General features: G+C 70.3%; 102 protein-coding genes. 74 read left to right on the forward strand and 28 right to left on the reverse strand.

Annotated features, from left to right (window positions below; all coding sequences use genetic code 11):
• The first annotated feature begins 166 nt into the window (after window positions 1-166).
• A complete protein-coding gene (locus ACLQ2T_RS15535; protein WP_425766835.1) occupies window positions 167-559 on the forward strand; it encodes a nuclear transport factor 2 family protein in 393 nt (130 codons plus the stop codon).
• Window positions 560-729: 170 nt separating this feature from the next.
• Here ACLQ2T_RS15535 and ACLQ2T_RS15540 read toward each other — a convergent pair whose 3' ends face one another.
• On the reverse strand, window positions 730-2,283 hold the full coding sequence (locus tag ACLQ2T_RS15540; protein WP_425766836.1) for a glycoside hydrolase family 43 protein: 1,554 nt from the start codon (window positions 2,281-2,283) through the stop codon (window positions 730-732).
• Between the two features lie 47 nt (window positions 2,284-2,330).
• Window positions 2,331-2,867, reverse strand: coding sequence for a cupin domain-containing protein (locus ACLQ2T_RS15545; RefSeq protein ID WP_425766837.1), 537 nt, complete (start codon window positions 2,865-2,867; stop codon window positions 2,331-2,333).
• A 279-nt stretch (window positions 2,868-3,146) separates the two neighbouring features.
• On the opposite strand from ACLQ2T_RS15545, the gene ACLQ2T_RS15550 reads away from it, so the two are divergent.
• From ACLQ2T_RS15550 to ACLQ2T_RS15600, 11 genes are all read left to right on the forward strand, one after another.
• Window positions 3,147-4,751: an ABC transporter substrate-binding protein gene (locus ACLQ2T_RS15550; protein ID WP_425766838.1), complete on the forward strand. Its 1,605-nt coding sequence runs from the start codon at window positions 3,147-3,149 to the stop codon at window positions 4,749-4,751.
• 12 nt (window positions 4,752-4,763) lie between these two features.
• Window positions 4,764-5,855, forward strand: a complete 1,092-nt coding sequence (locus ACLQ2T_RS15555) for an ABC transporter permease (protein ID WP_425766839.1) — start codon at window positions 4,764-4,766, stop codon at window positions 5,853-5,855.
• A complete protein-coding gene (locus tag ACLQ2T_RS15560) occupies window positions 5,852-6,769 on the forward strand; it encodes an ABC transporter permease (RefSeq protein WP_425766840.1) in 918 nt (305 codons plus the stop codon). The genes ACLQ2T_RS15555 and ACLQ2T_RS15560 overlap by 4 nt, the downstream gene beginning before the upstream one ends.
• Before the next feature lies 1 nt (window position 6,770).
• Entirely contained in the window at window positions 6,771-7,751 is a 981-nt protein-coding gene (locus ACLQ2T_RS15565) for an ABC transporter ATP-binding protein (RefSeq protein WP_425766842.1), read from the forward strand.
• Window positions 7,748-8,710 (forward strand): ABC transporter ATP-binding protein, encoded by a 963-nt coding sequence (locus ACLQ2T_RS15570; protein WP_425766844.1) that lies wholly within the window; start codon window positions 7,748-7,750, stop codon window positions 8,708-8,710. The genes ACLQ2T_RS15565 and ACLQ2T_RS15570 overlap by 4 nt, the downstream gene beginning before the upstream one ends.
• A gap of 10 nt (window positions 8,711-8,720) precedes the next feature.
• Window positions 8,721-9,959: an amidohydrolase family protein gene (locus ACLQ2T_RS15575; RefSeq protein WP_425766845.1), complete on the forward strand. Its 1,239-nt coding sequence runs from the start codon at window positions 8,721-8,723 to the stop codon at window positions 9,957-9,959.
• Window positions 9,956-11,611, forward strand: coding sequence for a DUF885 domain-containing protein (locus ACLQ2T_RS15580; protein ID WP_425766846.1), 1,656 nt, complete (start codon window positions 9,956-9,958; stop codon window positions 11,609-11,611). The genes ACLQ2T_RS15575 and ACLQ2T_RS15580 overlap by 4 nt, the downstream gene beginning before the upstream one ends.
• 15 nt (window positions 11,612-11,626) lie before the next feature.
• On the forward strand, window positions 11,627-12,001 hold the full coding sequence (locus ACLQ2T_RS15585; RefSeq protein ID WP_425766848.1) for a nuclear transport factor 2 family protein: 375 nt from the start codon (window positions 11,627-11,629) through the stop codon (window positions 11,999-12,001).
• Window positions 11,998-12,327: a TIGR04076 family protein gene (locus ACLQ2T_RS15590; protein ID WP_425766850.1), complete on the forward strand. Its 330-nt coding sequence runs from the start codon at window positions 11,998-12,000 to the stop codon at window positions 12,325-12,327. The genes ACLQ2T_RS15585 and ACLQ2T_RS15590 overlap by 4 nt, the downstream gene beginning before the upstream one ends.
• Window positions 12,324-13,310, forward strand: coding sequence for an LLM class flavin-dependent oxidoreductase (locus tag ACLQ2T_RS15595; protein WP_425766851.1), 987 nt, complete (start codon window positions 12,324-12,326; stop codon window positions 13,308-13,310). Before ACLQ2T_RS15590 ends, ACLQ2T_RS15595 begins: the two co-directional genes overlap by 4 nt.
• Before the next feature lie 173 nt (window positions 13,311-13,483).
• A complete protein-coding gene (locus ACLQ2T_RS15600; RefSeq protein ID WP_425766852.1) occupies window positions 13,484-13,981 on the forward strand; it encodes a DinB family protein in 498 nt (165 codons plus the stop codon).
• A 22-nt stretch (window positions 13,982-14,003) separates the two neighbouring features.
• Here the strand turns inward: ACLQ2T_RS15600 and ACLQ2T_RS15605 are convergent, their stop codons facing one another.
• Window positions 14,004-15,491, reverse strand: coding sequence for a hypothetical protein (locus tag ACLQ2T_RS15605; protein ID WP_425766853.1), 1,488 nt, complete (start codon window positions 15,489-15,491; stop codon window positions 14,004-14,006).
• 206 nt (window positions 15,492-15,697) lie between these two features.
• Here ACLQ2T_RS15605 and ACLQ2T_RS15610 point away from each other — a divergent pair, with 206 nt between their 5' ends.
• Window positions 15,698-16,465, forward strand: coding sequence for an SIR2 family NAD-dependent protein deacylase (locus ACLQ2T_RS15610; protein WP_425766854.1), 768 nt, complete (start codon window positions 15,698-15,700; stop codon window positions 16,463-16,465).
• Here ACLQ2T_RS15610 and prfH read toward each other — a convergent pair whose 3' ends face one another.
• A complete protein-coding gene (gene prfH / locus ACLQ2T_RS15615; protein ID WP_425766855.1) occupies window positions 16,466-17,074 on the reverse strand; it encodes a peptide chain release factor H in 609 nt (202 codons plus the stop codon).
• On the reverse strand, window positions 17,071-18,249 hold the full coding sequence (locus ACLQ2T_RS15620; RefSeq protein WP_425766856.1) for an RNA ligase RtcB family protein: 1,179 nt from the start codon (window positions 18,247-18,249) through the stop codon (window positions 17,071-17,073). The genes prfH and ACLQ2T_RS15620 overlap by 4 nt, the downstream gene beginning before the upstream one ends.
• 208 nt (window positions 18,250-18,457) lie before the next feature.
• On the opposite strand from ACLQ2T_RS15620, the gene ACLQ2T_RS15625 reads away from it, so the two are divergent.
• The 3 genes from ACLQ2T_RS15625 to ACLQ2T_RS15635 all read left to right on the forward strand — a co-directional run bounded on the left by ACLQ2T_RS15625 (window position 18,458) and on the right by ACLQ2T_RS15635 (window position 21,516).
• Window positions 18,458-19,297: a DUF4253 domain-containing protein gene (locus ACLQ2T_RS15625; protein ID WP_425766857.1), complete on the forward strand. Its 840-nt coding sequence runs from the start codon at window positions 18,458-18,460 to the stop codon at window positions 19,295-19,297.
• 230 nt (window positions 19,298-19,527) lie between these two features.
• Entirely contained in the window at window positions 19,528-21,015 is a 1,488-nt protein-coding gene (locus ACLQ2T_RS15630; RefSeq protein ID WP_425766982.1) for a M20/M25/M40 family metallo-hydrolase, read from the forward strand.
• A 228-nt stretch (window positions 21,016-21,243) separates the two neighbouring features.
• Complete coding sequence (locus tag ACLQ2T_RS15635) at window positions 21,244-21,516, forward strand: hypothetical protein (RefSeq protein ID WP_425766858.1); 273 nt, start codon at window positions 21,244-21,246, stop codon at window positions 21,514-21,516.
• A 502-nt stretch (window positions 21,517-22,018) separates the two neighbouring features.
• On the opposite strand, the gene ACLQ2T_RS15640 is transcribed toward ACLQ2T_RS15635, so the two are convergent.
• From ACLQ2T_RS15640 to ACLQ2T_RS15650, 3 genes are all read right to left on the reverse strand, one after another.
• A complete protein-coding gene (locus ACLQ2T_RS15640; protein WP_425766859.1) occupies window positions 22,019-22,858 on the reverse strand; it encodes a YybH family protein in 840 nt (279 codons plus the stop codon).
• Between the two features lie 67 nt (window positions 22,859-22,925).
• A complete protein-coding gene (locus tag ACLQ2T_RS15645; protein WP_425766860.1) occupies window positions 22,926-23,972 on the reverse strand; it encodes a sigma-70 family RNA polymerase sigma factor in 1,047 nt (348 codons plus the stop codon).
• 204 nt (window positions 23,973-24,176) lie between these two features.
• Window positions 24,177-25,127 carry an NmrA/HSCARG family protein gene (locus ACLQ2T_RS15650; protein ID WP_425766861.1) on the reverse strand — a complete coding sequence of 317 codons (951 nt, stop codon included), beginning with the start codon at window positions 25,125-25,127 and terminating at the stop codon, window positions 24,177-24,179.
• A gap of 208 nt (window positions 25,128-25,335) precedes the next feature.
• Here ACLQ2T_RS15650 and ACLQ2T_RS15655 point away from each other — a divergent pair, with 208 nt between their 5' ends.
• On the forward strand, window positions 25,336-26,025 hold the full coding sequence (locus ACLQ2T_RS15655; RefSeq protein WP_425766862.1) for an NYN domain-containing protein: 690 nt from the start codon (window positions 25,336-25,338) through the stop codon (window positions 26,023-26,025).
• A gap of 110 nt (window positions 26,026-26,135) precedes the next feature.
• On the opposite strand, the gene ACLQ2T_RS15660 is transcribed toward ACLQ2T_RS15655, so the two are convergent.
• Window positions 26,136-26,618 (reverse strand): HAD domain-containing protein, encoded by a 483-nt coding sequence (locus ACLQ2T_RS15660; protein ID WP_425766983.1) that lies wholly within the window; start codon window positions 26,616-26,618, stop codon window positions 26,136-26,138.
• Between the two features lie 300 nt (window positions 26,619-26,918).
• Between ACLQ2T_RS15660 and ACLQ2T_RS15665 the strand changes: the two genes are divergently transcribed.
• Together ACLQ2T_RS15665 and ACLQ2T_RS15670 are read left to right on the forward strand one after the other, a co-directional pair.
• Complete coding sequence (locus ACLQ2T_RS15665; protein ID WP_425766863.1) at window positions 26,919-27,101, forward strand: hypothetical protein; 183 nt, start codon at window positions 26,919-26,921, stop codon at window positions 27,099-27,101.
• A 126-nt stretch (window positions 27,102-27,227) separates the two neighbouring features.
• Window positions 27,228-27,920 carry an alpha/beta fold hydrolase gene (locus ACLQ2T_RS15670; RefSeq protein ID WP_425766864.1) on the forward strand — a complete coding sequence of 231 codons (693 nt, stop codon included), beginning with the start codon at window positions 27,228-27,230 and terminating at the stop codon, window positions 27,918-27,920.
• A 56-nt stretch (window positions 27,921-27,976) separates the two neighbouring features.
• On the opposite strand, the gene ACLQ2T_RS15675 is transcribed toward ACLQ2T_RS15670, so the two are convergent.
• A complete protein-coding gene (locus tag ACLQ2T_RS15675) occupies window positions 27,977-28,507 on the reverse strand; it encodes a TetR/AcrR family transcriptional regulator (RefSeq protein WP_425766865.1) in 531 nt (176 codons plus the stop codon).
• Window positions 28,508-28,600: 93 nt separating this feature from the next.
• On the opposite strand from ACLQ2T_RS15675, the gene ACLQ2T_RS15680 reads away from it, so the two are divergent.
• Both ACLQ2T_RS15680 and ACLQ2T_RS15685 read left to right on the forward strand, forming a co-directional pair.
• Window positions 28,601-29,017: a nuclear transport factor 2 family protein gene (locus ACLQ2T_RS15680; protein WP_425766866.1), complete on the forward strand. Its 417-nt coding sequence runs from the start codon at window positions 28,601-28,603 to the stop codon at window positions 29,015-29,017.
• The gene (locus ACLQ2T_RS15685) at window positions 29,014-29,853 is read left to right on the forward strand and encodes an ergot alkaloid biosynthesis protein (RefSeq protein WP_425766867.1); all 840 of its coding nucleotides are present in this window, start codon (window positions 29,014-29,016) and stop codon (window positions 29,851-29,853) included. Before ACLQ2T_RS15680 ends, ACLQ2T_RS15685 begins: the two co-directional genes overlap by 4 nt.
• A 101-nt stretch (window positions 29,854-29,954) precedes the next feature.
• On the opposite strand, the gene ACLQ2T_RS15690 is transcribed toward ACLQ2T_RS15685, so the two are convergent.
• The gene (locus ACLQ2T_RS15690) at window positions 29,955-31,349 is read right to left on the reverse strand and encodes a short-chain fatty acyl-CoA regulator family protein (RefSeq protein ID WP_425766868.1); all 1,395 of its coding nucleotides are present in this window, start codon (window positions 31,347-31,349) and stop codon (window positions 29,955-29,957) included.
• A 216-nt stretch (window positions 31,350-31,565) separates the two neighbouring features.
• Between ACLQ2T_RS15690 and aceA the strand changes: the two genes are divergently transcribed.
• Window positions 31,566-32,837 carry an isocitrate lyase gene (gene aceA, locus ACLQ2T_RS15695; RefSeq protein ID WP_425766869.1) on the forward strand — a complete coding sequence of 424 codons (1,272 nt, stop codon included), beginning with the start codon at window positions 31,566-31,568 and terminating at the stop codon, window positions 32,835-32,837.
• Window positions 32,834-34,444, forward strand: a complete 1,611-nt coding sequence (gene aceB / locus ACLQ2T_RS15700; protein ID WP_425766870.1) for a malate synthase A — start codon at window positions 32,834-32,836, stop codon at window positions 34,442-34,444. The genes aceA and aceB overlap by 4 nt, the downstream gene beginning before the upstream one ends.
• 83 nt (window positions 34,445-34,527) lie before the next feature.
• Here aceB and sthA read toward each other — a convergent pair whose 3' ends face one another.
• A complete protein-coding gene (sthA, locus tag ACLQ2T_RS15705) occupies window positions 34,528-35,931 on the reverse strand; it encodes a Si-specific NAD(P)(+) transhydrogenase (protein ID WP_425766871.1) in 1,404 nt (467 codons plus the stop codon).
• Between the two features lie 134 nt (window positions 35,932-36,065).
• Between sthA and ACLQ2T_RS15710 the strand changes: the two genes are divergently transcribed.
• The 4 genes from ACLQ2T_RS15710 (at window position 36,066) to ACLQ2T_RS15725 (ending at window position 37,789) form a co-directional block, all read left to right on the forward strand.
• Entirely contained in the window at window positions 36,066-36,341 is a 276-nt protein-coding gene (locus ACLQ2T_RS15710; protein ID WP_013733596.1) for an ArsR/SmtB family transcription factor, read from the forward strand.
• Window positions 36,323-36,712: a VOC family protein gene (locus tag ACLQ2T_RS15715; RefSeq protein ID WP_425766872.1), complete on the forward strand. Its 390-nt coding sequence runs from the start codon at window positions 36,323-36,325 to the stop codon at window positions 36,710-36,712. The genes ACLQ2T_RS15710 and ACLQ2T_RS15715 overlap by 19 nt, the downstream gene beginning before the upstream one ends.
• A 124-nt stretch (window positions 36,713-36,836) precedes the next feature.
• Entirely contained in the window at window positions 36,837-37,478 is a 642-nt protein-coding gene (locus tag ACLQ2T_RS15720; RefSeq protein WP_425766873.1) for a heme oxygenase (biliverdin-producing), read from the forward strand.
• Window positions 37,475-37,789, forward strand: a complete 315-nt coding sequence (locus ACLQ2T_RS15725; protein WP_425766874.1) for a DUF2470 domain-containing protein — start codon at window positions 37,475-37,477, stop codon at window positions 37,787-37,789. Before ACLQ2T_RS15720 ends, ACLQ2T_RS15725 begins: the two co-directional genes overlap by 4 nt.
• 47 nt (window positions 37,790-37,836) lie before the next feature.
• Here ACLQ2T_RS15725 and ACLQ2T_RS15730 read toward each other — a convergent pair whose 3' ends face one another.
• Genes ACLQ2T_RS15730 through ACLQ2T_RS15745 form a run of 4 tightly spaced genes read right to left on the reverse strand, consistent with a single transcriptional unit; the run spans window position 37,837 to window position 41,493 of the window.
• Window positions 37,837-38,634 carry a heme ABC transporter ATP-binding protein gene (locus tag ACLQ2T_RS15730; protein ID WP_425766875.1) on the reverse strand — a complete coding sequence of 266 codons (798 nt, stop codon included), beginning with the start codon at window positions 38,632-38,634 and terminating at the stop codon, window positions 37,837-37,839.
• Window positions 38,631-39,659 (reverse strand): FecCD family ABC transporter permease, encoded by a 1,029-nt coding sequence (locus ACLQ2T_RS15735; RefSeq protein WP_425766876.1) that lies wholly within the window; start codon window positions 39,657-39,659, stop codon window positions 38,631-38,633. The genes ACLQ2T_RS15730 and ACLQ2T_RS15735 overlap by 4 nt, the downstream gene beginning before the upstream one ends.
• Window positions 39,656-40,663, reverse strand: coding sequence for a heme/hemin ABC transporter substrate-binding protein (locus ACLQ2T_RS15740; RefSeq protein ID WP_425766877.1), 1,008 nt, complete (start codon window positions 40,661-40,663; stop codon window positions 39,656-39,658). Before ACLQ2T_RS15740 ends, ACLQ2T_RS15735 begins: the two co-directional genes overlap by 4 nt.
• Window positions 40,660-41,493, reverse strand: a complete 834-nt coding sequence (locus tag ACLQ2T_RS15745) for a hypothetical protein (RefSeq protein WP_425766879.1) — start codon at window positions 41,491-41,493, stop codon at window positions 40,660-40,662. Before ACLQ2T_RS15745 ends, ACLQ2T_RS15740 begins: the two co-directional genes overlap by 4 nt.
• Window positions 41,494-41,629: 136 nt before the next feature.
• Between ACLQ2T_RS15745 and ACLQ2T_RS15750 the strand changes: the two genes are divergently transcribed.
• The 3 genes from ACLQ2T_RS15750 to ACLQ2T_RS15760 are packed head-to-tail and all read left to right on the forward strand — an operon-like array spanning window position 41,630 to window position 45,002.
• The gene (locus ACLQ2T_RS15750) at window positions 41,630-43,144 is read left to right on the forward strand and encodes an HtaA domain-containing protein (protein ID WP_425766880.1); all 1,515 of its coding nucleotides are present in this window, start codon (window positions 41,630-41,632) and stop codon (window positions 43,142-43,144) included.
• Between the two features lie 32 nt (window positions 43,145-43,176).
• Window positions 43,177-44,190, forward strand: a complete 1,014-nt coding sequence (locus ACLQ2T_RS15755; RefSeq protein WP_425766882.1) for a WxL protein peptidoglycan domain-containing protein — start codon at window positions 43,177-43,179, stop codon at window positions 44,188-44,190.
• Window positions 44,187-45,002, forward strand: coding sequence for a hypothetical protein (locus ACLQ2T_RS15760; RefSeq protein ID WP_425766883.1), 816 nt, complete (start codon window positions 44,187-44,189; stop codon window positions 45,000-45,002). The genes ACLQ2T_RS15755 and ACLQ2T_RS15760 overlap by 4 nt, the downstream gene beginning before the upstream one ends.
• A 25-nt stretch (window positions 45,003-45,027) precedes the next feature.
• Here ACLQ2T_RS15760 and ACLQ2T_RS15765 read toward each other — a convergent pair whose 3' ends face one another.
• On the reverse strand, window positions 45,028-45,738 hold the full coding sequence (locus ACLQ2T_RS15765; protein ID WP_425766885.1) for a TetR/AcrR family transcriptional regulator: 711 nt from the start codon (window positions 45,736-45,738) through the stop codon (window positions 45,028-45,030).
• 118 nt (window positions 45,739-45,856) lie between these two features.
• Here ACLQ2T_RS15765 and ACLQ2T_RS15770 point away from each other — a divergent pair, with 118 nt between their 5' ends.
• The 4 genes from ACLQ2T_RS15770 to ACLQ2T_RS15785 all read left to right on the forward strand — a co-directional run bounded on the left by ACLQ2T_RS15770 (window position 45,857) and on the right by ACLQ2T_RS15785 (window position 50,159).
• Window positions 45,857-46,873 carry an NAD(P)-dependent alcohol dehydrogenase gene (locus tag ACLQ2T_RS15770; protein ID WP_425766886.1) on the forward strand — a complete coding sequence of 339 codons (1,017 nt, stop codon included), beginning with the start codon at window positions 45,857-45,859 and terminating at the stop codon, window positions 46,871-46,873.
• Between the two features lie 21 nt (window positions 46,874-46,894).
• Window positions 46,895-47,257: a metalloregulator ArsR/SmtB family transcription factor gene (locus ACLQ2T_RS15775; RefSeq protein WP_425766887.1), complete on the forward strand. Its 363-nt coding sequence runs from the start codon at window positions 46,895-46,897 to the stop codon at window positions 47,255-47,257.
• Window positions 47,254-47,757, forward strand: a complete 504-nt coding sequence (locus ACLQ2T_RS15780) for an SRPBCC family protein (protein ID WP_425766888.1) — start codon at window positions 47,254-47,256, stop codon at window positions 47,755-47,757. Before ACLQ2T_RS15775 ends, ACLQ2T_RS15780 begins: the two co-directional genes overlap by 4 nt.
• Before the next feature lie 140 nt (window positions 47,758-47,897).
• Window positions 47,898-50,159, forward strand: coding sequence for a catalase (locus tag ACLQ2T_RS15785; RefSeq protein ID WP_425766889.1), 2,262 nt, complete (start codon window positions 47,898-47,900; stop codon window positions 50,157-50,159).
• Between the two features lie 115 nt (window positions 50,160-50,274).
• Here the strand turns inward: ACLQ2T_RS15785 and ACLQ2T_RS15790 are convergent, their stop codons facing one another.
• The 5 genes from ACLQ2T_RS15790 to ACLQ2T_RS15810 all read right to left on the reverse strand — a co-directional run bounded on the left by ACLQ2T_RS15790 (window position 50,275) and on the right by ACLQ2T_RS15810 (window position 57,141).
• Window positions 50,275-51,534 (reverse strand): cytochrome P450, encoded by a 1,260-nt coding sequence (locus ACLQ2T_RS15790; RefSeq protein WP_425766890.1) that lies wholly within the window; start codon window positions 51,532-51,534, stop codon window positions 50,275-50,277.
• A gap of 53 nt (window positions 51,535-51,587) precedes the next feature.
• Window positions 51,588-52,076 carry a GNAT family N-acetyltransferase gene (locus ACLQ2T_RS15795; protein WP_425766892.1) on the reverse strand — a complete coding sequence of 163 codons (489 nt, stop codon included), beginning with the start codon at window positions 52,074-52,076 and terminating at the stop codon, window positions 51,588-51,590.
• Between the two features lie 23 nt (window positions 52,077-52,099).
• Window positions 52,100-53,521 carry a rifampin monooxygenase gene (gene rox, locus ACLQ2T_RS15800; protein ID WP_425766893.1) on the reverse strand — a complete coding sequence of 474 codons (1,422 nt, stop codon included), beginning with the start codon at window positions 53,519-53,521 and terminating at the stop codon, window positions 52,100-52,102.
• A gap of 321 nt (window positions 53,522-53,842) precedes the next feature.
• Window positions 53,843-55,120 (reverse strand): multidrug effflux MFS transporter, encoded by a 1,278-nt coding sequence (locus ACLQ2T_RS15805; RefSeq protein ID WP_425766894.1) that lies wholly within the window; start codon window positions 55,118-55,120, stop codon window positions 53,843-53,845.
• Window positions 55,121-55,545: 425 nt separating this feature from the next.
• The gene (locus ACLQ2T_RS15810; protein WP_425766896.1) at window positions 55,546-57,141 is read right to left on the reverse strand and encodes a GMC family oxidoreductase; all 1,596 of its coding nucleotides are present in this window, start codon (window positions 57,139-57,141) and stop codon (window positions 55,546-55,548) included.
• Between the two features lie 201 nt (window positions 57,142-57,342).
• Between ACLQ2T_RS15810 and ACLQ2T_RS15815 the strand changes: the two genes are divergently transcribed.
• From ACLQ2T_RS15815 to ACLQ2T_RS15825, 3 genes are all read left to right on the forward strand, one after another.
• The gene (locus ACLQ2T_RS15815; protein ID WP_425766897.1) at window positions 57,343-57,981 is read left to right on the forward strand and encodes a hypothetical protein; all 639 of its coding nucleotides are present in this window, start codon (window positions 57,343-57,345) and stop codon (window positions 57,979-57,981) included.
• A gap of 98 nt (window positions 57,982-58,079) precedes the next feature.
• On the forward strand, window positions 58,080-58,589 hold the full coding sequence (locus ACLQ2T_RS15820) for a sigma-70 family RNA polymerase sigma factor (RefSeq protein WP_425766898.1): 510 nt from the start codon (window positions 58,080-58,082) through the stop codon (window positions 58,587-58,589).
• Window positions 58,586-59,419 (forward strand): RICIN domain-containing protein, encoded by an 834-nt coding sequence (locus ACLQ2T_RS15825; protein WP_425766899.1) that lies wholly within the window; start codon window positions 58,586-58,588, stop codon window positions 59,417-59,419. The genes ACLQ2T_RS15820 and ACLQ2T_RS15825 overlap by 4 nt, the downstream gene beginning before the upstream one ends.
• A 90-nt stretch (window positions 59,420-59,509) precedes the next feature.
• Here ACLQ2T_RS15825 and ACLQ2T_RS15830 read toward each other — a convergent pair whose 3' ends face one another.
• Both ACLQ2T_RS15830 and ACLQ2T_RS15835 read right to left on the reverse strand, forming a co-directional pair.
• Window positions 59,510-59,779: a hypothetical protein gene (locus ACLQ2T_RS15830; protein WP_425766901.1), complete on the reverse strand. Its 270-nt coding sequence runs from the start codon at window positions 59,777-59,779 to the stop codon at window positions 59,510-59,512.
• Window positions 59,776-60,969: a helix-turn-helix domain-containing protein gene (locus ACLQ2T_RS15835; RefSeq protein WP_425766902.1), complete on the reverse strand. Its 1,194-nt coding sequence runs from the start codon at window positions 60,967-60,969 to the stop codon at window positions 59,776-59,778. The genes ACLQ2T_RS15830 and ACLQ2T_RS15835 overlap by 4 nt, the downstream gene beginning before the upstream one ends.
• Window positions 60,970-61,274: 305 nt before the next feature.
• On the opposite strand from ACLQ2T_RS15835, the gene ACLQ2T_RS15840 reads away from it, so the two are divergent.
• The 15 genes from ACLQ2T_RS15840 (at window position 61,275) to ACLQ2T_RS15910 (ending at window position 73,678) form a co-directional block, all read left to right on the forward strand.
• Window positions 61,275-62,114, forward strand: coding sequence for a helix-turn-helix domain-containing protein (locus tag ACLQ2T_RS15840; protein ID WP_425766904.1), 840 nt, complete (start codon window positions 61,275-61,277; stop codon window positions 62,112-62,114).
• Window positions 62,111-62,296, forward strand: a complete 186-nt coding sequence (locus tag ACLQ2T_RS15845) for a DUF397 domain-containing protein (RefSeq protein ID WP_425766905.1) — start codon at window positions 62,111-62,113, stop codon at window positions 62,294-62,296. Before ACLQ2T_RS15840 ends, ACLQ2T_RS15845 begins: the two co-directional genes overlap by 4 nt.
• Before the next feature lie 45 nt (window positions 62,297-62,341).
• Window positions 62,342-62,578, forward strand: coding sequence for a GntR family transcriptional regulator (locus ACLQ2T_RS15850; RefSeq protein WP_425766907.1), 237 nt, complete (start codon window positions 62,342-62,344; stop codon window positions 62,576-62,578).
• 67 nt (window positions 62,579-62,645) lie between these two features.
• Complete coding sequence (locus tag ACLQ2T_RS15855) at window positions 62,646-62,873, forward strand: winged helix-turn-helix domain-containing protein (protein ID WP_425766909.1); 228 nt, start codon at window positions 62,646-62,648, stop codon at window positions 62,871-62,873.
• A 324-nt stretch (window positions 62,874-63,197) separates the two neighbouring features.
• On the forward strand, window positions 63,198-63,776 hold the full coding sequence (locus ACLQ2T_RS15860; RefSeq protein WP_425766911.1) for a M23 family metallopeptidase: 579 nt from the start codon (window positions 63,198-63,200) through the stop codon (window positions 63,774-63,776).
• An 81-nt stretch (window positions 63,777-63,857) separates the two neighbouring features.
• The gene (locus ACLQ2T_RS15865; RefSeq protein ID WP_425766912.1) at window positions 63,858-65,393 is read left to right on the forward strand and encodes an ABC transporter substrate-binding protein; all 1,536 of its coding nucleotides are present in this window, start codon (window positions 63,858-63,860) and stop codon (window positions 65,391-65,393) included.
• Between the two features lie 18 nt (window positions 65,394-65,411).
• Window positions 65,412-66,356, forward strand: coding sequence for an ABC transporter permease (locus ACLQ2T_RS15870; protein WP_425766913.1), 945 nt, complete (start codon window positions 65,412-65,414; stop codon window positions 66,354-66,356).
• Window positions 66,353-67,246: an ABC transporter permease gene (locus ACLQ2T_RS15875; protein ID WP_425766914.1), complete on the forward strand. Its 894-nt coding sequence runs from the start codon at window positions 66,353-66,355 to the stop codon at window positions 67,244-67,246. Before ACLQ2T_RS15870 ends, ACLQ2T_RS15875 begins: the two co-directional genes overlap by 4 nt.
• Window positions 67,243-68,226: an ABC transporter ATP-binding protein gene (locus ACLQ2T_RS15880; RefSeq protein ID WP_425766915.1), complete on the forward strand. Its 984-nt coding sequence runs from the start codon at window positions 67,243-67,245 to the stop codon at window positions 68,224-68,226. Before ACLQ2T_RS15875 ends, ACLQ2T_RS15880 begins: the two co-directional genes overlap by 4 nt.
• Window positions 68,226-69,248 carry an ABC transporter ATP-binding protein gene (locus tag ACLQ2T_RS15885; protein ID WP_425766916.1) on the forward strand — a complete coding sequence of 341 codons (1,023 nt, stop codon included), beginning with the start codon at window positions 68,226-68,228 and terminating at the stop codon, window positions 69,246-69,248. Before ACLQ2T_RS15880 ends, ACLQ2T_RS15885 begins: the two co-directional genes overlap by 1 nt.
• A 95-nt stretch (window positions 69,249-69,343) precedes the next feature.
• Window positions 69,344-69,778, forward strand: coding sequence for an RrF2 family transcriptional regulator (locus ACLQ2T_RS15890; RefSeq protein ID WP_425766918.1), 435 nt, complete (start codon window positions 69,344-69,346; stop codon window positions 69,776-69,778).
• 202 nt (window positions 69,779-69,980) lie between these two features.
• Complete coding sequence (locus tag ACLQ2T_RS15895; RefSeq protein WP_425766919.1) at window positions 69,981-71,000, forward strand: sulfate ABC transporter substrate-binding protein; 1,020 nt, start codon at window positions 69,981-69,983, stop codon at window positions 70,998-71,000.
• Window positions 70,997-71,845 (forward strand): sulfate ABC transporter permease subunit CysT, encoded by an 849-nt coding sequence (gene cysT / locus ACLQ2T_RS15900; protein WP_425766920.1) that lies wholly within the window; start codon window positions 70,997-70,999, stop codon window positions 71,843-71,845. Before ACLQ2T_RS15895 ends, cysT begins: the two co-directional genes overlap by 4 nt.
• Window positions 71,838-72,671: a sulfate ABC transporter permease gene (locus ACLQ2T_RS15905; protein WP_425766922.1), complete on the forward strand. Its 834-nt coding sequence runs from the start codon at window positions 71,838-71,840 to the stop codon at window positions 72,669-72,671. Before cysT ends, ACLQ2T_RS15905 begins: the two co-directional genes overlap by 8 nt.
• Complete coding sequence (locus ACLQ2T_RS15910) at window positions 72,668-73,678, forward strand: sulfate/molybdate ABC transporter ATP-binding protein (protein ID WP_425766924.1); 1,011 nt, start codon at window positions 72,668-72,670, stop codon at window positions 73,676-73,678. The genes ACLQ2T_RS15905 and ACLQ2T_RS15910 overlap by 4 nt, the downstream gene beginning before the upstream one ends.
• A gap of 55 nt (window positions 73,679-73,733) precedes the next feature.
• Here the strand turns inward: ACLQ2T_RS15910 and ACLQ2T_RS15915 are convergent, their stop codons facing one another.
• Window positions 73,734-74,792, reverse strand: coding sequence for a LacI family DNA-binding transcriptional regulator (locus ACLQ2T_RS15915; protein ID WP_425766925.1), 1,059 nt, complete (start codon window positions 74,790-74,792; stop codon window positions 73,734-73,736).
• 156 nt (window positions 74,793-74,948) lie between these two features.
• On the opposite strand from ACLQ2T_RS15915, the gene ACLQ2T_RS15920 reads away from it, so the two are divergent.
• Entirely contained in the window at window positions 74,949-76,097 is a 1,149-nt protein-coding gene (locus ACLQ2T_RS15920) for a serine hydrolase domain-containing protein (protein WP_425766926.1), read from the forward strand.
• Window positions 76,098-76,150: 53 nt separating this feature from the next.
• On the opposite strand, the gene ACLQ2T_RS15925 is transcribed toward ACLQ2T_RS15920, so the two are convergent.
• Complete coding sequence (locus tag ACLQ2T_RS15925) at window positions 76,151-76,612, reverse strand: VOC family protein (protein WP_425766927.1); 462 nt, start codon at window positions 76,610-76,612, stop codon at window positions 76,151-76,153.
• Window positions 76,613-77,054: 442 nt separating this feature from the next.
• On the opposite strand from ACLQ2T_RS15925, the gene ACLQ2T_RS15930 reads away from it, so the two are divergent.
• From ACLQ2T_RS15930 to ACLQ2T_RS15950, 5 genes are read left to right on the forward strand one after another with little or no spacing between them, the layout of a single operon-like run.
• Entirely contained in the window at window positions 77,055-78,125 is a 1,071-nt protein-coding gene (locus ACLQ2T_RS15930) for a sugar ABC transporter substrate-binding protein (protein ID WP_425766928.1), read from the forward strand.
• The gene (locus ACLQ2T_RS15935; protein WP_425766930.1) at window positions 78,122-79,654 is read left to right on the forward strand and encodes a sugar ABC transporter ATP-binding protein; all 1,533 of its coding nucleotides are present in this window, start codon (window positions 78,122-78,124) and stop codon (window positions 79,652-79,654) included. Before ACLQ2T_RS15930 ends, ACLQ2T_RS15935 begins: the two co-directional genes overlap by 4 nt.
• Window positions 79,647-80,684 carry an ABC transporter permease gene (locus ACLQ2T_RS15940; RefSeq protein ID WP_425766931.1) on the forward strand — a complete coding sequence of 346 codons (1,038 nt, stop codon included), beginning with the start codon at window positions 79,647-79,649 and terminating at the stop codon, window positions 80,682-80,684. The genes ACLQ2T_RS15935 and ACLQ2T_RS15940 overlap by 8 nt, the downstream gene beginning before the upstream one ends.
• A gap of 54 nt (window positions 80,685-80,738) precedes the next feature.
• A complete protein-coding gene (locus ACLQ2T_RS15945) occupies window positions 80,739-82,058 on the forward strand; it encodes an enolase C-terminal domain-like protein (protein ID WP_425766933.1) in 1,320 nt (439 codons plus the stop codon).
• Window positions 82,055-82,936: an amidohydrolase family protein gene (locus ACLQ2T_RS15950; RefSeq protein WP_425766935.1), complete on the forward strand. Its 882-nt coding sequence runs from the start codon at window positions 82,055-82,057 to the stop codon at window positions 82,934-82,936. The genes ACLQ2T_RS15945 and ACLQ2T_RS15950 overlap by 4 nt, the downstream gene beginning before the upstream one ends.
• A gap of 8 nt (window positions 82,937-82,944) precedes the next feature.
• Here ACLQ2T_RS15950 and ACLQ2T_RS15955 read toward each other — a convergent pair whose 3' ends face one another.
• Window positions 82,945-83,640 carry a FadR/GntR family transcriptional regulator gene (locus ACLQ2T_RS15955; protein ID WP_425766937.1) on the reverse strand — a complete coding sequence of 232 codons (696 nt, stop codon included), beginning with the start codon at window positions 83,638-83,640 and terminating at the stop codon, window positions 82,945-82,947.
• A 170-nt stretch (window positions 83,641-83,810) separates the two neighbouring features.
• On the opposite strand from ACLQ2T_RS15955, the gene ACLQ2T_RS15960 reads away from it, so the two are divergent.
• From ACLQ2T_RS15960 to mmsB, 7 genes are all read left to right on the forward strand, one after another.
• Window positions 83,811-84,836, forward strand: a complete 1,026-nt coding sequence (locus ACLQ2T_RS15960; protein ID WP_425766939.1) for a zinc-dependent alcohol dehydrogenase — start codon at window positions 83,811-83,813, stop codon at window positions 84,834-84,836.
• 2 nt (window positions 84,837-84,838) lie between these two features.
• The gene (locus ACLQ2T_RS15965; protein ID WP_425766984.1) at window positions 84,839-85,594 is read left to right on the forward strand and encodes an SDR family oxidoreductase; all 756 of its coding nucleotides are present in this window, start codon (window positions 84,839-84,841) and stop codon (window positions 85,592-85,594) included.
• 145 nt (window positions 85,595-85,739) lie between these two features.
• Window positions 85,740-86,207, forward strand: a complete 468-nt coding sequence (locus tag ACLQ2T_RS15970) for a hypothetical protein (RefSeq protein WP_425766940.1) — start codon at window positions 85,740-85,742, stop codon at window positions 86,205-86,207.
• A gap of 329 nt (window positions 86,208-86,536) precedes the next feature.
• Window positions 86,537-89,539 carry a glycoside hydrolase family 95 protein gene (locus ACLQ2T_RS15975; protein WP_425766941.1) on the forward strand — a complete coding sequence of 1,001 codons (3,003 nt, stop codon included), beginning with the start codon at window positions 86,537-86,539 and terminating at the stop codon, window positions 89,537-89,539.
• A 253-nt stretch (window positions 89,540-89,792) separates the two neighbouring features.
• Window positions 89,793-90,920 carry a multiple monosaccharide ABC transporter substrate-binding protein gene (chvE, locus tag ACLQ2T_RS15980; protein WP_425766942.1) on the forward strand — a complete coding sequence of 376 codons (1,128 nt, stop codon included), beginning with the start codon at window positions 89,793-89,795 and terminating at the stop codon, window positions 90,918-90,920.
• Between the two features lie 105 nt (window positions 90,921-91,025).
• On the forward strand, window positions 91,026-92,561 hold the full coding sequence (mmsA, locus tag ACLQ2T_RS15985) for a multiple monosaccharide ABC transporter ATP-binding protein (RefSeq protein ID WP_425766943.1): 1,536 nt from the start codon (window positions 91,026-91,028) through the stop codon (window positions 92,559-92,561).
• Window positions 92,561-93,811 carry a multiple monosaccharide ABC transporter permease gene (gene mmsB / locus ACLQ2T_RS15990; protein WP_425766944.1) on the forward strand — a complete coding sequence of 417 codons (1,251 nt, stop codon included), beginning with the start codon at window positions 92,561-92,563 and terminating at the stop codon, window positions 93,809-93,811. The genes mmsA and mmsB overlap by 1 nt, the downstream gene beginning before the upstream one ends.
• 142 nt (window positions 93,812-93,953) lie before the next feature.
• On the opposite strand, the gene ACLQ2T_RS15995 is transcribed toward mmsB, so the two are convergent.
• Window positions 93,954-95,606, reverse strand: coding sequence for a glycoside hydrolase family 27 protein (locus ACLQ2T_RS15995; RefSeq protein ID WP_425766945.1), 1,653 nt, complete (start codon window positions 95,604-95,606; stop codon window positions 93,954-93,956).
• 856 nt (window positions 95,607-96,462) lie between these two features.
• Between ACLQ2T_RS15995 and araB the strand changes: the two genes are divergently transcribed.
• The 9 genes from araB to ACLQ2T_RS16040 all read left to right on the forward strand — a co-directional run bounded on the left by araB (window position 96,463) and on the right by ACLQ2T_RS16040 (window position 109,119).
• Window positions 96,463-98,148 carry a ribulokinase gene (araB, locus tag ACLQ2T_RS16000; RefSeq protein ID WP_425766947.1) on the forward strand — a complete coding sequence of 562 codons (1,686 nt, stop codon included), beginning with the start codon at window positions 96,463-96,465 and terminating at the stop codon, window positions 98,146-98,148.
• Entirely contained in the window at window positions 98,145-98,819 is a 675-nt protein-coding gene (locus tag ACLQ2T_RS16005; RefSeq protein WP_425766948.1) for an L-ribulose-5-phosphate 4-epimerase, read from the forward strand. Before araB ends, ACLQ2T_RS16005 begins: the two co-directional genes overlap by 4 nt.
• A gap of 126 nt (window positions 98,820-98,945) precedes the next feature.
• Entirely contained in the window at window positions 98,946-99,953 is a 1,008-nt protein-coding gene (locus ACLQ2T_RS16010; protein WP_327026146.1) for an ABC transporter substrate-binding protein, read from the forward strand.
• Between the two features lie 187 nt (window positions 99,954-100,140).
• A complete protein-coding gene (locus ACLQ2T_RS16015) occupies window positions 100,141-101,682 on the forward strand; it encodes a sugar ABC transporter ATP-binding protein (RefSeq protein WP_425766950.1) in 1,542 nt (513 codons plus the stop codon).
• A 17-nt stretch (window positions 101,683-101,699) separates the two neighbouring features.
• On the forward strand, window positions 101,700-102,743 hold the full coding sequence (locus tag ACLQ2T_RS16020; protein WP_425766985.1) for an ABC transporter permease: 1,044 nt from the start codon (window positions 101,700-101,702) through the stop codon (window positions 102,741-102,743).
• Window positions 102,740-103,729 (forward strand): galactofuranose ABC transporter, permease protein YjfF, encoded by a 990-nt coding sequence (yjfF, locus tag ACLQ2T_RS16025; protein ID WP_425766951.1) that lies wholly within the window; start codon window positions 102,740-102,742, stop codon window positions 103,727-103,729. The genes ACLQ2T_RS16020 and yjfF overlap by 4 nt, the downstream gene beginning before the upstream one ends.
• A gap of 27 nt (window positions 103,730-103,756) precedes the next feature.
• Window positions 103,757-105,259 carry an L-arabinose isomerase gene (gene araA, locus ACLQ2T_RS16030; RefSeq protein WP_425766952.1) on the forward strand — a complete coding sequence of 501 codons (1,503 nt, stop codon included), beginning with the start codon at window positions 103,757-103,759 and terminating at the stop codon, window positions 105,257-105,259.
• 420 nt (window positions 105,260-105,679) lie between these two features.
• Window positions 105,680-107,725, forward strand: a complete 2,046-nt coding sequence (locus tag ACLQ2T_RS16035) for an RICIN domain-containing protein (protein ID WP_425766953.1) — start codon at window positions 105,680-105,682, stop codon at window positions 107,723-107,725.
• 404 nt (window positions 107,726-108,129) lie between these two features.
• The gene (locus tag ACLQ2T_RS16040) at window positions 108,130-109,119 is read left to right on the forward strand and encodes a LacI family DNA-binding transcriptional regulator (protein ID WP_425766955.1); all 990 of its coding nucleotides are present in this window, start codon (window positions 108,130-108,132) and stop codon (window positions 109,117-109,119) included.
• Window positions 109,120-109,517: the final 398 nt, after the last annotated feature.

The following is a 109,517-nucleotide window of genomic DNA, read 5'->3' on the forward strand; positions in this document are numbered from 1 at the left end:
GGGCCGGCCCCCGCGGGCTGATCCACCCCCCCCCCGGGCGGGGGCGGGGGGGGGCCCCCCCCCCCGCCCGACGCCTTTTCGGCGATACGGCGGCCATCCACCCGCTCGGATACCGCCAGCGCGCCGAAACGGCATCGACCAGGCGAGGGGTGGCAGGCTGGCAGGCATGGACAGGGAGCAGGTGACCGGCTGGATCGCGGCCTACGAGCGGGCCTGGCGTACGCCGGGAACGGAGATGCTCGCCACGATCTTCACCGAGCAGGCGAGCTACCGGCAGGGGCCGTACCGGGAGCCGGTGGTCGGTCTGCCGGCGATAACCCGGATGTGGGAAGCCGAGCGGGACGGCCCGGACGAGGTGTTCCAGATGACCAGCGAGGTCGTCGCGGTCGAGGGCGACACCGCGGTGGCGCGACTGGAGGTCCGATACGGCGACCCGGTCGACCAGGAGTACCGCGATCTGTGGATCATGCGGTTCGCCGAGGACGGGCGGTGCGCCTCCTTCGAGGAGTGGCCCTTCTGGCCGCCGAAGCCGACCGCTGCCCGTCCGACCGACAGCTGACCGGAACCCGGCGACGCGACCGATCACCGCTGCCTCCGGGCAAGGGCACCCGATGCGGGGCCCGGCGGACGCTCCACCCGGCCGCCCGCCGAGCAGCCCTCGACCCGCGCCGGCACCGCGAGCGCCCCTCCGACCCAGGGGCAGGAGGGCCGCTCGCGGGTACGCGTCGGTCAGGAATGCGGGCGGTAGTCGAACCAGTCGAAGGCCGCGCTGCCCTCGGTGACGTAGAGGCCGAACACCCGACCGGTGAAACCGGCGGCGACCTCGGTGGACAGGTAGCGGCCGTCGAGTTCGGCGAGCACGACCGGCCCGGTGTCGGTCAGCACCTCGAAGCTGACCGTGTCGCAGGCGGCCGGGCGTACCCCGAAGGGGGCGCCGGGGGCCGTCACCTGGTCGGCGGCGGTCACCGTCGGCGGGAGCAGGTCGTCGGTACGGGTGTCGATGGTCAGGGTGACCGGGCCGGCCGGCACCGACAGCTCACCGAAGACCTGCCGGAACGGCCCGACGCGGCCGACTACCTGCACCAGCCCGTCGGCGACCTCGATGTCGTAGTGGTGCGCCTCGTCGATGCGCAACGTCAGTCCGGCCCGACCCGCACCAGGGTCGACGTGCACGCTGGCCCGGCAGTCGTGGTGCTGCTGTCGACGGGCCACCAGGGTGGCCCCGGACCGGTCCAGGGTCGTACCGGTGGCGTGCAGGGTCAGCCAGCCGGGCCGCTCGGTCAGCGACCAGCTCTCCTTCGGCCGCTCCCGCAGCGAGATCCACTCCGGCGTGAGCGCCTCGGTGGCGTCGAAGTCGTCCCGGTAGGCACCCGGGTCGCGGGGCGCGGCCAGGGCGGGTGGGCTGCCGGCCGGGGCGCTCATGGTCTCCTCCACCGGGTCCACCACCGGCCAGCCGTCCACCCAGCGCACCGGCACCAGGAAGGTCTCCCGGCCGAGCACGTGGTACGGCGGCCACTGGCCCTTGGCCCGGATGCCCAGCAGCACCATCCACCAGCTGCCGTCGGTGGCCTGCACCAGGTCGGCGTGGCCGGTGGCCTGCACCAGCCGGTCTGTGCTGCGGTGGGTCAGGAACGGGTTGACCGGGCCGGGCTCGAAGGGGCCCCGGATGCTGCGTGAGCGGGCGATCGAGACGGCGTGCCCGGTGTGCGTACCTCCCTCGGAGACCAGCAGATACCACCAGTCGCCGATCCGGTACAGGTGGGGGGCCTCCGGGTACTGCCCGCCGGTGCCCGACCACATCGGCACCGGGCCCTCCAGCACCGTGCCGGTCTCCGGGTCGATCCGGTACGACTCGACCCCGGAGACGGTCAACCAGCAGTCCCCGTTGTCGTCCCAGGTCAGCGAGGGATCGATGTGCGGCACGTCGAGATGGACCGGCTCGGACCAGGGTCCGGCCGGGTCGGTGGCGGTGACCAGCAGGTGGCGGCCGGTGGTGACGTTGGTGGTGACCATGTAGAAGCGGCCGTCGTGGTGGCGGATGGTCGGGGCGTAGATGCCGGCGGAGGCGTGCGTGTCCGGTGGTAGTTCCAGCTGGCTGGGACGGTCCAGCACGTTGCCGATCTGCCGCCAGTTCACCAGGTCCCGGCTGTGGAAGATCGGTACGCCGGGGAAGTACTCGAAGCTGGAGCAGACCAGGTAGTAGTCCTCGCCCACCCGGCACACGCTGGGATCGGGGTGGAAGCCGGGTACGACGGGGTTGCCGAAGGTGGCGGAATCGGTCATGTGCATCGATGCTAGGCGGCACGGTGCACGACTCGTACCCCCGGTCTTCAGGGGTTGGGTGGAGTGACCGCGATGATCAGGTGGGCCGGCTCGTCGCTGGCGTTGCGGTAGAGGTGGGCCAGGCGGGAGTCGAAGGTGACCGCCTCCCCGGCGGCCAGGAGATGCTTCTCCCCGCCGATCTCGGCGACCACCTCCCCGGCGATCACGATCGCGCACTCGGTGGAGGGGTGGGCCCAGGGCTCGGCCGAACTGGCGTCGCCCGGGGCCAGGTAGGCCTGAAGCACCTCCAGGTCCCCCCGTCCCGGGGTCAGCCGTTCGTAGGTGATCTGGCCGGGGGGAGCGGTCAGTCGGCTACGGGTGCCGGCGCGGCTCAGGTGCACCGCGGGGGCCTCGGGTTCGGAGAACAGTTCGGCGATCGAGGTGTCGAAGACCTGGGCGAGTTTACGCAGTGTGGCCAGGCTGGGGTCGGTCGCGCCGTTCTCGATCTGGCTGAGCAGCGCGGGGGACACCTCGGCGGCTGTGGCGAGCTGACGCAGCGTGAGGGAGTGCTGCTGTCGGAGGTCGCGGAGCCGGTCACCGAGCATCTAGAACCTCGATCCGATAACAGTGTGGCTGAAGTTGTTTGACCAAGCTATACAGCCTGTCTAGGGTGGTCAAACAACAACCGGGCAATGTTTGGTGTAGGTAGACACGCCTCGTTCGGGCAGGAACCGGACGAACGCGAGTCCAGCTACATCCAACCCTGAGACGACGTTCCTGAAAACCCGAGACACCGCGACCGGCGACACCGGCGTCACGTCCCAGGTCGTTGACAATTCGCGGCCCACGCTGAGCGGACCGCGCCGTACGAAGGTAGGAACAGCATGTCGGTGTTCCCCCGCCGGCTTCGCGTCGGAGCATCCGCTCTGGCGGCGCTGGCCATCATCTCCACCACCGCCTGCACGGCCGGCGGTGGCGGAAACGCTACTGGTGGCGGCGCGGCCACCCTCACCGTCAACACCTCGTTCGTCCTCAAGACCCTCGACCCGGGTCGGGTGTACGAGGCCACCGGCCTGACCGCGGTGCACGCCCTCTACGACACCCTGCTCACCTTCGAGGGCTCGGACGTCGGCAAGCCGGTCCCCGCCCTGGCCGAGTCGTACGAGGTGTCCCCGGACGCCAAGACCTTCACCTTCAAGCTGCGTCAGGGGGTGAAGTTCTCCGACGGCAGCCCGCTCACCGCCGACGACGTGGTGTTCTCGCTCAACCGGCTGAAGAACCTCAAGGCCAGCCCGGCGGTCACCGTCAGCGAGCTGAGTGTCAGCAAGACCGACGACAGCACCGTCGTGGTCACCTCGGCGACTCCCAACCCCAACGTGCCGGTGGTGCTGTCGATGCCCTCCACCGCCGTGATCAACGCCGAGGTCGCCCAGCAGAACGGCGCCAAGGACGGCGAGGACGCCGCGCAGGGCGACACCGCCCAGCAGTACCTGGACACCAACTCCATCGGCAGCGGCCCCTACCTGCTCAAGTCGTACGAGCCGGAGTCCCAGGTGGTGCTGGAGGCCAACCCCGACTACTGGGGTGCCAAGCCGAAGTACGACCGGGTCGTGCTGCGCAACATGGACGTGCAGACCCAGAAGCTGACCATGCAGCGCGCCGAGGCCAACGAGATCTCCCTGGACATCTCCGGCCGGCTGCTCGACGGACTGCCGGACACTCTCCAGACCTCCGGGGTGCAGGACACCGTCTACTTCCTGTTCCTCAACGCCGACCCGGCCGTCTCCGCGGTGACCGCCGACCCGAAGTTCAACCAGGCCCTGCGGGCCGCCATCGACTACCAGGGCATCGCCGCCCTCTACGGCACCGGCGCCGCACCGGGCGCCGGTCTGGTCGCCCCCGCCTTCCCGGGCGCGCTGCCCGAGGGCGAGGCGTCGACCCGGGACCTGGCCAAGGCCAAGGCGCTGCTGGCCGAGGCGGGCCTGACCAACCCCAAGGTCAAGTTCAGCTACCCGGCCATCACCTACAAGGGGGTGGACCTGGGCACGGTGGCCACCAAGGTGCAGGGCGACGCCGCCGAGGCCGGCATCACCCTGGAGCTGAACCCGCAGCCGCTGACCACCTTCCTGGACGAGATGCGCGCCGGGAAGATGCCGATGGGCTTCACCCCGCAGAGCCTGAACTACCCGGTCGCCGACTCCCTGATCAACAACATGGCGCCCGGACAGCCCACCGCCCTGCGGTCCGGCTGGACGGTGGAGCGGGCCGACCCGGCGGTCGTGGCCGCCGGCAAGAAGGTCACCGAGACCCTCGACCTGGCCCAGCGGGCCACCGCGATGCAGGAATGGCAGCGACTGATGAACCAGTCCTCCCCGTACATCGTGCTGGCCAGTAACTCCTCCACGGTGGTGGCCACGGCCGACCTGACCGGTGCGGACTACACCGCGGCCGGCTGGCAGGTCGACGTCGCCGCGGTCGGCCGCAAGTAGCCGGCAGCACCGATGACGACAGTTCAGGACGGCGAGCCGGGCGCGGTCACCACGACCGCGTCCCGGCCCCGGCCGGGCCGCGCGTACCCGCTGCTGGTCTTCCTGGCCAAGCGGCTGGCGATCACCGCCGGCCTGCTGCTGGGGGTCACCGTGGTGACCTTCGGGCTGGTCAACGTGGTGCCCGGTGACCCGGTCACGGCGAACCTGTCCGACCAGGCCCTCAACGACCCGGCCACGGTGGCCGCCTTCCGCGAGAAGTGGGGCCTGGACCAGCCGCTCTGGGCGCAGTACTTCCAGTACCTGGGCAACCTGCTCACCGGTGACCTGGGCATCTCCCAGCAGACCGGCCGCTCCGTCCTGGACGACCTGGTGCGGTACGTGCCGGCGACCATGGAACTGGCCATCCCCACCATGCTGCTGGCGTTGCTGATCGGCACCGGCGTCGGCATGCTCGCCGCGGTCCGCAACGGCCGGTTCACCGACCAGTTGGTCCGGGTGGGGTCCCTGCTGGGCCTGTCCACCCCGCCGTTCTGGCTGTCGCTCGTCGTGCTCTACGTCTTCTTCTACAAGCTCGGCCTGGCCCCCAGCGGGGGAAGGCTGTCCACCGCGTTCAGCCCACCGCCCACCGTCACCGGCATGTACACCGTCGACGCGGTCCTGGCCGGGCAGTGGGACGTGGCCTGGGACGCCGCCCAGCACCTGGTCCTGCCGGTGCTGGTGCTGACCTCCCTGACGGTGGCGCTGCTGGTGCGCTTCGTCCGCTCCGCCATGCTGGAGGTGCTCCAGCAGGACTACATCCGCGCCGCGTACGCCAAGGGTCTGCCGACCCGGGTGGTGTTGCGTCGGCACCTGCTGCGCGCCGGCCTGGTGCCGGTGGTCACCGTCTCCGGCCTGGCCTTCGCCTCCCTGCTGTCCGGCACCGTGCTGGTGGAGAGCATCTTCGGCTGGCCCGGCCTGGGCCAGTACGCCTACCGCAGCGCCACCGCCCTGGACCTGCCCTCGATCCTCGGCGTCAGCCTCTTCGTGGCGCTGGTCTACACCCTGGTCAACCTGACCGTCGACCTGCTGTACGGCCTCATCGACCCGAGGATCCGGCTGTCATGACCACGATCGCACCGGACCCGGTGGCCCCGGACCCCAAGGTGGAGCGGGCCCTGAACCGACGCCGCTGGCTGGGCCGGCTGCGCGGGGGGTCGACCACCCGGCCGATCTGGCGGCAACCCATCGCCCTGGTGGCCCTGATCATCCTCGGCGGATGGCTGCTGGTGGCGCTGTTCGCCCCGCTGATCGCCCCCTACGACCCGCTGGCCCAGAGCCCGCAGGCGTACGCGCCACCCTCGGCGACCCACTGGTTCGGCACCGACTCCCTGGGTCGGGACATCCTCAGCCGGGTGATCCACGGCGCCCGGTTGTCCATCCCCCTGGCCCTGGCCATCGTCTGCCTGGCCCTGCTGATCGGCGGCCTGCTCGGGCTGCTCGCCGGCTACCTCGGCCGGTTCGTCGACGAGGCGCTGATGCGCCTGACCGACCTGGTCTTCGCCTTCCCCCAGATCATCCTCGCGATGGCGGTCACCGCCGCGTTCGGCCCGAACACCCGCAACGCCGTCCTCGCCCTGGTCATCGTCTCCTGGCCGGTCTACGCTCGGGTCATCCGCAGCGCCGTGCTGAGCATGCGCGGCGACGACTACCTCAACGCCGCCCGACTGCTCGGTGTCGGGCCGGTCAAGGCCCTGCGCCGCGACGTACTGCCCAACAGCATCGGTCCGGCGATCGTGCTGGCCACCCTGGAACTCGGCAACGCGGTGCTGCTGCTGGCGGCGCTCTCCTTCCTCGGCCTCGGGCCCCGACCACCGGCCGCCGAGTGGGGCTCGATGGTCGCCCTCGGCTCCCAGGACCTGTCGATGTGGTGGGTCAGCGTCTTCCCCGGCCTGGCCATCCTCACCGTCGTGATGGCCTTCAACGTACTCGGCGACGCACTACGCGACCGGCTGGATCCCCGCTACGCGAAGGGACGCTGAGATGGCGCCGCTGCTCGACGTCGACTCCCTCGCCGTCACCCTGCCCGGCCCGCGCGGCCCACTGCCGATCCTGCACGACGTGTCGTTGACCGTCGAGGAGGGCGAACTGGTCGGCATCGCGGGGGAGAGCGGCTGCGGCAAGAGCCTCACCGCGCAGACTCTGCTGGGTCTGCTGCCGGCCGGCGCCACGGTCAGCGGGTCCGCCCGGTTCGCCGGCACCGACCTGCTCGGCCTGGACCAGCGCGGCTGGCAGCGGGTCCGGGGCGCCGGCATCGCCATGGTCTTCCAGGACCCCACCGCGGCCCTGCACCCGATGCTCACCATCGGTCGGCAGCTCACCGAACACATGCGGGTGCACCTGCGGATGGACCGCCGGGCCGCGAACCGGCGGGCGGTGGAGCTGCTCGACCAGGTCCGCATCCCCGACCCGGAACGGGCCCTGCGTTCCTACCCCCACCAGTTCTCCGGCGGTATGCGGCAACGGGCGGCCATCGCCATCGCCCTGGCCGCCCGACCTCGGCTGCTGATCGCCGACGAACCCACCACCGCCCTCGACGTCACCGTGCAGGCCGGCATCCTCACCCTGCTGGACCGGCTGCGCGCCGAGACCGGCCTGGCCGTCGCCTTCATCACCCACGACCTGGGGGTGCTCAGCGCGTTGACCACTCGGGGCTACGTGTTCTACGCCGGGCGGGTGGTGGAGACCGGCCCGACCGGGGCCCTGCTCACCGCACCCACCCACCCGTACACTGCGGCGCTGCTCGGCGCCCGCCCGCACGGTACCCAGGCCGTCGGTACCCTGCGGCCCATCCCGGGCGGCCCACCGGCACCCGGCCAGGCCCCGCCGGGCTGCCCGTTCCAACCCCGCTGCGGGTACGCCGAACCCGCCTGCGGCAGTACCGCACCGCCCCTGGCCCCGGCCGGCGAGCACCGGTCGGTGGCCTGCGTGGTCCGCCCACACCTGGAGGTGGCAGCGAGATGAGCAGCCTGCTGCGGATCAGTCAGGTGCAGGTGGAGTACCGCGCCCGGGGCGGTGGGCGGGTCCAGGCGGTCGCCGGGGTCGACCTTCAGGTGGCACCCGGCCAGATCGTCGGCCTGGTCGGCGAATCCGGCTGCGGCAAGTCCTCGCTGGCCCGGGTGGCGGTCGGGCTGACCCCGCCGAGCGCCGGGGAGGTCAGCTTCGCCAGCCGCCCGATCACCCCGCTGGGTTGGCGGCGCAGACCGGAGACCGAGATCGGCCTCCAGATGGTCTTCCAGAACCCGTACGCCTCCCTCAACCCCCGGCGTACCATCGGCGCCCAACTGCGCGACGGCATCCCGGCGACGGTCACCGGCGCGGCCCGCGAGGCGCGGGTGACCGAACTGCTCGACCGGGTCGGTATGCCCGCCGAGGCCGCCGACCGCTACCCGCACCAGTTCTCCGGCGGGCAACGGCAACGACTGGCCATCGCCCGGGCCCTGGCCCCGCAACCCCGCATGATCATCGCGGACGAGCCGGTGACCGCCCTGGACGCCTCCTCCCAGGCCCAGGTGGTCAACCTGCTGGTCGGGCTGGTCCGGGAACTCGACATGGGCATGCTGTTCATCTCCCACGACCTGGCCCTGGTCCACGAGATCGCCGACGTCACCGCGGTGATGTACCTGGGCCGGATCGTGGAGACCGCACCCACCCGGGACCTGTGGCGCGACCCCCGCCACCCCTATACCCGGGCCCTCATCGACGCGGTGCCGCAGATCGGCCCCACCCCTCGGCTGCCCGCCACCCTCGCCGGAGAGGTACCAGACCCGGCCAACGCACCCACCGGCTGCCGGTTCCGGCCCCGCTGCGCCCACGCCTTCGCCCCCTGCGGTGACCAGCCACCCCACCTCGACCTCGGCGGACGCAGCGCCGCCTGCTGGCTCAACGACCCCACCACGGTCCCGACCGTGGCCGCCCACTGAGGACGCCGCCATGCATCACGCAACCGAACAGGTCCTGGTCAACCTAGCCCTCTACGACGGCATCGACGGCCACCTCCAGTCCGACCGGGGCGTCTGGATCGGCGCCGACGGGATGATCCGGGCCGTCGGTCCGGTCGACGAGGTGCTCGCCGGGGCCGGCGACGCCCGGGTGGTCGACCTCGGCGGTGACGTGGTGATGCCCGGCCTGACCAACATGCACGTGCACCTCTCCCTCGGTCTGCCCGGTCACCTGGCCGACCAGGTGCACCGGTCCAACCTGGCCGAACTGGTGCTGCTGATGGCCGACTCGGCGCGGCGCACCCTGCACGCCGGGGTGACCACCGTCCGACTGGTCGGCGAGGGCCGCTACGCCGACTTCGCGCTGCGCAAGGGCATCGAGGCCGGCGCGGTGGACGGTCCCCGGATCTTCACCGCCGGGCACGCGCTGTGCTGCACCGGGGGCCACGGCTGGGAGGCCGACGCCCTGGAGGCCGACGGCGCGGACGGCTTCCGGCAGCTCACCCGGGCCCAGATCCGGGCCGGCGCCGACCTGATCAAGGTGTGCATCTCCGGCGGCATCGCCGGCCAGTACGAGGCCATCGACACCCCGCAACTGCTCGACGACGAGATGGCCGCCGTCATCCAGGTGGCCCACGACTGGGGGCGCAAGGTCACCGCGCACGCCGGACCGGCCGACACCGTACGCCGGGCGGTCCAACTGGGCCTGGACTGCGTCGAGCACGGCTACGAGCTGACCGACGAGGTCACCCGGCTGATGGCCGAACGTGACGTCTGGTACGTCCCGACCATCGTGGTCAGCCGCTGCGAACAGTTCTTCCGTGACTCCGGAGTGCCCGGCTGGCTGATGGAGCGGGCCCTGGGCGCCGGCCCCCGCCACTGGGAGAGCCTGCAACACGCCATCCGCAACGGGGTGCCGATCGCCCTGGGCAGCGACATGCCGCCGCACGCCGACTACGACGAGACCAGCGCCACCGTGCGGGAGTTGGAGTTCATGGTGGAGGCCGGGATGCCGGTGGCGGACGCCCTGAAGGCCGCCACCATCCGCCCCGCCCAGTGGCTCGACGCCGACGACCGACTGGGCAGCCTCACCGCCGGGAAACACGCCGACCTGCTGGTGCTGCGCGACGACCCGACCCGGTCGGTGTCCGCCCTGCGTACCCTGCACCTGGTCATGAAGGGCGGGGTCGTCTACCGCGACGACCACGGTCGCACCCGGACATCCCGATGACCGGGGTCGGTGCGGTCGCCGACGACTACCTCGCCGCGCTGGCGCAGCTGGACCCGCAGGCCGCCGAGGCGGCCGGGGGCACTCCGGACTCGCAGTTGGCCGACCTCTCCCCGGAGGCCTTCGAGGCCCGCGCGGCGCTGGCCCGGCGGACCGCCACCGCGCTGACCACGGCGACCGCCCAGGATCCGGCGCAGCGGGCCCTGGCCGGTGCCCTGGCCGAGCGGCTGGCCAGCGAGATCGCCCTGCACGAGGCCGGGTTCACCACCCGGCTGCTGGCCCCCCTGGCCACCCCGGTCCACCTGGCCCGGCAGGTCTTCGACAACCTGCCCCGGCGCACCGCCGACGACTGGACCGCCGTCGCCGCCCACCTGCACCGGCTGCCCACCACCCTGGACCAGTACGCCGCCACCCTGCGCCACTCCGCCCAGCGCGGTCACCTGGCCGCCCGACGGCAGGTGCGGGTGGTCGCCGAGCAGTGTGCAAGCTGGACCGCCACAGACTTCTACGGCCGCCTGGTCGCCGGCTACCCCGGCGGCCCGCTCGCCGACCGGCTCGGCGAAGGGGCCCGGCTGGCCACCGCCGCCACCGAGGGGTTCACCGCCTTCCTGCGCACCGAACTGGCCCCGATGGCCTCCGATGTGGACGGTGTCGGCCGGGAGCTGTACGAGGTCACCTCCCGCGCCTTCCTCGGCGCCACGGTCGACCTCGACGAGCTGTACGCGTACGGCTGGGATGAGCTGGCGCGCACCGAGGCCGAGCTGTACGCCGCGGCGGCCGACTGCGGCTACCCGGACCCGGTCACGGCCCGCACCGCGCTGGATGCCGACCCCGCCGGGCGGGTACCGGTCGGACCGACGCTGGAGCAGTGGCTGCGCAAGCGCACCGCCCTGCTCACCGACCAGCTCGACGGCACCCACTTCGACATCCCGGCGGCCACCCGCCAGGTCGAGTGCCGGATCAGCCCGGCCGCCTCCGGCGTCATGTACTACACCCCGCCGGACGCCCACCTGACCCGCCCGGGTGCGATCTGGTGGTCCGTGCCCCCGGGTGAGTCGAGCGTGCCGGTGTGGCGGCATGTCGGGACCCTCTGCCACGAAGGGTTGCCCGGTCACCACCTGCAACACGCCATCACCCTGACCACCGCCGAGCTGCACCCCTGGCAGCGCCACCTGTGTCAGGTGCACGGGTACGCCGAGGGCTGGGCCCACTACGCCGAACGCCTCGCCGACGAACTGGGTCTCTTCGCCGGCCCCGGTGAACGCCTCGGCATGCTCGACGGGCAGATGTGGCGGGCCGCCCGGGTCGTCATCGACCTCGGTCTGCACCTCGACCTGCCGATCCCGGCCGGCAACGGATTCACCGACGCCGACCGGTGGACCCCGGCCGTGGCCGTGGACCTGCTGACCCGGGTCGCCGGGCTGGACCCCGCGACCGCCCGCTTCGAGGTCGACCGGTACCTGGGCTGGCCGGCCCAGGCCCTGGCCTTCAAGGTCGGGGCCCGGTTGTGGCAGCAGACCCGCCGGGACGCCGAACGCCGCGCCGGCGCCGCCTTCGACCGCAGACGGTTCCACCACACCGCCCTGGCGCTCGGGCCGATGGGCCTGGACCCCCTGCGCGCCCGCCTGGCCGAGACCCTGCCCCCTGCGACCTGAGCCGGAAGTGACCCGATGAGCATCGACGAACTGACCAGCACCATCAGCGACATGTACCGGTCCCTGGGCGACCGGCCCGCCTTCGACGCCCACCTGCACCCCGACCTGACCGTCTGGGAATCCGACGCGGACGACCTGCTGACCGGCTTGGCCGCCCTGGACGACCTGCGGGACTCCCGGGCCGCCGCCACCACCGGCCCCGCCCCGGTGAGCGTGGCACCCGAGCAGGTGCACGCCGAGAGCTGGGGCGACACCGGCCTGGTCCGCTACCTGCTGCGGGCCCGCTTCGGCGACGACCGCCCGGACACCTGCTTCCGGGTCACCGACGTCCTGCGCCGCGACCACACCGGCTGGCGCATCGTGCACCACCACGCGGAGGCGATCCAATGAGCACCGAGGAAGAACCCACCACCCAGGTGTACGACCTGCGGGTCGTGGTCGAACGGATCGAGGGCCGCTCGGTGTGCGGCATGAAGGTCGGCGACCACATCGACCTGACCGAATCCAGCCGGCTGAGCATCCCCGCAGGCCAACACTTCTGCATGTACGCGCTGGCCGCCTGCCTGCCGTTGCTGCCCGCCAAGCAGCGGGCCCTGGCCGAGGGGGACTGGATGGCCCAGGACAGCCACGTGGCCTGCCCGGACCCCGAGGAGCGGCTCATCATGCGCATCGAACGCACCGCCCTGCGGCAGATCCCCACCGAGGAGTTGACGTGACCGGCGAACACCTGGTCGGCATCGGCCTGCAGTCGGACAAGTCCGCCGACGAGTACGCCGAACTCGCCGAGTTGACCGAGCGGCACGGCTTCGACGTGCTGTCGGTCTTCGGTGACCTGATGTACCAGCCGCCGATCTTCCCGCTGCTGGTGGCCGCCCGGCACACCCGTCGGATCCGGCTCGGCGCGGCCTGCCTCAACCCGTTCACCCTGCACCCGGTGGAGGTCGCGGGTCAGGTCGCCGCCCTGGACCTGGCCTCGCACGGCCGGGCCTACCTGGGCCTGGCCCGGGGCACCTGGTTGCAGGAGGTCGGGGTGACACAGGCCCGGCCGCTGCGGCGCATCGCCGAGACGGTGCAGATCGTCCGGCGGCTGCTGGCCGGCGACGACGGCGGTTTCCAGGGTCGGGAGTTCACCCTGGCCCCGGGCACCGGCCTGCGCTACACCCCGGCCCGGCCGGACGTGCCGGTGCTGGTCGGCACCTGGGGGCAGCAGACCGCCCGGTCCGCCGCCGGATACGCCGGCGAGGTCAAGGTCGGCGGCTCGGCGAACCCGGCCATGGCCAAGACGATGCGCGCCTGGCTGGACGAGGCGGCCGGTCACCGCACCGGGGTGGTGCTGGGTGCGGTGACCGTGGTCGACCTGGACGGGGAACTGGCCCGGCGGGTGGCCCGTACCGAGGTGGCCATGTATCTCGCGGTGGTCGCCGCCCTGGACCCCACCGTCGAGGTGGATCCGGAACTGCTGGCCCGGATCCAGGAGCATGTGGCCCGCCGGGAGGACGCCGAGGCCGGTGCCCTGATCGGTGACGACCTGCTCGACCTGTTCGCCTTCTCCGGCACCCCCGAACAGGTGGCCGCCCAGGCCGCCGCGGTCTTCGACGCCGGGGCGAGCCGCGTCGAGTTCGGCACCCCGCACGGGCTCACCCCCCGCACCGGGATCGACCTGCTCGGCCGGCGGGTGCTGCCCCTGCTGCGCGGCTGACCCACCCCCTCCCTCCCTCCCACCCGCGCTCCCGCAGGCCGCCGATCTTGCAGTTCTGGTCGTCGATTCGCGGCTTTTAACCTGACTCTCGGCGACCAAAACTGCAAGATCTGTGCTTGGGGGTGGGGTGGTGTTCCTTGTTGTTGGGTGGGGTGGTTTGGGATGCTTCGTGCATGGCATCTCCGTTACCGACGTCCATGGACGACATCCGGGACGAGCCGCTGCGGGCTCAGTTCGAGTTCTTTCTCGATCAGCACCGCGCCGCGCTGAACGCCTGCCTGGATGGGCTGACCGAGGAGCAGGCCCGCCGGTCGCTGGTGTCCTCTCGCACGACCCTGCTGGGCCTGGTCAAGCATGCGACCTTCGTGGAGAAGGTCTGGTTCGACGAGGCCGTCAACTGCCGGTCGCGGGACGAGATCGGCATCCCCGCCACACCGGACGAGTCCTTCATCCTGGACGACTCCGACACCATCGCCGACATCCAGCGAGAACACCGGGAGACCTGCATGCGGTCCCGCCGAGCGACGGCCCCGCTCGACCTGGACGACCTGGTGTACGGCAACCGACGCGGCCCGCTGCCGCTGCGCTGGGTGTACCTGCATGTGCTGCGGGAGTTGGCCCAGCACTGTGGGCACGCGGACATCCTGCGGGAGCAGATCCTGGCCGAGTGAACGGCGCAAAGCGGTCCGTGGGTCAGCGGCGCAGGGCGTACAGACCGCGCCAGGGTGCGCCACCACCCCACATCATGAACCCGACGACGAGCGCCAGCAGGTAGCCGGCCCCGACCGGACCAGCCAGCAGCCAACTGCCGCCGACCAGGAGCAGCAGGGGTTTCAGGTACCGGCCCAGCGGCTCGGCGGAACCGATCCGGTGGCGCTCGACCGGGCTCAGTTCGTAGTTGCCGGGCGGATGAGGACGGGCGGTGCTCGCCGGCCACAGCCGCCCCACCCCGGCCACGTCGACCAGGTACATGCGCCGCAACCCGGGGCAGCGGCGCAGCTCGACCGTCAGCGGCACCTCCGCACCACTGTCGGTCAGCCGGCGCAACAGCCGACGGTCCCAGACGATCCGCTGGTACCAGGTGCGGTTCCCCTCCTGAAGCTCAAGCCAGAAGGCGGTCGGCTCGGTACCCCAGCGTAGTTGCGCCTGCCGGACCCGGGCCACCGCCGGTCGGCCGCGCCGCAGGCAGCCGAGCGCCCAGCGCCCCAGCCGCCACCCCCATGCCGAGGCCAGCAGCAACCCGGGCAGCAGCACCAACTGGATGAGCACCGCCCGCCAGCGCGGCTCGAGCTCGAAGAACTCGGGATACTCCGGCAGGACCTCCCCCGGCCGGCTCGGGTCGTACCGCACCGGCACCTGACCGCCCTCCGGATAGCTGTCCGGGTCCACGGGCTTCCACCGCACCCGCCATTCGACTCCGGCGGTGTCGGGGTACGCGACCTCGATCCGGTCCTCCGCGCCGAGTCGGGCCGCGGTGACCGTGCCCAGGGCGTACGCGGTCAGCGGCGCCTCCCGCCGGCGCTCCACCTCCGCAAGGTGCCACACCATGCCGGCGCTGGCCAGCCCCAGCAGCAGCCAGCTGATCAGGACCTTCCCGAGGGCCAGGTTCGCCCGCTTCGGTGTGTCGAGGGTGGATGCCGGAGTCGGTGCTGCGGTCACCGGGGTCGACGGCTGGAAGACGTGTTTCCACTCCTCCAGGAACGCGCGGGCCCGTGCGGCCATCGCCGCGTGCTCGGGATCGACCGTGGGTGGCCTAGCCACCTCCACCTTGGGCCGCAGGACGGACCGCAGGTGGTAGAGGCCGATCCCGAGGAAGCTGATCGTGGCCCCGGTCGCCCACATCCAGGTCCGGTCCTCGGTGTGCAGGTTGCCCGCCGAAGGGCTGCTGAGCCGGCCGGTCACGGTCGTACCGGCCTGGATGGGGCTGGAGGGACGATCCCGCAGGGTCACCGCGTCGCGGCGAACGGCACCGTCGTCGGAGACGAACGGCCCGGAGCAGGTCCACTGTGGCCCATCGTCGGTGTCGGCGTACAGGCAGTCCTCGACGGTCACCGTACCGGCCACTCCGCCGTGGGCCGCCCGGAACGAGTCGATCGCCAGCACGGCCATCCAGATCGCGCACCCGAAGACGACCGCCACGAAGGAGAGCAGCAACCACTGGTGCAGCCCGAATTCGCGCATCCGGCGCAACGGCCCTCCCGATCGTCGTACCCGGCACCGTGACGATGATCGACACTGTAGGTGACCCCGGCGAGCAGGTTCCAGACCGTGACCGGGCTTCAAGGCGGTGGCCGGGCCCCGGGCGGTGATCGGGTTCCAGGTCGTGGCCCGGTTGGTCGTGGTCGTGGTCGGGCGACGGGTGGCGTGGGCGCCGATAGGCTCGACGGATGATCGATACGGCGACGGCGCAGGCCGCGAAGCTGCTCGGCCGGGCCCGACGGGTGGTGGTCTTCACCGGCGCGGGCATGTCCGCCGAGAGCGGGGTACCGACCTTCCGCGACGCCCTCACCGGCCTGTGGCAGCGCTACGACCCCCAGGAGTTGGCCACCCCGGAGGCCTTCGACACCGACCCGGCCCTCGTCTGGGGCTGGTACGCGTGGCGCCGTGCGATCGTCGCGCGGGCCCGACCGCACCCGGGGCACCTGGCCGTGGCCGCGATCGAGACCCACGTCCCGCACACCGTGCTGGTCACCCAGAACGTGGACGACCTGCACGAGCGGGCCGGCTCCACCGACCCGCTGCACCTGCACGGCAGCCTGTTCGCGTCCCGCTGCTCCGCCTGCGCCCACCCGGCACCGACACCCCCCGCAGATGAGCCGACCGAGGGACGCCGGCTGCCCCCGCCGCGCTGCGACCAATGCTCGGCGCCGGTCCGCCCCGGCGTGGTGTGGTTCGGTGAGACGTTGCCGCAGTCGGCCCTGGAAGCCGCCGCCGAGGCCGCCACCGCCTGCGAGGTCCTGCTGACCGTCGGCACCTCCGGCCTGGTGTACCCGGCCGCGGAGATCCCGCACCTGGCCGCCCGGTCCGGCGCCACGGTGATCCAGGTCAATCCGGAGCCGACCCCGCTGGACCCGGTGTGCGAGATCAACCTGCGTGGCCCGGCCGCCCAGGTGCTTCCCGCCCTGGTCGAGGCCGCCTGGGGCGGCGCCGGGTGACTACGGGCGTTCGACCCGGACCGGGGCACCGCGGACCAGCCGGTCGTGCAGCTGCCATCGCGCGGTGGTGGCATCGCGTACCGCGGTCTCGTCCCGGTCCGCGAGTCGCTGCCGCAGCAACCGCAGCGCGATCCGGCGGTTGAGGCTGAACTGCCGCTCGGTGTCGACCACGACCACCAACCCGGTCGGGCGGTGCGTCGCCCGTACCGCCGTGCTGGCCTTGTTCCGGTGCTGACCGCCGGGTCCGCCGGTGCGGCAGCCGACCACCTCCACCTCGGACTCCTCGAAGGAGGTGGCCTCCGTGTCCGTCGGGCAGGGTTGGGCGGTGACGTACCAGTTCTTCCGGCCGACCCCGGACCGGTACGGGCTGGGTGCCTGCCAGCACAGCGTGCCGGTCCAGGAGGCGGCGAACCCCTCGACATCGGTGCCGCCGATCTCCACCAGCACCGAGCGGTAGGTGCCGGGCCGGTCACCGACCACCGTGTCGACCCGGTGCACCCGTAGCCGCTGCCGTGCGGCCTCGGCTTCGAGACGTCGCAGCAGGTGGGCCAGCGCCCAGGCGCACTCCTGCGGACCGCGTCCGGCCGACAGCAGCAGGCGTACCGTCACCGCCGGCCCCGCCGACGTCGCTCGTCGCGCCGCGACCCGACCGCCAGGTCGGCCGTCTTGTACGTGACCAGCGGAACCGTTGTCGCGATCGGGGTGGCCAACCGGTGCGCGACCAGGTCCGCGACCACCTGCTCGATGCGTTTGTACGCCCCCGGCGCCTCCTCGAAGAGCAGTTGGCGGTCGCCGCACACCACCACCGAGCCCACCGGGGTACGCCGAAGCTCCTCGACGGTGTGCTTGGCTCGCCCTCGGCGCAGGGCGTCGGCCCGGGACATCTTCCGCCCGGCACCGTGCGCCACCGAGTAGTTGGCCTCCGGACCGGCATGCGCGGCCACCAGATAGGAGGGGGTGCCCCGGGTGCCGGCGATCAGCACGTCCCGGCCGTCACCCGGGGCCGCACCCTTGCGGTGCAGGTAGCCGCCGTCGCGTACCTCCACCAGGTTGTGGCACTGGTCCACGATCGGCTCGGTCGGCGCGGCACCCAGCGCGTACGCGACCCGGGCGGCCAACAGGCGACGGTTCAGCGCACCCCACCGCACGGCCTCGTCGTGCCGGGCCAGGTACGCCTGCGGATCCGGGGCCGGGCCCGTGCCGTGCCGTTCGGTGTGCTCCCGCAGGATCCGCTCGCCGAATCCCCGGGAACCGGAGTGCACGACGAGCACCAGGTCACCGGCGGCCAGCCCGAGACGACTGGCGTGGGTCGGGTCGAGTACCGCGCCGATCCGCGCCAGCTCGACGAAGTGGTTGCCCCGGCCCACCGTGCCCAGGCTCTCGATGTGGCCGGCGGGTATCTCGCCGTGCACCACCGTCCAGGCCGGGTCGTCGGCGTCCCGTTCGGGATGCAGCGGCCGGTCCAGGTCGGGGAACCGCGCGGCCAGCTTCTCCGGTACGGGTCGCTTGAGCCGGATCGGGAACACCGCGATGCCGCAGCCGATGTCGGATCCGACGAGGAACGGATACAGCATCCGGGAGGCCATCGCGGCCCCGATCGGGGCGCCCTTGCCGGGATGCAGGTCGGGCATGGCGGCGACGTGGATCATGCCGTCGAGGGCGGCTACCTGACGGCACTGGGTGTGGGCGTCGGACTCTATCCAACTGGCGGGTGAGGCGAAGACGCTGATCGTGGCGGGGCCGGACGCGGGCAGCGTCGACTGCCGCAGGTGCAGCTCAGACAAGGGGTTCTCTCCCGAGGAGAAAGTGGAGGCACGGACGGTGGGTGAGGGCACGAGGGGGCGCGCGGAGGGGTCTCGGCGCGGCGGGGTGCGATCCGTCAGTACGTCATGCGCCCACCCTGGCGCAGCTCGCCCGCTGGGACAACCGGTTTTAAGGTGCCGCCGCGCGGAGCGCGGAAAAAGTCAGCCCCGGCCGCTACTCTCACGCCTCGTGACGTCGCAGTTGAACGAGATGCCCGCCGACCTGCTGGAACTGTTCCCGGACAATGCTCCGCGGACCCTCGCCGTGCCGCTGCCGCCCGGCCGGACGGTACCCGGCAGTGAGGGTGTCGACGACCGGCCGGTGTTGTGGATGAGTGAGGAGCCGGCACCGGCCGGACTGTGGTCGCGCCTGCACGCCGTACACCGGGACTCCGGGTTGTGGCCGGTGCTGTTGGACGGTCTCGGCGGTGACATGTCCCGCCCCTGGGAAGACGGTGAGCTCTGGCCCGCGGCCTCCACGCCCGACCAGCATGACGCCGAGGGGGTGCTCACCGACCGGTGGGCCGCGCTGGCCGACGACGGTGGCGACTCGCCGCCCCCGGCCGATGAGGATTCCCTCACCGCCCCGTACGGCCGGGCCTGGCCGGGTCTGGCCCCGGAGCTGCCGTCCCGGGTCGGGGTGCGACAGCACGCCGACCACTGGGCCGAGCAACTGGCACAGGCCCAGCCGGGGATGCATCTCGGTCTGGTCGCCGCGCCGCGCAGCAGCGACGTGTTGGCCGCCCTCGGGTGGCACGGCGCGATCAACCACATCGGGGTCGCCGAGCTGTGCGCGGTGCTGCGCAGCTGGGAGGACCGCTTCGGGGTACGGGTGATCGGTGTCGGCTTCGCCGAGCTGTACCTCAGCGTCGCCGCGCCGCCGGCCAACCTGGACGAGGCGCTGCCCATCGCCGCCGAACACTTCGCCTTCTGCCCGGACAACATCCTGCAAGGGCAGCGTCCGTACACTCTCGCCGGCTACGCCGAGCGTCTCGTCGACGCCCCGACCTGGGCCTTCTGGTGGGACTGAGCCCCCTGCTCAGACCTGCGGGTCCGGCGGCCGGCGGGCGGCCAGGGTGACCAGGAAGGCGGCGTGGTCGGTGGTCCGGTCGCAGGACTCCCACCTCGCACCTCGTCACGCTATGGATAAAGCGGTATAGCGGGATGTGTTTACGCCATTCTCCGCACCGTCCTAATCTGCGGCTGCCGGTGGTGCCGGCGCTCCCTACCCGGCAGGAGAGATCGTTGCGAGCAACTACGGTGTTGCGTGCCTGCACGGCCCTGGCCCTGACCCTCGTCGCCGTGGTCGCCGTGCCGACCACCGCTCCCGCGACCAGCCCGGTGGCTTCCGCCCTGGCGGCGCCGGACATCTCGCTGACCAACACGAAGGCGCACATTCAGCAGTTCCAGACGATCGCGACCAACAACGGCGGCAACCGACGCGCCACCAGCGCCGGCTACACCGCCTCGGTGACCTACGTCTACAACAGACTGGCCGCCGCTGGGTTCACCGTGACCCGACAGAACTGCACCTCCGGCTGCACCAGCGGCGCCGGCCCTAACGTGATCGCCGACTGGCCGGGTGGTGGGGACCCGAACAGCATCTACATGTTCGGCGCCCACCTGGACGGGGTGTCGGCCGGTCCCGGCATCAACGACAACGCCTCCGGGTCGGCGACCCTGCTGGAGATCGCCCTGACCCTCGCGGCGACCAATCCGAGCCTGACCAGCCGGGTCCGGTTCGCCTTCTGGACCGACGAGGAGCAGGGTCTCAACGGATCCCGGTTCTACGCCAACACCCTGTCCAGCACGGAACGGGCGAAGATCAAGGCGTACTTCAACTTCGACATGGTCGGCTCTGTCAACGGCGGCTACTTCATCAACCGGATCACCTCCGTGCCCGGGCGGACCTTGAAGGCGTACTACGACTCCATCGGCGTACAGACCGAGGAGAACACCGAAGGCGCCGGCCGTTCCGACGACGCCCCCTTCAACGCGATCGGCGTGCAGACCTCCGGGGTGGCGGCGGGCGCGTCCCGGGTGAAGACCGCCGCGCAGGTGACCAAGTGGGGCGGCACCCAGAGCGCCTTCGACCCCTGCTACCACCGGGCGTGCGACACGTACCCGAACAACATCTCCGACACCGTGCTCAACCGGGCCGGTGACGCGGCCGCGTACGCCCTCTGGACCCTGGCCGCCGGCACCCCGGCGACGACGGTCTGGTCGGACACCTTCGAGACCGCCACCGGCTGGACCACCAACCCGGCCGGTACCGACACGGCCACCAGCGGCAGGTGGGAGCGCGGCGTGCCGCAGGCCACCAACTCCAGCGGCGCCAAGCAACTCACCGCCCTCTCCGGCACGAACGACCTGGTCACCGGCAGGCTCGCCGGCACCTCCGCCGGCGACCACGACATCGACGGCGGTACGACCAGCGTCCGGTCACCCGCCATCACCCTGCCCACCACCGGCCCGCTGACCCTGAAGATGTCCTGGTATCTCGCCCACGGCAGCAACGCCACAAGCGCGGACTTCTTCCGGGTCTCCGTGGTGCACAACGGCGGCACCACCGCCCTGTTCACCCAGTCGGCCAGCGCCACCAACCGCAACGCCGCCTGGACCTCGGGCAGTTGGAGCCTGAGCGGTTACACCGGCCAGAGCGTACGGATCCTGATCGAAGCCGCCGACGCGGGCACCGCCAGCCTGGTCGAGGCCGCCGTGGACGACGTGACCATCACCCAGGGATAGCCCTCGCGTAGACATCGCAGGTAGCGGCCGCCGTCCCGTTCGCCGGGGCGGCGGCCGCTACTGCAACGCCCGCCGGTGGCTACGCGGCAAACGAGCCCACTTGTGCACGGAACGAGCGTGATCAAGGGCTGGCATGGGGCAGGATGGTCCTTGACCTCAACCAGACTTCAGGTTCTAAGGTCCGAGTCGTCAGCCGGGAGTCGACCCACGGACCTGAGGAGCAGACAGGTGATCGTCACCATCGCCAGGGTCATCGACCCCGCCCGTTTCCTTGAAGTGTTCACCACTGTCGGCGGGGAGAAGCGGCGTGAGCACGGCTGCCGACGCGCCCAGGTTTTCTTCGATCCCGACGACGCGCATAGAGCGTGGTGCGTCTTCGACTGGGATGCGAAGGACTACGAAGGATTCCTCGCCGACCCGGAGATCTCGGCAATCGCACGGCAGCTCGGGATTCAAGCCCCGCCCGTTCACATCTGCGCCGCAGCCGACCTGGACGCGTGACTCCTGGTGCAGGAAGGTTCGATATGTCTGACACCTCCGCGCGGGTCCGCCGGTTCAGCTCGGTCATCGACCACGATGCGGTCCGCTCCGGTGACCCGATTCTTGTCGCGCCAGGCCTCAGCAAGGAGGTAGGCCGGTCGATGAGCGCCTACCCGGCGTTCTTCTTCGCTGGGGCGCGTGCCGATCTACCGGCTCCATACTCGGAGGTCTGGGTGGTGATCAGCGGATCCTTGCGTGTGGGTGCCGAGGAGGACGCCGTGACGGTTCGTTCGGGCGACTTCGTCCACGTGCCCGAGCAGGCACCGGGCACTGTCGAGGCACTGGAGGACACCACCCTGGTCTGCGTCTCGATACCGCCCACTGACGTGGCTGGCGACCCCGCCGACGCTCAACCAACACCATCTCCGTTGATCATGAGGTTGGCGGCAGCGCGGAGATCAACGACTGCCGTCAACCTCATGATCAACCATTGCGGGCGGGTTTGTGCGCGCGGCTGGCCCGTTCAGGGGAGCAGGTCGGTCCCGGGGGTGCGGGTTGGTGGGTCGTGCGGGTGGGAGAGGTGTTGGTGGGTCAGGCGCCAGGCATCGTTGCGGCGGGTGAATACTCGGGTGCCGCGGGACCAGGTTTCCGTGCACTCGCCGTCGGGTCGGGTTATCCGTATGCGGTTGAGGCCCCAGGAGACGGCCAGGTCGCCGTCTACCAGGATGGTCTGGTCGGGGACGTCCCAGGTCACCTCGGCGTCGCCGGCGGCAGCTAGACCGGCCTGGCAGACTTCCCATACTGCTGGTGCGCCCACGTACTGCAGGGGGCCGGCGTGTTCGTACGACACGATGTCGGCGGCGATGGGCTCCATCAGGGTGTCGAGGTCCTGGGCGGCGGTCGCGGCGAACCACCGCTGGTGCAGTTCACGTAGCGCCCGTTCGTCGGCCGCCGGGTCCCGCATCCCGGTGTCGAGCGGGAAGGAATGGTGCTCGTGGGTCACTACCCAGCGCCCGTCCTGACGGCGAAGGCCCAGCGTGAGGCGCAGTCGCCGGTCCGGCGCCGCAGCAAGGTCCGCCGTCGTGCCGCAGCGCAGGAGGGCGTACGCGAACGCCACCTCGCCGCCGGCCGTGACCTCCAACGACTCGATCTCGAACGAGGCGCCCCGGGCCTGCCAGCGGAAGAACGGCGGCCAGCTCTCCCGGTAGGCGGCCAGGCCCCGGACGCCCTGCTGCGGCGGCGGCACGTCGAACATCACGATGTCCTCGGCGTGGTCGGCCAGTACGGCGTCGAGGTCGCCGCGGTGCACCGCGGCGACCCAGCGTTCGATCAGGGTGCGGACCTGTTCCTCGTCAGTGGCCATGATCGGCTCGATCCTTTCCGGGTTGCTCGGGCTCCATCACCCCTACAACCCGGGCCGGCCGGCAAACTCATCGCACCCCCGCCGGTTGGCCGTCGAGACGGGCGGGCAGCCCGTAGCGGGGGAACGCGGCGTCGAGGAACGAGACCACCTCGGCGATCCGGGCGCCGCGCAGCGTGAGCAGGTCCAGACCCGCCGGCAGATAGCTGCCCTGGGCCTCATCCCAGCGGTACGTGCCGAACGCCAGCTGCCCGTTGGCCCAGCCCGGCAGGAAACGCCAGCGGTACGAGCGCACCACCTCGACGAGGAAACCGCGGATCGCCGGTCGGCCCTCATACCAGACCCGCAGCGGCGGCATCGAGTACCGAGCGTCGTCGGTCAACATCGCCACGACCGCCTCGACGTCACCGGCCTCCCAGGCCGCCGCGTACCGGCGGGCCAGTTCCCGCTGCCCCGCGTCGCCGAGCGCGTCCAGGGTTGGTTGCTGGGCCTGTTCGGGCAGCAGGCCGGCAAGAACCGCGCGGGCCCGCTGCAGGGCGCTGTTGACCGCCGCGATGCTGGTGTCCAGCAGGTCGGCGGCCTCCCTGGCCGGATAGCCGAGCACGTCACGCAGCAGCAGCACCGCCCGCTGCCGGGCCGACAGGTGCTGCAGGGCGGCGACGAACGCCAGCTCCAGGCTCTCCCGGGCGATCATTCGGGTCTCCGGGCCGAGCTGCGGTGTCCACCCCATCAACCGCTGCGGGTACGGCTCCAGCCACGCCAGCTCGGCCGTCGCTGCGGCGTCCGGTCGAAGATCGGTGGGCAACTCCCGGCGCCGCCGGCGCTCGATCAGGGTCAACGCCCGATTCGTAGCGATCTTGTAGAGCCAGGGCCGGATCGATGCGTGGTCGTCCTGGAACCGGGCGAGGTTCCGCCAGGCCCGGTCCAAGGTGTCCTGGACGGCGTCCTCGGCGTCGTGCAGTGAGCCGAGCATCCGGTAGCAGTGGGCGCGTAGTTCCTCGCGCAGCGGCCCGATCAGCCGCCCGAACGCCTCGCCGTCACCCGCCCGCGCCGCGGCCAGCAGTTTGCCGTCCGCCGGCTCTGCCCGGCCCGGCGCGTACCCACGCTTGCGCTCCATCGTTCGCAGGCTACGCCGACCATGGCATGCCTGGGCCATGCCTGCCGCTGTCGATGCGGCTCGACGAGGGTGCCGGCGCTACGGCCGGTACTCCACGACGGAGGCATCATCGCCCTGTTCACTCAGGGACAGACCCGGCGTCGACATCCCGACGGCCGCCGTCCCGTTCGCCGGGGCGGCGGCCGCTGGGTCTGGCGCATCGGATCAGTTGCGGGGGATGGTGTGGCCGTTGGCGGCGAGCCACGTGTCGAAGGTCTGCAGTTCCGGGTTGAGGCGGCGGACCTCGTCGAGGTCGCGGACGCCGGTGAAGTACGCCTCGTGCTCGGCGTAGTACTGGAACATGTTCCCGGCCTCGTCCGCGCCGGGAAAGCCCAGGTCGCGGTAGGCATCGTGGGACAGCGGGCGGTAGCCGACCGGCTCGCCGACCGCCCGGGACAGGCTCGCGGCGATCTGCTCGCCGGTGAGGTGCTCACCCGCGATGGCGATCGTACGGCCGACGTATTCCGTGCCGGCCTTGAAGATGCCGTACGCGGTCCTGCCGATGTCCTCCACCGCGATGCCGGCGATCCGGCTGCCACCCATCGGCAGCGACAGGGTCAGCACCCCGTCGGCGTCGCGGGTGGGACCAGCCAAGCCGGTGGCCAGGTTCTCCCAGTAGAAAGTCGTCCGCAGGAACGTGGTCGGCACACCGGCCCGGGTGAAGAACTCGTCCGCCTCCGCCTTCGCGTCGAAGTGCGGAACCTTGTACTTACCCTGCAGGGTGGGCATCCGGTCGTCGTGGACCGGGATGTGCTCCCGGGTGTCCTCGAGGGTCGACCAGATCACGTGCCGCAAACCGGCCTGCGCGGACGCCTCGGCCAGATTCGCCGCCTCCTGCAACTCCTTCTTGGCAGACATGTGCGCCCAGAAGTTGGTGACCAGGAAGGCGCCGTACGCTCCGGCGAACGCCTGCACCAGGCTCTCCTGGTGGTAAATGTCGGCCTCGACCACCTCGGCGCCGAGCTTCACCAACTCCTGCGCCTTTTCCGAGGTGGGGTCCCGGGTCAGCGCACGGACGGTGAATTCGCTGTCGTGGTCGGTCAGGATCGCCCGCGCCAGCCCTCCACCCTGAGCCCCGGTCGCGCCGACGATCGCGATGACCTTCTTCTCGTTCATGTCCCACTCCTTGGCCTCTGGCCGGCCCTTCCGGCCCTTGCGACCGGCTCAACCAGACCGATGCATCGACAATCCCCGATTGACCTTCGGTGGTGACGCGCGGCACGGTAGCAGGGGCCAACTTCGGCAGAGCGCCCACCTGACCCTGCTCGTGGATCATCGGAGGGCGCGTGACCGTGGCCGACGATTGCTGCCCACCATCCGACTCTTGGGGCTGCCGACGGGCGGCGGCCTGGCAGCCAATACGCTTGACCATGAGCATGACTTCTGGCACGTCACACGCTCGGGCTTGACCGGTCCGCGCTCGCTGCTCGACTCGAGAGGTACCTCTATGCCCGGCACATCGGAATCCGTCACGTACCTCATCGTGGATGGGGAGAACATCGACGCCACTCTCGGCAACAGTGTTCTGGAGCGCCGGCCGGCCCCTGCGGAGCGACCCCGGTGGGAGCGTCTGCGGGAGTTCGCGCGCGACACGTGGCAGCAGCCGGTGAAGGGGCTGTTCTTCCTGAACGCCTCGGGCGGCGTACTGCCGATGCCGTTCGTCAGGGCCCTGCTGAGCATGGATTACCGGCCCATTCCGCTCGCTGGTTCATTCGATCAGAAAGTGGTGGACATCGGCATCCAGCGGACGTTGCAGGCCATCGCCCGACGCCCGGGCAACGTGATGCTCGCCAGCCACGACGGTGACTTCCTGCCGCAGCTCGGCGAGCTGCTGCTGGACGGCGATCGTCAGGTCGCGGTCGTCGGGTTCAAGGAGTTTCTCAACGCCGGCTTCGCCGAGCTGCCGGGCCTGCAGATATTCGACATCGAGGAGGACGCGGACTGCTTCACCAACGTGCTTCCTCGGGTCCGCATCATCGACCTCGAAAGCTTCGACCCGGAGCGCTTCCTGTAGGCGGCGCGAGCTGGCCGGCGGAGCGGCCTTCACCACCGCGCCGCCGGACCGGATCCGCGTACCGGCCGCCAGGGCTGTGGTCGCCGCGCTGCTGCGGCACGGCGGACCGATCAGCCGTGCTGGTCCAGCCAGCGACTCACCGCCGCGAGGTCGATCCGGGTCAGTCCCCGGTCCGGGTCGACACGATGCAGGAGTGCAGGTTGCGGATGCTGGGCGGCGACCCATCGCCGGTCAGCGTCGCTGATCTCGTCGTCCAGCCAGACGAACGGGCGACCTGCCGCCCACCGCACCAACGGCTTGGTCTTCCAGTGCACTCCACGTGTTGGTTCCTCGCCATCGTCGGGCCAGTCGACGAAGGGTAGAGCGGGCAGACCGATCCGGGGCGCCACGACCTCGTTGGCCTCGGCCATCCAGGTGCTGGCCCAGACCAGCTCACCCGGCAGGGCCAGCAGCCGATCACCGTCGGCAGGATCGAGACGGTCCAACAGCGGATTCCCGTGCTGATCCGGACCGTCGTCATGCCCACCAGCACCGACTGCGTACGGCGGGGACCGTAGCGGGATCAGTACCCCGTCGATGTCAACGAAGATCAACGATGGTCCGACGCTGCCAGCCACCGCCGAACCGTACCGCCCGAGTGGTGCACGCAGGAACGCGAGCACGGTTACCAGGCGGCCGATAAACGCCTACGGCATGACAGGGCGGATAGCGCGCCATGATCCATGATGGCCGGCATGTGAACCGTCCCCACCGGCCCAACTCCCAGTCAGACTGTTCGCGGCTGGCTGCGCTCGCTGGCTGCCCTGGAACTCATAAACATCCCACTGCAAGCTTGGATATGGTTCGGCCTGGTCGGGCTCCCAGCCACGGCAACCAACCTGCTCGGCTTCGCCTTGTTCGCGCTCCTGCTGATCGAAGGCGCCGCCTACTGGGCAGCCAAACTGCATCAGCTCAACGCCCGCCGCCCCCACCTCCCGGCGCTACCGGCCTTCCGCGCAGCCCGCACCGCCAACCCACTGCTCCTAACCGCCTCCCACCTGGCCCGCGACCTCACCCGCCCAACCCGGCCCCGTTGATCATGAGGTTGGCGGCACTGTGGAGATCAACAACTGCCGCGAACCTCATGATCGACGGGGAGAAGGGGGGTCTGCCGGTAGCGGAATCGGTTGGTGTCCAGCGGCGATGTCAGTGAGGGTTGCCTGGTGCCCGATCTGGTTGACGTCGCGCTCGGTGATGTTCGCCTTTCGTTGCGGGTGTGGCCGACTGTTGGTGCGGCCCGTACTCCGGTGGTGTTGCTGCCCGCCACCGGCCGAAGCGCCCAGGACTGGGACGTGATCGCGGCGGAGCTGGACGCCGAGCGGAGGGTGTACGCCGTCGATCTGCGCGGCCACGGAGGCAGTGACTGGCCCGGTGAATACCGGCTGAAACTGTTCGCCCGGGACGTCCTGGGCCTCCTCGACCGCCTCGACACCGGCCCGGTCGACCTGATCGGCCATTCCCTCGGTGGCCTGGTGGCCTGCCGGGCGGCGGCCGCAGCGGGACCGCAGCACATCCGTCGCCTGGTGTTGGAGGACATCGGCTTCCCGCACCCTCGTCCACCTGCGCCACCGGAGCGGCCGGCGGGGGAGTTGCCATTCGACTGGCGGGTGGTGGAGCAGGTCCGCCCCGAGATCGACGACCCGTCTTCAGACTGGCCCGACATCATCGCCCGGATCACCGTACCCACCCTGCTGCTCGGCGGCGGCCCGTCGAGCCCAGTGCCCCAGCAACACATCGCCGAACTCGCCGACCGGTTGGCCGACGCCCGACTGGTCACCATCGACGCCGGGCATCTGGTGCACGAGACCGAGCCGGACGCCTACCTCGACACGGTGATCACGTTTCTCGACGCGTAGCCGCAACGACGGCGAGCGGATGGGCGGGATGGTGACCTCGACACCCGGAAGGTCGGCTAGCCGAGCACGTCGTACACCAACTCGCGCAGGCCGGCTTCGGCGTCGATTTCGGGGTGGTTGCGCAGGTGCTCGATGAGGTCGCTCCGTACGGCGGCGATCAGCGCGTGGGCCAGGAAGGCGGCGTTGTCGGTGCCGCGTGCCTGGCCGACGAGGTCGGTGAGTTGGGCGTGTAGTTGGGCGTAGCCGCTGTTCTGGTACGGGCTGCCAGAGCCCTCCCGCTCCAGGGCGAGGGTGAGGATGCGATGGCGTTGTTTGAACCGCCAGGTGCGGGTCATCAGTTCCAGGGCGGTCTGCGCCGGCGTCTCTTCGGCGACCGGCGCGGTGAGTTCACGGTCGATGTGCTCCTGATAGAGCGCGAGAAGCAGACCGCGCCGGTCACCGAAGCCCCGGAAGATCGTGCCCTTGCCGACACCTGCGGCGGCGGCGACGGCGTCCATCGAGACCTCGTCCGGGTGGGTGGCCTCGTGAAACAGGCGGGCAGCGGCAGCCAGCACCATGTCCCGGTTGCGTGCCTTGTCGACTCGCATGGCACTCCCTTTGGCAAAACGGACCGACAGTCCGCTAAAGTGAAACGGACCAGTGGTCCGAATCTTAGCGGCCACCGACTCGAGGAGGAACCTGTGTCCGACACCCCCGTGGCGATCTTCCGCCGCGCCACCGACCGCCTGCTCGCTCACGACATGGCCGGGTTCACCGCGCTGTACGCGGACGACGCCGTCATGGAGTTCCCGTTCGCGCCACCAGGGTGGCCGCAACGACTCGACGGACGCAAAGCCGTCGAGGCATACCTGGACGGCTACACCGATCGGCTGGACGTCCAGCGCGTGCACGACGTCGTCGTGCACGAGACCACCGACCCGGACGTCATCGTCGCTGAGATGGCGATCAGCGGCCGGATCGTCGCCAACGGCGAGCCGTACACCGTCCGCTACGTCGCCGTGCTGACCATCGCCGGCGGACTCATCCGGCATTACCGCGACTACTGGAACCCCCTCATCCTCACCGAGACCATGATGGAGACGGAGGTATCGGCATGACGGTGTTGGTGACCGCAGCGACCGGGACCACCGGCAGCCGTCTCGCCCGGCGACTGGCCGGCGAGAACGTCCCGGTACGCCGGGCCGGCCGCTCGCCGGGCGCGGACGTGAGGTTCGACTGGGCCGATCCCACCACATACCCACGGGCCGTCGACGGCGTGCGGGCGATCTACCTGGTGACACCACCGGGCGCCACCGACCCCGAGCCGGTCGTCGTGCCGTTCCTGGAGGAGGCCCGGCGGGCCGGCGTACGCCGAATTGCGCTGCTCAGCTCGTCGGCAGTGCCGATCGGCAGTCCTGGTCTCGGCATGTTCGGCGCGCGTCTCGCCGATCTTGTGCCGGAGCCGGTGGTGCTGCGGCCGACCTGGTTCGCCAGCAACTTCACCGGCGACCGCCCACACGCCGAGTCCGCCCGGCGCGACGGCGAGATCGTCAGCGCCACCGGCCGGGGGCGGATCCCCTTCATCGACCCCGGGGACATCGCCGCCGTCGCCGTGCGGGCACTCACCGACGCCGAGGTGCCCGGCGGCGACCTCGTCCTGACCGGTCCGGAGCCGTTGAGCTTCGACGAGGTCGCCGAGATCCTGAGCGACACCACCGGCCGGACCGTGCGCCACCGCGAGGTCACCTCGAAGGAGCTCTCCGAGCGGCACCAACGCAACGGCGTGCCGGCCGCATTCGCCGACCTTCTCGCCGCCATGGACGTGATGATCGCGGAGGGCGCCGAGGACCGGACGACCAGCACCGTCGAGGAGGTGACAGGTGTGCCGCCGCGATCACTACGGCAGTTCCTCCTGGCCGAACGCATGGCGACGGCTCGGCCCTCGACGCCCTAGCCGATCTGCGGGTTGCCGGGTGAGGTGTCGGCCGCACCCGGCACCGTGCTCAGCCGCCGCACCCGCCTGAGGTCGATCGCGCGGAGCCGACCCCGCCAGGGTCAGTCGCGCAGCGGGTACGGGACGAAGGTGCTGCGGTTCTCGTCCACGTCCAGTTGGCGGCTGATGGGTGGGGCGGCTCGCTGCGGGCAGGTCATCCGTTCGCAGGTCTTGCAGCCGGGGCCGATGGGGGTAGCGGCCTCGGCGGCGTGCAGGTCCACCCCGGTGGAGTAGACCAGTCGGCCGGCGTGCCGGGTCTCGCAGCCCAGGCCGATGGCGTACACCTTGCCGGGTTGGCCGTAGCCGCCGTGGTGGCGGGTGATGGTGCGGGCGATCCACAGGTAGCGCTGGCCGTCCGGCATCGCGGCTACCTGGGTGACCACCCGGCCCGGTGCGCCGAACGCCTCGTATACGTTCCATAGTGGACAGGTGCCGCCGGTACGGGAGAACGGGAAGCCGGTGGCGGACTGGCGTTTGGACATGTTGCCGGCCCGGTCCACCCGGACGAAGGAGAACGGCACCCCGCGCGCCCGGGGCCGCTGCAACGTGCTCAGCCGGTGGCAGACCGTCTCCCAGCCGATCGCGTAGTGCTGGGTGAGCAGTTCGATGTCGTACCGGCGCTGCTCGGCGGCGGTCAGGAACTGTTCGTACGGCAGGATCAGCGCCGCCGCGAAGTAGTTGGCCAGCCCGACCCGGGTGAGGATCTGGGTCTGCGGGTCGTCGAAGTGCTCCGACTCGACGATCTCGTCGATGACGTCGGCGAATTCCAGCAGCGCGATCTGGGCGGCCATCCGCATCGCCTCCTGGCCGCCGCGCAGCGAGGTGGACAGGTGCAGGGTGCGGGTCTGCGGCCGGTAGCGGTGCAGTTCCCCGCCGAGGGCGCCGGCGTCCTCGCGCAGGATGCGTACCCCGTGCCGCTGGGCCAGTCGGTCACGCAACCGACCCCGGACCTCGCCGCGCCGCAGCCCCATCGCGGTGGCCAGCCGTTCGGCCTCCTCGTCCAGTTCCGGTACGTAGTTCTGCCGCCGGTAGAAGAACTCGGTGACCTGGTCGTGCGGGCTGCGGCCGAGCCGTTCCCGGTCGCCGACCAGCTCGGCGAGCTGCTCGTCGGCCTGCTGGTAGCGCCGGTGCAGGTCGATGACGGCGGCGGCGACCTCGGGCAGCCGGGTGGCCAGCTCGGTCAGGTCGGCGAGGCTGGCCCGGCTGGGCAGGGCCTCCCGCAGCCCGGTGACCAGGCGTGGGGTGTCGTGGGCGGCGAAGACGGTGGGGTCGACGCCGAAGAGTTCGGTGATGCGCAGCAGCACCGGCACGGTCAGCGGCCGGGTGTCGTGCTCGATCTGGTTGAGGTAGCTGGGGGAGATTCCCAGGTGCCGGGCCAACTCGGTCTGGCTGAGTGCCCGTTCCTCGCGCAGCCGGCGTAGCCGGGCCCCGGCGAAGGTCTTGCTAATCGTCCCCACCTCCCACGCCAGCAGGTTTGTCGGATCACATTAGCACCGCTGCCAATGGGGCCATTAACAACTTTGCAAAATGCTTCCGAGGATTTACAAGAATTGGCATTTTCCGTCCCTCGACCCGACTGACAAGCCCATGTGACCGTGGGTTCCACACCGGCGGCCGGCAGCGGCGCTTGAGCGGCAACGGTGTGGCCACGAATTGTGAAGGGACGAGAGACGATGCCTACCCCGGTCGAGCAGTTGCAGCACGAATGGGACACCAACCCCCGCTGGCGGGGTGTGCGACGTAGCTACCGCGCCGAGGACGTGGTGCGGTTGCGTGGCGCGATCCAGGAGGAGCACACCCTGGCCCGGCACGGCGCCAACCGGCTGTGGCGCCTGCTGAACAGCGAGGACTACATCCACGCCCTCGGTGCCCTCACCGGCAACCAGGCCGTGCAGATGGTCCGGGCCGGGCTCAAGGCGATCTACCTGTCCGGCTGGCAGGTGGCCGCCGACGCCAACCTGGCCGGCCACACCTACCCCGACCAGAGCCTCTACCCGGCCAACTCGGTGCCCGCGGTGGTCCGCCGGATCAACAACGCGCTGCTGCGCGCCGCCCAGATCACCACCGCCGAGGGGGACACCTCCGGCATCGACTGGCTGGCCCCGATCGTCGCCGACGCCGAGGCCGGTTTCGGTGGGGTGCTCAACGCGTACGAGCTGATGAACGCCATGATCGCGGCCGGCGCGGCCGGGGTGCACTGGGAGGACCAGCTCGCCAGTGAGAAGAAGTGCGGCCACCTCGGCGGCAAGGTGCTCATCCCCACCGGGCAGCACGTCCGTACCCTGGAGGCGGCCCGGCTGGCCGCCGACGTGGCCGGGGTGCCGAGCGTGGTCATCGCCCGTACCGACGCCCAGGCGGCCACCCTGCTCACCACCGACGTGGACGAGCGTGACCAGCCCTTCGTCACCGGCGAGCGGACCGCCGAGGGCTTCTACCGGGTGCGTAACGGCATCGAGCCGTGCATCGCCCGGGGTCTGGCGTACGCCCCGCACGCCGACCTGCTCTGGATGGAGACCAGCACCCCGGACCTGGAGGTCGCCCGCCGCTTCGCCGAGGCGATCAAGGCGGAGTACCCGGACCAGCTGCTGGCCTACAACTGCTCGCCGTCGTTCAACTGGCGCAAGCACCTCGACGACGCGACCATCGCCAAGTTCCAGCGGGAACTGGGCCACATGGGCTACAAGTTCCAGTTCATCACCCTGGCCGGGTTCCACGCCCTGAACTACTCGATGTTCGACCTGGCCCGGGGCTACGCCGCCGAGGGCATGTCGGCGTACGTGTCGCTGCAGGAGCGGGAGTTCGCCGCCGAGCCGGCCGGCTACACCGCGGTCAAGCACCAGCGCGAGGTGGGTACCGGCTACTTCGACCTGATCAGCACCGTGCTCAACCCGGCCGCCGAGACCACCGCGCTGCGTGGCTCCACCGAAGAGGAGCAGTTCGCATGAGGTACGAGGTCATCGGCCCGATGGCCGAACGCTTCGACGAGGTGCTCACCCCCGAGGCGCTGGAGTTCCTGGTCACCCTGGACAGCGAGTTCGCCGCCCGGCGGGTGGCCCTGCTGGACACCCGCCGGGCGCGGCGGGACCGGTTCGCCACCGGTCAGCTGCCCGACTTCCTGCCGGAGACCATCGGGGTGCGGGCCGACCCGACCTGGCGGGTGGCCCCACCGGCACCAGGACTTCAGGACCGGCGGGTGGAGATCACCGGCCCGCCGGAGCGGAAGATGACAATCAACGCGCTGAACTCCGGCGCCAAGGTGTGGCTCGCCGACTTCGAGGACGCCACCGCCCCGACCTGGGACAACGTCATCTCCGGGCAGCTCAACCTGATGGACGCCCTGGACCGGCGGATCGACTTCACCGACCCGCGCGGCAAGCGGTACGTCCTCGGCGAGGAACTGGCCACCATCGTGGTCCGGCCGCGCGGCTGGCACCTGGTGGAGAAGGGCATCGTGGTGGACGGCCGGCCGATCTCGGCCAGCCTGGTCGACTTCGGGCTCTACCTGTTCCACTGCGCCCGCCGGCAACTCGCCGCCGGTGCGGGACCGTACTTCTACCTGCCGAAGCTGGAGGACCACCGCGAGGCCCGGCTGTGGAACGACATCTTCGTCTTCGCCCAGCACTACCTGCGGCTGCCGCAGGGCACCATCCGGGCGACCACCCTGATCGAGACGATCACGGCGGCCTTCGAGATGGAGGAGATCCTCTACGAGCTGCGGGAACACTCGGCCGGATTGAACGCCGGCCGCTGGGACTACATCTTCAGCATCATCAAGAACTTCGGGCAGTGGCCGGACTTCGTCCTGCCGGACCGGTCCGCGGTCACCATGACGGTGCCGTTCATGCGGGCGTACACCGAGTTGCTGGTGCGGACCTGTCACCGGCGCGGGGCCCACGCGATCGGGGGGATGGCCGCCTTCGTGCCGGCCCGTGACCCGGAGGTCAACGCCACCGCTCTGGCCAAGGTGCGGGCGGACAAGCAGCGGGAGGCCGGCGACGGGTTCGACGGCTCCTGGGTGGCCCACCCCGGCCTGGTGTCGACCTGCCGGGAGGTGTTCGACGCGGTGCTCGGCGAGCGCCCGAACCAGCTCGACCGGCAGCGGGACGAGGTGTCCGTGACCGCCGCCGACCTGCTCTCGGTGGACAAGACCCCGGGTCAGGTCACCGAGAGCGGCCTGCGGTCCAACATCGCGGTGGCACTGCACTACATCGACGCCTGGCTCGGGGGAGCAGGCGCGGTGGCGCTGTGGAACCTGATGGAGGACGCCGCTACCGCCGAGATCGCCCGCTGCCAGTTGTGGCAGTGGCTGCACCACGGTACGCCGCTGGCCGAGGGGGGCAGCGTCACCGAGGAACTGGTGCGGGCGATGCTGGCCGAGGAGCTGACGACGCTGTCCGAGGGGCGCGGCGACGCCGAGCGGGAACGCGCCGCGCAGGCGGCGCGCATCGTCGAGGAGACCGCGCTGGCCGAGGGCCTGCCGGCCTTCTTCACCACCGGCGCGTACGCCCGGCACCTGGGACCGCGCCGCCGGTCGCTCGCGACGGCCGGCTGAGAACGACCGGGGCGGGGCTTCGCGCCCCGCCCCGGTCTGCCGTCGTCGACCATCCGCGGCAGCCGACCGGCGCGGGGCGGGGGTCAGCCGTCGATGCGGGTGATGTTGCGGATCTTGTTGGCGGCGTCCAGGGCAGCCACCTTGTACGCCTCGGCCAGGGTGGGGTAGTTGAACACCGCGTCGATCAGGTAGTCGACCGTGCCGCCGCAACCCATCACGGTCTGTCCGATGTGTACGATCTCGGTGGCGCCGGTGCCGAAGACGTGTACACCCAGCAGACGTCCGTCGTCCGGTGAGACGAGCAACTTCAACATCCCGTACGAGTCACCGACGATCTGCCCCCGGGCCAGCTCGCGGTAGCGGGCGATACCCACCTCGAACGGGGTGGCGCTGTCGGTCAACTCGTCCTCGGTCTTACCGACGAAGCTGATCTCCGGAATGGTGTAGATCCCGATCGGCTGCAACTGGTGCATGGCCCGCACCGGCTCGCCGCAGGCGTGCTGGGCGGCCAGCCGCCCCTGTTCCATCGAGGTCGAGGCCAGCGCCGGGAAGCCGATCACGTCACCGACGGCGTAGATGTTCTCCACGGCGGTGCGGTAGTTCGCGTCGACCTCGATACGGCCCCGCCGGTCGGCGGTCAGGCCGGCGGCATCCAGGGCCAGCCCGTCGGTCTGGCCCTGCCGGCCGGCGGAGTACATCACGGTGTCCGCGGCGATCTTCTTGCCGCTCCTGAGGATGCACAGCGCGGCGTTCTGGTGCTTCTCCACCGCGGCGACCTCCTCGCCGAAGCGGAAGGTGACCGACAGGTCCCGCAGGTGGTACTTCAGGGACTCGACGACCTCCTCGTCGCAGAAGTCGAGCATCCTCTCCCGGCGTTCGACCACGGTCACCTTGGTGCCGAGGGCGGCGAACATGGAGGCGTACTCCATGCCGATCACCCCGGCACCGACCACCACCATGCTGCGCGGTACGGCCTGGAGGTTGATCACGCCGTCGGAGTCCACGATGGTCCGGTCGTCGAAGTCCACGCTGTCCGGTCGGGCCGGGCGGGTGCCGGCGGCGACGATCGCCTTGTCGAAGGTGACCTTGGATTCCTGGCCCGATCCGCCGTCCACCCAGACCGAGTGGGGGTCGGCGAACCGCCCGGTGCCGGTGATCACCGCTATCCGGTTGCGGGCCAACTGGTTGCGGATCACATCGGTCTGTCGGTTGATCACATGCTGGGTGCGGGCGGCCAGGTCGCTGACGGTGATGTCCTCCTTGACCCGGTAGCTGCTGCCGTACAGGTCCCGCTGGCTCAGGCCGGTCAGGTAGAGCACGGCTTCGCGCAGGGTTTTGGAGGGCACGGTGCCGGTGTTGATGCACACCCCGCCGATCATGTCGCGTCGTTCCACCAGGCCGACCCGTCGGCCGAGCTTGGCGGCGGCGATCGCGGCCTTCTGACCGCTGGGTCCGGAACCCAGCACCAACACGTCGTAGTCGTACACGAGCGTAAGGGTCGCAAGATGCGCCGGTCCGCGCCAGGCCAGTGGGCCGCCCGGGGGCAGGGTTTACCTACTCGGAACATGGTCGATGTTTGACATGCAAGTGAATACTTGCCTATGGTGCGGTGGTGGGCGACGTGTACAAGGCGCTGGCAGATCCCACCCGGCGGGCCATCCTCGACGAGTTGCAGGATCGCAGCGGCCAGACCTTGTTCGAGTTGTGCGTCCGGTTGACGGGTAAGGGGTTCACCTCCACCCGCCAGGCCATCTCCCAGCACCTGGCGGTGTTGGCCGAGGCGGGGCTGGTGGTGTTGCGCCGTCAGGGCCGGTACACCTTCATCGACCTTGACACGTCCCCACTTCAGCAGATCTATCAGAGATGGCGGGTGGGACCATGCGAATCGGACACGTGAGTGTTCTCGTCGACGACCAGGCCAAGGCCCTGGCCTTCTACACCGGGGTGCTCGGCTTCACCAAGAAGACCGAGGTGCCGCTGGGGGAGTTCAGTTGGCTGACCGTGGTCTCCCCGGAGGACCCGGAGGGTGTGGAGTTGGTCCTCGAACCGGACCAGCACCCGGCGGCCCTCGCCTACAAGAAGGCCCTGGTCGCCGATGGGATTCCGGTCACCATGTTCACCGTCGCGGACGTGTCGGCCGAGTACGAGCGGCTGACCGCGCAGGGAGTGACCTTCACCCAGCCGCCGCTGGACGCGGGGAACGTGACGACCGCCGTCTTCGACGACACCTGCGGCAACCTCATCCAGATCGTGGCGCCACAAGGGTAGGGCTGTCACCTACCGGGGCGCCCCGGCGGATTCCTCCTGTCGGCGCGCCTGAGCCGGCACTTTCGGTCAGCTCCACAGGCTGCATGATCATGATAGGTTAGGCTAACCTAACAAGGAGGTGCTCATGGGGTTCGCCGCAGAGGTGCGAGAGCTGACCAGGGCGGACCATCGGGCCGCGCAGAGTGTGACGTACTTCGACGCGTTGTTGTCGGGACAGTTGGATCGGGCCGGGTACGCGGCGCTGCTCGGACAACTGCACGTGATCTACCAGACGTTGGAGGAAGCCGCCGACGCGATGCGCGACGACCCGGTGGCCGGCCCGTTCGTCATCGAAGAACTACGTCGACTGCCAAGCATCGTGGATGATCTGTCCTTCCTGCACGGTCCTGACTGGTCGGAAAGGTTCAGCCCGAGCGCCGCCACCGTGCAGTACCAGGCCCGCCTGCGGGAGGTCGCCTTCTCCTGGCCGGCCGGATTCGTCGCCCACCACTACACCCGTTACCTGGGTGACCTATCCGGCGGTCAGGTGATGGCCCGTGCGTTGCGCAGTACCTTCGGCTTCGACACCGACGGCATCCGGTTCTTCCTCTTTCCGGGCCTGGACGCGCGTACCTTCAAGCAGCACTACCGGGAGCTGCTCGACCTGGCCGCCTGGGACGCCGTCGAGCGGCAGCGTTTCCTCGACGAGGTGTCGTACGCCTACCGGCTGAACACCGCCATGCTCGACGAGCTCGGGCAGGTCGTGACCCAGGCGAGTGCCGCGTGAGCGCCGCGAACCCGTTCCCGTCGGAGGTTGTCGCGGCGGTGATGCGACACATGAACACCGACCACGCCGACGACTGTCTGGTGATCTGCCAGGGGTTGGGCGGCCAGCCGACGGCCACCGCAGCCACCATGTCCGGGATGGACGCCGAGGCGATGGGGTTCCTGGCCATCGTGGACGGCACCGAGGTGCCGGTGCGTGTTCCGTTCTCGCAACGGCTCGTCGAACGCCGGCAGATCCGCGCCGAGGCCGCCCGGATGTACCGCGAGGCGTGCGCCGCGCTGAGCCGTACCCCGCGACCGGACGCCAGCTGAGCTGATCGGATTACCGTAGACCTGACGCCCCTGACCAGCCCGGCTGGTCAGGGGCGTACCGGTAGGACCAGCGGGACACCGGTGTGCGGGTGGGGCAGCACCTCGACCTGGTGCTGGTAGACCTCGCTGAGCCGGTCGGCGGTGAGCACCACGCCCGGCGGCCCGTCGGCGACCAGCCGGCCACCGGCCAGCAACGCGATGCGGTCCGCGTACGCCGCCGCCAGGCCCAGGTCGTGCAGCACGATCACCACACTGCCACCCTGCCGGGCGCGATCGCGGGCCAGCCGGAGCACCAACTCCTGGTGCCGCAGGTCCAGCGCGGCGGTCGGCTCGTCGAGCAGGAGCATCGGGGTACGCTGCGCGAGCACCCGGGCCAGCGCCACGCGGGCCTGTTCACCACCGGAGAGCGCGGAGAACACCCGACCGGTGAACGCCTCCATCCCGGTCAGCCGCAACGCCTCGGCCACCGCCTCGTCGTCCTCAGCGGCGAGCCGGGTACCGGCCCACGGGGCACGTCCCATCGCGACGACCTCGGCCACGGTGAACGGAAACGACATGGTGGCGCGCTGCGGCAGCATGGCGCGCAGTCGGGCCAGCTCGACCGGCGTCCAGCGGGTCAGCGGCCGGCCGGCGAACTCGATGGTGCCGGTGGCGGGAGCCAGGTCGCCGCAGATCGCGGCGAGCAGGGTGCTCTTGCCGGCACCGTTGGGACCGACCAGCGCCAGCAGTTCGCCGGCGCGCACCGTGAGGGACACGTCGGACAGGATCGGCCGAGCGTCGCGCCGGATGCCCAGGCGCTCGACCCGCAGGCCGACCCGGTCCGGGTCGACATCGGTCCACTTCATCCCCAACCTCCCGCTCGGGCCCGGGTCCGACGCAGCAACCAGAAGAAGCACGGTCCGCCCACCACGGCGGTCAACACGCCCAGCGGCAGTTCCTGGTAGTCGACAAGGGTGCGGGCGGCCAGATCCCCGGCCACCACCACGATGGCCCCACCCAGGGCGCTGGCCGGCAGCAACAGCCGATGACCCGGGCCGGCGACCATCCGGACCAGGTGCGGCACCACCAGACCGACGAAGGAGATCACCCCGGTGAAGGCCACGGCCGCCGCACCGAGCAGGGCGGTCACCGCGACCATTGCCAGCCGCAGCCGTTCGACGTGGACGCCGAGGTGCCGGGCCGACCGGTCGCCGAGGGCGAGCAGGTCGAGGCGGCGGGCGGCGGCGACCGCGACCGCGATGCCGACCGCCGCGCACGGGGCGGTGACCGCCACCGCCGACCAGTTCGCCTGCGCCAGGCTGCCGAGCTGCCAGAACGCGATGGCCCGTACGGCGTCCGCGTCACCGAAGAACATCAGCAGGCCGATCAGCGCGCCGGCCACCGCGTTGACCGCGATGCCGGTCAGCACCAGGGTGACCACCTCGGTCCGCCCGCCGACGCGCGACATCGAGTAGACCACGGCGGTGGCGGCGAGACCGCCCAGAAACGCGCCGGCTGCCACGGTCCAGCCGCCCAACGTGGCCGCTCCGGTGATGATGACCGTGGCCGCGCCGACCGCCGCGCCGGAGGAGACGCCGATGACGCCGGGCTCGGCCAGGGGGTTGCCGAAGACGCCCTGCATCAGGGCACCGGCACAGCCGAGCGCGGCCCCGACGATCACGGCGAGCACGACCCGGGGGAAGCGCACCACCCACAGCGCGCTCTCGCCGTGGGTGGCGCTCGGCGTCGGTCCGATGTCGAGGCCGAGGCGGTGCAGGATCGAGCCGAGCACCTCCGCCGGGGGAACCCGGACCTGCCCGGTGCCGGCGGCGACGAGGCAGAGCAGCAGCAGGGTCACGGCGAGGCCCGCGACGAGGCCCGCCCGTCTCACGCGCATGATCCGTAGACCGCGTCGGCCAACGCCCGGATGGCCCGACCGGTACGCGCGCCGAAGGTGAGCAGCAGCCCGTCGTCCATGTCCACGATGCGGCGGTGCTGACCGGCCGGGGTCTGGGCCACGCCGGGCAGGGAGAGCAGCCCGTCGACGCCCTTGACCGACTCCAGCCCTTCGGTCATCACCAGGATGACGTCCGGAGCCGCGTTGATCAGCCCTTCGCTGGTCAGCGGCCGGAAGTGGGACAGGCCGATCTCGGTGCCGGCGTCGGTGGCGCCGATGGCGCGGATCATCTCGTCGGACCCGGCGCCCTTGCCACCGATCAGATAGACGCCGGCGGTGCCACGGACGTACAGGAACGCGATGCGCAGTGGTGCGACGCCGGGTGGTGCGACCCGGCGGGCCGCGGCGATGTCGCTCTCCACCCGGGTCACCAGCAGTTCCCCGGCCTCCGGTACGCCGAGCGCGGCGGCGATGGTCCGGATGTTGCGGCCGATGGCGGCCAGGCTCTGTTCGTCGTCGACGAGGACCACCGGGATGCCGGCGCGGCGCAGTTGGGCGAGCACCTCGGGCGGGCCGATGCTGTCGTCGGCGAGTACGACTGTGGGGTTGAGTCGCAGGATGGCCTCGGTGGACAGGTCGTGTCCGGCCGGGGTGACCACGGGCAGGTCGTCGGCGGCGGGGAAGGTGGTGGAGGTGTCCCGGCCGATGACCCGGTCACCGAGCCCGAGACTGAACACGATCTCGGCGATCGAGCCGTAGAGGTTCACCGGGAGGATGCGGCTGGCGTCGGTGACCGTCACGCTGGAGCCGTCGGCCGAGGTGACCGTGGCCGGCAGGGTGCTGCCGGGATCGGCGCCGATCGGCTCGATGTCCACGTCGGTGACCACGGCCGTGGTCGGTCCGCAGCCTGTCGTCGGGGCCGCCGTCGAGGCGGCGGGCGCACAGGCGGTGAGGCCGAGCAGCGCGGGCAGCATCAGCAGCGTCAGGCACCTTCTCATCGCTGTTCCCGGCGTCGGCCCCGCATCCGCAGCGCCACCACGACGACCAGCAGCACGGCAAGTCCCGCCAGGACCGCGGTGAACCAGCGTCCTGCGTCGGAGCTGTCGCTGACCTGCGTGGTGAGCAGGGGCTGTTCGGCGCCGGGGGCCGGGGTGCTGCCCGTCGCCACCTCGATGTCGGCGGCGCCGGTGGCTCCGGCGGCGGCTGCCGAGGGGGCGAGGGGCGTGGGCGTCGAGCCGGTGGCGGCCGGTGCGTTCGGGGCGGGCGCGGCGGGCGTGGCCGGGGCGGTCGACGCCGGGGCGGCAGCGGGTGCGCTCGGGCTGGCGGCAGTGGCGAAGCTTACCGGCACCTTGACGTCCTGGGACCGGTCCGAGGCGCGGGTGTGGTCGTTGCGGCTGGCCACCACGCAGCGGCCGGTGGTGCAGTCCACGTCGCCGATCTTCGAGGTGATCTTCACCTGCACGGTGAACGACCCGCCCGCTCCGTACGCGACGGTCAGTCCTTCGGCGTACGAGGGTGGGTTGGAGGAGATCCAGTGCGAGGCGCCGGTGGAGCCGGTGGTGTCGACACCGCCGCCGCAGGGGGAGGGTGCCACGCCCGCGCCGTTGTCGACGCAGTACGCGACGTAGATCCCCTTACCGGTGTCGTAGCCGGAACCGGTGACGGTGACGGTGGCGCCGGTGAGCGGAATCCCGGTCGTCTTGTTGACGGAGAGTCGCTGACCGTCCGGACCTCGACCGACCGTGCTCGCGTGAGCGGGGCTGACCGCGAGGGTGCCGAGGGCCAGAAGTATCGCGCTGACCAGGGCAGCGGCTAAGCGGGTAGGCATGATCATCTCCGTAGGTTAGGTTAGGCTAACCTAAGTCGATCATGCGTTTGGCGCAAGAGGGTGTTCGGGGGATTCTCCCGGAATGTTAGGTGAGCCTAACCTAAGCACGCCCTCCCCCCTGCTGAGAGGAAGACACATGCCCGTACCCAGACCCGGCGGTGTTCGCCGACGGTCGTACCGGTGGGTGACGGCCGCGGTGCTCGGTGCCGCCGCCGCACTGACCGTGGTGACCCCGGCCACGGCGGCACCCACCGCTGTCACCGGGGGAAGCCTCGACTGGGGCTTCAAGAGTTCGTTCCGCGCCTACCTGTCGACCGGCAACGGCAACCCGCCGATCGCGGTCACCGACGGTGCGACCCGCAACGCCGACGGCACCTTCAAGTTCCCGACCACCGGCGGCACGTACGACAGCGCCACCGGAGCGACCACGGTGACCTACGGCGGCACGGTGGTGTTCTCGTACCCCGCGCACTTCTTCACCATCACCCTGGCCAACCCGACGGTGGTCCTCGACGGCGCCGGTGGCTCCCTGCTCGCCGACGTCGACCTGCAGGCCAGCGGCGGCGGCTTCCAGCCGGTGCGCATCGAGCAGGCGGCCATCGCCACCCTCGGCACCGCCACAGCCAGCCCGACGGTCTCGGGCGACACGGTCTCCTGGAGCAACCTCACCACCACGCTCACCGAAACCGGGGCCACCGCGTTCTCCGGCTTCTTCACCACCGGCACGGTGCTCGATCCGGCGTCGTTCACCCTCACCACCGGTGCCGGAGGTGCTCCCGCCGCCCAGTCGGTCACGGTGAACCCGTCGACCGCCCTCGACCCCGAGGGGGCCAGCGTCACCGTCACCGGCACCGGGTTCGACCCGGACGCCAACGGCGGCGTCGGCTTCTACCTCGCCTTCGGGCCCAAGGGCGAGAACTACTGGACGAACTCGCGGCCCTACAAGCCGGTCAAGTGGGTGCACAAGAACGCCTCGTCGTCCGCCGCCCAGGTGCGGCTGCCCGCCGACGGCAGCTTCACCACCACCCTGGACCTGGTGCCCACCTACACCGACGGCAACGGCAACAACGTCGACTGCACCGCGATCCAGTGCTACGTGATGACCTTCGCGGCGCACGCTTCAAGCGACCGTAGCCAGGACACCTTCACCCCGATCACCTTCGGCGGTACGGGTGGCCCGAACGGCGCCGAGCAGGAGATCACCGCACAGGTGCTCCAATCCGGCCCGCTGACGCTCACCTCGTCGGGCGCCAGTGTCGCGCTGCCCGCCGTACACCCGGGTGCCTTCGCCGACGGCTCCCTCAACGCGGTGACGGTCAGCGACCTGCGCGGCACCAACGCCGGCTGGAACGTCGTCGGCCAGGTGGAGGAGTTCACCAACGCGCTCGGCGGCACCATCGCCGCCGACAACCTCGGCTGGACGCCGAACGCGTCCGTGCTCGCCGACACCCTGGTGGGCGCCGCCGGGGTGGTCACCCCCGGCGCCCCGGCCACCCCGGGTGACGGCCTGGGCAGCGCCCGTACGCTGTGCGCCGCCCCGGCCGGGACCAGCGCCGGCAGCTTCCAGTGTGGTGCCGACCTGCGCCTCGGGGTCCCGCCCGCCGCCGTGCCGGGCGGCTACACCGCCACCCTCACCCTGACCCTGTCCTGAGCGTGAAAGGGCATCTTGTTGTGCGCAGATCGATGACGAGGTGCCCTTTCCCGCACCTGGTCGCTGCGACCGCGGTCCTCACCGTGCTCGCCACCGTCCTGACCGTAGGCCCGGCGGCCGCTCTCACCGCCGTGCCGGCCCCTACCCCGACCCCGAGCGCCACCGGCTTCACCTGGGCGGTGCAGCCCTCCGGCCCGTCCGGACCCACCGGACGCAGCTACTTCGTCCACGATGCCGAGCCCGGCCAACGCATCGACGACCGGGTCGCCATCACCAACCTGAGCGAGCGCGCGATGACCTTCGCGGTGTACGGCGCCGACGCGTTCACCACCACCGACGGCGGGTTCGCCCTGCAACCGGCCAGTCGCCCCGCCACAGACGTGGGTGCCTGGACCACATTCGCCGAACGGACCTACCGGGTGTCCGCCGGGGAACAGGTGATCGTGCCGTTCCAGCTCACCGTGCCGGCCAACGCCACACCCGGCGACCACGCCGGCGGCGTCGTCGCCTCGATCGCCCAGGTGCGGTCCGCCGGCGACGGGGGACAGGTCAACCTGGACCGACGGGTCGCCGCCCGGATCTACCTGCGGGTGGCCGGCCCGATCCGGCCCGGCCTGCAGGTCGAGGCGATGCGGATCGGCTACGACAACCCGCTCAACCCGTTCGGCACCGGCCCGGTCGTGGTCAGCTACCGGCTGCGAAACACCGGCAACACCCGGCTGACCGGCACCACCCAGGTGCGCCTGACCGCCCCGTTCGGCCTTCGGCTGGCCCGCACCGAACCCGTCGACGTGCCCGAACTGCTGCCCGGCGCGGCGATCACCATCACCGAACAGATCAACGGCGTGGCACCGGTCGGTCGGCTGACCGCCGCCGTGGTCGTCGACCCGGCCACCCCCGACCGGATCCTGCCCACGGTCACCCGCACCACCGGCGCCTGGGCCGTACCGTGGGTCTGGACCGGCGTCCTGCTCGCCGGCCTCGGCTGGCTGCTGGTCATCCGGCTGCGGACGGCGGCCCGCCGTCGACAGCCGGCAACGACGTGAGACTCCCGACGTACGCCCTCGCCCTGGTCGCCACGGCGGCGCTGACCGTCGCCCCGGCGGCCGACGCTCAGGTGAGTGTGGACCGGGCCGAGGCGAAGCCGGGGGAGCGGGTGCTGGTCCGGGCCACCGGCTGGCCCGGCGGGACGATCCGCATCGAACTGTGTGGCGCGGGCACGCCGGCACGCTGCGCGGTGGACAGTTCGGTGCAGATCCACCTGCCCGCCAGTGGCACCGGTGGGACACCCTTGACCGTCACGGCGCCACCCGGCGGCTGCCCCTGCCAGGTACGGGTGACCACCCTGGACAGCCGGCTGTCGGCCACCGCGCCGCTGATCGTCACCGGGGCACCCGCCTCGGCCGATGACAGCGCCCGGCAGGCGGCCACCCGGCCCCCGACCGTACTCGCGGCGCACCTGGAACGTGCCGACGGCTGGACCGCCCACTTCGGTGCGCCCGCCCGGCGGACGCTGGTGCTGCGGCTGCGCAACGAACAGCCTGCCCCGGCGAGGGTGGCCTGGTCGTTCAGCGTCGGTCGAGGCCCGGACCCGACCGACTTCGTCACCCCACCCGAACCGTACGAGTTCGCCGCCGGGGAGGAACGTGAGATCCGGGTGCCGGTCACCCTGCCGGCCCTCGCCGTCGGCAACTACCAGATCCAGGGCGACATCGTCACGGCGGGAGCGGCGAGCCGGGTGACGGCGAGCACCGACCACCAGCCGTGGGGGCTGGCCGGATTGCTCGGGCTCGTGCTGACCGCGCTGGCCAGGCCACGTCCCTCCGATCCGGACCCGGGCCGCCACCAGCCGGACTGACCGCCGCGGCCGGCACCGGCCATTTTCACCGGTGCGCTGACGTCCATCCCTGCTGCCGCAGCCGTTCGATGCCGTCCAGCAGCAGGTCCAACGCGAACTCGAACTCGAACTGGTCGTCGCAGCCGGATCCCACCACCGACGCGTCGTCGTGGGAGGCCGCCGTGGCGATCTCCGCGAGGTGCGGGAACCGGGCTGCGGCCTCCGGCGGCAGGGCGACCGGCTGCGGCACGGTGGTCGGGCCGGACCGACCGGCGTCCCGGGCGGTGTCGAACAGTTCCTGGCTGAACCCGAGGACCCGGCTGCCCAGCGCGTGCATCACATGGTGGGCTAGGTCGGCGGAGAGCCCGCCGGCCCGCAGGGTGGCCACCACCGAGTCGAGGTAGCTCAGGATCGCCGGAGTCGCCATGTTCCGCGACTCGATGGCCAGGGCCGCCCAGGGGTGACGCCGCAGCGCCCCCCGGGCGGAGAGGATCCGCCCTCGGAGGACCTGCTTCCAGTCGCCGTCGGAGGGCGGTGGGTCGATCTCGCCGACCACCATGTCGATCATCGCGTCGAGCAGTTCGTCCTTGTTGGCCAGGTGCTTGTAGAGGGCCATCGGCACCACACCCAGTTCCTGGGCCAGGTTGCGCATGCTGAGCGACTCGATCCCGGCGGTGTCAGCGAGGGTGATCGCGGTGCGCAGGACCCGCTCCCTGCTCAGTGGCGTCCGCCGGGGCGTTCCTGCCTGCTCAGCCATCGTGATCCTCGTCTTTTCGGGTGCCGAAAGAACCATAACCGCCTTGACAGGTGTACGGCGTACACCTACCGTCAACCGCATAGGTGTACGCCGTACACCTGCCGAAGGGGAGGTCACGATGAGGGCGATCGTCCAGGACCGGTACGGACCGCCGGAGACCCTGCACCTGGCCGAGGTCGAGGTGCCGGTGCCCGCCGCCGACGAGGTGCTCGTGCGCATCGAGGCCGCCGCGGTCAACGCGTACGACTGGCATGTCATGCGGGGTGACCCGCGGATGGCCCGGCTCAGCCTGGGCCCCGCGAAGCCCCGGGCCCGGATCCGGGGCCGTGACTTCGCCGGGCGGGTGACCGCCGTCGGCGCGCAGGTCCGCCGACTGCGCCCCGGCGACGCCGTCTTCGGTGACCTCGGCGAGGCCGACGGGGCCTTCGCCGAGTACGCCTGCGTACCCGAGAAGCTGGTGGCGCAGGCGCCGGCCAACCTGACGCCGCAGCAGGCGGCCGCCCTGCCGCTGGCCGGGGTCACCGCCCTGATGGGACTGGCCGATGTCGGAGGGGTCGGGCCGGGGCAGCGGGTCCTCGTCAACGGCGCCTCGGGTGGGGTCGGCACCCTGGCCGTGCAGTTGGCCAAGGTCCTCGGCGCGACCGTCACGGCGGTGTGTTCCACCCGCAATGTCGACCTGGTCCGCAGCCTGGGGGCCGACCGCGTCATCGACTACACCCGCGAGGACTTCACCCGCGTCGGTGGCCGCCACGACCTGGTGTTCGACCTGGTCGGCAACCGCTCGCTGGCCGCCCTGCGGCGCGCGGTGACCCCGACCGGCACCCTCGTGCTCTCCGGCGGCGGGGTCTACCGGGAGGGCAGTCTCCTTGGACCGGTCTGGCTGCTGGCCCGGGGGCGGCTGCTGGCGCCCTTCGTCCGGCAGCGTATCGCCGTCCTGACCACGACACCCAGCCGCGCGCACCTCGACACCCTCCGTGGGTACGCCGAAGCCGGGCGGCTCACCCCGGTCATCGACCGGAGCTACCCCCTGGCCGAGGTGCCCCAGGCCATCGGCTACCTCGAGGGCGAACACGCCCGGGCGAAGGTGGTCATCGCCGTTGCGCACGATCCCGCTGCGGCGATGGAAAACCTGTAACCCATCGGTTACGCTTTACCGGTGGACGAGATAGCGGCCGCCATCGCCGATCCGGTGCGTCGGCGGATCCTGGAACTGCTGCGGGAGGATCGGCTCACGGCCGGTCGGATCGCCGCGCACTTCGAGATCAGCCGGCCGGCGGTCAGTCGTCACCTGCGCGTACTGCGGGAAAGTGGTCTGGTGCGCGACACCGTGGTCGGCCGCGAGCGCCGCTACGAACTGGACCCGACCCGGCTGGCCGGACTGCTCCAGTGGCTGACGCAGTTCACCCGGGCCGAGGCCTGGGAGCGCCGGTTCGACGCGCTGGAAACCGAGGTCCACCGTACCCGCCGCGAGCGCCGCACCGGCGGCTCGCCGACATCCCGTGAGGAGCGGACAGCTTGACTCCCATACCAACCGGACGCCTCGTCGACACCGAGAGCGGCCCCGCCCTGGTCGTCACCCGCGAATTCCGGGCCCCGATCTCCGACGTCTGGGCCAGCCTGACCGAACCTGATCGCACCGCCCGCTGGTACGGCCGCTGGTCCGGCCAGGCCGGGCCCGGTCGCAGCATCCAGGTGCAGATGGGCTTCGAGGAGGGACAGCCGTGGTCCGAGATGCGGATCGACACCTGCGAGCCACCCCGCCGGCTGGCCCTCTCCAGCCAGGACGAAGCCGGTCTTTGGCGGTGGGAGGTGCTGCTCACCCCGCAGGGGGAACGGACGGAACTGCGCTTCGTCCAGCACCTGGACACGACCGACGGGCTCGGTGAGATCGGGGCCGGCTGGGAGTACTACCTGGATCGACTCCTGGCCGCCCACAACGACACCCCGATGCCCTCGTTCGAGGACTACTACCCGGCGATGAAGGCCCATTTCGATCAGCTCACCGGAGCACCCGGCTGAGCCGCCGGGCCGGCAGGTTCCCGGTCCGCCGAATGTGATCGATACGGCAGCGTCGAGTGCCTTCGGCCCGTTTTGTTCTCTCTGGCCCGGGTACCGCCCCTGGGGTCTGCTCGTTGTGTTCCAGGGAGGTACCCGTAGAGATGGAATCGCGTAACCCCGCCAAGGCGGTCAAGGATGTCGTGGAGTCAGCCGCGGAGAAGGTCACCGAGGCGCTGACCCCACAGGTGCCCGGTGCCCCGGGCAGCGCCCCGCCGTCCCTGGCGGAGCCGACCACCCCGCACGACCCCCTGCCGCCCAAGCCGGAGCAGGGCACCCCGCAGACCCGTACCCCCACCGGGGCGAAGACCGGTACCCCCGCGAAGGCCAAGGGCCAGCAGGGTGCCTTCCTCACCACCGCGCAGGGGGCGCGGCTGCGCGACACGGACCATTCGCTGAAGGCCGGGCCACGCGGACCGGTCCTGCTCCAGGACCACCACCTGCGGGAGAAGATCACCCACTTCGACCACGAGCGCATCCCGGAGCGGGTCGTGCACGCCCGAGGCGCCGGGGCGCACGGCATCTTCACCGCGTACGGCACCGCGGAGAACGTCACCCGGGCCGGCTTCCTGCGCAAGGGCCGCGAGACCGAGGTCTTCGTCCGCTTCTCCACCGTGCTCGGTTCGCGCGGTTCGGCCGACACGGTACGCGACACCCGTGGCTTCGCCACCAAGTTCTACACCGACGAGGGCACCTTCGACCTGGTCGCCAACAACATGCCGGTCTTCTTCATCCAGGACGCCATCAAGTTCCCGGACATCATCCACGCCGCCAAGCCGCACCCGGATCGGGAGATCCCGCAGGCGCAGAGCGCCCACGACACCTTCTGGGACTTCGTCTCCCTGCACACCGAGGCGCAGCACCACACCATGTGGAACATGTCCGACCGGGGCATCCCGCGTTCGTACCGGACCATGGAGGGCTTCGGGGTCCACACCTTCCGCCTGGTCAACGCGGCGGGGGAGACCGCGTTGGTGAAGTTCCACTGGAAGCCCAAGCTGGGTGTGCACTCCCTGGTCTGGGAGGAGGCGCAGCTGCTGAACGGGATCGACCCGGACTTCCACCGCCGGGACCTCTACGACGCCATCGAGGCCGGTGCCTTCCCCGAGTGGGAGCTCGGCATCCAGGTCTTCCCGGACACTCCGGAGGAGACCTTCGCCGGCATCGACCTGCTCGACCCGACCAAGATCGTGCCGGAGGAACTGGCCCCGGTGCAGCCCATCGGCAAGCTGGTGCTCAACCGCACCCCGACGAACTTCTTCGCCGAGACCGAGCAGGTCGCCTTCCACGTCGGCCACCTGCCGCCGGGCATCGACGTCACGAACGATCCGCTGTTGCAGGGCCGACTCTTCTCGTACGTCGACACCCAGCTGACCCGGCTGGCCGGGCCTAACTTCCCCCAGATCCCGATCAACCGGCCGCACGCCGCCGTCAACGACATGCTGCGGGACGGCTTCCACCAGCAGGCCATCCATGCCGGGGTGGCGCCGTACCGGCCGAACTCCCTCGACGGCGGCAACCCCTTCCCGGCGGGCGTCGACGACCACCCCTTCATCGACGTACCCGTGCAGGTGGCCCAGGCCCCCAAGATCCGGCAGAGCCCGGCCTCCTTCGACGACCACTTCAGCCAGGCCCGACTCTTCTGGTTGAGCATGTCCCCGGTCGAGCAGGAACACATCATCCGGGCCTACACCTTCGAGCTGGGCAAGTGCTACCACCAGGCGATCAAGGAACGGCAGCTGCAATGCCTGGCCAACATCGACCCGGTGCTCTGCGCCCAGGTCGCCACCGGCCTGGGACTGCCCGCGCCGAAGCCGACCATTCCGCTGGCCGAGGTCGAGCCCAGCCCCGCCCTGTCGCAGGTCGGCCGGCAGTGGCCGGTCGACGGCCGGACGGTCGGCATCGTGGTGACCGACGACAGCGACCTGGATACCATCCACCACGTCCGTCGGGCCGTCTTCGCCGCCGACATGGTGCCGCTGCTGATCGCCGGGCACGGCGGCATGATCGGCGACCTGCCGGTGCAGCGCACCTTCGCCACCGGCCGCTCGGTCGAGTTCGACGCCCTGCTGCTCGCCGCCGCACCACCACCGGCCCCCGACGCCCTGCCCGCCCGGGACGCCAAGGCCGGCGCGGCGAACTCCGCCACGATCGACCCCCGGGTGCTGCTGCTGGTCGAGGAGGTCTGGCGGCACGCCAAGGCGATCGGCGCCTGGGGCACCGGCGTCACCGTCCTGGACCAGGCCGGTGCCACCGGCAGCCCGGGTGTGGTCACCGGCGACTCCGGCGACGACGTCTTCGACAGCCTCCGGCAGTTGATGACCCAGCACCGGGTCTGGGAGAGGTTCCCCGCCTCGCTGTCCTGACCCGACACGCCCGTTGCGGCCGCCTCGCCCCAAGGTCAGCGAGGCGGCCGCAATGTTCTTCCGGCGGACCGCAGTCGATCACATACCCGGCTGCGCCCGGGTGGCGGAGGACCGGTCAGTGAGTGCTCAGTGGCGCGGCGCTGCGGGCGGGCACGGCCATCACCAGGCCGCTGACCGGCCGGGTCGGGATGCGGTGCAGCGGAATGTCCAGGTCCTGGGCGGGCACCTGGTGGTCGAGGCGGGCCAGCCGTACGGCCAGGGCCGACAGGAGCGCGCCGGTGATCTGCTCCCCGGGGCAGCGGTGGCCGGTACGCGGGTCGCCACCCCCCTGCGGTACGAGGTCGAAGGCACCGATCTCCCGACCGACGAAGCGGTCCGGGTCGAACCGGTACGGGTCCGGCCAGAGTCGGGCGTCGTGGTTCTGGCCGTACAGGTCGAGCAGGACGATCGCCCCGGCGGGGATGTCGGTGCCCTGCCAGGTCAGGTCGGTCCTGGCCCGACCGCCGATGAAGGGTGCGAAGGGGTAGAAGCGCCGTACCTCGTGGGCGAACGCCTCGGCGAAGGCGGCATCGCCCTGTCGGAGCCGGTCCCGGTGCTCGGGCCAGCGGTGCAGGGCGTGCCCGGCGAAGGTCACGAACCAGGTCACCGCGACCGTCGGCCGGATGATGTTGAGTAGTTCCACGGCGGCGATCTGCGGATCCAACAGCTGACCGTCGCTGTCCCGGTGCGCGGCCACCGCCGCCAGCGCCGAGTCCGGCGGCACGGCCAGCTCGCCCCGCCGGACCTGGGTGACGATGTCGGCCAGCCAGCGCTCCCGGCGTCCCCGCGCGCGGCGGGCCCGCCAGTGTCGGGGCCCGGCCGTGGCGAAGCCGTCGACCATCGCTACCAGGTCGGCCGCGAGTGCCGGGAGGTCCTGCGGCTGTACCGGTATGCCGGTCCACTCACAGACCGCGCGGGTCAACACCGGGGCCGTCTCGTCGAACAACACCACCTGCCGCCCCGACCAGGATCGGGTGGCCGCGTCCCACGCCGTCTCGGCCCGCTCCACCAGGCCGTCGAAGCCGCCGTTCATCAGCAGGGCGGTGAACATCGCCTTGCGTACCCGGTGCGGCTCACCGTCGAGGGTGTGTACGGCGCCCTTGCCGAACAGGGTCCCCCGCAGCGGCTCGGGAATGGCGCCGTGCCGCCGGATGTGCCGCTCGTCGTAGAAGAACCGGGCGGCCTCGGGCCCCCGCAGCGCCACCGTGGTCTGACCGAGCAGCCGGGTCCGCACCACGTCGGCCGGACTGTGGCGCAGGCGGTTGGGCAGCCATCCGTAGCCTTGGATCGCGAGCGTGAGAGTGTCGTCCATGCGTCCCATCAGGTCAACCAGCATGAGGCTGGTCCTGCCCACTGTGGCCCTGGTCAAACCAACGGCACCCGTTCACCTCACTGTTCCGCCACCAGGGTCTTACGCATCTGCTGCGTGACCACCCGGTATCCCGAACTGCCGTACAGCCCGACGGCGCGGGCGTTGTCACCGAACACGTTGAGTTCGATGGCACCGACCCCGTGCCGGCGAACGGCGTCCTCACCGGCGGCCAGCAGGGCCCGCCCGTAGCCCGCCCCACGATGGGCCGCACCGATCTCGATGTCGTAGAGGAAGGCGCAGTCCGGGACGCCACGCGGATGGGTGAGCCCGATCCACAACACCCCGATCGAGGTCCCGTCCCGGAGTGCACCGGTGAGGAACAGCATCCCGGGGGTGCCGAACCCCTGCGGCAACAGGGTGTCGTTGTTCTGCTGGGCCAGTTCCTGGGCTTCCTCGGCGGGCCAGTTGCCGGCCGCCACCTGCGCGTCCGCGAAGGCCCGCACGATGCCGGCCCGCCACTGGTCGAACTCGGCCTCGGTCATCGATCGCACGGTCAGTTCAGACATGCGGGCGATGCTTGCACATCACGTCAATCGGTCGGGGTGCCGAACCAGCGGGGTAGCTGGGCCAGCAACTCCTGCTGGTCGGCGCCGGCCCAGGCGATGTGGCCGTCGGGTCGCAGCAGGATTGCGGGCACCTCCAACTCGGCACTGGTGTCGACGACGTGGTCGACCCGGTCGGCCCAGCCGTCGACCGAGAGCCGACCGGTCTGGTCGAGCAGCAGTCCACGACCGCTGCGGGTCAGCTCGTAGAGGCGTCCCCGGCCAAGCGACACGTCCCGCATCCGTCGGCCCAGCAGGTCATGCCCCGGGCCGAAGTCGTACCGCACCCGGATCGCGGTGATCTTCTCGGTCAGGTACCGGTTGACCTCCTCGAAGTCCATCAGCTCCGACAACAGTCGGCGCAGGGACTGCGGACCCGGCTCGGTGGAGAGCAACTCCATCTGCGCGCGGGTGTTGTCCAGCACCTCGGCCGCTACCGGATGCCGTTCGGTCTGGTAGCTGTCCAGCAGCCCCTCCGGCGCCCAGCCATTCACCTCGGCGGCGAGTTTCCAGCCGAGGTTGAAGGCGTCCTGGATGCCGAGGTTGAGACCCTGCCCGCCGGTCGGGGGGTGGATGTGCGCGGCGTCGCCGGCCAACAGCACCCGACCCACCCGGTAACGCTCGGCCAGCCGGGTGGAGTCGCCGAAGCGCGACAGCCAGCGGGGCGAGTGCACCCCGAAGTCCGTGCCGGCGTACGCCCGCAGTTGCTGTTTGAACTCGTCGAGCGTCGGCGCGACGGTCCGGTCGACGGCCACTTTCTCGGCGGGCACGACGACCCGGTACACCCCGTTGCCGATGGGCCCGAGACCGAACCGCTTCTGGGTCTTGCGGATCTCGGTGACCATGGCGACGATCGTGTCCAGCGGGGCATCCGCCTCCATCTCCCCCAGCAGCGTGTCGACCCGGCTCGGCTCGCCGGGGAAACCGACCCCGAGCAGATTGCGTACGGTGCTGCGCCCGCCGTCACAGCCGACCAGGTAGCGTGCGCGCAACCGGGTGCCGTCGGCCAGTTCGGCGGTGACGCCGTGCTCGTCCTGACTCAGCCCGACCACTTCGCAGCCGCGCCGCAGTTCCGCCCCGACGGCCACGGCATGCTCGGCGAGCAGGCGGTCGGTGGTGGTCTGCGGGATTCCCAGCACGTAGGCGTGGGTGCTGTCCAGTTCGGGCGCCGGTTTGTCGATGGCGGCGAACCCGCCGACCGGGTACCGCTGGCCGTTGGCGAGGAAGGTGTCCAGCAGTCCGCGCTGGTCCAGCACCTCGATACTGCGTACGTGCAGGCCGAGCGACCGGACGAAACCGGTCAGCTCCGTGTCCTTCTCCAAGACGACGACCTGTACCCCGTGCAGCCGCAATTCTGCGGCCAACATCAGGCCGGTCGGTCCGCCACCTACAACGATCACGTCAAACATGCGCAGCCCGATCACATGGAGTGGATGAGTCGGCCATCGCGCGCTGCCGCACGGTAGGGAGATCTCCCTCTCCGTTTCCGCAGCTCGTGGCCTCGGTCGCAGATTCTGCGGCATCACCCGGGTCTTGCCGCAAGACCCCATGTGCGCTATAAGTTAAGAGTGGCAGGAAGCGACCGCTTCCTGCTTTTTGTATTTCCTGGCGATGCGGGCCGTCGTTGCCGAGCGCGCGCCCTGTCGAGCTTCGGACGCGCGCCCTGTCGAGCTGAGCGCGTGCACGGATCGCGATGACCGGCCGTGGATGCACCGGCGTCAGCACCAGGATCAGTGCAGTGCGACGGCCACCGGCTCAGCGTCCACCGCGGCGAACTGGTCGGGCCGGGCCACGACGAGCAGGGCGAGCAGTGCCGAGGCCAGGCCGCCGGCGATCACCGCGGCCATCGCCACCGCGCCGTTGCCGAGCACCCCGACCAGCGGCGCGGCCAGCGCGCCGACGCCGAACTGCACCGCACCGAGTAGGGCGGAGGCGGTACCGGCCGCCTCGCCGTGCCGGCTGAGCGCCAACGCCGGCGCGTTCGGCAGTGCGAGGCCGGTCGCGGCCAGCACCAACCACAGCGCGGCCAGCAGCGCCGGCAGCCCGCCGAGGCCGGTCACGGCGAGCGCGACGAGCACCACAGCGGCGCCGGTACCCGCGAGCAGGGCGACCAGCAGGATCCGTTGCGGGGTGTAGCGGCGCAGCAGTCGCACGTTGCCCTGGGTAGCGGCGATCAGCCCGATGGCACCGGCACCGAAGGCCAGCCCGAACTGCTGCTCGTCCAACCCGTACTGCTCCTGCATCACGAAGGAGGACCCGGCGACGTAGGCGAACAGCGCCGCCATGGCCAGGCCGGCGACCAGGATCAACCCGACGAAGGCGCGGTCGCGGAGCAGGCCACCGTAGAGCCGCGCGATGTGCAGCGGCCCGCCGCGTTGCCGCTGCGCGGGCGGCAGGGTCTCCGGCAGGCCCAGCAGGGCGACGAGCATCAGCAGTACGCCGAAGACGGCCAGGGCCGCGAACACGCCACGCCACTGCGTCCACCGCAGCAGTTCACTGCCGAGCGTCGGGGCGAGCACCGGCGCGGCACCCATCACCAGCAGCAGCCGGGAAAGCGTCCGGGCGAATGCGATGCCGGTGAACAGGTCACGCACCACGGCCATGGCGATCACGGCGGCTGCCGCCGCGCCGAGGCCCTGCACGACCCGCAGCGCCCCCAGCACGGTGACGTTCGGGGCGAGCGCGCAGCACACCGAGGCGACGATGTGCAGCGCGGTGCCGGCGATCAGCGGTGCCCGGCGGCCGACGGCGTCGGAGAGGGGACCGATCAGCAGCTGACCCAACGCGAGACCGACAAGCGTGCCGGTGAGGGTCAACTGCACCGCCGCCGAGCTGGTCGCGAAGTCGTCGACGATCGAGGGGAGCGCCGGCAGGTACATGTCGATGGTGAGCGGGCCCACCGCGATCAGCGACCCGAGCACGAGGATCAGCCGCAGGCGCTGCCGAGGGGTCATCAGGTCGCCGGGCATCACCGGCCGCGGCGCCACGGCCGTGTCGACAGAGGTCATCGGATCGTCTCCACGAAACGGGCGGTCAGGGCAGTCAGCGGCGTGATCGTCACAACTGGCTGCAACCCGCGACCGGCGGGCTGATTCCCGCTCCGGGCATTGGTAATGCAGGTCACAGCCCTGCCGGACGACCCGCCGAGCGACCGGGCCGGCGGCCGGAGCCACCGCCTGGTAACTCTCCGGCACTGACCCTGCCATCGGCGTTCAGGCGCGCCGAACCGGCGGTACCTCTTCGACCTATCTGCCTAGGATGCTCTACGGGTGGTGTCGCGGTCAACGCCGGTGACAGTCACGCCAAGTGGTCATTCGCCAGCAGGATCAGATGATCGGCCCTCAGCGCCAGCCGCTGTCCGTGACGAGCACGCCGCTCGCCGAGGTGGGGCTGGGATGTGGATGCTGGTCGCGGAGGGGCCGATGCGGCTCGGTCAGCGGTCGGCGCGGATCAGGTCGGCGGCGCGCCAGGCCAGCGCCATCACCGGGGCATTGAGGTAGCCCGAGACGAGGATCGGCAGCACCGAGGCGTCCACGATGCGCAGGCCGGCCAGACCGCGTACCCGCAACCGCGGGTCAACCACGAAGTCGTCGCCCGGGCCCATCGCGCAGGTGCCCACCGCGTGGTAGCCGCAGTAGCCGAGGGCCAGCCCCGCCTCGATGATCTCCTCGTCGTCCTGCACCGCCGGGCCGGGCAGTGTCTCGGCGACGATCCGCTTGGCGATCGGTGCCGTGCCGAACAACTCCCGAGCCCGCCGGAACGCGCCGACGGCGACCCGACGGTCGTGGGGGGAGGTGAAGTAGTTCGCCACGATCGCCGGTGCCGTGCCGGGGTCGGCCGAGGTGATGGCCAGGCTGCCTTCGCTCTCCGGCCGGGTCACCGTGACCTGGGCCATCAGCCCCGACTCGGACTCCAACTCGATCGCCCGTCCGGAGCGGCGGGGCGCTGCCGAGAACGGCGCGAGCAGCAACTGCGCGTCGGGGTGCCCGACGTCCGGCGCGGAGCGGAAGTACGCCCCGACGTCGTACACCGGCAGGGCGAGCAACCCCCGTCGGGTGGTCAGGTAGCGCAGCATCTCCCGGGCCTGCCCGAGTGGGCTGCTCAGGCGCGCGTTGTAGCCGGCCCTGCCGGCCAGCCGGAACTGCATGGGTGTGGTGCGGTGCTCGCGCATGCCGGTGCCGACGCGCGGCCGGTCCAGCCGCACCGGGACACCGGCCCGGCTCAGGGTGTCGGCCGGGCCGATGCCGGAGACCTGCAACAGTTGTGGGGTGGCGATCGCCCCGGCGGCGAGGATCACCTCGGCGGCGGCCCGATGGTCGACACTCCGGCCGCCCTGGCGGGTGCGTACCCCGACCGCGTGATCGTTCTCGATCAGAATGCGGACCACGACGGTGTCGACCACGACGGTGAGGTTGGGGCGGTTGCGGACCGGATGCAGGAAGGCGTCCGCGGCGTTGCTGCGGCGGCCGTCGCGGATGGTCGCCATCAGGTAGCCGATGCGTTCCTCGTCGGTGGCGTTGAGGTCGTCAACCCGGTGCCAGCCCAGTTCCACACCGGCGGCGATGGCGCTCTCGCTGATCTCGTCGGTGCCGGTGGCGCTGGACAGGCGCAACGGCCCGCCGGCGCCGCGCACCTCGGAGGCGCCGAGCGGATTGTCCTCCAGGCGCTTGAAGATCGGCAGCATGGTGTCCCAGCCCCAGCCGGGGTTGCCGAGACGTTCCAGCTCGTCGTAGTCGAGCCGGTCGCCCCGGCCGTACACCATGCCGTTGATCGAGCTGGACCCGCCGATCAGCCGGCCGCGCTGCCAGATCTCCTGCTGGCCCGCTCGGACCTGCGCCGGGTAGTGCCAGGCGGTGCGCCGGTCGTCCATCAACCGGCTGAATCCCTTGGGGATGCGGACCCAGGGGCTGCGGTCCCAGCCGCCGGCCTCGATGAGCAGGACCCGGGTGCCCGGGTCCTCGGTCAGTCGATTGGCCAGCACACAACCGGCAGCGCCGGCACCGACCACGATGTAGTCGAACTCCGCCATGCTGCCCCCCGGTTACGGCGTGTCGTAGCGCACCCACCGTAGTGCGTTGATCACTGCTTCGGGAAGGTGCTTCATGTCGGAGAAATCCGACGCAGGGGTGAAACCCGCCGCCCGACGTGTGCGTCATCAGGATGAATCGACCGAGGACCGGCCGCCGACAGGGCTACCGGCGACAGCGGTCGGGACCACCGGGAGGCAACCGTGGTGCTGGGTAGGTGGCTCGCTGGGGCGAGTCTGGTGGCGCTGACCGGCGTCGCCGCGATGATGTACGGCGCGGCCTCGCCGGCAGGGGAGGCGACGGCGTCGGTGGGAAAACCGGCGGCTGAGGTGGTGGCGGTGGCGCAGCCGCCGGCCGCGAAACCCAAGCCGAAGCCGACCGCGAGCACCGATCCGGTGCTGTCGGGCAAGCGTCGGGTCACGATCGTACGGGTGGGGGCCTTCGAGTCCGGCCTGTCCCTGCTCGACGGTGGTCGACTGGCCGAGGTGGACGGCGCCGAGGGACGGCAGGTGTTCGTGCCGACTCCGCTGGGCGCGGGGGAATACCTGATCAAGGCGTACTACGGTGGCGGCACCGGCAAGCCGGTGTGCTGGCAGTCGCACAACCCGCAGAACACCCAGCCGCTGTATGTGCGGGGTGCCACCTGCCGGGCGGGTGACCCGGCGCAGCGGTTCGTCATCGCCCCCGCCGAGGGGGGAGGCCCCCGCGAGTACGTGATCAGCAACCGGTGGGCGTACCTGCGTGACTCGGCCCGCTCCGGGTTGATCCTGGAGGAGTTGGGTGACGCGGCGCCGTTCAGCAGCTTCCGGTTCAACGACACCGGACCGGCCCCGCGCAAATGACCCCTGCGGCGACCCGGCCACCCACCTCGGGTCGGGTCGCCCTCGGCGTGACCAGGCAGTTGTCTCGTTCAACCCGGTCAGGTGGGAGGCTTGTATCGATGCGTGACGCGGCGGAGTTCGACGCCTTCTACTCCGGGTCCGTGCAGCGGGTGCTGGGTCAGCTGTACGCGATGATCGGCGACCGGGCCGAGGCCGAGGACGCGGTGGCCGAGGCGTACGCCCGGGCCTGGGACCGGTGGGTGTCGGTGCGCGAGTGCGACAGCCCGGAGGCCTGGGTACGCAGGGTGGCCTACCGGGTGGCGGTCAGCGCGTGGCGCAAGACCGTGAACCGGCTGCGAGCCCATCGGCGGGACGCCACCGGGCAGCAGGTGGCGGCCACCTCGGTCGATCATGTCGCCGTGGTGACGGCCCTGCGGCGGATCCCCACCGAGCAGCGTCGGGTGGTGGTGCTGCACCATCTGGTCGGTCTCAGTGTCACCGAGATCGCTACGGAGGTGGGCAGCAACGAGAACACCGTCAAGACCCGGCTGGCCCGGGGCCGTCGGGCCCTGGCCGCCCACCTGACCGAGGAGAGTGGTTCCCACATGGGCGGAGGGCGGCAGCCGTGAGCTTCGACAACCAGCTCGACGACGCCCTGCGGGCGTTGGCGCGCGACGGGGGGCAGGACGGCCGGATCCGGGCCGCCACCGACATCCGGCGACGTGGCGACATCAGGCGTCGCCGCCGCCGCACCGCCTCGGTGGCGCTGGCCGCCACCGCCGTCGTCGCGCTCGGTGCGGGTGTCGCCCTGGCCCGTCTCGGCGGGACCACGCAGCCGACCCCGATCGGCCCGGCCGATCCCTCCACCGTCACCGGACCCTCCGCCGACCCCAGCGTCCGGTCGTCCAGCCCGTCCTCCTCGCCCACGGCCTCACCCGGGACGCCCAGCAGCTCACCTGCGGCGCCCAGCAGTTCCCCGGCCGCGCCGAGCAGTTCCGCCGCGGTGCCGCCGAGCACCGATCGGCTGCTGTCCGGCACCCGTCAGGTGGCCATCGTGCGCACCGGGGCCTTCGAGTCGGCGGTGTCCATGCTCGACGACGGCCGGCTGGCCGAGGTCGACGGTGTCGAGGGCCGCCGGCTGTTCGTGATCACGCCGCAGGGCCCCGGCACCTACCAGATCCGCACCGCCGCCGACCCCGACGCCGACCTGACCGACATCTGCTGGGAGGTCCGCTCGGCCGGCAGCCAGCCCCTGCGGGTCGAAGGCGTCCCCTGCGACCAGGCCGAACCCCGACAGCGTTTCTCTCTCGACCCCGCCGCCGGAGGCACGTACCTGATCAGCAGCAACTCCGCCTACCTGCAGAACTCCCCAACCCGAGGCCTGATCCTCGAAGAGGCCGGCGACGCCCCGGTCACCACCCACTTCCGCCTCGTCGACAACGGCCCCGCCCCAAACTGACACCCCACCCCACCCGCCCTCACCCACCCCGCTCCCACCCGCTCTCCCCGTCGATCATGCAGTTTTGGTCGCCGGATCGCGGCATATCAACTATTTGTCCCGACCGAAACTGCATGATCGACGGGGCGGAGGCGTGGGGGAGGGGGCGTCTGGGGTGGGGGGAGGGTGGGTGGGCGGGGGCCAGCGGGTCTGCTTGATCGTGGTGAGCACGTCGCGGGCGGCGGCGGCCACGGCACAATCCGGGACGCGGCAGAGGGGGCAGCGGCCGTCCGGGCCGGGCTGGTGGTCACGCAGGGTCCAGCGGGCGGTCAGGGTGAGCCGGTTGAGGATCTGGGCCAGGGTCAGGAAGGGGGCGGTCATCCTCGGGTCACCCCCAGGGTGGCGGCGAGCGCGAGAATCGTGACCGGGGCGTCGGGGTGACGGAGGGTGTCGGCGAGTACCTGCCGGGCGGCGGGCCGGTGGCGTACCTCGGCGGGCGCGATCCGGTCGGCTTCCAGCAACACCCGACCGGCGCCGACCGGATCGGCATCCTGAAGGTACGCGCGGGCGACATCGATCAGGTGAGCGGCGCGATGCTCGGGCGGCAACCATCGCCAACCGTCACGCCCGATCGCCTCCTCGTGTCGGGCGATCGCCGCGTCGGTCGTACCCGACTCGACTGCGACCGTGACCCCGGCGAGGGCCACCGCCGTCGGTCCGAAGCCGGTGTGCTGGTGGTCGTGCCCGTCGCCGACCTCGGCGGCCAGGTCGGCGGCCTCGTCCAGGCGGGCGGCGGCGGCCGGTTCGTCGCCGTGCCGGGCCGCCGCGAGCGCCGCCTGCACGAGCAACGTCCCACACAACGACAGTCGCGCCGGGTCGGAGTCGGCCTGACCGATCCGGTACGCGGCCGCGAGGGTGGCCCGGCCCGCCTCCCGCGCCCGACCTCCGGCCCGCAACACCTGACCGAGTTGCACGGTGGCCGCCGCCACCAGCACCGGATCACCGGCCGCCACACTCATCGCCCGGTCGGCGGCCAACCAGCCCAACTCGGCCTCACCCAGCTTGACCAGCAGCGACGCGGTCACCCGGTACGCCTCCACCAGCGACACCCGACCCTCCTGCGGCTCGCGGGCATACCCCCGCTGCGCGCCGGCCACCAGTCCGGGCAGCAACCCGATCAGCGGCGGGTACCGCGCAAGCTGGTAGCTGGTCCAGGCGTGCGCGACCGACCGCGCCAGCGCGGCCCCGTCCGGCGGGTTCCGGCCCGCCGTCGGCCGATCAAAAGCGATGTCGTACGCGCACAGCGCCGCCCGGATCGACTCCACGCCCTCGACCCGCGTGGTCACCTCGACGGGCCGACTGTCCTGCCCGAGCAGCATCGCCTGGTCGATGCGCAGCGCGGCGGCGATGTCCCGCAACGTGGAGACCTTGTCCAGCGCCCGTACGCCCCGCTCGACCTTGTCCACCCAGCTCTTCGACTTACCGAGCCGATCGGCGAACACCTGCTGCGACATCCTCCGCCGCACCCGCCAGTACGCCACCCGCCGCCCGACCGGCACCTCACTCTCCACGGCGCCACCTTCCGTCGGGTAGTGCCCGAGTCGTCTCAGTGACCGGTACCCGGGCTGCCTCGGCTTGGGCGAGCAGCCGCCGCTTTGCGGCCTCCCGTTCCGCTGTCTGAATCTGCTCTGCTGCGTTCTGTTGGGCGGTGTCACCCCGACCTCTCATGCCTGCCTCCGCTGGCGTCATCGGACCAGTCAGCTGTGACCAAGTCATCACAGAGAGGATTCCACGACGCACCTGCTCCAGACAACTGTCTGGAGCAGGTGTCTATTAGGATCATGGGCCTGGTCTTGTGGGCCGTAGACTGTCCGACGTGGCAAGTCCTACGGCACGGCGAAAGCTGGGAATCGAACTCAAGGGGTTGCGTGAAGCAGCCGGCCTCAACATCGAACAGGCGGCAACCGCCGCTGGCATCTCCGATTCGCATCTGAGCCGCATCGAACGAGGTCGAGTTGGCGTGCGGCCTTTGACGCTCAAGGCATTGCTCCAGAGCTACGGCGCCGATGCTGAGATCACGGAGCGGCTTGCCAAGATCGCCGCCGACACCACCAAGCGTGGGGACCGAGGTTGGTGGCAGCCGTACGCTGCCTCGATCTCCGACAAGTACGCCAGCCTGATCGCCTTCGAGAGTGAAGCGATCTCGATCAGGGCCTTCGGTCCGATGATCGTGCCAGGTCTGCTCCAGACCGAGGACTATGCTCGCGCCTTGCTGCAACGCGGACCCGTCCGCCTCAAGGCCGACGAGATCGATACTCGCGTGGAGGTGCGCACCTCGCGCCAAGCCATCCTTGATCAGACCGATCCGCCGAACCTGTGGTTCATCCTTGACGAGGGAGTCATCCGCCGCATGGTCGGCGGGCCCGAGGTGATGCGCCGCCAACTGCTTCATCTGGCGGACGTCGCCGCCCGGTCCAATGTCGACCTTCAGGTGATCCCGTACACGTCTGGCGCCCACGCTGGCACGCTCGGGCCGCTCGTGATCCTCGGCTTCGTTGAGGGCGAGGACGTCGTGTACTGCGAAACGTATGCGGGAGATCTCTACCCGGAGGCGGTAGCATCGTACGGCGACGTGTTCAACCGGTTGGCGCAGGATGCGTTGTCGGCTGACCGCTCAATCGAGATGCTGCGCAGTGCCGCCGAGGGGATGAAGTGAACGGCCTGACGGAAGACTGGAAGAAGTCGACCAGAAGCAACGGCAGTGACAGCTGTGTCGAGGCTCGCTTGGGTGACAGTGGCGTGCAGGTCCGAGACTCCAAGGACCGCAACGGCCCGATTCTGTCGTTCGACCGCGACAGCTACGCCAACTTCCTGACCTGGCTGACGACCTGTCAGTAGTACTCGCGTTGGCGTGCTTAATCCGTGGAACCAACGGAGACCCATGTGCCGATTGAGAGAGTGGACTACCGGCGCATAGCGAACGAGATCACGAGCCAGATCAAATCTGGCGAGCTTGCGCCGGGCGAGAAGTTGCCTTCCACACGTCAGCTTGCCGAGCAGCACGGCGTGCACATCTCCACGATCCACCGAGTCATGTCGCTCCTCAAAGACAGGGAATTGGTCGAGGGGCATCCTGGTAAGGGCGTCTACGTGGCTGAGCCTGAGCCCAAGAACGAGTAGCCTGTCGTGCTTCCTCCGATCACCAGGATGGACAGGGTCGCGTAACTCACGCGGAGGCGTGTAAGAAATGCCCGTACCGACTGGCGGCTACCGCGAGGTCGTCGAAGACATGGCCGCTCGCATCAAGGCCGGAGAGTACGGCCCAGGCGACCGCTTGCCGACATACCGGGAGCTTTCTGATCTGTATCAGGTCAGTGTGACGACCGTGCAGCGAGCTGTGATCATCTTGCAGGATCGTGGCTTGGTCGTCGGGCTGCAAGGACGGGGCCTGTGGGTGGCCGAGCGCCAAGAGTGAATGCCAACCGCCGACAGCGGCAGCGCGCGACTGTGGCAGCCGAACTCTTCAAGATCGTGCTCGATGTTGGATCGAGTGGTATCGAGTAGGCGGATAGCCACTCGATCCCGGATCGAGTGTGACCTTGGCGCTGGGGAGTGACCTTGGCGCTCGGGAGCGGGCGTGGCGTGGGGTTCGAGCGCGCTCGGTGGCGCAGGGGTCGCACCGCGCCCGCTGACCGTCCGAGCAGCGGCGTTGTCGACGTCTGACATGCTCTGAGCCGTGACGACCGGCCGACCTCGAGGACACCGGCGCCGCCGTCGTGGGCGTCTGCCCTTGCTGCTGGTGGTGGGTCTGGTGGGGGTGCTGGGTGCGGTCGCGTACGTCGTGGTGCCGCAGGTGTTGCCGCCCGGACCGCGACCCTTGTTCCAGATGCCGGTGGGCTGCGGGGAGACCTGGCAGTTGGGCACCTATCCCGGTCACGGCGACAACGACGTGGACTTCTTTCCCCTCAAGGGCGACCCCTGGGGGCAGCCGGTGCTCGCCTCCTACGCGGGCACGGTCACCGTGGCCGGCATCAACGGTTCCCTCGGTGGGCGTACACCGGAGAACCCGGAGGGTCCCCGGGGTCGGGGCGGCGGTTACTGGGTGAAGATCGATCACGGGGGTCGGTGGGAGACCCAGTATCTGCACCTGCTGGAACCGCCGATGGTGCAGGTCGGGCAGCGGGTCGCCCAGGGCCAGCAGATCGGGCGGATCGGCAGCACCGGCAACTCCGGGGCCCCGCACCTGCATTACGAGCAGCGTGCGGGCTGGCGGAAGGTGGAGACCTGGTTCGACGGTCGACCGTCCGGAATCACCCATGACGATACCGAGTACACCGTGCGTCTGACCAGCAACAACTGCGCCGCTGCCGGCAATTGACGCCGGTCGTGCCCTGCCGGATGACCGGTTTGCGGCTAGGTTGGGATCAAGCAGTGGCCGCAGGATCCCTGGGGGAGGACCATGTCCAGCACCAGATTCAGGTTGGCCGGCGCGACGCTTGCCCTGCTGCTCACCGCCACGGTGGGTTGCAGTGCGGGGGAGGGCGTCGATGTCGACGGCGGGAACGGGGCCGGCGCGGGGGGTGTCCTGAACGCCGCCATCGGTGGCGAGCCGGACCAGCTCGACCCGCACAAGACCTCGGCCTACTACAGCTTCCAGGTGCTGGAGAACGTCTTCGACACCCTGGTCGAGCCGGACGCGAACCTGGAGATGCAGCCCTCGTTGGCCACCGAGTGGACCACCAGCGACGACCAGCTGACCTGGACCTTCACCCTCCGCGAGGGGGTCAAGTTCTCCGACGGTACGCCGTTGACCGCCGAGGACGTCGTCTACTCGTACAACCGGATCATCGACGAGAAGCTGAACACGGCGTACAAGTTCGGCACGGTCAAGTCGGTGACCGCCTCGAACCCGACCACGGTGGTCATCACCCTGACCGCCCCCACCCCGAACCTGCTGGCCAACCTGGGCGGCTTCAAGGGGGTGGCGATCGTGCAGAAGGCCAACGTGGAGTCCGGGGAGATCACCACCAAGCCGATCGGCAGCGGCCCCTTCGCCATCGGCGGCTACACCTCCGGTGACAACATCCAACTGGTTCGCAACGACAACTACTGGGGTGAGCGTCCCAAGCTCGACGGGGTGCGGTTCACCTTCGTCAGCGACCCCACGGTGGCCTTGCAGAACCTGCGCGGCAACGAGGTGCACTGGACGGACAACCTGCCACCCCAGCAGGTGCCCTCCCTGCGTGACGGCGACGAGCCGAACGTCGAGTCGGTGCCCTCGACGGACTACTGGTACCTGGCCCTCAACCAGGGGCGTAAGCCGTACGACGACGTGAACGTGCGTCGGGCGATCGCCTTCGCCCTGGACCGGGAGGCCATCACCAAGGCCGCCAAGTTCGGGTTGGCGACGGTCAACCAGACCGCCATTCCGCAGAACAGCGCCTTCTACTACGAGTACGCCCCGTTCTCCCACGACCCGAACCAGGCCCGGCAGCTGCTCGACCAGGCCGGGGTCAGTGACCTGACCATGGACCTGATGGTGACCAGCGAGTACCCGGAGACCGTGACCGCCGCCCAGGTCATCGCCTCGCAGTTGGAAGGGATCGGGGTCAACGTCAAGATTCGTACGCTGGACTTCGCGCAGTGGCTGGACGAGCAGGGCAACGGCAACTTCGACTCGTTCATGCTCGGCTGGCTGGGCAACATCGACCCGGACGAGTTCTACTACGCCCAGCACCACAGCGGCGGCACCTTCAACTTCCACAAGTACCGCAACCCGGCGGTCGACCAGATGCTGGACCGGGCCCGCACGGAGACCGACCAGGGCGCCCGCAAGCAGCAGTACGAGCAGGTGGCCAAGCAGATCGTCGACGACGCCAGCTACATCTACCTCTACAACCCGGACGTGGCGCAGGGCTGGTCGAAACAGGTGAGCGGCTATCAGGTACGCACCGACCGGGCGATCCGGTTCCGCGACGTGGCGCTGACCCGGTGAGCGGGCAGGGGACCGCAGGTGGCCCGCTTCGTTCTCCGCCGAGTGCTCCAGTCCTGCGTGGTGCTGCTCGGGGTCACCCTGGTGGTGTTCCTCCTGCTGCAACTGGTGCCGGGTGATCCCGTCCGGGTGGCGCTGGGCACCCGGTTCGACCCGCAGACCTACGAGGCGTTGCGGGCCCGGGCCGGGCTGGACAAGCCCCTGGTGGTGCAGTATTTCGATTACCTGCGGCGGGCTCTGACCGGCGACCTGGGGGTCAGCTTCCGCAGCGGCCAGCCGGTCACCTCCATCGTGCTCCAGCGGCTGCCGGCGACCCTGTCGCTGGCGCTGACCGCGGTGCTGTTCGCCCTGGTGATCGCGCTGCCGCTGGGCATTCTCTCCGCGATGCGCAGCGGGTCGGTGGTCGACCACGCGGCCCGGGTGTTCAGCCAGTTCGGGGTCTCCGTGCCGGACTTCTGGATGGGCATCATGGGCATCCTGCTCTTCGCCGGGGTGCTCGGCTGGTTGCCGCCCTCGGGGTACGTGGCGTTGACCGAGGACCCGGCCCGGTGGGCCTCGCATGTGGCCCTGCCGGCGGCGACGGTGGGGTTGGTGACGGCCTCGATCCTGACCCGGTTCATCCGCTCCTCGATGCTGGAGGTGCTGTCGGAGGATTACGTCCGCACCGCCGAGGCCAAGGGGTTGCGTACCCGGGTGGTGGTGCTGCGGCATGTGCTGCGCAACGCCCTGATCCCGGTGGTCACCGTGGTGGCGGTGCAGTTGGCCAGCCTGCTCGGCGGGGTGATCGTGATCGAGGTGCTGTTCGCCTGGCCGGGCATCGGTCGGCTCACCTACGACGCGGTCCAGGCCCGTGACTATCCCGTACTCCAGGGGGCGGTGCTGCTGGTCGCGGCGCTGTTCCTGCTGGTCAATCTGCTGGTGGACATCCTTTACGCCCGCCTGGACCCGAGGATCACGGTCAAATGAGCGCCCCTACCGTGCACCGGAGCGAGGGGCAGTTTGCGCGGACCCTGTCGGCGTTGCGCCGCGACCCCCTGGCCCTGACCGGTATGGCGGTCCTGGTCCTGCTGATCGTGGTCGGGGTGGCCGGGCACTGGCTGGCCCCGGCCGGCATCAACGACGTGGATGTCGACCGGATGCTTCAGCCACCCAGTCGGGCGCATCCGTTCGGCACGGACGAACTCGGCCGTGACGTGCTCAGCCGGGTCATGGTCGCCGCCCGGGTGTCCCTTCAGGTCGGTGCGGTCAGTGTCGGCATCGCCCTGGTCGCCGGGGTCACCCTGGGCCTGTTCGCCGGCTACTACCGGGGTTGGCTGGACAACCTGCTGATGCGCTGCATGGATGTGCTGTTCGCCTTCCCGGTGCTGCTGCTCGCGGTGGCCATCGTGGCGGTGCTCGGGCCGGGCCTGCTCACCGCGATGATCGCCATCGGGGTGGTCTACACCCCGATCTTCGCCCGGGTCACCCGGGCCGGGGTGCTGGCCGTGCGGGAGCAGGTCTTCGTCCGGGCGGCGGTCTCCATCGGCGCCTCCGACCTGCGGATCATGCGTCGACATGTGTTGCCGAACATCGCCGCGCCGCTGATCGTGCAGACCTCGCTGTCGCTGGCCTTCGCGATCCTGTCCGAGGCGGCCCTGTCCTTCCTCGGCCTGGGGGTGCAGCCACCGGCCCCCGCCTGGGGTCGGATGCTGTTCGACGGCCGGGGTTTCGTCACGGACGCCTGGTGGTTGGGGGTGTTCCCCGGTGCCGCCATCTTCCTCACCGTACTGGCGTTCAACCTGGTCGGTGACGCCCTGCGCGATGTGCTCGACCCCCGGCAGCTCACCGTCAACGAGGCCAGGAGGAGCACCGGATGAGCGATGCCGTACTGGCCGTGTCGGACCTGACCGTCACCATCGGCACCCGACGCGGCCCGGCCCGGGCGGTGGCCGGGGTCGACTGGTCGGTCGAGGCGGGACAGACCCTGGCGTTGGTGGGGGAGTCCGGCAGCGGCAAGAGCATGAGTGTGCTCGCCGCCACCGGCCTGGCGCCGCGCGCCGCGCAGGTGACCGGAGACGTACGGCTGCTCGGCGAGGACTTCACCGCGCTGTCGGCGGATCGGCGGCGGCGGATGCGGGGGCGGCATGTCGGTTTCGTCTTCCAGGATCCGATGACCTCGCTCAATCCGGTGCTGACGGTGGGCCGGCAGGTCACCGAGGCCGCCGAGGAGCATCTGGGGCTGACCCGACGGGCCGCCCGTACCCGGGCCGTCGAGCTGCTCGACCTGGTCGGCATCCCCTCGGCCGCCCAGCGGGTGGACGCCTACCCGCACCAGTTCTCCGGCGGGATGCGCCAGCGGGTGGGGATCGCGATGGCTCTGGCCTGCGAACCCGATCTGCTGATCGCCGACGAACCCACCACCGCCCTGGACGTCACCACCCAGGCCCAGATCGTCGAGCTGGTCGCCGACCTGCAACAGCGGTTGGGCACCGCGGTCGTCTGGATCACCCACGACCTGGGGGTGGTCGCCGGCATAGCGGACACCGTGGCGGTGATGTACGGCGGGCGGATCGTCGAACAGGGGCCGGTGGACACGGTGTTCGGCGCTCCGGGACACCCGTACACCTCCGCCCTGCTCGCCGCCCGACCCGACCCGGACGCCGGTGGTGGTGACCTGGTCACCATCGCGGGGGCCCCGCCCAGCCCGCTGGCCCTGCCGGCCGGCTGCGCCTTCTGGCCCCGCTGCCCGGTGCGGGGCGACGCCCGATGTGAGCGGGAGCTGCCGCCGCTGGTGTCGATCTCCTCGGCCCACCGGGTCCGCACCTTCTACCCGCAGCGACCCGAGGGGGAGGGCTGATGAAACGCCCCGAGGCGCAGGTGCCGACCCAGCGTGGACCGGCCGAGGTGGTCGCCGAGCTGGAGGACCTGCGGGTGTGGTTTCCGACCTCGGCCGGTGTGGTCCGCGCGGTGGACGGGGTGTCCTTGCAGGTACGCCGGGGCGAGACGGTGGGACTGGTGGGGGAGTCCGGCAGCGGGAAGTCGACCACCGGGCTGGCGCTGCTGCGGCTGGTCGATCCCAGCACCGGCAGTGTCCGGGTGGCCGGGGAGGATGTGACCGGCTGGTCGCGGCGGCAGTTGCGGGCCCTGCGTCGCCGGGTCGCGATGGTGTTCCAGGATCCGCAGGCCTCGCTGGATCCTCGTCGTACCGTCGGGTCCAGCATCGCCGAGCCGTTGATCGTGCACCGGCTGGTGCAGGGTTCCGCCGCCCGGCGCAATCGGGTCGAGGAACTGTTGGACATGGTGGGGCTGCGGGGTGATCTGGCCGACCGGCATCCGCACGAGCTCTCCGGCGGGCAGCGGCAGCGGGTCGGCATCGCCCGGGCCCTGGCCGGCGAGCCGGATCTGATCGTCCTGGACGAACCGATCGCCTCCCTGGATCTCAGCGTGCAGGCCCAGGTCATGAACCTGCTGCGGCGCCTGCAACGGGAGTTGGGACTGACCTACCTGTTCATCGCCCACGATCTGGCCGCCGTCGAGCACATGAGCGATCGGATGGCGGTGATGTACCTGGGTCGGATCGTGGAGAGCGGTACGCCGGCCCAGATCTGGCGGGAGCCGGCCCATCCGTACACCGCGGCCCTGCTGTCGGCGATTCCGGTGGCCGATCCGCAGGTCGAGCGGCAGCGTCGGCGGGTCATCCTCAGCGGGGACATCCCCAGCCCGGTGGACCCGCCGGGTGGCTGCCGGTTCCGGACCCGCTGCCCCCAGGCCCGACCGGACTGCGCCGAGACCGATCCGCCGTTCGTCGAGGTGGTCGCCGGGCACCGAGCGGCCTGCCTGTACGCCGGGGAGGCCGTGCGGGAGATGCAGGTGTCCTGACCCACCCGACGGCGACCTGCTCTTGACGGGCGCGGCACCCTTGTCCAGTATTCCTACATGTCTGATGGAGTATATGGGATAACGGGGGTTCCGGCGTGTACGTGTCGGCACGATCGGACTACGCCGTGCGGGCCATGCTGGCGATGGCGCATCGGCATCCGGAGTTGGTGACCGCGGCCGTGCTCGCGGCCAGCCAGGACATCCCGTATTCCTTCCTCCAGGGCATCCTGCTGGATCTGCGGCGGGCCGGCCTGCTGCACAGCGCGCGTGGCTCCGACGGGGGTTACGCCCTGACCCGGCCGCCGGCGGAGATCACCGTCGGTGACGTGTTGCGGGCCACCGGCGGGCCGTTGACCACTGTGCGGGGTGCTCCGGCCGAGGTGGCGACGTATCACGGGGTGGCGGCAGGGTTGGGCCAGGTGTGGCTGTCGGTGCACCGGGCCATCGAGGGGGTGGTCGACCGGGCTACCCTCGCCGACCTGCTGGCCCCGGCCGAGGGTTCGGCGGGCGACCGGCGAGGTGTCGGGTGACCGACTCACGGGCGTGCCGGACCCGGTCGACCAAGGCTTGAAAACCTGTCGAGTTAGTGGGATATTCGGTGCGCGGTCGGGGCGGTGGCCCGTGGCTGCGACCCCATGGTGATTCTTGCTGGCAGCTCGAAGCGGGCAAATTCCCTATTTAATCGGTCGGATTTATATAGTGCGATACGCACTGGAGGAGGACACGACTGCGATGAGGCTCCGGATCAGAACGGCCATCGCTCTCGCCATGGTCACCGGCCTGGCCCTGTCGGGCTGCGGCGGCGGCACCTCGGCGAGTGACTCCAGCACCTTGAACATCGTCGGTTTCGCGGTACCCGAGGCGGCCAACAAGGCCATCGCGGCGGAGTGGAACAAGACCGAGGCCGGCAAGGGGGTCCGCTTCAAGTCCTCCTACGGCGCCTCCGGTGACCAGAGCCGGGCGGTGGTCTCCGGCCTCAAGGCCGACTACGTGCACTTCTCCGTCAGCAGTGACGTGACCCGCCTGGTCGACGCCGGTCTGGTCGAGGAGAGCTGGGACGACGGCCCGAACAAGGGCATCGTGTCCTCGTCGGTCGTGGTCCTGGCCGTACGCAAGGGCAACCCCAAGAACATCCAGGGCTGGGACGACCTGATCAAGCCCGGCATCAGCATCGTCACGCCCAACCCGGCCTCCTCCGGCGCCGCCCGCTGGAACGCCCTCGCCGCCTGGGGTCACATCGCCGCCAACGGTGGTACCGACGCCCAGGCGCAGGAGTTCCTCACCAAGCTGTTCGCCAACGTGGTGTCGCTGCCGGGCAGCGGCCGGGACGCCACCACCACCTTCCTCGGTGGCACCGGTGACGTGCTGCTGGCCTACGAGAACGAGACGATCCTGGCCCGGCAGAACGGCGAGGATCTCGACTGGATCCTGCCTCCCACCACCATCCTGATCCAGAACCCGGGCGCCGTCCTCAAGGAGGCCGACCCGAAGGCGAAGGAGTGGCTGGACTTCGTGCTCGGCCCGCAGGGGCAGCGGCAGTTCGCCCTGACCGGCTTCCGCCCGATCATCGACGGCGTCGACACCAGCGGCATCGAGGGCGCGCTCGACCCGGCCAACCCGTTCCCGGCGCCGCAGAAGCTGCTCACCGTCGACGCGGACTTCGAGAGCTGGTCGGCACTGTCCAAGAAGTTCTTCGACGAGAACGAGGGCATCATCACCAAGGTCATCGCGGCCTCCGGGAAGGCGAAGTGACCTCGGCAACCCTCGCTCCGGACCGACCGGCGGCCCCCCGCCGGTCGGTCCGGAGCGGCCTGCCGCTGACCCGGGTGTCCGGGCTGGGCCTCGGCGTGGCCATGGTGTGGTTCAGCCTGCTCGTGCTGATTCCGCTGGCCGCCGTCGCGGTGACCGCCGCCGAGGGCGGCTGGGCCGGCTTCTGGCGGTCGGTGACCAACGAGCAGACCGCCGCCACCATCCGGCTGACCGTGGGCACCGCCCTGCTGGTCACCCTGGTCAACATCGTGATGGGCACCCTGATCGCCTGGGTGCTGGTCCGGGACAGGTTCTTCGGCAAGCGGGCGCTGGAGATCCTCATCGACGTGCCGTTCGCGTTGCCGACGATCGTCGCCGGCCTGGTGCTGCTGTCGCTGTACGGGCCGAACAGCCCGCTCGGGGTCAACATCGCCAACACCCGGATCGCGGTCTTCCTGGCCTTCCTCTTCGTCACCCTGCCGTTCATCGTGCGGACCGTGCAGCCGGTGCTGGCCGAACTCGACCCGGAGGTGGAGGAGGCCGCCGCGTCGTTGGGGGCCAGCCGGTACACCACCTTCCGGCGCATCGTGCTGCCTAGTCTCACCCCGGCCATCGCGGCGGGCGCGGCCCTGTCGTTCGCCCGCGCGGTCGGCGAGTACGGCTCACTGGTCCTGCTCACCGGCAACCTGCCGATGCGTACCGAGGTGGCCTCCGTACGCATCCTCAGCAGCATCGAGAACGACAACATCGACAGCGCGGCGGCGGTCGCGGTGGTGCTGCTGGCCATCTCGTTGGCCGTCATCGTCGTGCTCGACGTCATCCAGCGGAGGGTGGTTCGCCGTGGCTGAACACTCGATCACCCGTACCCCGGTCGGTCGCCGTCCCGGCCGGTACGTGCTGCGCGCGGTGGTCACCGCGTACCTGTTCCTCCTGGTGGCCTGGCCGTTGTACCTGGTCGGCCGCAACGCCCTCGCCGACGGCTTCACCAGCCTCAACGACATCCTCACCGACCCGGACGTCACCCACGCGCTGCGGCTGACCGTGGTCATCGCGGTGACCGCCGTCGTGATCAACACTGTGTTCGGCGTCGGCATCTCGATCCTGCTGGTCCGCTACGACTTCCCCGGCAAGCGGACGCTGAACGCCCTGCTCGACATGCCGCTCTCGGTCTCGCCCATCGTCGTCGGTCTGGCCCTGGTGCTGGTCTACGGCGGTCGGGAGGGCTGGTTCGGCCCTACCCTCGAAGCGGCCGGCTTCCAGATCATCTTCGCCACCCCGGGCATGGTGCTGGCCACCGTGTTCGTGGCCCTGCCGCTGGTCATCCGGGAGGTCGTACCGGTCCTTCAGGAGATCGGCGACGAGCAGGAGCAGGCCGCCCGCAGCCTCGGCGCCAACGCCGTGCAGACCTTCCGCCGGATCACCCTGCCGGCGATCAAGTGGGGCGTGATCTACGGCGTCGTGCTCAGCCTGGCCCGTTCCCTGGGTGAGTTCGGCGCGGTCAAGGTCGTCTCCGGCAACGTGCTCGGCGAGACCCGCACGGCCACCCTCGTCGTCGAGGAGAAGTACCTGAACTTCGACAAGGGCGGCTCGTACGCGACCGCGTTCCTGCTGGCCCTCGTCGCTGTCGCCTGCATCATCGTCGTGTCCGTCCTCAGGCCGAAGGAAGACCGTTGAGCATCGAGATCGTCAACGTCGGCAAGCGTTTCGGCGACTTCGTCGCCCTGGACGACGTGTCGGTGAGCATCCCCTCCGGCCGCCTCACCGCCCTGCTCGGTCCCTCCGGCGGCGGCAAGTCCACCCTGCTGCGCATCATCGCCGGCCTGGAGCGCGCCGACACCGGCAAGGTGGAGATCGAGGGGGTGGACGCCACCGGTCTGCCGCCGCAGAAGCGCAACGTCGGCTTCGTGTTCCAGCACTACGCCGCCTTCAAGCATCTGACCGTACGCCGCAATGTGGCCTTCGGTCTGGAGATCCGCAAACGGCCCAAGGACGAGATCCGGCGCCGGGTCGACGAACTGCTCGCCCTGGTCCACCTGGGACAGTTCGCCGAGCGGCTGCCCGCGCAGCTCTCCGGCGGGCAGCGTCAGCGGATGGCGTTGGCCCGGGCGCTGGCCGTCGAGCCCACCGTGCTGCTGCTGGACGAGCCGTTCGGGGCCCTGGACGCCAAGGTACGCAAGGAGTTGCGGGACTGGCTGCGCCGGCTGCACGACGAGGTGCACGTCACCACCGTCTTCGTCACCCACGACCAGGAGGAGGCCCTGGAGGTGGCCGACGAGATCGTGGTGATCAACGAGGGGCGGGTGGAGCAGATCGGCTCACCGGACGACCTGTACGACCGCCCCGCCAACGAGTTCGTCATGCGCTTCCTCGGCCCGGTCACCCAGCTCGGCGAGGAGCTGGTCCGCCCGCACGACCTGCAACTGTCCACCGACGGCGGCACCGGGGTGACCGCCCGGGTCACCCGGATCACCCGGATCGGCTTCGAGATCCGGGTCGACCTCACCACAGCCGGGGGTCAGCCGGTGACGGCGACCCTGACCCGCAACGAGTTCCTGGCCCTGGGCATCGCGGTCGACTCCGAGGTGCGGGTCCGACTGGCCCCGGGCAGCCCCAGCACGCGGGTGGGCACCCCGGCGCAGGGCTCCGCCGCCGAGGCCAGCCTCGCCGCCACCGGCTCCTGAACCCGGCCCGCTACGGGATCGGGTGGCAGCGCCGGCCACCCGATCCCCCGTACGGTCACCTGGGCGGTGGGGCCACCGAGCGACGCCGCCGCAGCGGCATCGGCACCCGGGCCTGCCTCGGGGCCTGGCCGTCGAGCAACAGTTCCACCGCCCGTCGCCCCATCTGCTCGTGCGGCAGGGCGGCCGTGGACAGCCCGGGACGCAGCCAGGAGGCGGTGGGATCGTCGTCGAAGGAGATCACCGAGATCTCCTCCGGGATGCTCAGTCCCGCCTCACCCAGGGCCTGGTACGCCCCGAAGGCCAGCCGGTCGTTCATGCAGATGATCGCGGTCGGCCGGTCGGGTCGGGCCAGCAGGGCGCGAGTGGCGGTGTGACCGTGCTCGGGCAGCCAGTCGGGGCAGAAGCCCTCCACCTGCAAGGCGACCCCGGCGGCGGCCAGGGTGGCCCGGATGCCGCGCAGGCGGGCCTCGGCGGCCAGCGAGATCTCCGGATCGCGTTCCTTCTGCCGGTTGCGGCCGATCAACGCGATCCGGTCCCGGTGGCCGTATCCGATCAGGGTCTCGGCGACGGTGACCCCGGCCCCCTCGTCGTCCGGCAGCACCCCGGGTAGCTCCGCCGCGCTCGTCGCGTTGAGCAGCACCACCGGGCCGCTGAGGATGGCCGGCGGCACGGACAACCGGCGGGTGGCCATGGCCGCGTAGATGACCCCGTCGACCTGACGGTCCAGGATGGTCTCGATGGCGTACCGCTCGAAGGCCGCGTCACCCTGGGTCTCGGCGATGAGCAGGACATGGTCGCGTTCCCGGGCCGCGTCCAGAGCGCCACGGATCAGATCACCGGCGAAGCGGGTGGTGGCCACGATGTCGGAGACGAACGCGATGGTGGCCGTCTTGCGGGTCCGCAGACTACGCGCCGCCACATTGGGGCGGTAACCGAGTTCCTCGGCCGCCGCGAAGACCCGCTGGTGCGCCTGGGCGGACAGCCGAGCGCCCTCGCGCCCGTTGAGCACCATCGACGCGGCGGTCTTGGACAAGCCCGCCCGCTTCGCGACATCGGCCAGGGTTGCTCGGTCGCGGCCCATCAGTCCTCCGATCGCGGCGGGTCGGTCGGGCACCGCCGCCGTCCATCATGATGCGTCGCGCCACCCGACCGGTCACCGGACCTCTGGTGCCCTGGACCCTTCTTCAGGGACAGTGGGCACGAACCCGGATCGACCGTGGTGCTGATCTTCCACCTACAGTTCAGCAAGGCTCACTGAAGGGACAGCGGCTTGACCGACACCCAGATCCACGGCCATGTCGACGACGGCTTCGGTCCGGTCGCCGACGTGTTCCGTGACAACTTCGCCCAGCGCCGGGAAGTGGGCGCCGCGGTCGCGGTCTACCTGCGCGGTCGCAAGGTCGTCGACCTGTACGGGGGGACGGCCGACCCCCGCTCCGGTCGCCCGTGGACCGCCCAGACCCCGACCGTGGTCTTCTCCTGCACCAAGGGGATCATGGCGATCTGCACCTACCTGCTGGTCCAGCAGGGCCGGCTGGACCTGGCGGCGCCGGTCACCCGCTACTGGCCGGAGTTCGGCCAGAACGGCAAGGCGGAGATCCCGGTCCGGTGGCTGCTGACCCACCAGTCCGGCCTGCCGGCGCTGGACAAGCCCTTCACCCGCGAGGAGGTCCTCGCCTGGGAGCCGGTGATCCAGGCCATCGAGGCCCAGGCCCCCCTGTGGAAGCCGGGCACCGCGCACAGCTATCACCCGATCACCTTCGGCTGGCTGATCGGCGAGGTGATCCGCCGGATCACCGGTGAGCTGCCGGGCACCTGGTTCGCCCGGACCCTCGCCGAGCCGCTCGGTCTGCGTACCTGGATCGGGCTGCCGGCCACCGAACGCGACACGGTCGCCTGGATGCTGGCACCGCCCGGGGAACCCGGCCCGGCGACCGACCCGGTCTCCGATCGGGCCGTCACCATGGGCGGGGCCTTCGCCTTCCCCGCCGACCCCGAGGGCCGGGTGAGCTTCAACGACCCGGCCATCCAGGCGGCGCAGATCCCCGGGGCGGGGGCGGTCAGCACGGCCGAGAGCCTGGCCCGCCTCTACGCCGCCTGCGTCGGGGAGATGGGCGGGCCCCGGCTGCTCACCACCGCCTCCATCGATGACGCGATCACCGTCCGCGCCGCCGGTCAGCAGGTGTACGGCTACCCCGACGCCGGACACCGCTGGGGCACCGGGTTCCTCCTGCACTCGCCGCCCCGGCCGATGCTCGGCGAGCGCAGCTTCGGCCACGACGGCGCCGGCGGGCACCTGGCCTTCGGCGACGACACCCACCAGGTCGGCTTCGCCTACGTGGTCAACCAGATGGGCGATGGTGAGGACGAGCGGGCCAACCTGCTCAGCGCCGCAGTGCGCGACTGCCTCGGGGGGTAGGCGGTCGCCGCCCGACCTCGGGGCCGCGCGGCCGGCGAGGTCGGGCGGGCCGATCAGTCCAGGCAGAACTCGTTGCCCTCCGGGTCGGCCATCACGATGAAGCCGGCCTCGAAGGGCGGGGCGGGTTCGACCCGGCGTAGCCGGTTGGCGCCCAGCGCCAGCAGCCGGTCGCATTCGGCCTCCAGCGCGGCCATCCGTTCCTCGCCCTGCAGGTCGGGCGCGACCCGCACGTCTAGGTGAACACGGTTCTTGGTGACCTTGTCCTCGGGCACCTGCTGGAAGAACAGCCGGGGTCCCGATCCGTCCGGGTCCTCGATGGCCGATCGGGTGTTGCGTTGCTCCGGCGGCACCCCCAGTTCAGCGAGGAAGTCGTCCCAGGCGTCCAGCGGGTCGGCGCCCTCGGGCAGGTCGACCCCGGGCGGACCGGGATGCACGTAGCCCAGCACCTCCCGCCAGAACGACGACAGTCCTTTCGGGTCATGGGCGTCGAAGGTGACTTGGATGTGGCGACTCATGCCCCTCACCCTGCCAGGTGGGAAAGGCCGAAGCCGCCCCGTTTCGGGTAGCTGCCGTGTGGGAGGCGGCCCACCGACGCGCCGGTCGGCCCGGGACCCCGTCAGGCTGGTGATCAGAGACCATCGATGTTAGCGTTCGCAGGACGTCTCCCGGTGGGAAAACAGCCGTCGATCGATGACCGATTGTGACCGCCAACATCTCACCTGGCCGGTGAGCCGCGTCGAGTGCGCCGACCCGCCGTGTAGTCATCAGATCTATCTAAGCCCGCCACGCATTGTCGTGGCGGGCTTATCTGCGCATCCCACCCGGAATAGGGCGTTGACGTTACCTGTCGGAAACGCATAACGTCTGATGTCTTGGTCGCGATCCTCACTGCCCCCACGTCGCCGGCACCGCAGGTGCGCGACCGGCGTCGATGACTCCCGATCCGGAGGAACGGCAATGAACCGTAGGGCTCTGCTGAGAGTGGGGCTGGCCGTGCTGCTCACCGCCTCGGCCACCATGGCCGCCGGCTGCGGCAACGACCCGAACGGCGGGTCCGGCTCGGGCGGCGGCGAACTGCTGGTCGGAGTGGACTACCCGCGTTCCGACACCGACTTCTGGAACTCCTACATCGGATACGTGCCCCAGTTCGCGCAGGAGTTGGGCGTAGAGCTGAAGACCACAAACTCGCAGAACGACATCGCCAACCTGATCTCCAACACCCAGACCTTCATAAGCCAGGGGGTCAAGGGGGTGGTGATGGCCCCGCAGGACACCGCCGCGATCGCGCCCACCCTGACCCAACTGGACGACAAAGAGATCCCGGTGGTCACCATCGACACCCGGCCGGACACCGGCAACGTGTTCATGGTGGTCCGCGCAGACAACCGGGCGTACGGCACGAAGGCCTGCCAGTTCCTCGGCACCAAGCTCGGCGGCCAGGGCAAGGTCGTCATGCTCCAGGGCGGCCTGGACTCGATCAACGGTCGGGACCGCACCGAGGCGTTCAGCGAGTGCATGCGGCGGGACTTCCCCGACATCACCGTCTTCGGGGAGGCCACCGACTGGAAGGCGGAGGTGGCGGCCTCGAAGTTGCAGACCCGGTTCGCCTCCGACCCGGACATCAAGGGCATCTACATGCAGTCGTCGTTCGCCCTCTCCGGCACCCTGCAGATCCTCAAGCAGCGCGGACTCCAGGTGCCGCCGGACGACCCCCGGCACGTCTTCGTGGTCTCCAACGACGGCATCCCGCAGGAGTTGAAGAACATCGGCGAAGGGCTGATCGACGCCACCGTCAGCCAGCCGGCCGACCTGTACGCCAGGTACGGGCTGGAGTACGTCAAGGCGGCGATCGAGGGCAGGACCTTCCAGCCCGGCCCCACCGAACACGGCAGCACCATCATCCAGGTGCGTGACGGCCTGCTGGAGGACCAGCTCCCCGCGCCACTGGTGACCCTGGACGGTGCGCCGATCGCGGGCGAGCCCACCACCCGGTTCGACGACCCCGCCCTGTGGGGCAACAACGCATGAGCGCCGACCGGCAGACCCCGACCGACGGGCCGGTCGACGGCGACCGGCCCGTCGTCGAGGCGGTGGGCATCACCAGACGGTTCGGCTCCACCCTGGCCCTGTCCGAGGCCGGCATCGTGGTCCGGCGGGGGGAGACCCACGCCCTGGTCGGGCGCAACGGCGCCGGCAAGTCCACACTGGTCGGCATCCTCACCGGCCTGCTGGCCGCCGACGCCGGTCAGGTGAGCTTCGACGGGGTACCGGCGCCACCCTTGGGTGACCGGGACCGGTGGCGACGGCAGGTGGCCTGCGTCTACCAGAAGTCGACGATCATTCCGACCCTGACGGTGGCGGAGAACCTGTTCCTCAACCGGCACCCGGGCCGACTGATCCGCTGGGGCGCCCTGCGCCGACAGGCCCGGGAGCTGCTCGCGCAATGGTCGGTCGAGGTGGACGTACGCCAACCCGCCTCGACCCTGACCGTCGAACAGCGGCAGTTCGTGGAGATCGCCCGGGCGCTGTCCTTCGGGGCCCGGTTCATCATCCTCGACGAGCCGACCGCCCAACTCGACGGCGCGGGCATCGAACGGTTGTTCACCCGGCTCCGCGACCTGCGCGCCCAAGGGGTGACCTTCCTGTTCATCAGTCACCACCTCCAGGAGATCTACGAGATCTGCGACCAGGTGACCGTCTTCCGCGACGCCCGGCACATCCTGACCGCCCCGGTGGCGCAGCTGAGCCGCCCGGCGCTGGTGGCGGCCATGACGGGGGAGGAGGTGACCATGCCCGAGGCCGCCCACCGCCCGCCGGCCGTCGAACAGCCGGTGGTGTTGTCGGTACGGGACCTGGTCACCACCTCCGGCGCCGAGGTCTCCCTTGCGGCGCGAGCCGGTGAGGTCCTCGGCATTGCCGGTGGCGGAGGCAGCGGCAAGGTCGAGGCGGCCGAGGCGATCGTCGGCCTGGCCCGCCCGACGGCCGGGACGGTCACCCTGGACGGCCGGCGGCTGCGCCCCGGCAGCGTGCCCGACGCCCTGGCCGCCGGGATCGGTCTGGTTCCGCAGGACCGGCACCGGGAGGGCCTGGTGCCTCTGCTGTCCATCGGGGAGAACGTCACCATGACCGTGCCGCACCGGCTGGGACGGTGGGGCCTGATCTCCCCGACCCGCCGGGACACCCTGGCCCGGCAGACCATCGCCGACCTGGCCATCAAGGCCACCGGCCCTCGGGCGCCGGTCGCCGAACTGTCCGGCGGCAACCAGCAGAAGGTGGTGCTCGGCCGGGCGCTGGCCAGCGACCCGAAGCTGCTGGTGCTCATCACCCCGACCGCCGGGGTGGACGTACGCGCCAAGCAGACCCTGCTCGACGTCGTAGAGCAGGTACGGCAGCGCGGTACGGCCGTGCTGGTCGTCTCCGACGAGGTGGACGACCTGCGGATCTGTGACCGGGTGCTGGTGATGGTCCAGGGGCGGGTCGTCCGCGAGATGGCGCCGGGCTTTCGCGACAACGATCTGGTAGCCGCCATGGAAGGGGTGGATCTCCACCATGCCTGAGAGGCTGTCCACCGCCGCGTCCCCGGCCGCCACGCCATCGGCCACCTCACCGCCCCCGCGCAGCCTGGCCATCGCCCGGCTGCGGGATCTGGCCCTGGTGCCGGCGATCATCGCGGTGGCCATCGTCGGGTTCATCGTCAACCCGGTCTTCCTCAGCTCCGACAACATCATCAACGTGCTGCAGAGCATGTCGGAGATCGCCATCGTGGTCCTGGCCCAGACCATCGTGCTGATCACCGGGAAGATGGACCTGTCCCTGGAATCCACCTTCGGGCTGGCCCCCGGCATCGCCGCCTGGCTGATCATCGACCCGGCCCTGACCCGTGGCCTGGGACTCGACCTCCTGCCCTCGGCCTGGGCGGTCCCGGCGGTGTTGGCCGTCGGTGTCCTCGTCGGCGCCTTCAACGGGCTGCTCATCGTCCGGTTCGGGCTCAACGGGTTCATCGTCACCCTGGGCATGCTCATCGTGCTGCGGGGACTGCTGACCGGCATCTCCGGCGGTCAGACCTTCTTCGCCCTGCCGGAGTCGATGACCTATCTCGGCTCGACCAGCTGGCTGGGGGTCCCCGCCTCGATCTGGCTGTCGCTGCTGCTGTTCGGCCTCGGCATCGGTGTGCTGGGCTACACCCGGGCCGGTCGGGCGCTCTACGCCATCGGCGGCAATGTCGACGCCGCCCGAGCCGCCGGCATCCGTACCGACCGGGTGCTGTGGATCGCCCTGATCGTCGCCAGCATGCTCGCCGCCCTGGCCGGGTTGCTGATGAGCGGTCGGCTGGCCGCCGTACCCGCCGCACAGGGCAGCGGCGCCATCTTCCAGGTGTTCGCCGCCGCGGTCATCGGTGGGGTCAGCCTCAACGGTGGCAAGGGCACGGTGTTCGGCGCCTTCACCGGAGTCCTGCTCCTGTTCATGATCATCAACGTGTTGACCCTGGCCGGGGTGCCCGCGCAGTGGACCAACTTCCTCAACGGCACGGTCATCCTGGTGGCCCTGGTGGTCTCCCGGATCACCGCCGGCAAAGCCCAGACATGACCCGGCGCACCCCCAAGCAGGCAGGTCGGCCCTCCGATCCCGACAGGAGCAGCGGTGACTGAACTCATCTCGTCCGTCGAGGCCGTCGACGTGCGGTTCCCCACCTCCCGCCACCGGGACGGCTCAGACGCGATGAACCCCTTCCCGGACTACTCTGCGGCCTACGTGCTGCTGCGTACCACCGCCGGGGCGCAGGGGCACGGCCTGGTCTTCACCGTGGGCCGGGGCACCGAGATCCAGGTGACCGCGGTGCAGTCACTGGCCGCCATGGTGGTCGGTCAACCGGTCGACGAACTCCTCGCCGACCCCGGCGCGCTGGCCCGCCGACTCGTCGGGGACAGCCAGATCCGCTGGCTGGGCCCGGAGAAGGGGGTGGTGCACATGGCCGCCGGGGGCCTGATCAACGCGGTGTGGGATCTGGCCGCCCGACGGGCCGGCAAGCCGCTGTGGAAGCTGCTGGCCGACCTGAGCCCGGAACAGTTGGTGGCCCAGGTGGACTTCCGCTACCTGCGGGACGCCCTGGACGAACAGGAGGCGCTGGCGCTGCTGCGGGCCGCCGCCGGGGGTCGGGCCGAGCGGGAGGGAATCCTGCGGGCCGAGGGCTACCCGGCCTACACCACCACCCCGGGCTGGTTGGGCTACGACGACGAGAAGCTGGCCCGACTGTGCCGGGAGGCCGTCGAGGCGGGGTACCGGCTGATCAAGCTGAAGGTCGGCGGCAACCTGGCCGACGACGTACGCCGGATGGGTATCGCCCGGCGGGCGGTCGGGCCGCAGGTCCGCATCGCGGTCGACGCCAACCAGGTCTGGGGGGTGCCCGAGGCGATCGGGTGGATGCGGGAACTGGCCGCATTCGATCCGTACTGGATCGAGGAGCCGACCTCCCCGGACGACGTGCTGGGCCACGCCGCCGTCCGCGCGGCCCTGGCGCCGGTCAAGGTGGCCACCGGCGAGCACATGCACAACGCGGTGATGTTCAAGCAGTTGCTCCAGGCCCAGGCGGTCGACGTGGTGCAGATCGACGCCTGCCGGGTGGCCGGGGTCAACGAGAACCTGGCGATCCTGCTGCTGGCCGCCAAGTTCGGGGTGCCGGTCTGCCCGCACGCCGGGGGTGTGGGCCTGTGCGAACTGGTGCAGCACCTGGCCATGTTCGACTTCGTCGCGCTCAGCGGCAGCACCCAGGACCGGGCCATCGAGTACGTCGACCACCTGCACGAACACTTCGTCGATCCGGTACGGATCCGCGGCGGACGCTACCTGGCCCCCACCGCCCCCGGGATGAGTGCCCAACTCGTACCCGCCGCGCTGGCCGACTACCGCTATCCCGACGGCCCGGAATGGGCCGCCCCGACCATGGCGGGAGCACCGGCGTGATCATCGACTCGCACCATCACCTGTGGCGTCCGGATCGCGGCTACACCTGGCTGGACGAGCCGGGGCTGGCGGTCATCCGGCGGCCGTTCACCCCGCAGGACCTGATCGCCGAGCTGACCGCCGCCGGGGTGCAGGGCACCGTGCTGGTCGAGGGCGGGCGGTGCCATCCCGACGAGGCGGCCGAGTTCCTCGGCTACGCCGCCGACACCGCCCCGATCCTGGGAGTGGTGGCCTGGCTCGATGTGGCGTGCGGTCGGGTCGGCGAGACCATCGCCGGTTACCGCCGGCTGCGCGGCGGGGAGTTGCTGGTCGGGCTCCGCTCGCAGGTGCAGGGGGAGACCGACCCCGACTATCTGGACCGACCGGAGGTACGCCGAGGGTTGGCCGAGATCGCCGCCGCCGGGCTGGCGTTCGATCTGGTGATCCGGGCCGATCAGCTGCCGTCGGCCGTCCGGGCGGCGCGGGCCCTGCCGGAACTCCGCTTCGTCCTGGACCATCTGGGCAAGCCCCGCATCGACGAGGGGGCGGCCGGGCTGCGCCGATGGCGTACCCCCTTCGCCGACCTGGCCGCCCACCCGAACGTGACCGCCAAGCTGTCCGGTCTGGTGACCGAGGCGGCACCGGACTGGTCCCCGGCGGACCTGCGGCCCTTCGTCGAGGTGGCGGTCGCACAGTTCGGCCCGCAACGTCTGATGTTTGGCTCGGACTGGCCGGTGTGCCTGCTCAGATCGGACTATCCGGGGGTGCTGCGGGCGCTTCAGGCGGCCCTGCCTCCGCTGACCGACCGGCAGCGCTACGAGGTCTTCGCCGGCACGGCCCTGCGTACCTATGACCTGGCCGGCCGGCGGGAGCTCGCCGCCCCGGCCCGCCCCGCGTGACCGGGCCGCTAGGACCTGGTCGGCTTGGCCGCCAGCACCGTACGCAGCCAGGCCTCGGAGGTGTTCACATGGATCAACGCGCTGGCCTGGGCGAGCAGTTGATCCCGCGAGCGCAGCGCCAGGTAGATGGCCTGGTGCTCGTCGATGGTCTTGTGGGCCGCGTTGCCCTCGATCAGCCCTCGCCACACCCGGGCCCGCAGGGTCCGGCTGGAGAGCCCGTCCAGCAGGGAGGTCAGGGTCTCGTTGCCGGTGGTCGCGATGACGGTGTGGTGGAAGGCGGTGTCGAACTGGATCAGCTTCTCGGCGTCGTCCGCCGCCGCCCGCATGTCCTGCAGGATCTGGGCCAGCTCGTCGAGTCGGGTGTCGGTCATCCGCAACGCCGCCAGGCCGGTGGCCACCGGCTCCAGCATCCGCCGGACCTCCATCACCTCCAGCAGGGTGTCGTCGCGCAGCAGTTCCACCGCCAGGCCCAGCCCTTCCAGCAGCAGCCGGGGGGCGAGGCTGGTGACGTAGGTGCCGTCGCCCCGTCGGACGTCGAGCACCCGGGCCGATTCCAGCACCTTGACCGCCTCGCGGACCCCGCTGCGGGACAACCCCATCTGGGCGGCCAGTTGTGGCTCCGGTGGCAGCCGCGTCCCCGGCGGCAACTCACCGCTCTGGATCATGCTGCGGATCTTCGCGATCGCGTCGTCGGTCAGTGCCATCCACGCCCCCTTCGCCACCGGCCCGCCGGGCACCCCCGGCGCGGATCCGCCGCCGGCGATCGGCCCCACCACTATAGAGACGTCGGACGTTTGTCGTGGTCGTGGTCCATGGCAGCCGGACGGCCTCCCCTCAGCATCCCCGACCAGCGGCACCTGACCGAGGAGGCAGCGTGAACCGCAGCGCGTACTACATCGGTGAGCAGACCTTCGTCGTCGAGGAGACCGAACTGGTGCCCCCCGGTGCGGGACAGGTCCGGATCGAGGTCGCCTACACCGGCATCTGCGGCACCGACCTGCACATCGCCCACGGGGCCATGGACCAGCGGGTCCGCGTACCGGCGGTGATCGGGCACGAGATGTCGGGCCGGATCGCCGAGGTGGGCGCGGGGGTCGAGGGGCACCGGGTGGGTGATCCGGTGACGGTCATGCCGCTGGACTGGTGTGGCCTGTGCCCGGCCTGCCGGGCCGGGCACACCCACATCTGTCACCGGCTGACCTTCGTCGGCATCGACTCCCCGGGGGCCATGCAGCAGTCCTGGACTGTGCCGGCCCGGCTCCTGGTGCCGCTGCCGGAAGGGCTGTCGCTGACCCACGCCGCCCTGGTGGAGCCGACCGCGGTGGCCGTGCACGACGTACGGCGCTCCCGGCTGGTCGCCGGGGAACACGCCGTGGTCATCGGTGCCGGCCCGGTCGGGCTGCTGATCGCCACGGTGGCGCGGGCCACCGGTGCCGAGGTGACCGTGCTCGAACTCGACCCGCGACGCCGCGAACTCGCCGCCGAGATCGGCCTGAGCACGGTGGATCCCGGCACGGTCGATGTGGTCGGGTACCTGCACGAGATCACCGGGGGAGCCGGCGCCGAGGTGGTGTACGAGGTGTCCGGCTCGGCCGCCGGTGTCCGCACCGCCACGGAACTGCTGGCCGTACGCGGTCGGCTGGTCGTGGTGGCGATCCACCCCACCCCCCGGGAGGTGGACCTGCACCGGATCTTCTGGCGGGAGCTGGAGCTGATCGGCGTACGGGTCTACGAGCACGCCGACTACGTCGAGGCGGTCCGGCTGGTGCACGGTGCCCAGGTGCCCGTCGATCGGCTGATCTCCCGGATCGTGCCGCTGACCGAGGTGGCGCAGGCCTTCGAGGCGCTGGCCGCCGGTGGTGACGTCAAGGTGCTCATCGACTGTGGAGGAGACAGGTGACCATGTTCGACCTCAGCGGCCGGTTGGCGGTGGTGACCGGCTGTCGGCGCGGCATCGGGCTGGCGATGGCGGAGGCCCTGGCCGCGGCCGGTGCCGACGTGATCGGGGTGAGCGCCGCGTTGGAGGAGACCGGCAGCGAGGTCGCCCGGCGGGTGGAGGCGTACGGCCGGGCCTTCCTGCCGTACCGGGCGGACCTGTCCGATCGGGACGCCGTGCGGGCGCTGGCGCAGTGGCTCGGGCAGCGGGACCGGCCGGTGGACATCCTGGTCAACAACGCCGGCACGATCCGCCGGGCACCCGCCGCCGAGCACGCCGACACCGACTGGGACCACGTGCTGGAGGTCGACCTCAACGCCCCGTTCGTGCTCGCCCGGGAGGTCGGTCGGCGCATGATCGCGCGCGGCACCGGCAAGATCATCTTCACCGCCTCGATGCTGAGCTTCCAAGGGGGTGTCACCGTCCCCGGCTACGCCGCGGCCAAGTCCGGGATCGCCGGTCTGACCCGGGCCCTGGCCAACGAGTGGGCGCGGCACGGGGTCAATGTCAACGCCATCGCCCCGGGCTACATCAGTACGGACAACACCCAGGCGCTGCGTGAGCAGCCGGAGCGCAACCGGGCGATCCTGGAGCGGATTCCGGCCGGCCGCTGGGGCCGTCCCGAGGACCTGGCCGGGATCACGGTCTTCCTGGCCTCCGACGCGGCGGCCTACCTGCACGGCGCGGTGATCCCGGTCGATGGGGGCTGGCTGGCCCGCTGACCAGCGACGATGTCATTGGCTCTTGCCTTGTTATCGATAACATTTTATCTTTCGGCATCAGGAGTGTGACACCTTCGTCGCCTGCGACGGCCCACCGTCGAAGTCGGAGGCAATTGTCGGGACTTCGCTGGTAGGAGGGGGTTTCATGCGGCTGCCAGGCCGGGTGGGGTACGCGGGACGCACGTCGAACGGTACGGTCGCCGCGTTCATCGAGCTTGATCGGGTGCGGCGTCAGCCCGTCGGTGCGGCCGGGGAACAGCCCTGCGCGGCTGTCGCCTTCGAGTCGACCTACCGGGCCCTGCCCGCCAGTCGACGGCGACTGTTCCGGTATCTGGGTCTGCACCCCGGGCCGGACTTCGACGTGTGCGCGGCGGCGGCGTTGGGCAACCTGACCCCGGTGCACGCCCGACGCACCCTGGCCGACCTGTGCGAGCGTCGACTGGTCGTCGAGTGCGGCACCCGCTACCGGATACCGGATCTGATCGCCGAGCACGCCCGTCGGTTGGCCGTCGAGGAGCCCGCCGTGCTCCGCGCCGCGGCGCTGGCCCGGTTGGCCAATGTGGACAGGATCCCTCTGGATCCTCGTCGTGGCCGACCGGGCGACCGACACTGAAAGGCCGCCCTCTAGGGAACATCTGATGTAAGCGGCCCGCTGGCAGTCGACCCCTATGAGCGCCGAGGCGGGCCTGACCCTGCCCTGCGAGCTGCTCAAGCAGCATCTTCCTCCGGATCAGGTCGACCGAATGTCGTTGCATCGACCATTGCCTATCGATGGCGCCGGGAGTAACATTTCGGAAACACATCAGATGTCTGCCTGTGTCGCAGGCTATCGGCTACCTGACGCGTCGCGGCCGGGATTGGCGTCCACCGGCTGATCCAGCAGGTGCACTTCACGTTTCCGCGCTTCGGGTGGCCGGGGTCGGTCACCCCTTTGGAGGATCGATGTCAGATCTGACCCGACGGCAGGCCCTGAAGATCGGCGCGGCGGGCGCCGGCGGTGCCCTGTTGCCGTTGCCCGCCACCGCCACCGCCCGGGCCGGCTCGGTGGCGCCCCCGCAGGTGCTGGCGGCCGGCGACCTGGCCCTCTGGTACGACCGGGGGGCCGGCACCGACTGGCTGCGGGCCCTACCGATCGGCAACGGCCGACTGGGGGCCATGGTGTTCGGCAACAGCGACACCGAACGCCTGCAACTCAACGAGGACACCGTCTGGGCGGGCGGACCTCACGACTCCAGCAACCCCAGGGGCGCCGGCTCGCTCGCGGAGATCCGCAGACTGGTCTTCGCCAACCAGTGGTCCCAGGCCCAGAATCTGATCAACCAGACCATGCTCGGCAACCCGGTAGGGCAGCTGGCCTATCAGACCGTCGGCAACCTCCGACTGGCCTTCCCCGGTGCCACCGGCACCTCCCAGTACCACCGGCAGTTGGACCTCACCACCGCGACCACCTCCGTCACCTATCTGATGAACGGGGTGCGCTACCAGCGGGAGGTCTTCGCCAGCGCGCCGGATCAGATCATCGCGATGCGGCTGAGCGCCGACCGGTCCGCCTCGATCACCTTCACGGCCACCTTCGACAGCCCGCAGCGGACCACCGTGTCCAGCCCGGACGGGGCCACCATCGGTCTGGACGGCGTCTCCGGCAACCAGGAGGGGGTCAACGGGGCGGTCCGGTTCCTGGCCCTGGCCCACGCCACCGTCAACGGCGGCACGGTGAGCAGTACCGGCGGGACCCTGCGGGTCACCGGCGCCACCAGCGTGACCCTGCTGATCTCGATCGGCTCCAGCTATGTCAACTTCCGCAACGTCGGCGGTGACTACCAGGGCATCGCGCGGCGGCACCTTACCGCGGCCCGGGCCAGCAGCTACGACCAGTTGCGCGCCCGGCATGTGGCCGACTACCAGGCGCTGTTCGGTCGGGTGAGTCTCGACCTGGGGCGTACCTCGGCGGCCGACCAGCCGACGGACGTACGGATCGCCCAGCACAACACCGTCAACGACCCGCAGTTCTCGGCCCTGCTGTTCCAGTTCGGGCGGTACCTGCTGATCTCCTCCTCGCGGCCGGGCACCCAACCGGCGAATCTCCAGGGCATCTGGAACGACTCGTTGACCCCGGCCTGGGACTCGAAGTACACGATCAACGCGAACCTGCCGATGAACTACTGGCCGGCGGACACCACAAACCTGTCCGAGTGCTACCAGCCGGTGTTCTCGATGATCCAGGACCTGACGGTCAGCGGGGCGCGTACCGCCCAGGTGCAGTACGGCGCCGGGGGTTGGGTCACCCACCACAACACCGACGCCTGGCGGGGCGCCTCCGTGGTCGACGGCGCCTTCTGGGGGATGTGGCAGACCGGCGGGGCGTGGCTGGCCACGATGATCTGGGACCACTACCTGTTCACCGGGGACCTGGACTTCCTGCGCGCCAACTACCCCGCCATGAAGGGTGCCGCCCAGTTCTTCCTCGACACCCTGGTCACCGAACCCACCCTCGGCTACCTGGTCACCAACCCCTCCAACTCACCCGAGATCGGCCACCATGCCGACGCCAGCGTCTGCGCCGGCCCGACCATGGACAACCAGATCCTGCGGGACCTCTTCGACGGCTGCGCCCGGGCCAGCGAGCTCCTCAACACCGACGCCACCTTCCGGGCCCAGGTCCGGGCCACCCGCGACCGGCTGGCCCCGACCCGGATCGGCTCGCGCGGCAACATCATGGAGTGGCTCTACGACTGGGTGGAGACCGAACGCAACCACCGGCACGTCTCCCACCTCTACGGCCTGGCCCCCAGCAACCAGATCACCCGGCGCGGCACCCCCCAACTGTTCCAGGCCGCCCGACGCACCCTGGAGATCCGCGGCGACGACGGCACCGGCTGGTCCCTGGCCTGGAAGATCAATTTTTGGGCCCGCCTGGAGGAGGGCAACCGGGCGCACGACCTCATCCGCTACCTGGCCACCCCGGCCCGGCTGGCGCCGAACATGTTCGACCTGCACCCGCCGTTCCAGATCGACGGCAACTTCGGTGCCACCGCCGGCATCGCCGAGATGCTGCTGCACAGCCACGCCGGTGAACTGCACCTGCTGCCCGCCCTACCGGCCGCCTGGCCCACCGGATCCATCAGCGGCCTGCGTGGACGCGGTGGCCACACCGTCGGCCTCACCTGGAGCAACGGCCAGGCCACCGAGATCCTCCTCCGGCCGGACCGGCCCGGCACCGTACGCCTGCGGGCCCGGATGTTCACCGGCACCTACACCCTGGTCGACACCGCCGACGGCACCTCGCCCCGGACCACAGGCATCGAGCCCGACCTGATCGAGGTCACCGTGCAGGGTGGGCGTACCTACCGGGCCACCGGCTCGGTAGGTACGCCCACCGCACCGACGCTGGAGCAGAGCTTCACCAATGCCGGCACCAGCAACGACACCAACACCGGGGTGGCCAATTTCGACGGCAACGGCGCCAGCCTCTCCGCCCAGGCCCTGGCCCAGGCCGGGGTCACCCCGGGCAGCACGGTGAGCCGCAACGGGGTGAACTTCCGCTGGCCCGCCGTGGCCCCCGGCGGGTCGGACAACGCGGTCGCCTCCGGCCAGTCGATAAGCGTGACCGGCACGGGGCGTACCCTCGGGATCCTCGCCACCGGCACCTACGGTGCGGTGTCCGGCACCGCCACGGTGGTCTACGCCGACGGGACCCGGCAGAGCTTCACCCTGAGCACCCCGGACTGGTACGGCGGACCGCACGCCGGTGGCTCCGCCGCCATCGTGATGGCGTACCAGAACCGCCCCGGCAACCAGCGGCACAACGTGTCCGCCTGCGTCTACTACGTCGGGGTGGGGTTGCAGAACAAGCCGGTGAGCCGGGTGGAACTGCCCAACATCAGCGCCCGGCCGGCGGCCAACGTGCCGACCATGCACATCTTCGCCATCGCGATCGGAGGCTGAGGCGCCCGCCGACCGGCGTGCCGGCCACGGGGGGTGCCGTGGCCGGCACGCCTTGTTTCCGGGGATCTCAGCTCCCTCCACGGCTGCCACCTGCGGCTTCCCAGCCGATCGGGGGAGTGGCGGGAACGTTACGAGACCGTGACCGCTGGATCTCAGAACAGGTGTTGACCTGGTCGATGTGAGCGCTAACACTTGGCCTCCAAGTGCGACCCACGCAGCCGGGCGACGGCGCGAGTTCAGATTGGGGAAGCCAGTGAGTAGAAGAATCCTGGCCGCTCTCGGTAGCGCCGTGCTGGTGCTGGGCCTGGCGGCGTGCAGTGGTGAGGGTGCCGGCAGCGGTAACGACGGCGACAAGCCCGGTGATCTGACCATCGGCGTCTCGATGCCCACCCAGACCTCCGAACGATGGATCGCCGACGGCAACTTCGTCAAGGAGAAGCTGGAGGCCAAGGGCTACAAGGTCGACCTTCAGTACGCCGGCGACGACATCCCCACCCAGTCGCAGCAGGTCGACCAGATGATCACCCGTGGGGCCGACGTGCTGATCATCGCGGCGATCGCCGGCACCGCGCTGAGCGGGCAGTTGCAGGCGGCGGCCGACGCCAAGATCCCGGTGATCTCCTACGACCGGCTCATCCGCGACAGCCCCAATGTTGACTTCTACGTCAGCTTCGACAACTACAAGGTCGGGGTGGCCCAGGCCACCGCGTTGCTGGTCGGGCTGGGCCTGCAGACCAAGGACGGCGCCAAGGGTGAGGCGACCGGGCCGTTCAACATCGAACTGTTCGCCGGCTCGCTGGACGACAACAACACCCAGTACTTCTTCGGCGGGGCGATGGACACCCTCAAGCCGTTCATCGACGCCGGCACCCTGAAGGTGAAGTCCGGGCAGAACAAGATCGATCAGGTGGCGATCCTGCGCTGGCAGCAGGAAGGTGCGCAGAAGCGGATGGAGGACCTGCTGACGTCCAGCTACAACGACGGCAGCAAGGTCGACGGGGTGCTCTCGCCGTACGACGGGCTCTCCCGCGGCATCATCACCGCCCTCCAGAACGCCGGCTACCGCGACGACATGCCGGTGGTGACCGGGCAGGACGCCGAGATCGCCTCCGTCAAACTGATCAACGACGGGGTGCAGGGCTCCACCATCTTCAAGGACACCCGACTGCTGGCCGAGCAGGCGGCGATCGCCGCGGAGTCCTTCCTCCAGGACAAGACCCCGCAGGCCAACGACACCGAGACCTACGACAACGGGGTCAAGGTGGTGCCGTCGTACCTGTTGCCGATCCAGACCGTGTTCTCCGACGACATCAAGCCGGTCCTGATCGACTCCGGTTACTTCACCGCCGAGGAGGTCGCCGCCGGCCAGGCCAAGGACTGACGGCGTACTCCCCGGGCTCGGCGGCGAGCACTCGCCGCCGAGCCCGGATCGCTTACCACCGCACCCCTTCGCCCGCACCCTGATCGAGACCGCAGGAGGGTGAGCATGGACGACCACATCCTCGAGATGCGTCGCATCACCAAGACCTTCCCGGGGGTGGCGGCGCTTCAGGACGTCAACCTCGCGGTACGCCGTGGCGAGATCCACGCCATCTGCGGAGAGAACGGTGCCGGCAAGTCCACCCTGATGAAGGTGTTGTCGGGGGTCTACCCCACGGGCAGCTACTCCGGTGAGATCCTGCTCGACGGCAAGCCGGTGGACTTCCGGGGCATCCGCGACAGCGAGGCCCACGGCATCGTCATCATCCACCAGGAACTGGCCCTGGTGCCGTACCTGTCCATCGCCGAGAACATCTTCCTCGGCAACGAACGCCGGGGCCGCGGCGGCCTGATCGACTGGAACCGTACCAACGCCGAGGCGGCCGAACTACTGGCCTCGGTCGGCCTGCGCGAGAACCCGGTCACCCCGGTGGTGCAGCTCGGGGTCGGCAAACAGCAGCTGGTCGAGATCGCCAAGGCGCTGTCCAAGAAGGTCAGGCTGCTGATCCTGGACGAGCCGACGGCCGCCCTCAACGACATCGACTCGGCACACCTGCTGGACCTGATGCGTCGGCTGCGCGACCAGGGCATCACCTGCATCATGATCTCGCACAAGCTGAACGAGATCACCGCCATCGCCGACTCCACCACGGTGCTGCGCGACGGCCGGACGGTGCGGCGGCTGGAGATGGGCTCAGGCGAGGTCACCCAGGAGCAGATCATCCGGGACATGGTCGGCCGGGACCTGGACAGCTTCTATCCCGACCGGGTCTCCTCCCCGGGTGCGGAGGTGCTGCGCATCGAGGACTGGACCGTCCGGCACCCCACCCAGGACCGGCTCGTGGTCGACCGGGCCAGCCTGAACGTACGGGCCGGGGAGGTGGTCGGCATCGCCGGGTTGATGGGGGCGGGCCGCACCGAGTTGGCGATGAGCGTCTTCGGGCGCTCCTACGGGCGGGACATCTCCGGTCGGCTGTACCTGCACGGCATGGAGATCAGAGCGCGTTCGGTGGCCGAGGCGATCGGCAACGGCATCGCGTACGCGACCGAGGACCGCAAGCGCTTCGGGCTCAACCTCATCGACGACGTACGGCACAACGTCTCCTCGGCGGGCCTGCGCAAGCTGTCCCGGGCCGGCTGGGTGCACGACAACGAGGAGACCCGGGTGGCCGAGGACAGCCGCCGGGACATGAACATCAAGGCCCCCAGTGTGCTGTCCGTGGTGGGCAAGCTCTCCGGCGGCAACCAGCAGAAGGTCGTCCTGTCCAAGTGGCTGTTCACCGATCCGGACGTGCTGATCCTGGACGAGCCGACCCGGGGCATCGACGTCGGGGCGAAGTTCGAGATCTACACGATCATCAACCGGCTGGTCGCCGAGGGTAAGGCGGTCGTCATGATCTCCTCCGAGTTGCCGGAACTGCTGGGCATGTGCGACCGCATCTACACCCTGTCGGCGGGTCGGATCACCGGCGTACTGCCGGCCGCCGAAGCGACCCAGGAGAAGCTCATGGAACTCATGGCGAGGGACAAGGAATCCGTCTGATGACCAGCACCAAGCCCTCCTCGGTCCACAAGGGCGGGTCGGCCGAGGGCACTCCCGCCGCCGTACTGCACGTCGGCAGCAGCGACCCGCGCGCCCTGATCATGAACAATCTGCGGCAGAGCGGCATCTTCGCGGCGCTTGTCGTCATCGTCGCCCTCTTCGCCGTCCTCACCGAGGGTGTCTCGCTGAGTCCGGGCAACATCACGAACATCGTCCTTCAGTACTCGTACATCCTCGTGCTCGCCATCGGCATGGTCATCGTGATCATCGGCGGGCACATCGACCTGTCGGTGGGCTCCGTGGTGGCGCTGACCGGAGCGGTCAGCGCCGTGGTCATCATTCGGCAGGGGCAACCCTGGTGGGTCGGGGTGTTGGCGGCGGTGGCGGTCGGGCTGGCGGTCGGCGCCTGGCACGGCTTCTGGGTCGCGTACGTCGGCATCCCGGCCTTCATCGTGACCCTGGCCGGCATGCTGCTGTTCCGGGGTCTGACCCTGCGGGTGCTGGAGAACGTCTCCCTGTCGCCCTTCCCGGCCGAGTACAACCAGATCGCGGCCGGCTTCCTCAACGGACTCATCGGCGGCGACGGCTACGACGCCTTCACCCTGCTCATCGGCGGCATAGCGGTGGCCGGGTACGTGGTGAGCGGCCTACGCACCCGGGTGGCGCGGATCCGCTACCAGCAGCCGGTGGAGTCCTTCGCGCTGTTCGTCGCGCGGATGGTCCTGGTCGGTGCCGTGGTCATGTGGTTCGCCTGGCAGTTGGCCAACGCCCGGGGCCTGCCCATCGTACTGATCATCCTGGCCGTGCTGGTGCTGGTCTACGGGCTGCTCACCCGACGTACCGTCTTCGGTCGGCAGGTCTACGCGATCGGCGGCAACCTGCCGGCGGCGATGCTGTCCGGGGTGAAGGTCCGCACCGTCAACTTCTGGATCTTCGTCAACATGGGCTTCCTGTCCGCGGTGGCCGGGATCATCTTCTCCTCGCGTTCCAACAGCGCGCAGCCGGCCGCGGGCAACATGTTCGAGCTGGACGCGATCGCGGCGGCCTTCATCGGCGGAGCGGCCGTCACCGGTGGGGTGGGTACCGTGGTGGGTGCCATGGTGGGTGGCCTGATCATGGCCGTGATGAGCAACGGTATGCAGTTGATGGGGATCGAGCAGTCGACGCAGTCGGTGGTCAAGGGCCTGGTGCTGCTGGTCGCGGTCGCCTTCGACGTCTACAACAAGCGCCGGGCCGGCGCGAGTCGGTGACGCCCGCCGCACACCTTGACGTACCCCCGCCCCACTCCCCGCCGATCTTGCACTTTCTGTCCCGACGAACGGTGTGAATACCGGCATATCGGCGACCAGAAGTGCATGATCGACGGGGAGAGGGGTGGGGGTGGGTGGGCTGTTAGGTGCGGGTCCAGCGTTGGTTGGGGGCGGTGTGGCAGGTCCAGACGATGACGGGGGTGCCGTTGGCGGTGCCGTTGTTGTTGACGTCCAGGCAGAGGTTGGGGGAGCGGACGTTGCTGACGGTGCCGTTGCCGTTGAACGTCCACTGTTGGTTCGTGCCGCCGTTGCAGTCCCAGATCTGCACCGGGGTACCGGGGGTGGCGGTCGGGGAGATGTCCAGGCACTTGCCGAGCACCTGGAGGGCCTGACCGTTCTGGGTGAAGCTCTGGTTACTGGCGGTGTGGCAGTCCCAGATCAATGTCGCGGTGCCGTTGGCGGTGCCGCTGTTGTTGACGTCCAGGCAGCGGCCGGCCGACTCACTGCGTAGCCGGAAGGTGGTCGGCGGGGGCGGGGGAGTGGTCGTACCGCCGCCACTGACCCGGTAGACCACCGTGCCGTGCGCCGGCACGCTGGCCGAGATCGTCCCGGTGCTGGTCGAGGTGGTGTTGGTCCAGGCGTCGCGGAGGGTGAACGAGTTGCCGGACTTGCCGATGGCCGCCGCGGTGGTGGACACCGTGGTGGTGGAGTTGCCCTGGTTGAACAGGGCCACGGCCACGTCCCCGTTGGCCAGCCGCTTGGCCAGCACCCGGCGGGTGCCGTCGTGGGAGACCTGCACGGCCTGTAGCGCCAGGGGGTCCTGGTTGATCGCCACCAGGTTCTGGTTGCGCAGGATGTCCAACGTCGCGGCGTTGGCGTTGCGGATGTCGTTGCCCGCGATCAGCGGTGCCGCCATGATCGCCCAGAGGGCGAAGTGGCTGCGCATCTCCGTGTCCGTCATGCCGCCGTTGCCGACCACGAGCATGTCCGGGTCGTTGAAGGAGCCCGGCGAGGCGTACGAGGCGATCGGCACGTTGACGTTGACGATGTTCTGGATGCCCATCGGGTAGCCGTTGGTCTGACCGGTGTTCCAGGCGTTGGTGATGTCCTCCGTGGTCCGCCACATGTTGGCGATGTCCCCCCAGTTGCGCAGGGGGCCGGTCTTCTCGTGGATGCTGTTCGAGTTGATGCTGTAGACGATGGGCCGACCGGTGGCCGCCAGGGCGTCACGCATCAGCGAGAACCCGGCTATCTGGTCGTTGATGGTGCCCCAGGGCGAGCACCAGTCGTACTTGAGGAAGTCCACCCCCCAGGCGGCGAACTGCCGGGCGTCCTGGTACTCGTGGCCGAGGCTGCCGGTGGAGCCGGGCCAGGCGCCGAAGTACTGCGCGCAGGTCTTCTCCCGGGGCACCTGGTAGAGGCCGAAGAGCAGGCCCCGGGAGTGCAGGTAGTCGCCGAGGGCCTTCATGCCGCTGGGAAAACGTCCCGCATGAGCCTGGAGGTTGCCCTGGGCGTCGCGGTTGGGATCGAACCAGCAGTCGTCGACGACGACGTACTTGTAGCCGAGATCGCGCATCCCGGTGTTGACGATCGCATCGGCCATCTGCCGGATCAGGGTCTCGTTGATGTTGCACCCGAAGGTGTTCCAGGTGTTCCACCCCATCGGTGGGGTACGGGCCACCCCGTTGTTGAGCGCCTGCGCGGGTTTCGGTGTGTGGAACCCGCCGACGACAACCGTGGTGAGTGTCAGCACCAGCACACTCAGAACGGCCAACCATCGTGGTCGTGCGCGCATTCGATCCTCCTCGGGACAGGGACGGGTGGGTGTCGGTCATGGAGCACCGACCGCGGGTCGTCGGGCGGCCCAGATGGTTCGTCGGGTGGGCGCGGGCAGGCATGGCCTGCTCACGGTCAGATGGTCGAAAGTGCCGCCGCCCGTGGCGGGGACGCCGGCGCCCAGAGATCGAGTCAGCCGGGTGTCGTGCCGCGACGCCGGCGGTGACGGTGGTGGTTTTCCCGGACAGGGGCCCTCCGATGTCTGGATGTTATCGCTGACATCCAGCTATGTAAATCGTCGTCGATGTCCGGCAGAAGCCGGATCACTGCTTGATCAAAAGACGGTGACCCGCCTTGCAATTGGTGAATCCCCACGTGGGAGCGATTCAGGTATGCGTTGGTGCGGCTATCCGGGGTGGTGCGGTAGAGCTGCTCGGCCTGATCCACTCAGCTGCACCTGCGATCGAAGGATGTTAACGCTCATATGGCCGCCGTGAAGATCGGTCGTGGCGCCTCGGCGAGGGTGTCGGGTGGGCCGGCGAAGGGCTCGCCGGGGATGCGTGTCGTTCGGGTGGTGCCGACGATGGCGCCGTCGGGGATCGGGGCGGCGGGGTGATCCGTCCGCTGGGGGTGGTCGGAGTCGTCGCGGCAGGCGTCGACCGGTGTGGATGCAATGATCGACGGCTGGCGGGGTCGTACCTCTGGCGCTGGACCCCGCGGATGTCGCAAGGTGGGGTGGTGCAGGTGTCGGGTCGACCCGCGTTGGGTGGTCACGACGGGGTCCGCACTCCGTTACGGAGCTGTTGCCGGAGGGTGTCTTGACGATGCCGGATGTGAGCGTTAACACTGAGGTCCGTCATCGGCCGGAGGTGAGCATGAGTGGTGTGGACGAAGTCGGCGACCGGTATGTCGTCGGCGTCGACTACGGGACCCTGTCGGGGCGGGCCCTGGTGGTCCGCGTACGCGACGGTGCCGAGCTGGGGACGGCGGTGCACGAGTACCGCAACGCCGTCATCGAGTCCACACTGCCCGACGGTGGTCCGCCCCTGCCCCCCGACTGGGCCCTGCAGGACCCACAGGACTACCGCGACGTGCTGCGCCACGCCGTACCGGCGGCCGTCGCCGCCGCCGGGGTGGATCCACGCCAGGTGGTCGGCATCGGCATCGACTTCACCGCCTGTACGGTCCTGCCGACCCTCGCCGACGGCACCCCGCTGTGCGAGCTGCCGGATCTGCGGCAGCGTCCACATGCCTGGGTGAAGCTCTGGAAGCACCACGCGGCTCAGCCGCACGCCGACCGGATCAACGCCCTGGCCCACGAACGCGGTGAGCCCTGGATCGGCCGCTACGGCGGCAAGATCTCCGCCGAGTGGCAGTTCGCCAAGGGGTTGCAGCTGCTGGAGGAGGACCCGGAGGTCTACTGGCGGGCCGAGCGCTTCATCGAGGCCGCCGACTGGATCGTCTGGCAGTTGTGCGGCGTCGAGACCCGCAACGTCTGCACGGCCGGCTACAAGGGCATCATGCAGGACGGTCAGTACCCCTCGACGGACTACCTGACCGCCCTGAACCCCGACTTCGGCGATTTCGTGGCCAAGCTGGACGGTCCGCTGATGCCGTTGGCCGGCAAGGCCGGCGAGCTGACCGCGCAGGCCGCCGCCTGGACCGGCCTGCCGCAGGGGATCGCGGTGGCCGTCGGCAATGTCGACGCGCACGTCACCGCCGCCGCCGCGCAGGCCCTCGCGCCGGGCCGGCTGGTGGCGATCATGGGCACCTCCACCTGCCACGTGGTCAACGGCGCGCACCCGGCCGAGGTGGCCGGGATGTGCGGGGTGGTCGACGGTGGCATCAGCGCCGGCGCCTGGGGCTACGAGGCCGGTCAGAGCGGGGTCGGGGACATCTTCGGCTGGTTCGTCAAGCACGCCGCCCCGGCCGGGGTCGCCTCCCACGAGCGGCTCACCGAACTGGCCGCCGCCCAGCCGGTCGGCGCCCACGGTCTGGTGGCGCTGGACTGGTGGAACGGCAACCGTTCCCTGCTGGTCAACCACGACCTCAGCGGGATGATCGTCGGCCTGACCCTGGCCACCCGCCCGGAGGACGTCTACCGGGCGCTGCTGGAGGCTACGGCGTACGGCACCCGCATGATCATCGAGGCCTTCGTCGAGGCCGGGGTGCGCGTCGACGATCTGGTGATCGCCGGGGGACTCACCTCGAACGAGTTGTTGATGCAGATCTACGCCGATGTCGCCAACCGGCCGCTGGGCATCATCGGCTCCGCGCAGGGGCCGGCCCTCGGCTCGGCCATCCACGCCGCGGTGGCCGCCGGGGCGTACCCCTCGATCCACGAGGCCTCGCAGGCGATGGGCCGGATCAGCGCGGCGGTCTACCGCCCCGACCCCGACCGGGTACGCGCCTACGACGCCCTCTACGCCGAGTACCGCACCCTGCACGACCACTTCGGTCGCGGCGTCAACGACGTGATGCTGCGCCTGCGGGCGATTCGGAACGCGGCCGCCGGGTCGGCTGGGTCGACGAACGAGACCGCGCTGGAGGTGGTCGCATGATCGAGCGTGAGTTGCGGGAGACGGTGGCTCGGCTGCACGGTGAGCTGACCCGCTACGGGCTGGTGGCCTGGACGGCCGGCAACGTCTCCGCCCGGGTACCCGGGCGGGACCTGATGATCATCAAGCCGAGCGGGGTGGACTACGACGACCTGTCCGCCGACAACATGGTGCTGTGTGACCTGGACGGGATGCCGGTCGAGGGTGATCTGTCGCCGTCGAGTGACACGGCCGCGCACGCCTACGTCTACCGGGCCATGCCGGAGGTCGGCGGGGTGGTGCACACCCACAGCACGTACGCGACCGCCTGGGCGGCTCGGGGCGAGGCGATCCCCTGCTGGCTGACCGCTCAGGCCGACGAGTTCGGCGGGGAGATCCCGGTGGGCCCCTTCGCCCTGATCGGCGGGGACGACATCGGCAAGGGCATCGTCAGCACCCTGACCGGGCACCGTTCGCCCGCGGTGCTGATGCGCAACCACGGGGTCTTCACCATCGGGCGTACCGCCCGGGCCGCGGTCAAGGCCGCGGTGATGTGCGAGGACGTGGCGCGAACCGCGCACCTGGCCCGGGCGCTGGGGCAGCCGGTGCCGATGGCCCAGGCCGATGTCGACGCCCTCTACGACCGCTACCAGAACGTCTACGGCCAGCGTCCCACGCCGGCGGCGAACACCTGACCGGGTCGCGGCCCATCCGGGTCGCGACCTAGTACGCGCACCCGCGCACAGACACCACACCACAAGTACGCCACCCGCCTGCCTCGGCCGGCGGCGTGGAACCCGCACCCCACCCGAGGAGATCCGATGAGAAACATGCGAATGTCCCTCGCGCCTCGGCGCGCAGTCGCGGCGCTGGCCGCCGTGCTTCTGGCCGGCGGCATGGCAGCCTGCGGCAACAGCGACACCGGAACCGACGGAGGAGGAAGCGGCGACGACAAGATCGTCATGGGCTTCTCCCAGGTCGGCGCGGAGAGCGGCTGGCGGACGGCCAACACCAACTCCATCAAGGAGGCGGCTGCCGAGGCGGGCATCGACCTGAAGTTCGACGATGCCCAGCAGAAGCAGGAGAACCAGATCAAGGCCATCCGCAACTACATCCAGCAGAAGGTCGACGTGATCGCCTTCTCGCCGGTAGTGGAGTCGGGCTGGGACACCGTGCTCAAGGAGGCCAAGGACGCCGGCATCCCGGTCATCCTGACCGACCGCGCGGTGGACTCGGCCGACAAGTCGCTGTACAAGACCTTCCTCGGCTCGGACTTCGTCAAGGAAGGCCGGTTGTCGGGGGAGTGGCTGGTCGAGAACTCCAAGGACGCGACCGGTGACGTGAACATCGTCGAGCTTCAGGGCACCACCGGCTCGGCCCCGGCCAACGACCGCAAGAAGGGCTTCGCCGAGGCGATCGCGGCCGACCCCAAGCTCAAGGTCATCGCCTCCCAGTCGGGTGACTTCACCCGCGCCGGTGGCAAGCAGGTCATGGAGCAGTTCCTCAAGGCCCACCCGAAGATCGACGTGCTCTTCGCGCACAACGACGACATGGGTCTGGGCGCTCTCGAGGCGATCACCGCGGCCGGCAAGGAGCCGGGCAAGGACATCACCATCATCACCATCGACGCGGTGAAGGACGGCATGCAGGCCCTGGCCGACGGCAAGTTCAACTTCATCGCGGAGTGCAGCCCGCTGCTCGGCCCACAGCTGATGGACCTGGCCAAGAAGATCCACGCGGGTGAAGAGGTGCCGCCGCGGATCGAGACCGAGGAGACCACCTTCACCCAGGAGCAGGCCAAGGAGGCTCTGCCCAACCGCAAGTACTGATCGACGCCCGGGGTCGCCACACTGACTGGTGGCGGCCCCGCCGCGTCACCCGCTTCCCCGACGGACCGGCGGCACGACACCTCCGGTGCCACGTCCGCCCGGCCGACCCCTCAGGGTCGGTCGGGCGGACGTCACGGGAAGGCCGTAGCCCCCGAAACGACACGAACCCAGAAGAAGGCCTGATGGGATGACGGATAGCCGTCCGGTCCTGACGATGACCGGGATCAGTAAGTCCTTTCCCGGAGTGCGCGCACTCCACAATGTCGACTTCCGGCTCTTTCCCGGCGAGGTGCACGCCCTGATGGGCGAGAACGGTGCCGGCAAGTCGACCCTGATCAAGGTGTTGACCGGGGTCTACGGCATCGACGAGGGCACCATCACCCTGGGCGACGAGCAGGTGGCCTTCTCCGGCCCGATGCAGGCCTCCGCCGCCGGGGTGAGCACGGTCTACCAGGAGGTCAACCTCTGCCCGAACCTCTCGGTGGCGGAGAACATCTTCATCGGGCGGGAGCCCCGTCGCCTCGGCGCCGTCCGCTGGGGTGAGGTGCGCCGACGGGCCCGGCAACTGCTGGCCCGCCTGGATCTGGACATCGACGTCACCGCCCCGGTGGCCAGCTACTCGCTGGCGGTGCAGCAGATGGTCGCCATTGCCCGCGCCATCGACGTACAGGCCCGGGTGCTGATCCTCGACGAGCCGACCTCCAGCCTGGACGCCGACGAGGTGGCGCAACTGTTCCGCATCATGCGTCAGTTGCGCGACGAGGGGATCGCGATCCTGTTCGTGACCCACTTCCTCGACCAGGTGTATGGCATCGCCGACCGGATCACCGTGCTGCGCAACGGCACCCTGGTGGGTGAGTACCCGATCGGGGAGCTGCCGCAGCTGGCCCTGGTCGAGAAGATGATCGGCAAGGAACTCGACGTCCTGGAACGGCTCGAGGAGCAGCCCCGGCGGGAGTTGGCGGCCCTGGAGGGCGGCACCCCCTTCGTCGCGGTCTCCGAGTTGGGCCGCAAGGGCGCGGTGGCCCCCTTCAGCCTGACCATCCATCCCGGTGAGGTGGTCGGCCTGGCCGGTCTGCTCGGCTCCGGGCGGACCGAGTCGGCGAGGCTGTTCTTCGGCGCGGACCGGGCCGACCACGGCGAGGTGACGGTCAACGGCAAGCCGACCAGCCTGCGCAACCCGGTGCAGGCCATCGAGCAGGGCATCGGCTTCTGCTCGGAGAACCGCCGCGCGGAGGGGATCATCCCCGACCTGACCGTCCGGGAGAACATGATCCTGGCGATGCAGGCGGCCCGGGGCTGGCTGCGCCCGATCCCGCGGCGCCGCCAGGATGAGCTGGTCGAGCAGTACATCAAGGCGTTGAGCATCCGTCCCGCCAACCCTGACCTGCCGGTACGCAACCTGTCCGGTGGCAACCAGCAGAAGGTCCTGCTGGCCCGCTGGCTGATCACCGAGCCCCGCCTGCTCATCCTGGACGAGCCGACCCGCGGCATCGACATCGGCGCCAAGGCCGAGATCCAGAAGCTCGTCGTGCAGCTCTCCGACGGTGGCATGGCCGTGCTGTTCATCTCCGCCGAGTTGGAGGAGGTGCTGCGGCTGAGCCACAAGGTCGTGGTGATGCGGGACCGGGAGATGGTCGCCCAGCTCGACAACGACGACACCCTGGACGCCGAGCGGATCATGCAGACCATCGCCAGCGGATCGATCAAGCAGGAGGCGAAGCAGTGAACGAGCGTCTCAGGTCGATGGCGACACACCGGCTGTTCTGGCCGGTGATGGTCCTCGTGGTGATGCTGGCCGCGAACACCGTCTACCGTCCCGGCTTCCTGGCCGTCGAGGTCAACAACGGGCACCTCTACGGCACCCCGATCGACATCCTCCGGTTGAGCGCCCCGCTGATCCTGGTCGGGCTGGGCATGACCCTGGTCATCTCCACCGGCGGTATCGACCTGTCGGTCGGCTCGATCTGCGCCATCAGCGGCGCCATCGCCTGCCTGCACATCAGTCAGGCACCGGATCAGAACAGCATGGCCACCGTGTTCACCGCGCTGGCCATGGCCCTGGGTGCCGCACTCGTACTCGGCGCCTGGAACGGGGTGCTGGTCTCCGTGATCGGCATTCAGCCGATCATCGCCACCCTCATCCTCATGGTGGCGGGCCGGGGTCTGGCCCAGCTGGTCACCGAGGGGCAGATCATCACCATCAACTCGGGGCACTACCGGGCGATCGGGCTGGGTCACTTCCTGACCCTGCCCCTGGCGATCTTCATCGCGCTGGGCGCGGCCCTGCTCATCGCGGCGCTGACTCGGCGTACCGCCCTGGGCATGATCATCGAGTCGGTGGGCGGTAACCGCGAGGCCAGCCGACTGGCCGGCATCCGGTCGGCCCGGATGGTCTTCCTGGTCTACGTGGTCAGCGCGGCGTGTGCCGCCGTCGCCGGCTTCATGATGACCGCGAACGTCTCCAGCGCCGACGGCAACAACGCCGGTCTCTGGGTGGAGCTCGACGCGATCCTCGCGGTCGTCATCGGCGGCACCTCGCTGGCCGGCGGCCGGTTCTACCTCAGCGGCACCATCCTCGGTGCGCTGATCATCCAGACCCTCACCACCACGGTGTACGCCATGAACATCTCCCCGCAGACGGCCCTGTTGTTCAAGGCGGTGGTCGTCATCGCGGTCTGCCTGATCCAGGCACCGGCCTTCCGCGCCAAGCTCGGTCGACGCAAGCGAGGTACCCCACCCCCGCCGGCCCCGACGCCGCAGCGTCAGAAGGAAGAGGTGACGGCGTGACCACGACCTCGCTGACCACCGGCCCGAGTCGCGCCCGGCTGCCCCGGCGCCACGTGCCGGTGCTGGTCACCCTCGCCCTGCTGCTGGTCATGTACGGCATCGGGGTGTCCCAGTACCGGGCCTTCTCGAACATCCAGGTCATCTTCAACGTCTTCATCGATAACGGTTTCCTGCTCGTGGTCGCGGTCGGGATGACCTTCGTGATCCTCACCGGCGGCATCGACCTGTCGGTCGGCTCGGTGGTCGCGATGACCGCGATGGTCTCGGCCTGGTTGCTCCAGTCCGGCCTGCCGGCGTTGCTGGTGCTGATCATCGCCCTGCTCATCGGGCCGACCCTCGGGTTCCTGATGGGTTGTGCGATCCACTTCTTCGACATCCAGCCGTTCATCGTGACCCTGGCCGGGATGTTCTTCGCCCGGGGCATGTGCACCTTCATCAGTGACTCCTCGATCCGGATCACCGACGGGTTCTGGACCACGATGGCGCAGCACCGGATCGGAGATCCCCGAGGCAGCTTCGTCTCGGTCAGCGTCCTGATCGCCTTCGCGGTCGTGCTGATCGCCGCGTACGTGCTGGCGTACACCCGGTTGGGGCGCAACGTGTACGCCATCGGCGGCAACCCCCAGTCGGCCCTGTTGATGGGGCTGCCGGTGGGGCGTACCCGGATCGGGGTCTACACCATCAGCGGGCTCTGCTCGGCGATCGGCGGGATCCTGCTGTCCTTCTATACCCTGTCCGGGGCGCCACTGATCGCGGTCGGCATGGAACTCGACGTGATCGCGGCGGTGGTGATCGGCGGTACGGTCCTGACCGGAGGAGCAGGCTACGTCTTCGGCACCGTGCTCGGCGTGCTGGTGCTCGGCGTGATCCAGACCCTGATCACCTTCGACGGCAGCCTCAACTCCTGGTGGACCAAGATCGTGATCGGAGGTCTGCTCTTCGCCTTCATCCTGTTCCAGCGCCTCATCGGCATCCGCTACAAGTGACCGCCCCTCTCGCGGAAGGCAACCCCCATGGCAGCACAACCTGAACCCGAGGTCTGGTTCCTCACCGGAAGCCAGGCGATGTACGGCGAGGACACCCTCCGCCAGGTGGCCGAGCAGTCCCGTCAGATCGCCGCCCTGCTCGACGATTCGCCGCACATCCCCGCCCGGGTGGTCTGGAAGCCGGTCCTGACCACAAGCGCCGACATCCTGAAGGTCTGCCAGGAAGCCGGTGTGCAGGGGGCGGTCGGGGTCATCGCCTGGATGCACACCTTCTCCCCGGCGAAAATGTGGATCACCGGCCTGGACGCGCTGCGTACCCCGCTGTTGCACCTGCACACGCAGGCCAACGTCCAGCTGCCATGGCACGAGATCGACATGGACTTCATGAACCTCAACCAGGCCGCCCACGGCGACCGGGAGTTCGGGTTCATCCAGACCCGGCTCGGGGTGGCCCGTAAGACGGTGGCCGGGCATGTCAGCGATCCCCGGGTGGTCTCCCGGGTCGGCGCCTGGACCCGGGCGGCGATCGGCTGGTCGGCGATGCGTTCGCTGCGCCTGGCCCGCTTCGGCGACAACATGCGCGACGTCGCGGTGACCGAGGGGGACAAGGTCGAGGCCGAGTTGCGCTTCGGCGTCTCGGTCAACACCTACGGGGTCAACGACCTGGTCGCCGTGGTCGACCAGGTCGCCGAGGCCCAGATCGACGACCTGGTCAAGGAGTACGACGACACCTTCCGGGTCGCCGCGCAGTTGCGCCCCGGCGGCGACCGGCACGACTCGCTGCGCTACGCCGCCCGGATCGAACTCGGGTTGCGTACCTTCCTGGAGGCCGGCGGCTTCCGCGCCTTCACCACGAACTTCGAGGACCTCGGCGGTCTGCGGCAACTGCCCGGCATCGCGGTGCAGCGGCTGATGGCCGACGGGTACGGCTTCGGTGGCGAGGGTGACTGGAAGACCTCCGTGCTGGTGCGCACCGTCAAGGCGATGGCGGTCGGCGCGCAGGGTGGCACCTCCTTCATGGAGGACTACACCTACGACCTCACCCCGGGCCAGGAGCTGATCCTCGGGGCGCACATGCTGGAGGTGTGCCCGACGATCGCGGCCGGGGTGCCGAACGTCGAGATCCACCCGTTGAGCATCGGTGGCCGGGAGGACCCGGTCCGCCTGGTCTTCGACGCCGAACCGGGACCGGCCGTGGTGCTCGGTCTGGCGGACATGGGGGAGCGGTTCCGGCTGGTCGCCAACGAGGTCGACGTGGTGCCACCGCCGCAGCCGCTGCCCCGGCTGCCGGTGGCGCGGGCCGTCTGGCGGCCCCGCCCGCACCTGGCCGGCTCGGCCGAGGCCTGGATCACCGCAGGGGCTCCGCACCACACCGTGCTGTCTCAGGGCGTCGGGGTGGAGGAACTGCACGACCTCGCCGAGATGGCCCGTACCGAACTGGTCGTCATCGACGCGGACACCGAGCCGCGACGCTTCGCCAACGAACTGCGCTGGAACCAGGCCTACTACCGCCTCGCCCGGGGTTTCTGACCGGGAGTGCGACGGGTCCTGCCGCTCGCGGCGGGACCCGTCGCCACCGTGGCCGTACGCCTCGGTCGCGGCTGCCCCGGCGCCTTCCGTCCGGGCCTTCTTCGCGGCACCCGCTCTCCACCGCTGCGGCGCATGTTTCGTCTTGACTAACGCGGTGTTATCGCTCACAGTCGATAGTGACGGCGGACGATATCTGCGGCTGTCCGGGCCGCTGCGCGTCTCTCCTCAGTAGCCGATCTCATGTCATCCCCTGGGCACCGGGTGTCATGTTAACGATCACATGCGCTGCTGGAGATCACCATGACGCTCGCCGCAGTGCAGGCCGTCCCGGTCGTACGGCTTGTCATTCGAAGGAGGATCATGGTTGCCATTGGCGAGGTCTCAGGACCCGCGCCGCGCCGGCGTGGGTGGTGGTCGCGGATGTGGGCGGCGGTGGCGGCGGCGGTGATGGTCGGCGGCACCGTGGTGGCGGTGGCGGCGACACCGGCCTCGGCGGCGACGGTGGACACCAACGCCTGGTACGTGTTGGTCAACCGCAACAGCGGCAAGGCCCTGGACGTCTACAACCTGGCCACCAACGACGGGGCGCGGATCACCCAGTGGTCGCGTAACGACGGAAACCAGCAGCAGTGGCAGTTCGTCGACTCCGGTGGCGGCTACTACCGGCTCAAGTCGCGGCACTCCGGCAAGGTGCTCGACGTCTACAACTTCTCGACCGCCAACGGCGCCTCGATCGTGCAGTGGGCCGACCACAACGGGACCAACCAGCAGTTCCGGCTGGCCGACTCGGCCGGCGGGTACGTGCGGTTGATCAACCGGAACTCGAACCGGGTGCTGGAGGTGCAGAACGCCTCGACCGCCGACGGCGGCAACATCGTCCAGTACGACGACTGGAACGGCACCAACCAGCAGTGGCAACTGGTCCGGATCGGCGACGGGCCCACCCCCGGGCCGACGACCCCGCCGCCCACCGGTGGCAACTTCACCAATCCGGTGGTCTGGCAGGACTTCGCCGACGTCGAGGTGATCCGGGTGGGCGACGTCTACTACATGACCGCCTCGACGATGCACTACTCGCCCGGCGCGCCGATCCTGCGCTCCTGGGACCTGGTGAACTGGGAGTTCGCCGGGCACTCCGTGCCCCGGCTGGACTTCGGCACCAAGTACGACCTGCCCCCCGGGCAACAGGCGTACGTGGAGGGCATCTGGGCCTCCACCCTGAGCTACCGGCCGAGCAACCAGACGTACTACTGGGCCGGGTGCATCAACTTCGCCCAGACCCACATCTACACCGCCAAGGCCGTCGACGGCGCCTGGACCCGGCACGCCACCCTGCCCTGCTACTACGACGCCGGCATGCTCATCGACGACAACGACACGATGTACGTCGCGTACGGCAACGGCACGATCAGTGTCGCGCAGCTCTCCGCCGACGGGCGCAGCCAGGTACGCGCCCAGCAGGTCTACCAGACCCCGTCGAGCATCGGCACCCTGGAAGGCGCCCGGTTCTACAAGCGCAACGGGGCCTACTACATCTGGTTGACCCGCCCCGCCAACGGCCAGTACGTGCTGAAGTCCACAAACGGACCCTTCGGCCCGTACGAGCAGCGGCAGGTGCTGCTCAACATGCAGGGCCCGATCGCCGGCGGCGGCGTACCCCACCAGGGTGGCCTGGTGCAGACCCCGAACGGCGCCTGGTACTACATGGCCTTCACCGACGCCTACCCGGGCGGGCGGATGCCGACCCTGGCCCCGATCAACTGGACCGCCGACGGTTGGCCCCAGGTGCAGACCGTCAACGGCGCCTGGGGGGTCAACTACCCCAACCCGCTGCCGCTGCGCCCGGTCAAGCCCCTCACCGGGGTGGACACCTTCGCCGGCACCACCCTGGGCCCGCAGTGGGAGTGGAACCACAACCCGGACAACAGCCGCTGGTCGGTGAACAACGGACTGCGCCTGCAGACCGCCACGGTCACCAACGACCTCTACCAGGCCCGGAACACGATCACCCACCGCATCCAGGGGCCGACCTCCACGGCGACCGTCGAGCTCGACTACTCCACCATGCGCGACGGTGACCGCACCGGACTGGCCATGCTGCGGGACTCCTCGGCCTGGATCGGGGTCCGCCGCGACAACGGGCAGACCCGGGTGGTCATGACCAACGGACTGACCATGAACAGCAACTGGGACACCACCAGCACCGGCAGCGAGATCGCCGGTGCGGCGGTCTCCGGCGGGCGGATCTGGTTGCGGGCCAACGCCGACATCAGGCCGGGATCGGGTCGGCAGGCCCGCTTCTCGTACAGCACCGACGGGGTCAACTTCGTCTCGTTGGGCAACGCCCTGACCCTCAACAACAACTGGACCTTCTTCATGGGGTACCGGTTCGCCATCTTCAACCACGCCACCCAGGCCCTGGGAGGTGCGGTGACGGTGCGACGCTTCGAGCTGGCCACCCCCTGACCTCGCTCAACACACCGCTCTCGGACTGGGTACGGCGTTCTCCTCCGGCAACGCCGACCACCGGGCACCGGTGACGTGCGGGTGGCGCCCACACCAGGGCGCCACCCGCACGCTGCGTGGATGCGGCCCGCATCCTTCGCGCGGAGGCCGCCATTGATCAGGGCGATCGAAAACCCCGTTTACTGATCGGAGATGAGATATCCGTCCTGGGCGACTGACCTGTCGGCGATTGATGTCCCTGCTGTCGTAGACTGTGCGTGATCTAGCGAAAACCACCCCGGCTGGCACGGGTCGGCGTGGGCGCCGCGAGAGGATCGTGAATCAAAGCCGCTTCGGTCAGCGTCGACGGGTCGCGGCGACCCACGGGCATGCGGGAGTGTGAGATGGCCGTACGCGATCCTGCGATGACGGACGTGGCTCGCCTCGCTGGCGTCTCCCACCAGACGGTTTCGCGAGTGCTCAACGGCCACCCCAACGTGCGGGAACAGACCCGGCTGCGGGTCCAGGCGGCAATAGCCGAGCTGGGCTACCGGCCGAACCGGGCGGCGCGTGCGCTGGTCACCGGTCGCTCTCAGGTGATCGGTGTCGTCGCGCAGAACACCACCCTCTACGGGCCGGCGTCACTGCTGGCCGCCTTGGAACAGACCGCCGCGGAGGCCGGCTTCGCGGTCAGTGTGGGCAGCGTCAGCGACCTGGACCACCGGTCCATCTCCGCGGTCGTCGAGCGGCACCTGGCGCACCGGGTCGCCGGCATCGTGGTGATCGCCCCGGTGGAGTCGGCCGGCGAGGCACTGGAACGCCTGCCCCACGACGTGCCGCTGGTCACGGTCGACGGGGATCCGCGTCGGCCGATGCCGCTGGTGACGGTGGACCAGGCCGCCGGAGCCCGAGCCGCGACCCAGCATCTGCTGGAGGCCGGTCACCGTACGGTGTGGCATGTGTCCGGGCCCTCCGACTGGTTCGACAGCGCCGGCCGGATCGAGGGCTGGCGGACGGCCCTGCTGGCGGCGGGGGTCGAGATCCCGCCGCTGGTGCCGGCGGACTGGTCGGCGGCGGCCGGTTACCGGTGTGGGCAGATGCTCGCCCGGATGCCGGACGTGACTGCGGTCTTCACCGCCAACGACCACCTGGCCCTGGGAGTGTTGCGGGCCCTGCACGAGCACGGCCGCCGGGTGCCGGACGACATCAGCGTGGTCGGCTTCGACGACGTGCCGGAGGCGGCGTACTTCATCCCACCGCTGACCACCGTCCGGCCGGACTTCGTCGCGGTGGCGCGGGCCAGCCTGGAGATGCTGCTGGCGCAGATCGAGTCCGACAGCGGCGGCGCCCTCCGGGAAACCATCGCCCCCTCCCTGGTGTCCCGCCAATCCGTAGGCCCCCCACCCCACCGCTAGCCCTCGGGGACCCGCTCGCCCTCCCCGGCGGCCCGCCGGTCCCCCCAGCCGTGTTGATCAAGAGGTTTTGGTCAGGATCAACCCAAAATCCGACCAAAACCTCTTGATCACCAACCCTCACCCCACTTCGCCCGGCTCCGGTTCCGGCTCGGTCACACCCTGGTCCGCCTCGCTGACCAGGGCGCGGTGATCAAGAGGTTTTGGTCGGGATCGGGCGGGAATTTGACCGAAACCTCTTGATCAACGCGGGCGAGTGGGTTGGCGGCGGCGGGCGCGGGCAGGGTGGGCTGACGAATGTGGCGTGGGGGGCCCCCCCCCGGGGGGGGGCCCCCGGGGGGGGGGGGGGGGTGGTGTGTGGCCAGCCGGGGGGGGGGGGGGGGGTGGAGTGCGAAAGTACA

This window comes from Micromonospora sp. DT229, assembly GCF_049844505.1.
In the GTDB taxonomy this organism is placed as follows: Bacteria; Actinomycetota; Actinomycetes; order Mycobacteriales; family Micromonosporaceae; genus Micromonospora.

Excerpts from the sequence above, each read along its gene's own strand:
- ACLQ2T_RS15535 (WP_425766835.1), top strand. The coding sequence starts at position 167 with ATGGACAGGGAGCAGGTGACCGGCTGGATCGCGGCCTACGAGCGGGCC.
- ACLQ2T_RS15540 (WP_425766836.1), bottom strand. The coding sequence starts at position 2,283 with ATGACCGATTCCGCCACCTTCGGCAACCCCGTCGTACCCGGCTTCCAC.
- ACLQ2T_RS15545 (WP_425766837.1), bottom strand. The coding sequence starts at position 2,867 with ATGCTCGGTGACCGGCTCCGCGACCTCCGACAGCAGCACTCCCTCACG.
- ACLQ2T_RS15550 (WP_425766838.1), top strand. The coding sequence starts at position 3,147 with ATGTCGGTGTTCCCCCGCCGGCTTCGCGTCGGAGCATCCGCTCTGGCG.
- ACLQ2T_RS15555 (WP_425766839.1), top strand. The coding sequence starts at position 4,764 with ATGACGACAGTTCAGGACGGCGAGCCGGGCGCGGTCACCACGACCGCG.
- ACLQ2T_RS15560 (WP_425766840.1), top strand. The coding sequence starts at position 5,852 with ATGACCACGATCGCACCGGACCCGGTGGCCCCGGACCCCAAGGTGGAG.
- ACLQ2T_RS15565 (WP_425766842.1), top strand. The coding sequence starts at position 6,771 with ATGGCGCCGCTGCTCGACGTCGACTCCCTCGCCGTCACCCTGCCCGGC.
- ACLQ2T_RS15570 (WP_425766844.1), top strand. The coding sequence starts at position 7,748 with ATGAGCAGCCTGCTGCGGATCAGTCAGGTGCAGGTGGAGTACCGCGCC.
- ACLQ2T_RS15575 (WP_425766845.1), top strand. The coding sequence starts at position 8,721 with ATGCATCACGCAACCGAACAGGTCCTGGTCAACCTAGCCCTCTACGAC.
- ACLQ2T_RS15580 (WP_425766846.1), top strand. The coding sequence starts at position 9,956 with ATGACCGGGGTCGGTGCGGTCGCCGACGACTACCTCGCCGCGCTGGCG.
- ACLQ2T_RS15585 (WP_425766848.1), top strand. The coding sequence starts at position 11,627 with ATGAGCATCGACGAACTGACCAGCACCATCAGCGACATGTACCGGTCC.
- ACLQ2T_RS15590 (WP_425766850.1), top strand. The coding sequence starts at position 11,998 with ATGAGCACCGAGGAAGAACCCACCACCCAGGTGTACGACCTGCGGGTC.
- ACLQ2T_RS15600 (WP_425766852.1), top strand. The coding sequence starts at position 13,484 with ATGGCATCTCCGTTACCGACGTCCATGGACGACATCCGGGACGAGCCG.
- ACLQ2T_RS15605 (WP_425766853.1), bottom strand. The coding sequence starts at position 15,491 with ATGCGCGAATTCGGGCTGCACCAGTGGTTGCTGCTCTCCTTCGTGGCG.
- ACLQ2T_RS15610 (WP_425766854.1), top strand. The coding sequence starts at position 15,698 with ATGATCGATACGGCGACGGCGCAGGCCGCGAAGCTGCTCGGCCGGGCC.
- ACLQ2T_RS15640 (WP_425766859.1), bottom strand. The coding sequence starts at position 22,858 with ATGGCCACTGACGAGGAACAGGTCCGCACCCTGATCGAACGCTGGGTC.
- ACLQ2T_RS15645 (WP_425766860.1), bottom strand. The coding sequence starts at position 23,972 with ATGGAGCGCAAGCGTGGGTACGCGCCGGGCCGGGCAGAGCCGGCGGAC.
- ACLQ2T_RS15650 (WP_425766861.1), bottom strand. The coding sequence starts at position 25,127 with ATGAACGAGAAGAAGGTCATCGCGATCGTCGGCGCGACCGGGGCTCAG.
- ACLQ2T_RS15675 (WP_425766865.1), bottom strand. The coding sequence starts at position 28,507 with ATGCGAGTCGACAAGGCACGCAACCGGGACATGGTGCTGGCTGCCGCT.
- ACLQ2T_RS15685 (WP_425766867.1), top strand. The coding sequence starts at position 29,014 with ATGACGGTGTTGGTGACCGCAGCGACCGGGACCACCGGCAGCCGTCTC.
- aceA (WP_425766869.1), top strand. The coding sequence starts at position 31,566 with ATGCCTACCCCGGTCGAGCAGTTGCAGCACGAATGGGACACCAACCCC.
- aceB (WP_425766870.1), top strand. The coding sequence starts at position 32,834 with ATGAGGTACGAGGTCATCGGCCCGATGGCCGAACGCTTCGACGAGGTG.
- ACLQ2T_RS15715 (WP_425766872.1), top strand. The coding sequence starts at position 36,323 with ATGCGAATCGGACACGTGAGTGTTCTCGTCGACGACCAGGCCAAGGCC.
- ACLQ2T_RS15720 (WP_425766873.1), top strand. The coding sequence starts at position 36,837 with ATGGGGTTCGCCGCAGAGGTGCGAGAGCTGACCAGGGCGGACCATCGG.
- ACLQ2T_RS15730 (WP_425766875.1), bottom strand. The coding sequence starts at position 38,634 with ATGAAGTGGACCGATGTCGACCCGGACCGGGTCGGCCTGCGGGTCGAG.
- ACLQ2T_RS15740 (WP_425766877.1), bottom strand. The coding sequence starts at position 40,663 with ATGAGAAGGTGCCTGACGCTGCTGATGCTGCCCGCGCTGCTCGGCCTC.
- ACLQ2T_RS15745 (WP_425766879.1), bottom strand. The coding sequence starts at position 41,493 with ATGCCTACCCGCTTAGCCGCTGCCCTGGTCAGCGCGATACTTCTGGCC.
- ACLQ2T_RS15750 (WP_425766880.1), top strand. The coding sequence starts at position 41,630 with ATGCCCGTACCCAGACCCGGCGGTGTTCGCCGACGGTCGTACCGGTGG.
- ACLQ2T_RS15755 (WP_425766882.1), top strand. The coding sequence starts at position 43,177 with ATGACGAGGTGCCCTTTCCCGCACCTGGTCGCTGCGACCGCGGTCCTC.
- ACLQ2T_RS15765 (WP_425766885.1), bottom strand. The coding sequence starts at position 45,738 with ATGGCTGAGCAGGCAGGAACGCCCCGGCGGACGCCACTGAGCAGGGAG.
- ACLQ2T_RS15770 (WP_425766886.1), top strand. The coding sequence starts at position 45,857 with ATGAGGGCGATCGTCCAGGACCGGTACGGACCGCCGGAGACCCTGCAC.
- ACLQ2T_RS15785 (WP_425766889.1), top strand. The coding sequence starts at position 47,898 with ATGGAATCGCGTAACCCCGCCAAGGCGGTCAAGGATGTCGTGGAGTCA.
- ACLQ2T_RS15790 (WP_425766890.1), bottom strand. The coding sequence starts at position 51,534 with ATGCTGGTTGACCTGATGGGACGCATGGACGACACTCTCACGCTCGCG.
- ACLQ2T_RS15795 (WP_425766892.1), bottom strand. The coding sequence starts at position 52,076 with ATGTCTGAACTGACCGTGCGATCGATGACCGAGGCCGAGTTCGACCAG.
- rox (WP_425766893.1), bottom strand. The coding sequence starts at position 53,521 with ATGTTTGACGTGATCGTTGTAGGTGGCGGACCGACCGGCCTGATGTTG.
- ACLQ2T_RS15805 (WP_425766894.1), bottom strand. The coding sequence starts at position 55,120 with ATGACCTCTGTCGACACGGCCGTGGCGCCGCGGCCGGTGATGCCCGGC.
- ACLQ2T_RS15810 (WP_425766896.1), bottom strand. The coding sequence starts at position 57,141 with ATGGCGGAGTTCGACTACATCGTGGTCGGTGCCGGCGCTGCCGGTTGT.
- ACLQ2T_RS15820 (WP_425766898.1), top strand. The coding sequence starts at position 58,080 with ATGCGTGACGCGGCGGAGTTCGACGCCTTCTACTCCGGGTCCGTGCAG.
- ACLQ2T_RS15830 (WP_425766901.1), bottom strand. The coding sequence starts at position 59,779 with ATGACCGCCCCCTTCCTGACCCTGGCCCAGATCCTCAACCGGCTCACC.
- ACLQ2T_RS15855 (WP_425766909.1), top strand. The coding sequence starts at position 62,646 with ATGCCCGTACCGACTGGCGGCTACCGCGAGGTCGTCGAAGACATGGCC.
- ACLQ2T_RS15865 (WP_425766912.1), top strand. The coding sequence starts at position 63,858 with ATGTCCAGCACCAGATTCAGGTTGGCCGGCGCGACGCTTGCCCTGCTG.
- ACLQ2T_RS15875 (WP_425766914.1), top strand. The coding sequence starts at position 66,353 with ATGAGCGCCCCTACCGTGCACCGGAGCGAGGGGCAGTTTGCGCGGACC.
- ACLQ2T_RS15880 (WP_425766915.1), top strand. The coding sequence starts at position 67,243 with ATGAGCGATGCCGTACTGGCCGTGTCGGACCTGACCGTCACCATCGGC.
- ACLQ2T_RS15885 (WP_425766916.1), top strand. The coding sequence starts at position 68,226 with ATGAAACGCCCCGAGGCGCAGGTGCCGACCCAGCGTGGACCGGCCGAG.
- ACLQ2T_RS15895 (WP_425766919.1), top strand. The coding sequence starts at position 69,981 with ATGAGGCTCCGGATCAGAACGGCCATCGCTCTCGCCATGGTCACCGGC.
- ACLQ2T_RS15925 (WP_425766927.1), bottom strand. The coding sequence starts at position 76,612 with ATGAGTCGCCACATCCAAGTCACCTTCGACGCCCATGACCCGAAAGGA.
- ACLQ2T_RS15930 (WP_425766928.1), top strand. The coding sequence starts at position 77,055 with ATGAACCGTAGGGCTCTGCTGAGAGTGGGGCTGGCCGTGCTGCTCACC.
- ACLQ2T_RS15935 (WP_425766930.1), top strand. The coding sequence starts at position 78,122 with ATGAGCGCCGACCGGCAGACCCCGACCGACGGGCCGGTCGACGGCGAC.
- ACLQ2T_RS15940 (WP_425766931.1), top strand. The coding sequence starts at position 79,647 with ATGCCTGAGAGGCTGTCCACCGCCGCGTCCCCGGCCGCCACGCCATCG.
- ACLQ2T_RS15955 (WP_425766937.1), bottom strand. The coding sequence starts at position 83,640 with ATGGCACTGACCGACGACGCGATCGCGAAGATCCGCAGCATGATCCAG.
- ACLQ2T_RS15965 (WP_425766984.1), top strand. The coding sequence starts at position 84,839 with ATGTTCGACCTCAGCGGCCGGTTGGCGGTGGTGACCGGCTGTCGGCGC.
- ACLQ2T_RS15970 (WP_425766940.1), top strand. The coding sequence starts at position 85,740 with ATGCGGCTGCCAGGCCGGGTGGGGTACGCGGGACGCACGTCGAACGGT.
- ACLQ2T_RS15975 (WP_425766941.1), top strand. The coding sequence starts at position 86,537 with ATGTCAGATCTGACCCGACGGCAGGCCCTGAAGATCGGCGCGGCGGGC.
- mmsA (WP_425766943.1), top strand. The coding sequence starts at position 91,026 with ATGGACGACCACATCCTCGAGATGCGTCGCATCACCAAGACCTTCCCG.
- mmsB (WP_425766944.1), top strand. The coding sequence starts at position 92,561 with ATGACCAGCACCAAGCCCTCCTCGGTCCACAAGGGCGGGTCGGCCGAG.
- ACLQ2T_RS15995 (WP_425766945.1), bottom strand. The coding sequence starts at position 95,606 with ATGCGCGCACGACCACGATGGTTGGCCGTTCTGAGTGTGCTGGTGCTG.
- araB (WP_425766947.1), top strand. The coding sequence starts at position 96,463 with ATGAGTGGTGTGGACGAAGTCGGCGACCGGTATGTCGTCGGCGTCGAC.
- ACLQ2T_RS16005 (WP_425766948.1), top strand. The coding sequence starts at position 98,145 with ATGATCGAGCGTGAGTTGCGGGAGACGGTGGCTCGGCTGCACGGTGAG.
- ACLQ2T_RS16010 (WP_327026146.1), top strand. The coding sequence starts at position 98,946 with ATGAGAAACATGCGAATGTCCCTCGCGCCTCGGCGCGCAGTCGCGGCG.
- ACLQ2T_RS16015 (WP_425766950.1), top strand. The coding sequence starts at position 100,141 with ATGACGGATAGCCGTCCGGTCCTGACGATGACCGGGATCAGTAAGTCC.
- ACLQ2T_RS16020 (WP_425766985.1), top strand. The coding sequence starts at position 101,700 with ATGGCGACACACCGGCTGTTCTGGCCGGTGATGGTCCTCGTGGTGATG.
- araA (WP_425766952.1), top strand. The coding sequence starts at position 103,757 with ATGGCAGCACAACCTGAACCCGAGGTCTGGTTCCTCACCGGAAGCCAG.
- ACLQ2T_RS16035 (WP_425766953.1), top strand. The coding sequence starts at position 105,680 with ATGTGGGCGGCGGTGGCGGCGGCGGTGATGGTCGGCGGCACCGTGGTG.
- ACLQ2T_RS16040 (WP_425766955.1), top strand. The coding sequence starts at position 108,130 with ATGACGGACGTGGCTCGCCTCGCTGGCGTCTCCCACCAGACGGTTTCG.